The organism is Pantoea sp. GABEPS69 (assembly GCF_045780835.1).
GTDB lineage: Bacteria > Pseudomonadota > Gammaproteobacteria > Enterobacterales > Enterobacteriaceae > Pantoea > Pantoea septica.
Genome location: NZ_CP118618.1, coordinates 2,037,363 through 2,150,966, shown reverse-complemented (window position 1 = coordinate 2,150,966; position 113,604 = coordinate 2,037,363). Strand labels below are relative to the sequence as shown.

Sequence of the window (113,604 nt, the reverse complement as noted above, 5' to 3'; positions counted from 1 at the left end):
ACGCTTGCGCCGGTCACCTGGGTGCTGCTGGCGGAAATCTTCCCGAACCGGGTGCGCGGGCTGGCGATGTCGGTGGGCACCCTGGCGCTCTGGATCGCCTGCTTTATCCTGACCTACACCTTTCCGCTGCTCAACGCCGGACTGGGCGCAGCAGGCAGTTTTCTACTCTATGGTCTGATCTGTGCCGTAGGTTTTCTGTTCGTGGTAAAAAAAGTGCCCGAAACCCGTGGCGTCACGCTGGAGAAACTGGAGGAGCAGCTTACGGGCGCGCCGCTGTCTGCGGCGAAAACCGCGCCTAACGAGGCGTAAGATTATCAGTGCAGGGAAATGCAGAAGGCGGAAAGGCTGGTCACGCAAGGTGACCAGCTTCTTCATCGCGAGGCGGGGTTGCTTACTGCGGCATGCCTTCGCTGGTGGGCAGGCCGAGCATATAGCGGGACATAAACTGCTCCAGCGTCATGGTGTCGCCGTTCATGTTCACCTGGCCGCCGTTGTACTGCAGGCTGGTGACGATATTGTTATCCTGCTGCTGGGTCAGACGGAACATCTGGCCCATCGCCGCCAGGCCTTTCACCTGCTGATCCGCCAGCTTCTGCGCGTCGTCGCCGGTATAACCCTCGGCCAGGCCGACGTTGCGCATCACTTCGGTCGCCATCGGCATATTGATCACCAGCTTGGCCGATAAGCTCTTCAGCACGCGATCCACCATGCCGGAGAGATTTTGCGGCTGTCCGGTCACGGTAGCGGGATCGTTGAAGTTAGCGGTGAGGTTAAAGGTGCTTTCGCCTTTCTCGTTTTTCCAGCTCAGCGGCGCGATGCTGACCATCGGCGCGCCTTTCAGCAGCGTCGGCAGGTTATTCATCAGAATAGTGTTGACGCCAGCCTGGTAGCGAATCGGATCGTTGGCGAGGCCCGGCTGATTCAGCAGGTCCTGCATCTGCGCGTGGTAGTTGTCGGAGAAGGCTTTCACCGCCTGGGCGTCGAACTGCGCCAGCTTCATGCTCAGCTTCGCTTCGCCGAAATCGTTGTTCTGCAGGTGCACGTTATCGACGCGATAGTCGATATTGCCGCTGATTTTGCCCGCTTTGTTATCAAACGACGAGGTGCCGTTGAGCTTCTGCAGCGTCAGCGCATCCTTGCCGTTGACGCTGGCGTTGAATTTCTCCAGCTCGACTTTCTGATCGCCGATGCGCACGCCTTCCGGCGTCAGGTGCGTATTGCCGCTTACCTTCACGCCGTTAGCGGTAAACAGCACCGGCATGCCCATCTCGTTTTTGCTGGTGATGGCGATGCTGTCGATATCGCTGTCTACCGAGACTTTATCGCCTTTGCTGTCTGCGCTGACGTTCAGCGTGCCGCCGTTGGTCGCCACGCGCTGGCCGGTCTGCGCATTCTGGTAATTAACCGGCAAAAAGTGCAGAGCGGTATCGGTCGCGCCGCTATAGCCGATGCGGGTATCCGCATTCGCCGGCGATTTATTGTCGGTCAGGGCGAACAGATTTTTCAGCGCATCGGTATTTTCCAGCTCGGTGTGCACCGACGCCATGCTCGGGATCAGCGTAAAGCGACGCAGCTGGGCGAACGGGAAGGGGCCATGATCGATGGTTTCGTTAAAGACGATGCTCTGGCCGGGCTTCAGGAAAGCGTTATCTTCTGTCTGGGAGTTGGCCTGCAGCACCAGTTTCGCGGTGCTGCTGAATACGCCGCGCTGGTAATCCTGATAGCTGAGCTTGAGGCGGCTGTTGGGCGCCAGAGCGTTAAGCTGCGTATTGGCGTTCTGCACCAGTTCATCCATATGGCTTTCCAGCTGCTTACCGGTAAACCATGCCGCGCCGGTCCAGATTACGCCCAGGGCGATAATCACACCTACGGCAACGTTGGTCTTTTTCATTGCTGAGTCGTCCTTATCCTTGTGTCCGCTTACGCCGCTGTCCGACGTCCGGCGAGGGAAGAGAAACGCCCGCGGGCGTTTTTCGCTAATAGATTGAAATAATAGCAGTTAGGGCCAGTTCCGTCAGCCGAATCAGCGCAATGCATTAAAAACGCGCGCCAGGCGGCCGCTTCCGGTGGCTTTCAGCGCGCCGTCGCTGGCAGGAACAAAGCAGGATTCTCCCGGACGCAGCGTCAGCTGCTGCTGACCCAGGGTCAGCGTCGCCTCGCCTTCAATGCAAAACAGGATTGCCGCGCTCTCCTGCGAGAGGATCTGCGGTTCGCTGTCCAGCGCGTGAATGGCGAAAGCGAAATCCTCCACCGGAATGGGGAAGTTCAGGGCGCGATCCTGCTGTTGCGGCTGGGTCAGCAGCTGCGACGCAGGTTTTGACTGAAACTTGACGTTGGCGAGCAGCTCGGGAATATCGATATATTTCGGCGTCAGGCCGGCGCGCAGCACGTTATCGGAGTTGGCCATCACCTCCAGCGCCACGCCGTTGAGGTAGGCGTGCGGCGTCTCGGCGTAAAGAAACATCGCTTCGCCCGGCTGCAGCGTAATCACGTTCAGCAGCAGCGGCGAAAACAGCCCGCTGTCGTCCGGGTAATCCGCCGCGATCGCCTTAATGGTTTCCCACGGCTGGCCGTCGCGCGCGTTGAGCGCGGCTTTCAGCACGCCCAGCGCCAGCGACTTCGCTTCCCCCTGCAGCGACAGCAGAGTGGTGAACAGCGTCGCCAGATTATCGCTGTCGGGGTGCTGCAAAAAGTGGGCGATCTGCGGATGCGCGCCCGCCACCGGCTGCAGCAGCGAGGCGATCTCCGGCAGCTCGCGAAAGCCGTTCATCGCCTGGAAAGGAGTCAGCGCGTAGACCAGCTCCGGCTTATGGTTGGCGTCTTTATAGTTACGCTCCGGCGCGTTGAGCGGGACGCCCGCCGCGTTCTCGCGTGCGAAACCCTCTTCCGCCACGCTTTTGCTGGGATGAACCTGAATCGACAGCGGCTGAGCGGCGCACAGCACTTTAAACAGGAAAGGCAGTTCGCCAAAGCGTTTCGCCACCGCATAGCCCAGCATCTCCTCGGGCGCGGCGTCGATCACGTCGCGCAGCGAGCGACGCTCGCCCTTGACCTCAACCTGTGAGGAACTTTTAGGATGCGCGCCCATCCACAACTCCGCCATCGGCGCGCCGCTGGGATTGGCGATGCCGTAGAGTTCAGTTAAGGCGGTTCTGCTGCCCCACGCGTAATTTTGCAGCGAATTGACCATTTTTTGCATAATTAACCCTTTAATCACGGGAAGTTATTGCGCCTATTAAAGCAGAAAATGGCACCGTTAATACATATGAAGTGCAAACAGCGCGTCAGACTCGCATAATGTTAAATTCTTGTATGTAAGAATTCTGCGCGTCCAGTGTTCTTCCCGCGCTGGGCGACCAATCACCACAACCTGTGCTAAAGGAGACGTAGACATGGCAGCCACGCGCATTGAAAAAGATTCAATGGGGCCCATTGATGTACCCGCAGACAAGTTATGGGGCGCGCAAACGCAGCGCTCGCTGGAACACTTCCGTATCTCGACAGAAAAAATGCCTACCGAGCTGGTCTATGCGCTGGCGCAGACCAAGCGCGCCGCCGCCACCGTCAACCGCGATCTCGGCCTGCTGCCGGCTGAACGCGCGGACGCCATTGTTAAAGCTGCCGACGAGGTGCTGGCCGATCAGCACAGCGGCGAATTCCCGCTGGCGATCTGGCAAACCGGCTCCGGTACCCAGACCAATATGAACATGAACGAGGTGCTGGCCAACCGCGCCAGCGAGATCCTCGGCGGCGAACGCGGCATGTCGCGGCTGGTGCACCCCAACGACGACGTTAACAAAAGCCAGAGCTCTAACGACGTCTTCCCGACCGCAATGCACGTGGCGGCAGTGATCGCGCTGCGCGAAAAACTGATCCCGCAGATTGAAACGCTGAAGAAAACCCTGAGCGAGAAGTCCAGCGCCTTTCAGGATATCGTCAAGATCGGCCGCACCCATCTGCAGGATGCGACGCCGCTGACCCTGGGCCAGGAGATCTCCGGCTGGGTGGCGATGCTGGAGCATAACCTTCGACACATCGAGCAGAGCATTCCTCACGTCGCCGAACTGGCGCTGGGCGGCACCGCCGTCGGCACCGGGCTGAATACCCATCCGGAATATGCGGTGCGCGTAGCGAAAGCGCTGGCCGAGCTGACCGGACAGCCGTTCGTCACCGCGCCGAATAAATTCGAGGCGCTGGCGACCACCGATGCGCTGGTGCACGCGCACGGCGCGCTGAAAGGGCTGGCGGCCTCGCTGATGAAGATCGCCAACGACGTGCGCTGGCTGGCGTCAGGCCCGCGCTGCGGCATCGGCGAGCTCTCTATTCCGGAAAACGAGCCGGGCAGCTCTATCATGCCGGGCAAGGTCAACCCGACCCAGTGCGAAGCGATGACCATGCTCTGCTGCCAGGTCATGGGCAACGACGTGGCGATCAATATCGGTGGGGCGTCGGGCAACTTCGAGCTGAACGTCTTCCGGCCGATGGTGATCCACAACTTCCTGCAGTCGGTGCGCCTGCTGGCTGACGGCATGGACAGCTTTAACCACCATTGCGCCGTCGGCATCGAGCCGAACCGCGACCGCATCTCGCAGTTGCTCAATGAGTCGCTGATGCTGGTGACCGCGCTGAATACCCATATCGGCTATGACAAAGCGGCCGAAATCGCGAAGAAGGCGCATAAAGAGGGGCTTACGCTGAAAGGCTCGGCGCTGAAGCTGGGCTATCTTACCGAAGAGGAGTTTGACGCCTGGGTGCGTCCGGAAGAGATGGTCGGCAGCATGAAGGCGTAATCCGCCGTCGTAATAAAAGGCCAGCGCTGCTGGCCTTTTTTCGTTATATCGGGCAGTCGACCCACAGGTGCAGCCGCGGGATCAGCAGATTAAGCGGCTGCGCCGCCGGCTTATAGCGGTGCTGCACATTATCCGCGTTGTAGTTCAGCAGTTCGCCCAGCACCGGCACCTGGCTGCGGTCGCGACACAGCACGACGATTGGCGACGGACAGGCGAGCTGCGTCTGTTTTTTCTCATCGGCGCGCCAGACGCGCGCGATCGGCTGCACCTTCACCGGGCGCTTGATCTTCAGCCGCGCGGTGGCGGGCAGGGCGCGCACGCTCTCCAGCTCATCCTGCACCTTTTCCGCCCACTGCTCGCGCGTCCAGGGCGCCTGCGCGCGGTTCGCGCTGAGGCTCTTTTCCAGCTGGGCGATAATTTCCTCGCGCTTTACGTTTTTAATCACGTGCTTGTTAGCCCAGCCGAAACGCAGGCTGTCCGGCGCCTGCAGCAGGGTAATGGTGCGATAGGCGTTAAGGGTAATCAGGCCGCGCAGATGCTGGTGCACGAACTCAAAGCGCGCCTCGCTCGGCAGGCCCGATTCCACCGTGATAATCTGCTCCAGCCGCGCCTTGTATTGATTCACCTGCGCGATCTGGTCGATAAGGGCGGTTTCGCGTTCGCCTTCGGCTTCAATGCAGAGCGCGCCGGGCAGGCGCACGGCCGCTTTGGTGCTCAGCTTTTCTGACTGATGCTGCATAAAGAGCCGACAGAAGTGCGCCAGCGCCATCTCGCGCGCGGCTTCGCCCAGGTGCTGCTCAACGGCGATTTCGGTCACCGCGTCATGCTCATGGCCTTTTTCAATCGGCGGCAGCGAGAACACCCGCGCGATCAGCAGTGGCTGCGCCATAATCATCTCGCGCAACTCGCCCAGCGACTGTTCGAGGCGGTTAGCGCAGTCATGCAGGTCGGAAATCAGGTCGTAACGCATCAGCGGTCTCCATAGTTACAACATATCCTAATGTGACAGAGATTGTCGCTGCGTGCAATCTGCGCTATTAGTTACAACATACTAATAATACTAACCAATCAAACCGTGCGGCCTGACGGCTAAACAGGCAAAGCAGGGCGAGCGGCGCCGTTTCGGTTTTTTCCTTATCTCATAACATGTTATAAAAGCCGCTACTGTACAAAAGGGTGACGGATGTGAATCAACGGAATAAACCCGGCGTGCTGGCGGTAGTGGTGCTGGGGCTGGTGCAGATACTCTCCTGGGGCGGCTCGTTTTATCTGATGGCGGTAATGGCGGCTCCGATCGTCGCGGAAACCGGCTGGTCGCAGCAGTGGGTCTATGGCGCGCTGTCGCTCGGCATTTTGGTATCCGGCCTGCTGGCGCCATTGAGCGGACGCATTATCGCGCGCACCGGCGGCCGGATGCTGCTGGCGCTGAGCGGGGCGGTGATGGCGATCGGGCTTGCGATAATGGGCTTAAGCCATTCGCTGCTGCTGTTTCTTGCCGCCTGGGTCGTTATCGGCGTCGGCATGGCGATGGGACTCTACGACGCGCTGTTCGCCACGTTGGGCACGCGCTACGGCAGCCAGGCGCGCAGCGCATTACCAGCATTACGCTAATCTCCGGCTTTTGCACCTCGCTGGTGTGGCCTGGCACCGCGTTGCTGATTCATCTGCTTGGCTGGCGCGGCGCCTGTTTCGCTATCGCCGCGATGCTGCTGCTGCTGGTGCTGCCTGCCTATTTTTACGCGCTGCCGGATAAAGCGGCGGCCCTGAAGCCGAAAGCGGCGATAGCGCCTGTGCCGCAGAGCGATATCGCGCCGTCGCTGTTCTGGCTGCTGTGCGCCATTTTTACGCTCGCCTCGGTGATCATGACGGCAATCTCGGTACAGCTGATCGCTTTGCTGCAGGCGAGCGGCTACACGCTGGCTGCTGCGCTGGGGCTCAGCGCCATTCTGGGGCCGTGTCAGGTGGGATCGCGCGTCGCCGATATTCTGTTTAAACGCGGCCATCCCATCTGGACCGCCTTTTTCTCGGTCGGCCTGGTGGCGCTCGGCCTGCTGTCGCTGGCGCTATTCCCGCAGCTTGCGCTGCTCAGCATGGTGCTTTACGGTGCAGGAAATGGCCTGCGCGCCATCGTGCGGGGAACTTTACCGCTGGCGATGGTCAAACCGGAGGCGTATGCCGTAGTGGTTGGCCGGATGGCGCGTCCGGCGCTTATCGGTCAGGCGCTAACGCCTCTGGCGGGCGGATATCTGTTTGAAACCTTCGGCGCGTCCGCTACGCTATGGATGCTTTGCGCGCTGGCGCTGCTTAACGTGGCGCTGGTGATGCTGCTGAAAAATCGGCTGCCGTCGGCCCCGCCAGCGGCGCTTTAAGGGCAGGGCGGAGGCTGGCGCGGCGCGGGCTGAACAGCTTGTGCTGTCGGCTGCCGGGTTTTAATGAATACGTGCCCTGGCGCCGTCGCCTTGCTTCTAAAAAGCAACAGTGTTTGTTATATTTATTGCTCACTGAATGTTCACTTACGCGGCAATAAAACAATAAGATGCACCGCAACTCAGGATAATGAAATGCTTGATTACCGCTTCCCGACAGCTTTGCAAATGGTTCTTAGCGTAGCGATGGCGGAGCAAATGGGTAAACGCTCGACCAGCGCCATTCTGGCATACGGCCTTGAGGCGAATCCCAGTTTCATCCGTAAGCTGATGGTTCCGCTCACCCGCGACGGCATTATCGTTTCGACGCTTGGCCGCACCGGTTCGATTCATCTGGGGCGTCCGGCCAGCGAAATCACGCTGCGCGATATTTATACCTCCGTGATTGAGGACAAAAAGCTCTGGGCGTCGCGTCCGGACGTCGCGCCTCGCTGTCTGGTCAGCGCCAATCTTTGCTGGTACTTCAAATCGATCGCCGATGAAGCCGAGCAGGCTTCGCTGGACGTGCTGGAAAAACGCACCGTCGCCGACGCGCTCGAAGAGCTGAAGAAAGGCAACGAAACCGAGTGCGCGCCTGTTCTGGAACCGGATGCTATCGAAGACCTGTGCAAAAAAAGCCGCTAAACGCGGCTTTTTTTATGCTCCGCAGCGCGGCGTACTCCATTCCTGTCCTGAATTTTCCTCTCCACCCATAACAGCCAATTCCCCTCTATAGCAAAAGCACCCGGCTAAATGACGCTGTTTTTATCCGATTGATAATCCAGAAAAAGCGTATTTTCCCGACTGATTTTTTTGTATCTATGGAGAGAGAAATGGCCTTAATCAACTGTCCGGAATGCAAATCGGGCATCAGTGAATCCGCTTTTAAATGTCCTTCATGCGGACATCAGGTAAAAAAACCGAAGCGAACGCTGTTTGGGAAAATCGTTAAGATCGTATTTATCCTGTTTAACCTGCTGATGATCTATTCTATTTTCGCCGGTATGGGCGCGAGCGGAGACGTGATCAATAACGCGGCTTCCGATGCAGAACGCGCGGGCGCGGCGTTAGGCGCGGGTATGGGCGCGATGATGCTGGGGATCCTCTGGGTCGTGGGCGATATCATTATCGGCACGCTGGTTTTTCTGACGCGTCCCAAAGCCTGATATAACTTTTCGTAAAGCGTTGAGATAATAAAAAAAGCCGCTAAAAGCGGCTTTGATAAATAATGGGCGGTCGCTGACCGCCCTTACTCTTTACGCTGTCTGCATCGCCTCTTTCGGCGCCTTGCGCGTCACCAGCTTACGCAGCGTGACGTAGAACACCGGCGTCAGGAACAGACCGAACAGGGTAACGCCCAGCATCCCGGCGAACACGGTGATGCCGGTGACGCCGCGCACTTCTGCACCCGCGCCTTCGCCCAGAATCAGCGGCACGGTACCGGCGATAAAGGCGATAGAGGTCATCACGATTGGACGCAGACGCAGACGACACGCCTCCAGCGCCGCTTCCACGATGCCTTTGCCCTGCATCTCGAGCTCGCGGGCGAATTCCACGATAAGAATGGCGTTCTTACATGCCAGCCCCATTAGCACCACCAGACCGACCTGCACGAAGACGTTGTTATCGCCGCCGGTCAGCCAGACGCCGACCAGCGCCGACAGCATGGTCACCGGCACGATCAGGATCACCGCCAGCGGCAGCGTCCAGCTCTCATAGAGCGCGGCCAGCACCAGGAACGCCAGCAGCACCGCCACCGGGAAGACGATAAAGGCGGTATTGCCCTGGGTCGCCTGCTGATAGCTGAGATCGGTCCACTCGATATTCATCTCGTTCGGCAGCAGCTGACTGGACATCGCCTCCAGCTGGGTCATCGCCTGCGCGGAAGAGAGGATACGCGGATCGGCGTCGCCAATCAGGTCCGCCGCGGGGTAGCCGTTATAGCGGATCACCGGATCGGGCCCGTAGGTGGTGGTGATATGCACCATGCTGCCGATAGGCACCATCTCGCCGCGATCGTTGCGGGTACGCAGGTTAGCGATATCCTCCACGCTGTCGCGGAACTCACCGTCCGCCTGCGCCATTACGCGCCAGGTGCGGCCGAAGCGGTTGAAGTCGTTGACGTACGACGAGCCGAGATAGGTCTGCAATGTGCTGAAAAGATCGGTCAGCGATACCCCCTGCGCCTTGGCCTTATCGCGGTCAACCTGCACGTCGAGCTGCGGCACGTTCGCCTGATAAGAGGAGATGGGATAGTGCATGCCCGGCGTCTGCATTACCGCGCCGGAAAGGGTATTGATCGCCGTCTGCAGCGCGCCGTAGCCCAGCCCCGCGCGATCCTGCACGTAGAGCGAGTAGCCCGAACCCTGGCCGAGGCCCAGAATCGGCGGCGGCATAATCGAGAAGCCGAAGCCCTGCTGCAGCTGGGCGATCTTCGCGTTGATTTCCGCGTTAATCTCCGCCGCGCTGTGGGTGCGTTCGCTGAACGGCTTCAGGCCGAAGAACACCGTGCCGGTATTCGGCGTGTTGGTGAACTGCAGCGCATTCAGGCCGGGGAAGGCGACGGAGTAGGCCACGCCTTCGGTATTCATGCCGATTTCGCTCATCTTGCGGATCATCTCGTCGGTACGCTCCAGCGACGAGCCTTCCGGCATCTTCACGCCGCCGATCAGGTAGAGCTTATCCTGCGTCGGGATAAAGCCGCCCGGCACGGCGTGGAACATAAAGCCCGCGCCCGCCAGCAGCAGCACGTAGACGCCGAACACCGCGCCGCGACGACGCAGCGTTTTGCCGACCAGCCCTTCGTAGCCGTGCGCGCTGCTGTTAAAGAAGCGGTTGAACGGTCGGAACAGCCAGCCGAGCAGGCGATCGATAATGCGCGTCGGGATATCTTTCGGCGCATGGTGATCCTTCAGCAGCTTCGCCGCCAGCGCCGGCGACAGCGTCAGCGAGTTGATGGCGGAGATCACCGTGGAGATGGCGATGGTGACCGCGAATTGCTTATAGAACTGGCCGGTAACGCCGGAGAGAAACGCCATCGGCACGAACACGGCGCAGAGCACCAGCGCGATGGCGACAATCGGCCCGGAAACTTCGCGCATCGCCTGATGCGCCGCCGCCTGCGGCGAGAGGCCCAGCGCGATATTACGCTCGACGTTCTCCACCACCACGATGGCGTCATCCACCACGATGCCGATCGCCAGCACCAGTCCGAACAGGCTCAGGGTATTGAGCGAGAAGCCGAGCAGGTAGAGCACGCTAAAGGTCCCGACCACCGAAACCGGCACCGCCAGCAGCGGAATGATCGAGGCGCGCCAGGTCTGCAGAAACAGGATCACCACCAGCACCACCAGGGCGACCGCTTCCAGCAGCGTATGCACCACAGCGCTAATGGAGTCGCGCACGAATACGGTAGGGTCGTAAGGCGCGGCCCACTGCACGTCGTCCGGGAAGCGCGTCGCCAGCTCGGCCATTTTGGCGCGCACCGCGTTGGAGAGATCGATGGCGTTGGCGCCCGGTGCCTGGAAAATACCGATGCCGACCGCGTCCTTATTGTTGAGCTGCGAGCGCAGCGCATAGCTGCCGGAGCCCATCTCAATGCGCGCCACGTCGCGCAGCCGCACCAGCGAGCCGTCGTCCGAGGTTTTCAGGATGATATTGCCGAACTGCTGCTCGTTTTCGAGGCGGCCCGCAGTGTTGATAGAGAGCAGAAAGTCGGACTGCTTCTTCAGCGGTTCAGCGCCGAGCTGGCCGGCTGACACCTGCACGTTTTGCTCCTGCATCGCCGTGATCACGTCGGCGGCGGTCAGGCCGCGCGCGGCCACCTTGTTGGGATCGAGCCAGACGCGCATCGCATATTCGCCCGCGCCGAAGATCTGAATCTGGCCCACGCCCGGCAGGCGCGCCAGCTCATCCTTCACCTTCAGCGTGGCGTAGTTGCGCAGGTAGAGCGAGTCGTACTTACCGTGCGGCGAGAACATATGCACCACCAGCGTCAGCGTCGGCGACATCTTCTGGGTGGTGATGCCGAGGCGGCGCGCATCCTCCGGCAGGCGCGCTTCCGCCTGGGCGACGCGGTTCTGCACCTGCACCTGCGCCTGATCGGGATCGGTGCCGGGACGGAAGGTGACGGTGGTCACCAGCACGCCGTCGGAACCGGCCACCGATTTCATATACATCATATTTTCAACGCCGTTGATCGCCTCTTCCAGCGGCGTCGCCACCGAGTCGGCAATCACCTTCGGGTTAGCGCCGGGATATTCGGCGCGCACCTGCACGCTGGGCGGCACCACGTCCGGGTATTCGCTGATCGGCAGCAGCGGAATAGCGATCAGGCCGGTAACGAAAATCAAAATCGACAAAACGGCGGCGAATATCGGCCGGTCGATAAAAAAGCGGGAAAAGTCCATAGCGGCAGTAGCCTCAGTTAGTTGGCGTTAGCCGCGCGCATCGCGACCTGCTGGGCCGTTACCGGCATTCCGGGCATAAACACTTTTTGCAGCCCGTCGACGATCACGCGGTCGCCCGACTGCAGCCCGCTTTTCACAATGCGTAAACCCTCGGCCATCGCGCCGGGCTGAATGTCGCGGCGCTGCGCTTTGCCCTCTTTATCCACCACATAGACATATTTGCGATCCTGATCGGTCAGCACCGCCTTGTCGTCAATCAGCAGCGCCTGGAACTCTGCGCTGCCCGGCAGGCGGACGCGGGAGAAGAGGCCGGGCGTAAACTGACGCTGCCGGTTATCAAGCAGGGCGCGCATGCGGATGGTGCCGGTGCTGGCGGTGAGCTGGTTATCGGTGAAGTCGACCATGCCGCGGTGCGGATAGCCGCTTTCGCCCGCCAGACCGATTTCGACCGGCAGTGAGCCGCGCTGCTGGCCCTGACGCGCCATCGCCTGATAGTGCAGGAAGGTGGTTTCATCGACGTCGAAGTAGACGTACATGCGATCCTGCGACACCAGCGAAGTGAGCACGCTGGCGCTGTCGCCGGCGGTCACCAGGTTGCCGGTGGTGATCATGGCGCGGCTGGCGCGTCCGTCGATCGGCGCGGTCACGCGGGTAAAGTCAAGATTGAGCTGCGCCATATCCACGGCCGCCTCGGCAGCGAGCACGTCCGCCTGCGCCTGGCTGGCGGCGGAGCGCCGCTGCTCCCACTGCTCACGCGACACCGCCAGGGTGCCGATCAGCTTCTCGGTGCGCGCCGACTCGCTGCGCGCCAGCGCCGCCTGGCTGCGCGCGCGGGCCAGTTCGGCCTTCGCCTGCTCCAGCGCGGCGCGGTAGGTGCGGTCGTCGATGGTGAATAGCACCTGGCCTTTTTTCACTTCGTCGCCTTCGCGGTAGTTCACCGCATCGATATAGCCGGAGACGCGCGGGCGCAGCTGCACGCTCTGCACCGCTTCGATGCGGCCGTTAAAACTGTCCCACTGGCTGACGGGCTTCATCACCACGTCGGCGACGCTGACCTGAGGGGGCGGCGGCGGGGCGTTTTGCGCCACGCCTTTGTCACATCCGCTGAGTATGCTGCTGAGCAGCACCGCGCCCAGAAGGGTTGAACCCTGACGAACCCACTTCGTTTGTCTGTTCATTATTGTTATTCCGCATAGCGTTAAAAAAGAGCCCACAAAGGCGGGCCAATATTTGCAACTTTTAAGATTGCAATTAATCGCGAGGAGTGTAGGCTTGGGCATCCAGCAACTGCAAGAATATCTGATACACTTTATGTGCGGTTTTGACTGAGATAGAGCGGGGCGGAGAATGTCCTTACGGCGAGTGCGGCATTTAATGTATCAATCCAACTTGCATTAAATGGCAAAGTCAGTCACCCTTAAAGTGTAATTGCAACTGATACTGATACTGATACTGTTCGCAACGGCGACGGGAGAAAATGGGATGATGAGCGACGCATTTATTCACGATCTAATCGACTGGATCGATAACAACATCGAAGCACGTCTGGATCTGGACACCGTATCGGAGCGCGCAGGCTATTCTAAATGGCACCTGCAGCGTATGTTTAAAGAGCACACCGGCTATCCGCTGGGTGAGTACATCCGCATCAAGAAGCTGAAGAAATCCGCGGATCGGCTGACCACCACCAATGAGCCGATCCTTAACGTCGCGATTTCGCTGGGCTTTGACTCGCAGCAGTCTTTCAACCGCAGCTTTAAACGCCAGTACGGCGTTGCGCCAGGCGCCTGGCGTCGCCACGGGGCGCAGATGCAAGCCATGCAGTGATCCCCGCAGGGCCAGCTTCGCTGGCCCGCGCTGTATCTGCCCGCTAAAGCTGGTATCATCAGCGTCCTGTTGTCTGGGATGCCATCATGTCGAAAAAACTCTGGATTGCACTGATCATCGTGCTTGCGGCCGCCTGGGCCGGTTTTAAACCCCATCTGAATGTTTCACCCACGCCTGAATCCGGCGACATCAGCTCGCTGACCGATGCGCGCACCGTAGCGCGTTACCTGCTGCAGCATCAGCAGCTGCCGACTTATTACATCAGCAAAAACGACGCGCGCCGCCGCGGCTGGGATCCCGCCAAAGGCAATCTGTGCGAAGTGCTGCCCGGTAAAGCGATAGGCGGCGACCGCTTCGGCAACCGCGAAAAGCGTCTGCCGCAGCGCAGCGGACGCTTATGGTATGAAGCGGACGTCAACTATCGCTGCGGTCATCGCGAGGCGGATCGGCTGGTCTACTCCTCCGACGGTCTGGTCTATATCACCACCGACCACTATCGCAGCTTTAAGCAGGTGCCCTGAAGATGCTGACCATTACGCTCGACTTTCGTCGCCTGGCGGATCGCGACGCGCTCTACCAGACGCTGGCGCAGCAGAGCCATTGCCCGTTCGCCTTCGGCAATAATCTGGACGCGCTGTGGGACTGGCTGACCGGCGGCATGGCGCTGCCGGCGCGCATTCATCTGCGCCACGCGGCGGAGGCGGAAAAACGCGACGAGTTTGCCGCCGTGCTGGCGCTGCTGGAAGAGGCGGCGCAGGCGCTGGAGGGCGACCTGCGCCTGAAGCGGGATTAGCTGCGCAGCGGCGCGAGGATCGCGGCCAGCGCGGCGCGCGCGGCAGGCGAGACGTCGCGTCCGCCGGCGTAGCCGTTGTTCTCCAGAATCACCGAATTCAGCCCGACCAGCCAGTCATAGATGTAGTAGGCAGTATGGTTGGCTGGTGCGGCGGAGAGACGCGTCAGCCGCTGTCCGGCAGAGAAATTAACGCTCGGCGCGGGCGGACGTGAGAAAATCGGCTGACCGCGATTGACGCGGCTCGGCGGGCGTTCGGCTTCGTCACGCTGTAAAAAGCCCAGCCAGGCGACAAAATCCCCCAGCACCGTCATGGCGCGGGAAACCTGACGATCGGCGCGCGACTCATGGGTAACGGAAGGGTTTTCCGGCTCGTGCAGCGCCTGCTCCAGCGACGTCAGCATATCGAGGCGGAAGCTGGCGACGATCAGCTCTTCAACCAGCCACTCCAGCGTGCCGCGATCTACATTCAGCAGCGTCAGCAGGCTGCGGTTCTCCGGCAGTTCGCGCAGATGATCGAGCCACAGCGCCATCACCTGGCGCGCGAAGCTCTGTCCTGCGGCGCTGACGTGATGCTGCGCGGTCGCAGGCTCGGCCAGCGGCGTATCGCTAAAGAGATCGAATTCAAATCCGACGCCGAAATGCTGCGCGGGGGCCTCGGCGCGGATCGCGGCGGTCGTGGTCGGCGCGTCATGCTGGCTGAGCCAGAGCTGACGCAGCGTTTCGCGCGGCGGCTGCAGCCGCTCCAGCAGTTCGCCGTGCAGGCCGGTGCGGTGCTGCAGACATTTCAGCAGGGTATCGGCGATGGTCTGCCTGCGCGCGGCCTGTTCGGCGCTTGCCTCGGCGTCGATCCAGGGCAGCAGACGACGCTCCAGCACGCTGTGCTGCAGGGCGCGCAGCTCGGCCAGCAGCCGATCGCGGCGCGCGTCGGGCTGCATCTCTTCCTGCAGCCACTCCGCCATGCGATCGACGCCGGCGCGATCGAGCGCCAGCATCGAGCCCCAGCGCTGGCCGGGCTGGCCAATCTGGCGCTGCACCGCCTCATCGACGTTGATCTGCTGATGGCGCGCGTCGTAAGAGGTGATTGCCCAAATCAGACGAGGCTTTTCGCCGTTTTCGCGCGGCGGCTGATGCAGCTGCCATTCGCGCAGCGCGCGGCTGGCGACATCGACATCCTGACGCTGGCTGGCGGCGGTGCAGACCAGCATTAAATCGACCCCCTGGCGCGTGGCGTAAAAGCCGGGCAGCAGGGCGCGTTTCTGCTCCAGCAGTCGGGCGCGCAATGGATCCTGCTGCGCCAGACGCTGACGCTCCTCCAGCGCCGCCGCATCGGCGGGCGCGCCGGGGGCGGGCAGATCGAGCATATCGGCGTCGTCGAACAGGGCGGTGCGCGGCGTCGAGCTTAAGGGGATAACCAGCTCCAGCGTCAGCAGCGCCAGCCAGCCGAGCGGCGCCAGCTGCGGCTTGCCGATGCGGTTGCCGTTCAGCGGACAAACTTCCACCTTCATCTGCTGATCCTGCTCGCTGGCGGGCGCGATCAGCTGTTCGCTCGGCAGCAGCGCGTCGTCTGCCAGCAGGCTGAGCGGCGCGAGCACGCGGCTGGCGCTGCGCAGCTGATGGCGCAGATGCAGCAGCGCGCGCAGCGCCTCGCTCAGCTCCGGCTGCGTCGGCCACAGCAGCGCGAAAAGCTGCACCCGGTCGTCGACGCTGAGCGCGGGCGCAAGCTCCACCGCCTGCGGCCAGAAATGGCGGTCGAGCCGCGGCTCGTGACAGCGGTGACGACGGCTCCAGGCCCAGAGCGTGACCAGCGCGTCGCTGTCGAGCCCGCCGACCGGCGCGTTGAGGCGCTGGCGCTGCAGACGCTGCAGCTGCTGGTCGAGCTGGGCGCTTTCCGGCTGCGGCGCCGCATGGCGGCAGCTCAGCACCAGACGTAAAATTTCCGCCTCGGTCAGCAGCGTCAGCTCTACCGGCCATTCGCCGGAGAGCGGCTCGCGCTGATGGCAGTAGCGGGTCGCCGCGGCGAAGTCGAGATTGCCGGGATTGATCTGCTGAAAGACGTTAAGGCTTTTTTCGCCCAGACGCGTCAGCAGCTGACCCTGGGCATCGGCGACCATTTCGCTCAGCAGCCAGGCTTTGCCCGCCTGCGACTGGCCGAACAGCGCCAGCGTCACCGGACGGGCGACCTGCTGGGCGAGCGCGTCGCTCTGGGCGCGGGCGCGGCGCAGCTGGCGCGTAAAGGTTTCCGCCTCCAGCGCCAGGCGCGGCGACGCGTCGCGGTGATCGGCGATCCAGCCCAGGCTGGCGTTGAGCGCCTCCTGCAGCAGGCCAAGTCGTTTTGCCAGCGTCTGCGGCTGGCGCGGTTTTACAGTTCTCATCGTTTGCAAAGGCTTCCGCTGTCAATCCAGTACTGGGCATTGGCGTTGCCCGTCGGCGAGAGAGTGTTGAGTTTCAGGCTCAGCTGCTCGAGCGGCACGCGGGTGCCGTCGTCAAGGCGCGCGTCGCTCAGCACCAGCCGCTCCGGGCCGGGCAGCGTCGGGCCTGGCGCCACCGCCAGCTTCACGCGCAGCACGCTCTCTCCGGCGACCTTGCGCGCCAGCTGAGCGTCGTTCAGCGTCAGGCTGTAGAGCGGCGACGCGGGCCAGCGATCGTTATCGAGCTGGCGGAAACCGAGGCAGACGTTGCCGCGAATGCGGAAGCTGCTTTTCCGGTCCAGCGCGAAGCCCCGGTCGTCGAGATCGATATCGCTGTAGCAGAGATTATCGTCGGTCAGCGCCTGGTTTTCGTCGAGCACGCCCAGATAGCGGATAGTCGAATAGGGCTCGAAATCGCCCGCGCGGAACCAGAAGCTGTTCAGGCGCAGATCCAGCGCCAGCAGGCAGAGCATCGCGCCGACCGCCGCGGTGGATTTCGGGTTGTCGATACGGCCATGTTTGTTGAACGGATACCAGTCGCTGGTGTGATAGCCCTCCAGCGACAGAATGCGGCTGCCCGGCAGCGGCTGCAGATGGCGCACCAGCGCCTGAATGCCGGGGAAGCGCGACGGGCGTCCGGTGAGCAGCAGCACGTCGCACTGATAGAGCGACACCACCTCGCACATCGAGCGCAGCGCCGGAATGATCGCCATGCGGTGCTGCATAAACTCGGCGTGCAGCTGGGCGAGACTGACGATCAGCGGCACTTCCAGCAGATCGAAACCGCTGTCGGCGCCCAGCGCGCGCTGGATTTCGCCGTTGATAAAGGCGAGCACCGCGTCGGCCGGGCGGCTCTCCACCAGTTCGCCAAACAGGGCGTTGATCTCCGCGTGGCTCTCCAGCGGATCCCAGTTCTCGTAGCGCTCCAGCACCGCCTGCGCCAGCGGAATAAACAGCTGCAGCGTTGCCTGCTGGCGCAGCGTCGCCTGGCCGTCGAGGCGGCCGTCGTGGCCGAATAGTTTGTTCAGCAGCGGCTCGGCCAGCGTCAGGCCCGCTTTCTGCAGGCTCTGCTGCAGCGCAGGCAGGATCCAGAGCTGGATCACGTCCAGCAGAATATCGTCGCCCGCGACTTTGAAGCCTTCGCGGAACAGCAGGCGCGGAGTGATTTTGACGTTATTGCCCTGGCCGTCGTCGAGACGGTAGTGGGTAATCGCCAGATCGGTGGTGCCGCCGCCGATATCGATCGAGGCGATGCGCAGGCTTTTGCCCGGCACTTCATCTGCTTCGCGCGGACGATCCGGGCGCGCGGTGCTGCTAAAGAAATCCTGCGCGCGACCGGCGAAGTTGACCTGCGTTTCGTTGAACAGCCATACCATCTGGCCGCAGGTGGCTTCGTCCCACTCCATCTGCACGTCCGGCACCGGTTTGCGGCAGATCGGCGGCGCGGCGGCGTCGAACGGCTCGTCGGCGGCGTGCCAGCCCTCGGCTTTCCACACCAGCGCGATCGCCTGCTGCATGCGGCGGCGGAAAATTTCGCGCTCCGGCTTCGGCATCGCGGACGGCAGGGTAAGGATGACGTGGCGCAGCTGGCGCGGCGCGTGGCTCTGCGGCATGCGCTGGCGCTGCGCGGCGCTGTTCATCTGCATCAGCGCCTGCGCCAGCAGTTCGCACAGCATAAAGGTCATCAGCGAGCTGCGGCTGTAGTGGGCGGAAAAGACCGGCAGGCGATCGTCGTCGGCGAGCGCGTGCAGCGGCTCGCCTTCGTCGTTCAGCAGAAAGGTAAAGGGCGCGGCGTTGGCCTGCGGCTCGTTCGATCCCTGCGGCTGATTAAAGCGCCAGCCTGGCTGATAGCGCGCCTCGTCCCACAGATAGCGGCGCGGGCTGGAGATGCCGGTGCTGCCCTCAAGGCCGGCGCGCTGCAGCGCCAGGCGGCTCGCTTCGCGGCCGACGCGCGTTAGCGACGGCCACATAAAGGCATTTTCGCGGCCGCTCTGCAGCGAAAAGCTCGCCTTGCCGAAGTCGGTTTCAGCGAACTCCAGGCGGCTGTCGAACAGTTCGTTATAGACCTGATGCGGCTGCGAGAGGTCGCGCAGCTGTAATTCGTAGGTCTGCTTCAGGCCGTTGCTCTCTTCGGGATGATCTTCCACCAGAATGCCGCAGGTGTGCGAGTTGCCGACGTCGAGAATGATGTCGACGTTCACCGCCGGCGTCTGCTGGGTAGCGGCCTGCAGGTGGATATCGCTCAGGTTGAGCTGCTCGCCGAGCAGCTCAAGCAGGTTCAGGTAGTGTGCCTGATATTCGAACTCGCGCAGCGCCTGCGCGATCGCCTGCTCGCGGCGGTCGCCGACGCGGTCGCTGAACGCTTCGCGCAGCCAGCCGTCGACCCAGATATGATCGAGAAACTCGCCCAGCTCGTAGTTGTGCCAGGCGAGCGAGAAGGTCACGCCATTTTGCGCGTCGGCGGCGGTCAGGCCAAGCTGTTCGCCGCCATCCTCCTGCGCCACGCAGCGGGTATCAAACGCCAGGGTTACGCGATGGGTATTGCCCGCCGCGTCCGGCTGCGCCAGCGCGGTGAGGCGCAGGCGCGCCCAGTTCTCCGGGCCGCCGATAAAGCGGCGGCCGCTGGCGCAGCGCAGCATCGGCAGCGGCAGCCAGCAGTCCGCCAGCAGCGCCAGCGAGTCGGCCAGCGCCACGTCCGATTCCGGGCGCACCACTTCCGGCGCGCCGCCGTCCTGCGGATAGAGCAGAAACTTGCCGCTGTTGCCGTCGACGTTGAGGCGCAGCAGCGGGCCGTTCGCCGTCTGGCGCACGAACTGGCGGCGCGCCTGACCTGCGGCGATGCGCAGGCCAAAATCCAGAAACTGTACGCCGCTCTCTTCAATCAGCGTGATTTTTTGTTTGTCATCGATCAGGGGAGCCAACATGGTTACTTACTCTCACGCTTAATCGTCATCGGGAAGGATTTATCGTCGCTGAACAACGCTTCGCACACGGCGGCGCCGTCTCCCGGCTTACACATCAGCTGCGGCATGCGGTAGCGCGAGCCATCGCTGCATTTGGCAGTATAGCGGCTACGCACCGAGAGCTGGCCGCTGCCGAGCATGGCGGCGGTGACCTCGTCGGCGCTGCAGCGCAGGTTATTGCCCTGGGTGACGGTGGCGCTGCCTTTGCCGCCGCTGAGCTCATAGTGCAGCACCGGCGACGCGCCGCCCGGCAGGGAGTTCTGCATCACCACGCGCCAGCGGCCGTCGACGACGTTAATCGCGCCGGTGCGGACATCCTCCACGCTCATTTTCAGCGCGTCGCCCGCGGCGGGAACAGCGGGCGTCACGACGCTGGCCAGCGTTGCGGAAGGCGCAGGCGTCTCGGCGGGCGCGGCGACGCTGGCGGGCGTCTGCGGCAGGGTGGCGGCGAGCTTTTGCGCGGCGATCAGTGCGGCAAGCGGCGCGACAGCGGTGGCCGATGGAGCGGCGGCAGGCGCAGCCTGCTGCGGCGCGGCGACCGGCGTCGGCTGATGCAGCCAGAAAGCGGCGGCACCGGCAACGGCCAGCGCCACCGGCGCAAGATACAGGAGGCGGAAGGCGCGGCGCTGTGTGGCCGGCGCGACCGCGGGCGGGGCTGCTGATGTAACCGCGGGCGGCTCGACGACCTGAGGAGCTTCGACAACGGGTTCCGGCAGCGGCTCCGGCTCAGCGATCATCGGCACCATCGCCGGCTGCGGCTCGACGACAGTCAGTTCCGGCAGCAGCGGCGGCAGCGACGCCTCCAGCGTATCACGCAGGCAGGCGAGCGCGTCGTCGCGCGTGCGCGACTGCGCGTCGACAAAGCCCCAGAAGGTGATCACCGGCTTGCCGTCCACCAGGTAGACATACTGCTGATCGGGAAACTGCAGCGCTTTGCCCAGCAGCGCGCCGAACAGGCGCATCGCCGGATTGTCGGCCTCGCGCGCGCGCGCGCTGAGATCCTGCATCTCCTGCTGCGTCGCCGTCAGCTGTTCCAGCGCCAGACGGCGCTCGTAATCGCTGGCGCCCAGCCAGGATTTTACCTTGCCGCTGAAGGGCGCGTACCAGTCGAGGCGGTCGCCGCGCGCGTTGGGCTGAGGGATTGCCAGGCAGTTTGCCAGCACGGTCTGACGGCGCAGCCGCAGCGTTTCACGAATTTGCAGGGCGGATGCGTAGACCGGCTGGCCGTTTTCACCCAGCGCCAGCACCGCGTCAAGATTGCCGCTGCGCAGAAAAGTTTTTGCCACCTGTTGGGCCCTTATCGGTCGAAGTGTGAGGCAGAAAATCGTGTGATATCGGCGATTGGAGTGATTTTACGCGGAGCAACGGCAAATCAAACGCCGGAAAAAACGGTGATTAAGGGCGTTTTTCGCGCGCTGCGATAAAAAATGCGCAGCGCGCCCAGTTGGTTAAGCGGCGCGACGCGTCAGCACGGCATGCGCCGCGAGGCCGCCGACCAGCCCCCAGAACGCGGCGCCGATGCCGAACAGCGTGAGGCCAGAGGCGGTAATCAGAAAGGTGATGGCGGCGGTGTCGCGCGTGCCCGGCTCCGCCAGCGCGCGCGTCAGGCTGCCGCTGAAGGTGGACAGCAGCGCCAGGCCGGCGAGGGTGGCGATCAGCGGCGACGGCAGCGCCACGAACAGCGCGGCGATAAGCGCGCCCGAGAGCCCGGCCAGCAGATAAAAAACCCCGGCCAGCGCGGCGGCCATCCAGCAGCGGGTCGGGTCGGGATCGACCTCGTCGCCCATGCAGATGGCGGCGGTGATAGCGGCGATGCAGACGGAAAAGCCGCCGAACGGCGACAGCAGTAGGGCGACCAGCCCGGTCCAGCTCATCAGCGCGGAGACCGGCGGCTGATAGCCGTGCGCCTGCAGCGTGGCGACGCCCGGCGCGTTTTGCGACGCCATGGTGACAAGGAAAAAGGGCAGGCCGACGCCGAGCAGCGCGGTCAGGCTAAAGTGCGGCATGATGCCCTGCGGCAGCGCGAAGCTCGTCATCTGCGCCGGAAAATGGATCGCGTGCCGGGCGAATGCCATCGCGACGCCCACCGCCAGGGTGGCCAGAATGGCATAGCGCGCCAGCCAGCGGCGCGCCAGCAGCCAGGCGAGCAGCATCGCGCCGCACAGCGCAACGTCGCTCTGCAAGCCGGTAAAGGCTTCCAGCCCGAAGCGCAGCAGGATCCCGGCGAGCATGGCGGAGGCCAGCGCGGGCGGAATGACCTTCATCAGGCGCGCAAACAGGCCGGTGACGCCGCTCAGCACGATCAGCGCGTTGGCGAAGATAAATATCCCGATCGCCTCATTGATGGAGAGCCCGTGCAGGCTGGTGGCCAGCAGCGCCGCGCCGGGCGTCGACCAGGCGCAGAGGATCGGCATGCGCGTCCAGAGCGACAGGCCCAGCGAACAGAGGCCCATCGCGATGCCCAGCATCGACAGCCAGCCGCCGATCTGCGTCGGCGAAGCGCCAGCGGCCTGCGCCGCCTGAAAAATAATGGCTGCTGAACTGCTGTAGCCGACCAGTACCGCGACGAAACCCGACACCAGCATGGGAAAGGAAAAGGCAGATCGCGCCGTTATGCGCTGCATAAAACCTCCACTGTGCGTTATAACGCACATGGTAACAGTGTGCGCTATAGCGCTCAAGTGCTACACTGCCGCCATGATTTCAGGAGAACCACATGGAAAATCTGCATCAGCATCTTAGCGAGGCGCTGAAACAGCTGCGTCAGGCCAACGGCTGGAGCCTGACGCTGGCGGCGGAACGCACCGGCGTCAGCAAAGCGATGCTCGGCCAGATCGAGCGCGGCGAATCCAGCCCGACGGTGGCGACGCTGTGGAAAATCGCCACCGGTTTTAACGTTCCTTTCTCGTTTTTCATTCAGGGCAACGGGCTGCAGAGCGGCGATAGCGCGCGCTTCAGCCAGCCCAACGCGCAGATGACGGTGCGGCCGCTGCTGCCTTACGACGCGCGGCTGCGCTTCGATCTGCTGGCGGTCGAACTGGCGGCAGGCGCGCAGAGCGACTCCTCGCCGCACGAGCAAGGCTGCGTTGAGCAGGTAGTGGTGATTGAGGGCGAACTGCTGCTCGGCACGGGTGGCGTCTGGCGTCGGCTGCAAACGGGCGAAGCGCTGCAGTTCGCCGCTGACGTGGCTCACAGCTATCGCAATCCGCTCGCCACGCCGCTGCGCTTTCACAGCCTGATCCACTACCTGCAGCGTCCTGGCCTTACAAATTGATACGAAGGTAAACTACACAGTTTACCTTCGTATCTCTATACTGGCGCTAACGTAAGGAGAAAGGCGATGAGCGAACTCACTGAAGCCGCCGCAGCGCTGCGCATGCTGACGGGCAAGCTAAGCCGCCGGCTGCGCGAATCCGCGCCGCCGGGCGATCTTACCTGGTCGCAGGTGTCGGTGCTGGGTTACCTGGTACGCGACGGCGCGATGACCATCACCGAGCTGGCTGCTGCGGAAGGGGTGCGCACCCAGTCGATGGGCGCGACCGTCGCCAGCCTGCTGGCCGCGGGCATGGTGCAGGGCGAAGCGGATCCGCACGACGGCCGCAAAACCCGCTACACGCCCACGCCGGCTGCCTGCGCGCTGATCGCCGCCAACCGCGCGATGCGCGACGACTGGCTGGTGCGCGCCATCGACACCCGTCTCAGCCCCGACGAGCGCCAGCTGCTGATCGCCGCGATCCCCTTACTGCAACGACTCGCCGACAACGCATCCTGAGAGGACTTTCCATGGCTCTGACTACCCTTGATCCCCATACCGCACTGATTATCATCGACCTGCAGCACGGCATCGTTCGCCTGCCGGTGGTGCATGAGCCGCAGCCGGTGATCGACCGCTGCGCGCAGCTCGCCGCGGGTTTTCGCGCCCGACAGCTGCCGGTGGTGCTGGTGAATGTCGCCGGCGGCGCGCCGGGCCGTAACGAGCAGGGCAGCCACAGCGGCGAACTGCCGGCCGACTGGGCGACGCTGGTGCCGGAGATGACGCCGCAGCCGGGCGATATCACCGTCACCAAGAAAACCTGGGGCGCCTTTCACCAGACCAGTCTGCATGCCGAACTGCAGGCGCGCGGCATCACCCAGGTGGTGATCTGCGGCATCGCCACAAGCATCGGCGTCGAATCCACCGCGCGTCAGGCGTATGAGTTAGGTTACAACGTCACCTTAGCCACCGATGCCATGACCGATCTCAATCTCGACACCCATAACAACAGCGTTAAGCTGATCTTCCCGCGCCTTGGCGAAACCGGCACCAGCGCCGAGGTGCTGGCGCTGGTCGACGCGCGCTAACATGGCGACGGCGCAGGCGGGCCTGACGCGCTGGGCCGGGCTGATCCTCAGCTCAGCGGCGCTGGTGGCGGTGCTGGAGTGGCTGCATATTCCGGCCGCGCTGCTGCTTGGTCCGATGTTCGCCGCCATCGGTTTCGCCGCCTCCGGCCGCGCGCTGAAAATCGCGCGGCCGCTGTTTAACGGCGCGCAGGCGACGGTCGGCGCGATGATTGCCGCGGCGATCCCCGCCTCGATATTTCATGAAATTGCGGACGACTGGCCGCTGTTTGTGCTGTGCGTCGGCGCGGTGATCGTCGCCAGCCTGGCGCTGGGCGGCCTGCTGGCGCGCTTCCGGGTGCTGCCGGGCTCGACCGCCATCTGGGGCTCGTCGCCCGGCGCGGCGACCGCCATGACCCTGATGGCGGAGAGTTTTGGCGCCGACGTGCGTCTCGTCGCATTTATGCAGTATCTGCGCGTGATGATGGTGGCGCTGGTCGCCACCCTGGTGACGCGCCTCTGGACCCACGAGGGCAGCGCGCCCGCCGCCTCGCCGGCGCTCGATCTCTTCGCGCCTTTCGCCCCGACCGCCTTTCTCTTGACGCTGCTGACCATCGCCGCTGGCCTGCTGGCGGCGCGTCTGCTGCGCATTCCCGCCGGTCCGATGCTGATGACGCTGATTATCGCCTCGCTGGCGCAGGATATCGGCGGCGTCGCTATCACGCTGCCGAAGTGGCTGCTGGCGCTGGCATACGCCTTCGTCGGCTGGGGCATCGGCCTGCGCTTCAGCGCCGATATTCTGCGCTACGCGGCGCACGCCTTGCCGCGCGTGCTGCTGTCGGTGCTGACGCTGATCGCCATCTGCGGGCTGTTCGCTTTTCTGCTGGTGAAGTTTGCCGGTATCGATCCGCTGACTGCCTATCTGGCGACCAGTCCGGGCGGCGCCGATTCAGTAGCGATTATCGCCGCGTCGAGCAACGTCGATATGCCGTTTGTGATGGCGATGCAGACCGGGCGCTTTATCGTGGTGATGTTCACCGGCCCGATCCTGTCGCGCTGGATCGCCAACTGGATGGCGCGACGTGCGCCATAAAAAAAGCCCTGGTTTCTGACCGGGGCGACAGGGCTTACTGAAAGGCGTAACTCAGCGTCAGCCCGACGCTGTAATTGCGCCCTGGGGCCGGTTCGAAGTAGCGTCCGTTGCCTTCGTTAACGATCACCGAGCCGATGTAGTTGCGGTCGAAAAGGTTATCGACGCGGCCGAAGAGATCGAGCGTCCAGTTCTGCACCAGCCATTTGTAGCCGCTGTTAAGCGCCGCGACGGTATAGGCGGGCGCCTTCACGTCGTTCTCGTCATCGGCGGCGATATCGCTCATATAGCGCATCTCCGCGCCCGCATAAAAGCCCTGTTCCGGCGCGTAGGCCAGACTGGCGTAGAGCATATTGCGTGCAATGCCGGGAATACGGTTGCCGTCGCAGCTCGCGTCGCCGCAGGCGTTGCTGCGATAGCGCGCGTCGAGCAGCGTCCATGCCGCCTTCGCGCGCCAGTCGGCGGCGAACTGCTGATCCACGCCCAGCTCCAGGCCGCGCCGGCGGGTTTGCCCGGCGTTTTTATAGGTGGTGCGGCCGCCGAGGCTGGTATCGGTGACGATTTCGTTTTGTGTGTCGGTCTGGAACAGCGTGGCAGTGATCAGGCCGTTGCCGATGCGTTTTTTCGTCCCCAACTCGACCGTGTCGCTGGTCGCCGGTTTCAGGCCGGTATTCAGGCCGGTTTCGCCGTCGCCGCGATAGGAGAGCTCATTGATGGTCGGGGTTTCAAAGCCGCGGCCCGCCGAAAGATAGGCGTTCCAGCTGCTGTCGATCGCGTACTTCAGCGAGGCGGCGGGCAGCCATTTATGGTAGCGCGCGTCGCCGCTGTCGTCGCCGTTGGCGGCGGTAATATAGTTGTCGTTGGAGTCGAAATTAACCGTGCTGTAGCGCAGCCCGGCGTCCAGTGACCATTTGTCGGTGAGTTGCCAGGCGGTCTGCAGGTAGGGATCCAGGTTCCACATCAGGTTGCGTTCGTTACGGCGAATATTGCCCTTCACGCCGAGGTCGTCGCCGCTGAAGTTTTCGAAACCCTTGCGGCGCTCGGTCATGGTTTCATAGTCGAGGCCGCCGGTCAGCGTCACCGGCACGCTGAACAGGCTGTCGCGGTGGGTCCAGCGCGTGTCGATGCCCTGATAGTGACGCGTCAGGTCGATAACGCCGCCAGGATGCTTCGGGCTGAGCTGCACATTTTTCGGGATCGACTGATACTGGGTGGTTTCGCGGATCCCGGCGTACATCATTACGCTGATATCGTCGTTTTCGCCCATCTGGCGCTGATAGTGCAGGCCGCCCTGGGTCTGATCCACCGTTTTACGCGTGTTGTAGAGCGTGACGTTGCTGACCACCTGGCGCGGGTTGGCGCGCCACTGATCCGGCGTCAGACCGCCGGGATCCTGCGCCTCGATGTGCACGCTGTTGAACAGCAGCGTCAGGGTGCTGACGTCGTCGATGCGCACTCCCAGCTTCGCGTTGCCGAGGTTCTTCTGCGCCTCGCTGTGGTCGCGGTAGCCGTGCGTGGTAAAGCGCGAGGCGGAAACGGTGTAGTTGACGTCGCCCGCCTGGGTGCCGTCGCCGGTCGCGCCGCTCGCCTTGACGCTGTTGCGCCAGCTGCCGTAGCTGCCGTACCAGCTGCCTGCTTCCAGCGTCGTCGGCTGCTGGCCGGTCTGGGTATCGACGTTAATCACGCCGCCCGAGGCGTTGCCGTAGAGCGCGGAAAAGGGGCCGCGCAGCACCTCGATATGGTCGATGGAGCCGATATCGATATTGGAGGTTTGCCCCTGACCGTCGGGCATGGTGGCGGGAATACCGTCGACGTAGAGGCGCAGTCCGCGCACGCCGTAGGTGGAGCGCGAACCAAACCCGCGCACCGAGAGCTGCAGATCCTGCGCGTAGTTTTGACGGTTCTGGATTTGCAGGCCCGGCACGCTGCCGAGGTTTTCTGACAGATTGACGCGCGGCGCCGCCTGGCGCATATCCTCGCCGCTCACCACGCTGACCGCGGCGGGCGTATCGAGTTCGGAGAGACCGGTTTGCGCCGGCGCGGCGCTGACCACCATGGTCGCGCTGCCGGTATCAACAGCCGCCAGCAGCGGCAGCGGCAGCATAGCAGGCAGCAGCACGCTGACCTGTCGCAGTGATGCAATTTTCATGAATGAAAGACCGTCATTAAGAGATGAAATGAACCAAAAGGAACATTGTGCGCGTATGTTACGGCTTTTTACGATTATTTGAAAAGCGTAAATAATAAGGTCGTTTTATGCGAAATTCAGCGTCGAAAAATGTTTTTCCCGACTGGATTTTTCGTGACTTTCCCTTCAGTGTTAAATGCTTAGTTTACGGACAACCCGAGGAGTCAGTATGAGTCAACAACCCGCCGTCGCCGTATTAGGTTTAGGCGCCATGGGGCACGCATTCGCCGCCAACCTGCTGAAAAAGGGGTTTACCGTCTATGGCTGGAACCGCACGCGGACGCGCGGCGAAGATCTGATCGCCTCCGGCCTGACGCTGAGCGACAGCCCGGAAGAGGCGGTACGCGACGCTGACGTGGTTATCGCCATGCTCTCCGACGGCGACACCACGGAAAACACGCTGCATCAGGTGAAAGAGGCGCTGAAGCAGGGCGCGACCCTCGCGCAGATGGGCACCATCGGCGTCGAGAAAACCGACGCCCTGATCGGCTGGTTCGCCAGCGAGCGCCCGGACGTGGCGTTTATCGACGCGCCGGTTTCCGGCACCAAAGCGCCGGCCGAGAATGCGCAGATCCTGGTAATGGCCAGCGGCGATCGGACGCGCGCGCAGGCAGCGGAAACGGTCTTCGCCGCGATTGGCAAAGGCACCCAGTGGCTGGGCGAGGCGGGCAAATCGTCGCGCATGAAGCTGGTGGTCAACAGCTGGCTGATCGGCCTGATGCAGAGCCTGGCGGAGAGCACGCGCCTGGCGGAAGAGTTCGGCTTCAGCACCGACGATCTCTGGAAAGTGCTGGAGGGCGGCCCGCTGGCGGCGCCTTATGCCAAAGCGAAGCTCGCGATGATCGCCAGTGAAGATTTCACGCCGCAGATGAGCCTGGTATGGGCGCTGAAAGACGCGAAGCTGGCGTTAGAAGCGAAGGGCGACGCGAAACTGCCCGCACTGGAGCAGATCGCCGCACTCTGGCAGCAGGCGGTCGACGCCGGCTACGGTGAGCAAGATCTGGCGTCGATCCATCGCTATCTGAAGGAATAATCGTGACGGCGCGGCTGTCGTTCGATTTCACCTCTCGTCCGCTGGTTTCTTACGCCCATGACTACGCGCACGGCGACAGCGAACCCTGGCATCATCACAGCTGCGCGCAGCTCATTCATACGCTGAGCGGCGTGGTGCGCGTCGATACCGCGCAGGGCAGCTGGATCGTTCCGCCGGGCCGCGGCGTCTGGCTGCCCGCCTACACCCGCCATGCGCTGCAGATTACCGGTCCCGTCGCCGCGCGTACCTTATTCGTCGATCCGCTGGCGCGCGCCGACCTGCCTGCCAGCTGTCAGGTGGTGCCGATATCGCCGCTGCTGCGCGAGCTGATCGTCAGCGCGCTGCCCTTGCCGGAGATTTACGCGCCCGGCAGCCGCAGCGAGCATATCTATGAATTGATTCTGGATGAGCTGCGCGGTCTGGACGTGCTGCCGTTCAACCTGCCGGAGCCGCAGAGCGCGCGGCTGCAAAAGCTCTGCCGCGCTATCCAGCAGGCGCCGGGAGATCGCTGGACGCTGGAGGAGGGGGCGCGGCGGTTAAACCTCTCTAGCCGCACCCTTGCGCGCCACTTTCAGCGGGAGACAGGGCTGCATTTCAGCGACTGGGTGCGTCGCGCGCGCCTGGTCATCGCCCTGACCCGGCTGGCGCAGGGCGAGTCGGTGCTGGGCGTGGCGCTCGATCTCGGCTATGACAGCCCCAGCGCCTTTAGCGCGATGTTTCGTCGCCTGCTGGGGGTTGCGCCTGCTGCCTATTTTCCACAGGCAGAGAGGCCGTCGCCGCATTAAGCAGCGCCTGCAGGGAGGCGCGGGCAATATCGCTGTCGATGCTGACGCCCCAGGCGCGATCGCCCTGGCTATTCAAACAGCAGACGTAGGCGACCGAACGGCTGTCGCTGCGTTTGCCCAGCGTATGCTCGTGGTAATCCGCAATCGTCAGCTCCAGCCCCAGCGCGCGACGCAGTGCATCCACCGCCGCCGACAGCAGTCCGTTACCGCTGCCGCGCAGGCGACGAATGCCGCCGTTTATCCCCAGGCTCGCCTCAAGCCGGGTCATATCGCCGTCGCTTCGGCTTTCCGCCTCCAGCAGCGTCAACGTCGCCTGCTCTACGCCATAGTGCAGGCAGAAGCAGCGCCAGATGGCGCGCTGCGTCATCTCCTTGCCGTGGCGGTCCGTCTCTTGCTGCACCCGCTGGCTAAAATCCTGCATCAGCGTGCGCGGTAGCGTCAGGCCATGATTTTGCTCCAGCAGCCAGGCGGCACCGCTCTTGCCCGACTGGCTGTTGACGCGGATCACCGCCTCATAGCTGCAGCCGATATCGGCCGGATCGATCGTCAGGTAAGGCATCTGCCAGATCGTCTCCTGCCGCTGCTGACGCAGGGTGAAGCCTTTGCGGATCGCATCCTGATGCGAGCCGGAAAAGGCGGTGAACACCAGCTCGCCCGCATAAGGATGACGCGGATGCACCGGCAGCTGGTTGCAGCGCGTCACCACCTCCGTCACCTTGTTGATATCGCTGAAGTCAAGATGAGGCGTGATCCCCTGGCTATAGAGATTCAGCGCCAGCGTGACAATATCGACGTTGCCGGTGCGCTCGCCGTTGCCGAACAGGCAGCCTTCAACGCGATCCGCGCCCGCCAGCAGCGCCAGCTCCGCGCAGGCGGTGCCGGTGCCGCGATCGTTATGGGGATGCACGCTAATACAAACGGCATCGCGGCGGCTGAAGTGGCGGCAAAAATATTCAATCTGATCGGCATAAACGTTCGGGGTATTGACCTCTACGGTTGCGGGCAGATTGACGATCATCGGACGGGCGGCGCAGGGCTGCCAGATATCCGCAACCGCCTCGCAGATCGCCAGCGCGAATTCCGGTTCAGTAAAACAGAAGGTTTCCGGGGAGTATTCAAACGTCCAGTGCGTTTCAGGCCGGGCGTCGCAGCCGTCGCGGATCTGACGCGCGCCCGCGCAGGCCAGCGCGACGATCTCCGCCTGGCTCTGGCCAAATACCCGTTCGCGAAACAGCGGCGCAGTGGCGTTATAGAGATGCAGAATAGCGCGCGGCGCACCCTGCAGCGCCTCGAACGTACGGGCGATAAGCGCTTCGCGCGCCTGCGTCAGCACCTGAATAGTGACCGCTTCGGGGATGCGGCGCTGCTCAATCAGATCGCGCACAAATTGAAAATCGGTTTGCGATGCGGCGGGAAAGGCGACCTCTATCTCTTTAAAGCCGCAGGCCAGCAGCAGATCCCAAAACGCCAGCTTGCGTTCTGCGTCCATCGGTTCCGCCAGCGCCTGATTACCGTCGCGTAAGTCGGTGGAAAGCCAGCGCGGCGCCTTTGTCAGCTGGCGATCTGGCCACTGACGATCGGGCAGGGCGATGACGGGAAAAGCACGGTACTTCTCTGTGGGTTGCGTCAACATAAAGCCTCCTTGTGGTGTCAGCGCAGTCTGCCGTGTCGCACCGCGCCGCCGCGCGCGCAAAAATGACAACCGATAACGCAAAAGCGACAGCCTTATGCGGCTGCCGGCTAACCTCATGCGGAATCGGCATCGGCGTTTCTCAACGTCCGGTTTATGCTGGTTTTTTTGCGCCAGGAGAAAACAGGATGAAATACCACGCTCTTTACATCGCGCTTGCGCTGGCCGGCGCCTCCTCTGCGCAGGCCGTCACGCTGCGCATCGCCGATCAGAAAGGCAATATGCGTGCCGAGATGACGGCGGCGCATCAGCTCGACAACCTAAGCTATGCGATCGAGTGGGCAGAGTTTCCCGCCGCCGCGCCGCTGGCGGAAGCGCTTAATGCGGGCGCGGTGGATGCGGGCATTATCGGCGATGCGCCGCTGCTCTTTTCGCTGGCCGCCGGCTCGCAGGTGAAAGCGGTGGCGGTCAGCAAATCGGTGCCTGCCGGGCTGGCGGTGCTGGTGCGTCCCGATTCGCCCATTAAAACCGCTGCCGATCTCAAAGGAAAAAGCATCGCCACCGGACGCGGCTCTATCGGCCATTTTCAGGCGCTAAAAACGCTGGAGCAGGCGGGCCTGAGCGACAAAGATGTCAGCTGGCGCTTTCTACAGCCCGCCGACGCGCGCATCGCGCTTTCTAACGGCGCGGTAGACGCCTGGGCGACATGGGATCCCTATACCGCGCTGGCGGAGGTGACCCAGAGCGGCCGCATACTGGTCAACGGCGTGGGGCTCTCGACCGGCAATAGCTTCCTGGCCGCCACCGACGCCGCCATCAACGACCGCGAAAAGCGCGCCGCGCTTCAGGACTACGTCAACCGGCTGGCAGCGGCGGATCGCTGGGCCAACAGCCACGTCGCCGACTACGCCCAGACGCTGGCGAAAATTATCGGCTTTCCGCCGGCGGCAGCGGAAAAAGCGTTCTCCCGTCGCCAGTCGCACTGGCAGAGCATTGACGACCAGACGGTGCGGCAGCAGCAGGAGACCGCCGACTTTTACCAGAAATATGGCCTGATCCAGCGGCCGCTCGAGGTGAAGCCGACCTTTTATCGCGGCCTGGCGGTGGCGCAGGGCGGTTAAATCAGGATGCGGTTGCGCGCCCGCGCAAAACAGCGTAGAAAACTGAACAAGGAATGTTCGCGGCGGCTGACGTATACTCAACAGGGTACAACCGCTCAGGTTACCGCACCGTTAAGGCGAGGAGGAAAAATGAACAGGCTAAAAAGGTTAATGGGCAAGTGGTTCGCCGAGCCGGATAAGTTCATGCGCGGCTTAACCAATGAAGATCTTCGCTACTCCGATCAAGACAAGCTGATTCTCGACGTTAACGGCAACGCCCGTCTGAATATGAATAACCCTGACGTGGGCAGAGCGATGCGCGCCCGTATGGAAGAGCTGGCGCAAAAACGCTAAGGGCGCGCGATGGGACCGCTGGTCATTATGGTCGTGCTGGTCTGCGGCTACTGGTATACGGAAAACCACTATCCCTCGCGCACGCGTCAGGCGCGCTCAAGCGGCTGGATCGCCTATTTTTACGTGGCGATGCACGGCGCCAAGTTTGCGCTGCAGGGCTTTTTCGGCGTAGCGCTTATCTACGTCGCGCTTTTCCTGCTGAGTCTGCTGCTCTCTGTTCCCCATCTCTTTTTTCCCGATTACGCCGTTCAGGACTACTACTCCTGGCTGACCCGCACCACGCTAATGAACTATCCGCTCTTTTTCGAACTGGGGCTGGCGCTCGCCGCGCTGCGCGCCTGGCGCGCGGGCGAAGCGGCGCGACGTGCGATGCGAGACGGGAAAAGCAGCATGGCGGAATACCGAAAAGTCGCCCGGGAAGATGGCATGGAGTCGCTGCTGTTGCAGGCGATCGAAGAAGAGAAGCTGGTATTCGTAACGCTGAAATCGCGTAAGGTTTATATCGGCTATGTCGCCGCGCCGCGCATCGAACATACGCAAACCCAGCATCTGGCGCTTATCCCCTATATCAGCGGCTACCGCGACAAAGAGACGCTGCGCTTTTGCGAGCAGCATCGCTACTATGAACTCTACCTGGCGCAGAATATCACCGCTGATTCCCAACCCCTGAACCTGCAGCACTTCAGGCATCTTATTCCGATGGCGGAGGTCGAGGCGGTTTCGCTGTTTGACGTCTCCACCTACAAGATATTTGACCAGTTCTCGGTGACGCCGCAGGCAGAGTAACCATTCGTGCCCTCTGATTTGGCGTTTATCCTGCGGCCGCGTAACATAGCGCGATGTTGAGTTTTTTAAACGCTTATTTCTCTGATGTTAACTTTTGATGGCCATAACGATCTGCTGCTCAATCTGTGGCTGAATCATCGCGACGCGCCGGTCGACGCCTTCTTTAACGGCATCGAGCGCGGCCAGCTCGATTTTCCTCGCATGCGTCAGGGCGGCTTTTTCGGCGGCCTGTTCGCTATTTTCGTGCCGCCGCAGGCCTATGTCGCCCAGATGGCGCCGCACCTTGCCGATACGCCCTGGCAGCCGCTGGAGATCATGTGGCAGCAGCTGGCTATTCTCACGCAGATCGCCGAGCAGTCGCAGGGGCGGGCGCGCCTGTGCCGCAGCGCCGCCGAGATTGCCACCTGCCGCGATGCGGGCGTGCTGGCGCTGGTGGCCCATATCGAAGGCGCGGACGCGCTGGATGAAGAGGGCGAACAGCTTCAGGCGTTTTACGCTGCCGGCGTGCGCAGCATCGGGCCTTTCTGGAATCTGCCTAACCGCTTCGGCGTCGGCGTGACCGGCGCGTTTCCCGGCTCGCCGGACAGCGGACCAGGCCTGACCGAGGCCGGCAAAGCGCTGATCCAACAGGCCAACGCGCTGAATATGCTGATCGACGTGTCGCATATGAACGAAAAAGCGTTCTGGGATACCGTCGCGCTCTCCCGCTCGCCGCTGGTGGCGACCCACTCCAACGCCCATGCGCTCTGCGCCCAGCCGCGCAACCTGACCGATGCCCAGCTTGCCGCCATACGCGACAGCGGCGGCATGGTCGGCATCAATTTCGGCAATGCGTTCCTGCGCGCCGACGGCAAGCGTGACGGCGACACGCCGCTGAGCGACATCGTCAGGCACTACGAACGGCTCATAATGATAATGGGCAGCGATCGTGTGGGATTTGGCTCCGATTTTGACGGCATCTCCGTGCCGGACGCGCTAAAAGACGTGGCGGGACTGCCGCGCCTGTTCGCAGCATTGCGCGATGCGGGCTATGATCAGGATCGGCTGGAAAAGCTCGCCTCGGATAACTGGCTGCGCGTGCTGCGCCAGGTCTGGCAGGGCTGATTCATTTCCTTAACATTTGCGGGTTGATCTCGATGCGCCGTTAGCGCACCATCAGCCGGCTCAAAATTGCGTGCATAATCACTGGATTGTTTACGTAATGATACCTGACGGGTATCGCTTTGTTCATTCACCTTAGAGGAAGACTATTATGTGGAAAAAACCTGAATTTGTTGATTTACGTCTCGGTCTGGAAGTGACGCTGTACATCTCCAACCGTTAATATCCATGCCCGCCAGCTGTGCGGGCATTTTGTTTCAACGCCGGGTTTCTCCTATGTTCATCAAAGTCCTTGGATCCGCCGCTGGCGGCGGTTTTCCTCAGTGGAACTGCAACTGCGCCAACTGTCAGGGCGTGCGCGACGGCACCATTCAGGCCAGCCCGCGTACCCAGTCCTCGATTATTCTCAGCGACGACGGCGAAAACTGGGTGTTATGCAACGCCTCGCCGGACATCAGCCAGCAGATCGCCCATACGCCAGAACTGATAAAAAAGGGCGTGCTGCGCGGCACCGCCATCGGCGCCATTATTCTTACCGACAGCCAGATCGATCACACCACCGGCCTGCTCAGCCTGCGCGAAGGCTGCCCGCATCAGGTATGGTGCACGCCGGAAGTGCACGCCGATCTCACCAGCGGTTTTCCGGTATTCACCATGCTGAAGCACTGGAACGGCGGGCTGCAGCATCGTCCCATCGCGCCGCTGGAACCGTTCAGCGTCGACGTCTGTCCGAATCTGCGCTTTACCGCTATCCCGATCCTCAGCAACGCGCCGCCTTACTCGCCATACCGCGACCGTCCGCTGCCGGGACACAACGTGGCGCTGTTTATTGAAAACCTCGCCAGCAAACAGACGCTGCTCTATGCGCCGGGCCTTGGCGAGCCGGATGCGGTGATTATGCCCTGGCTGCAGAAGGCGGATTGCCTGCTGATCGACGGCACCGTCTGGAAAGATGACGAGCTGCAGGCCGCCGGCGTCGGCACCAACACCGGCAAGGCGATGGGCCACCTGGCGCTCTCCGAAGAGCAGGGGCTGATGGCGCTGCTCGCCTCGCTGCCGGCGAAACGCAAGATCCTTATTCACATTAACAACACCAATCCGATCCTCAACGAGCAGTCGCCGCAGCGCCAGTTTCTGACGCAGCAGGGCATTGAAGTGAGCTGGGACGGCATGGCGATTCATCTTCAGGAGTGAGTGATGCAGATCACCGAGACGCTGACGCCGCAGGCGTTCGAACAGGCGCTGCGCGATAAGGGCGCTTACTACCATATTCATCATCCTTACCATATCGCGATGCACAACGGCGATGCGACGCGTGAGCAGATCCAGGGCTGGGTGGCGAACCGCTTCTATTATCAGACCAGCATCCCGCTAAAAGACGCGGCGATCATGGCGAACTGCCCCGATCCCGCCACGCGCCGCAAGTGGGTGCAGCGCATCCTCGACCACGACGGCAGCAACGGCCATGAAGGCGGCATCGAAGCCTGGCTGCAGCTGGGCGAAGCGGTCGGGCTGACGCGCGAGGCGCTGCTGTCTGAGCGCCATGTGCTGCCGGGCGTACGCTTCGCGGTCGACGCCTATCTCAACTTCGCGCGCCGCGCCAGCTGGCAGGAAGCGGCCTGCAGCTCGCTTACCGAGCTTTTCGCGCCGCAGATCCACCAGTCGCGTCTCGACAGCTGGCCGCAGCACTATCCCTGGATTAAGGAAGAGGGCTATTTTTATTTCCGCAGCCGTCTGAGCCAGGCGAACCGCGACGTCGAGCACGGCCTGGCGCTGGCGCTGGAGTTTTGCGATACGGTCGAGAAACAGAACCGCATGCTGGAGATCCTGCAGTTCAAGCTCGATATTCTCTGGACGATGCTGGACGCCATGACCATGGCCTACGAGCTGAAGCGTCCGCCTTACCATACGGTCACCGACAAGGCGGCCTGGCACACGACAAGGCTGGTATAACACCATGAATGACAACTCAATTCCCGCGTTCCGCCGCGGCTACCGCATGCAGTGGGAAGCCGCGCAGGAGAGCCACGTGGTGCTCTATCCGGAAGGCATGGCGAAGCTGAATGAAACCGCTGCCGCCATCCTGGAACAGGTTAACGGCAAAGAGAGCGTGAGCGCGATTATCGCCGGGCTCGACGCGCGCTTCCCGGAAGCGGGCGGCGTCGGCGAAGATGTCAGAGAGTTTCTGCGCGCGGCGTATGAACAAAAGTGGATAATGTTTCGTGACCCAGAATAAACCCGTCGTCAATCCGCCGCTCTGGCTGCTGGCGGAGCTGACCTACCGCTGTCCGCTGCAGTGTCCTTACTGCTCCAATCCGCTCGACTTTGCGCAGCAGGAGAAAGAGCTGACCACCGAGCAGTGGATTGAGGTATTCCGCCAGGCGCGCGCCATGGGCAGCGTCCAGCTCGGCTTTTCAGGCGGCGAGCCCCTGACGCGCAAAGATCTGCCGGAGCTGATCCGCGCCGCGCGCGATCTCGGCTTCTATACCAACCTGATCACCTCCGGCATCGGCCTGACCGAGAAAAAACTCGACGCCTTCGCCGAGGCGGGCCTGGATCATATCCAGATCAGCTTCCAGGCGAGCGACGAGACGCTTAACGCCGCGCTGGCGGGGTCGAAAAAAGCCTTCCAGCAGAAGTTGGAGATGGCGCGCGCCGTTAAGAAGCACGGCTACCCGATGGTGCTGAATTTTGTGTTACACCGTCACAATATTGATCAGATCGACAAGATTATCGACCTCTGCATTGAACTCGAAGCGGACGACGTCGAGCTGGCTACCTGCCAGTTTTACGGCTGGGCGCAGCTTAACCGTCAGGGTTTGCTGCCGACGCGCGAGCAGATTGCGCAGGCGGAAGCGGTCGTCAGCCGCTATCGCGAACGCATGAGCGGCAGCGGTAACCTGACCAATCTGCTGTTCGTGACGCCAGACTACTACGAGGAGCGTCCCAAGCCCTGTATGGGCGGCTGGGGCGCGATTTTTCTCAGCGTCACGCCAGAGGGCACCGCGCTGCCGTGCCACAGCGCGCGCCAGCTGCCGATGCAGTTCCCGTCGGTGCTGGAACAGTCGCTGGAGGATATCTGGTATCGCTCTTTCGGCTTCAACCGCTATCGCGGCTTCGACTGGATGCCGGAACCCTGCCGCTCGTGCGACGAGAAAGAGAAGGACTTCGGCGGCTGTCGCTGCCAGGCCTTTATGCTGACCGGTAACGCCGATAATACAGATCCGGTGTGCAGAAAGTCGCCGCACCACGACGTGATCCTCGAGGCGAGACGCGAAGCGGCATGCAGCGACGTGAAAATCGGCCAGCTGCAGTTCCGCAACCGCGCCAATTCGCAGCTTATCTACAAAACCCGGACCTTTTAATCATGATGGAGACGCGTCAGCTGCGGCTGAGCAACGGCCTGCGCGTCACGCTGATCCATCAGCCCGACGCGCGGCAGGCCGCCGCACTGGCGCAGGTGGCGGCGGGCAGCCACGATGAGCCTGACGCCTGGCCAGGGCTGGCGCATCTGCTGGAGCATTTGCTGTTTAGCGACAGCGCCCGCTATCAGGGCGATGCGCGCCTGATGCCCTGGATTCAGGCCGCAGGCGGGCGACTCAACGCCACCACGCTGGCGCGCAGCAGCGCCTGGTTTTTCGAAACCGAGCCGGAACTGCTCGCCGCAGGCGCGGCGCGGCTGGCGGATATGCTCGCCGCGCCGCAGTTCACGCCCGAAGCGATCGCCCAGGAAACGGCGGTGATCGATGCCGAATATCGGCTGATCCAGCAGCATACGCCCTCCAGACGGGAAGCAGCGCTCAATACGCGCGTCAGCGCGCGCGCCGTTTTTCAGCGTTTTCATATCGGCAGCCGCGACGCCTTCGGCGACGACATCGGCGCGCTTAAGCAGGCGCTGCATCAGTTCCATCAGCGGTTCTTTCAGGCGGGCCAGATGCAGCTGTGGCTGCAGGGGCCGCAGCCGCTGGAGGCGCTGGCGCAGATCGCACACGCCTTTGGCGAATCCTTGCCTTCTGGCGAAGGTGAGCCGCGGGCCACAGCAATGTGTTTCGCTGCGGATGCGGATATCGCGCTGAAGACGCAGGGCGCGGGAGAGCTGTGGATCGCCGCCGCGCTACAGGGCGATATAACCGCTATTCGTGACAACGTCACTTTAATCCGCGAGTTTCTACAGGACGAGGCGCCGGGCGGCGCGATGCACAGCCTGCGCCAGCGCGGCTGGGCGCAGCGGCTGGAGTTTGCCTGGCTGAATCTTGACAGCGCAGGCGGCTGGCTGGCGCTGCAGGTTGAAACGGACCGGCCCGACGCCATCTGCGCTTGGTATCCCCAGGCGCTGCGCGCGCTGGCGCAGGCCTCACCGGAGCAGCAGCGTCACTACCTGCGCCTGGCGCAGCGCCGCTTTAACGCGCTGACGCCGCTCGATCAGCTGCGCGAGCGGGCGTTTGGATTCCCGCCGCCCGCAGAGACAGCCGGTTTTACGCCGCTGCTGCACCAGCTTGCAGAGGCGCCGCAGGCGCGGCTGTGGAGCGCGGTCGACGTGCAGGGCACGGTGACTGAGACGCAGGGGTTTAGCCTGGATCTCCACTCCTGGACGCCCGCGCGCCTTGACGAGCCGCTGCCGACTCTGCGCTTTTACCCGCTGGCGCAGCCGCTTGCCTACCTGACGCCGCCCGCGGCGTCCGCGCCGCTGCTGCACCTGGCGCCCGGCGAGCAGCCAGCCACCCTGATGCTGCGCCCGCCTTTTTTCACCACGCTTACTCTCACGCAGGCGGCGGCTATCGACCGTCGCCTGCGCCCGCTTTTCGCGCTGCTGCGTCATCAGGGCGGCGCGGCAAGCTGGCGGGAGAGTCAGGGCGTCTGGCTGCTGGAGGCGCAGCTGCCGCCGGGCGGCGAGGCCTGGCTGGCGTCGCTGCCGGACGCGTTACGCGTCGACGAAAGCCCGCAAGGCGAGCCGCCGTCGGATGATGTGGCGATCCGCGAACTGCTGCGTCGGCTGCCGCAGGCGGTTGCCGCGTCTATATCGGCGCGCGGCTGGCGCGCGGCGCTCTACGGCGGTTCGCCGCAGCAGCATGCCGTTATCGCGCGATGGCTGGCGCCGCTGGTAGCCGTGGCCCAAAACGATTTCGCAGAGCCAGAGCAGGGCAACCGGCTGACGGTGGCGCATCAGAGCCGCGACGGCGCGCTGCTGCTCTTTTTGCCTTGTCCGCCTGCGATCTCGCTGGCGGCGCTGCGCGCGCTGGCGCTGCTGATGGAGCCGCGCTTTTTCCAGCGCCTGCGCGTCGAGCGGCAGATCGGCTACGTCGTTAGCTGCCGCTATCACCGCTGCGTCGATCGCGACGGCGTGCTGTTCGTCCTGCAGTCGCCGGACGTTGCGCCCGCCGCGCTGCTGGAAGCGTGCCGCCTTTTCCTGCAGCAGTTGCAAATCCCCGATGATGATGCCGCGCTGGACGCGTTGCGCGCGCGCCTGTGCGCCCGGCTTGACGCCGCGCCCGACGCGACGGCGGCGCTGCTGCTTGGGCTGCGTCAGGAGGACGGACTACGCGATCTCGACAGGGCGTCGCTTGCCGCGCTGACGCCGGCGCAGCTGCGTCAGGCGCAGGCGCAGCTTCTCCGCCGCTGGCAGCGCGGCGTCGTCGTGGCATCGCGTCACGCCGATTTGCAATAATCACGCCAGGATATTGCTGAATTTATTTGAAAATTAAGTCCAAAACTCTTCACTATATCTGCGGGGGTGTTTAGGGGACACTCAAATGGATTCGGCTGTTTTAAAAGGAACCTAAAGTGAAAAATATCAAACGTCTCGCGCTGCCGCTGCTGGCCGCCACCGCACTCTATGTCCCGCTTTCTCAGGCGACCGCTCAGCAGTATGAGCTGAACCCGGAGCACACGTCAGTTATCGTTACCTGGACTCACTTCGGCTTTTCCCATCCCACCGCGGATATCCCGGACGCGAAAGGCACGCTGGTGTTTGACAGTGAAAATCCAGCCGCTTCGCGCGTTAACGTGACCCTGCCGATAACCAGCATCGACAGTCATGTTCCTGCGCTGACCAAAGAGTTCAAGGGCGCGGAGTATTTCGATACCGCGAAATATCCGACAGCGACTTTCCACAGCACCAAAGTGACCGCGAAGGGCGATAACAAATTCGACGTGGAAGGCAACCTGACGCTGAAAGGCATCACCAAACCGGTGACGCTGCACGCCACGCTGAACAAACAGGGCGAGCATCCGATGGTGAAGAAACAGGCGATCGGCTTTGACGCCACCGGCACTATTAAGCGTTCTGACTTTAAGCTGGATAAATATGTCCCAGCGGTCGGCGACGACGTGACGCTGAGCATTTCTACCGAAGCCTACGCGAAGTAATTTTAAACCTCTCTCTTGTGAACAGAGAGAGGTTATTTTCCGTCTTCAACCTTCTTATATTTCCCCTCATCTTCTCTCTCTACTAACGCTAAAACGCATTACCCTGCGCTGAAAACGATCGCGATGCGTAACGCTTTAGCGGTGAAATAAGCATGACCAGGGTAAAAATGAGGCAGAAATCACAATTTCGCATTATGGAAATCCTTCGCCAGTCTGTTGCGCATAATGGGTTATGCAGTTGCCGATCTTTTTACGTCAAGCCAATGAATATTCAGCGTAAATTCCTTTTGCCGCCTTCTAAAATAATGTGACTTGCCTCTCAAATAACCGCCTTGAATAAAGGGTGTCAAGCTGCCTGGCGGTTCTGCCTCTGTGAATTTTGTGATGTCTATTGCAAATATAAACAGCCCGCCCAGGAACAATAACCTCAGAGCGAAAACCCTATGAGGTTGTGATAATGAGAATTGGCATAGTGATAAGCGGGGGCGATGTCGCCGGCATAAATAATTTTATCTTCCAGGTGGCGCGACTGGCGCAGGCGGAGATGGTGTTATTTAACGGTGGCATTCCCGGCCTGCTTGGTAATCGCTATCAGGAGATAAGCTGGCGTGATTTGGTCGATTATTCGATAGCGCCCATTCCGCTCATGCAGTCTGGCAGAACCGAAAAAAAATTAATTCGCGGCGAATATGAGCAAATAGCCAGGCAGCTTAAAACGCTGCGCGTGGAGGTATTGATTATGGCGGGCGGCGATGGCTCGCTGCAATTCCTGCATACGCTGAGCGAATTCGGCGTTAATTGCTTCGGCGTCGGCATGACTATCGATAATGATGTGTTCGGCAGCGATTACACCATCGGCTTCTCCACCGCCTGCGAGCAGGTTTTAAAAGAGGTGGCGAAGCTGCGTAATACCGGTCGGGCGCTGGCAGGACGCGTTTTCATGGCGGAGCTGCTCGGCGGTTTTTGCGGCGAACTGACGCTGCAGTCGGCGATTAAAAGCAACGCCGACTTTGCGCTCATCCCTGAATGCCAGATCCCGGTGGCGCAGCTGGCTGAGCGTATCCGGGCGCGTCTGGAAAAGCAGAACAGCGTGGTCATTCTCTGCTCGGAGGGCTACACGCGCGAATATTCTCCTGGCTTTCAGGGGGCGATCGATACGCTAATTAAACAGCTGGAGCCGCTGACAGGGGTGCGCATTCGTAAAACAATTATTGGTTACGGCTTGCGCAACGGCGATCCTACCTGCGAAGAGATTTATCAAGGCGCCATTATGGCGGCTGAAGTGGTGCGTTGTATTCAGTCGGGCATGCGGAATAAAGCCGTCATTATAAACGGCAGCAATAAACCTATTCCGATTGATTTAGTAAGCATGAAAAAACGTCTTGTCGATACAGAAGGGCATTATTACAAACTCGCTAAACAACTCAATATAGTCTGAGGAAATTGCCATGCTTAAAATTTTATGTGTCTGCGGCTGCGGACTGGGGTCCAGTTTCGCCATTGAAATGAGCGCCAGGGCGGTATTAAAAAAGCTGGAAATTGAGGCTGATATCGATCACACCACCATATCAGAAGCCAATGCGTTTAAATCTGACATTATTTTAACGCAGAAAGCTTTTGCCGACGTTTTAAACGCCGACGCCAGCCCGGAAGAGATGAAGCGCGTTATTATTCTTAACCGCCTCACCGATAAGAGCGAAATTGAAGAAAAGATCCTCGCTTTTCTTAAAGAACATAACGTAAAGGTCGCAAGCCATGAATAGCGTGATTGAATTCCTGGTCCGGGATTTATTAGGACAGGCCTCTATTTTGATCGCCTTTATTGCGCTGATTGGCTTGCTGCTGCAGCGTAAATCAGCAGGGAAAGTGGTGGAGGGCACGTTCAAAACCCTGCTGGGGTTTCTGATAATGATGGCCGGAATCAATATTATCGTCGGCGCGTTAACCTTTCTGAATACTATATTCACCCAGGGTTTTGGCATGCGCGGCTATATCACCGATGTGGCGGCCATTGCCGGGCTGGCGAATCGCGAACTGGGTTCGGAAGTGGCGCTAACGCTGCTGGTTATCTTTATCGTTAACATTATTATCGCGCGCATTACGCCTTTTAAATATATCTTCCTGACCGGGCAGGCGCTGCTTTGGATGGCCACTATCGGCACCGTTATCGGCTATAAAGCAGGACTCAGCGGACTGCCGCTGATCCTGACCGGCGGCATTTTCGGCGGTATCATGGCGGTGGTTATGCCTGCGCTGGCGCAGCCGGTGGTACGGCGCATTACCGAGTCGGACGATATTGCGCTCGGCCATTTCTGTACTATCGGCTATCTGGTGCAGGCCGCGGTGGCGAAAGTTGTAGGCAAAGGATCCCGCTCTACGGAAGATCTTAAGCTGCCGGACAATTTTAAGTTCCTGCAGGATACCTATCTGGCGATGGGCATCGTTATGGTGCCGATGTACCTCATCCCCGCGCTGGCCGCCGGTCCGGCCTTCATCGCCCAGTACAGCGGCGGCATGAATTATCTGATGTACGCCTTTATGCAGGCGATGCAGTTTGTCGCCGGGGTGTTTGTGCTCTACAGCGGCGTGCGTCTGCTGCTCAACGAGCTGGTGCCGGCGTTTCGCGGCATCGCGATGCGCCTCGTGCCCAACGCCAGGCCCGCGCTTGACTGCCCGGTGCTGTTTCCCTATGCCCCTAATGCCGTCATTGTCGGCTTCCTCGCCACCACGCTCGGCTCGATCATCGGCATGATCCTCTTTCCCCTGTTTGGTCTGGCGATGATCCTGCCCGGTCTGCTCACTAACTTCTTTGCCGGCGGCGCGGCTGGGGTGTTCGGCAATGCGCTGGGAGGCCGCCGCGGCGCGATGATCGGCGGCGTGGTACACGGGCTGTTCATCACTTTTCTCCCCGCCATTCTGGTGCCGATGCTGGAAAGCTACGGTTTCACCGGCGTGACCTTCAGCGACGCCGACGTCATCAGCACGGGTCTGGTTCTGGGCCATGCCTTCCAGGGCAACTGGCTGTTCGTCGCGCTGTTCGTGCTCTTCATTACCCTTATCGCCTGGTTTGTTAACGGAAAATCCACTAAGCCCCGTGAGGAAAAACTCCATGAGTCTGTATAACTTTACCGATCTGCTGCAGGTGGCTAAACAACGTGAGTTCAAAGCGCTTGGCTCTTTTAATTTGCACTGTCTGGAAATGCTGCCCGCCTTTTTTAAAGCGGCGGAAAAAACCAACAGCCCTTTGATGATCCAGATCTCTACCGGCACCGCGAAATACCTGGGTCATCAACTGCTGGTAGACGCGATTTGTTCGCTTTCCGCCAGTAAAAACGTGCCGGCCTGCCTGCATCTCGATCACTGTTCAGATTTAGAGGCGATTCAGACCGCCATCGATGCTGGATTTAGCTCGGTGATGTATGACGGGTCGCACCTGCCAATTGAAGAAAACATCGCGAATACGCGTCGCGTTATCGATATGGCGCGCCCGCGTAACGTGTCGGTCGAGGCGGAGCTTGGCGCAATAGGCGGCTCGGAAGATGGCAAAGTGGTGGCGCTAGAGGCGATCGCTTTTACGCCGGTTGAGGATGCCAGGCGCTTCGTCAATGAAACCGCCGTCGATATGCTGGCTGTCTCTGTTGGTACCGTCCATGGGCTTTATACCGGCAAAGCCCATATTCAGCATCAGCGGCTGGCGGAGATTACCCAGGCGACCGGCACGCCGCTGGTGCTGCACGGCGGTACCGGCGTCAGCGATGAAGATATGCGGCTGGCGGTGCGCAACGGCATCGAAAAGGTGAACGTCGGCACTGAGATGAACGTGCAGTGGGTGGCGCGCTGCAAGCAAACTTTTGAAAAGGGCAAAGTGAACGACAGCGTGCGTCATTTTCTCGTGCCGGCAAATGACGCCGTAACGGATGTGCTGGTCGAGAAAATCCAGCTGTTCCGTTAATTCTCTTTTCTCCATCATGACAATATCGTTGCCCGTCGCGATTCGGGGCAGGAGAGGCTATGTTCGGATTTATGAAAAAAGCGGCGCCGAATAAGGGTGCCGATGAAGCGGAGATTGATCGTCAGGCTGAGGAGCTGATCGCGGAAATAAGCGGGTTTGAACAGCGGCTGGAAAAAGATTCACGTGACGGAGAGGCGCAAAAGCAATTAATGCTCGCCTATAACCGGGCGCTAAATTTATTCGCCAAAAGCCGGCATCACCGCAATGAAATAGATGCGCTGTTCGTCAAAATGGATGCGCTGCGCAATATTATGCGCAAGTCGATTTAAGGAGGCCTGATGAGTATTAAACAGGTACTGCAGGAAGCCAACGCCATTCAACTTGGCGTCAGGGAGAGCGACTGGCGACAGGTAATTGCGCTGGCGGCGCAGCCGCTGATCCGCGGCGGCTATCTTAACGCCTCCTATCCCGACGCGGTGATCGCCAATACCCTGACGCACGGCGCCTACTACGTGTTCGAAGAGGGTATTGCGATTCCCCATGCGCGACCGGAGAGCGGCGTGGTCAAGGATTGCTTTAGCCTGCTGCTGCTGCACGAGCCGGTCTCATTTGACGGCAGCGATAAGGCGGATATCATCATTCTGTTCGGCGCGCGCGACAGCAACGCGCATATTGAAGAGGGCATCCGCGCTATCGTTTCGATGCTTGACAATGAGGAGACGCTGGCGCGATTACGTCAGGCAAGCAGCGTCGCGGAGGTCATTGATATCCTATGACCCCTATGACGCCATCAAAACAGGTCGTGCTTATAAACGGCATTCCCGCCTCCGGCAAAAGCACGCTCACCCATGCGCTTGCCGCGCGGCTCGCTTTACCGGTGTTGACGCTCGACAGTATCAAAGAACCTTTTATGGCGAGCCTGACTTCAGTAGATCGGCAGCGCAATCGCCAGCTGGGCTGTGCGGCCTATCAGGCGATATGGCAAATCGTCGCACAGGCACCGCCGAGCTGCGTCTACCTGATCGACGCCTGGTTCGGCTTTCAGCCGAAAAGCGTGCTGGAGCAGGGGCTGGCAAGTGCTGGCGTGAGTCGGGCGCTGGAGTTATGGATGGCCATTTCTCCGGACGACGCGGCGACGCGCTATCAGGCACGTCTGGCGAACCGGCTTCCTGGTCATCCCGGCGCGGAATATCTGCCGGAGCTGCGGCTGCTGGCGCAGCGGGCAAAACCCATGGCGGCGGGGCCGGTTTATCAGGTAGATGCGAGCATGCCGGACGTAGAGGGCGCTGAAATCTGGCTCAGGCAGCAGTTGCAGCCGCCGCGTGTCACATCTTTTATATCCGATAACTCCCTGTATCAGCAGAGTTAAAACCAAACCGGCCGCCTGGCCGGTTTTTTATATCCGCTTTTTGCTTGACGCCTGCGCAATTAATGACCGTACTTAACTATCGTATCCGTCATTAATTTAAGGAGATAATTATGCCACAGCCTCCCTTTCTCAAGCCCGGCGAAAAGGTCGTGCTCTATGACGGCGTCTGCAAAATTTGTAATAGCTGGGTCAATCTCTTGCTGCGCCTGAAGCTTTCCCGACGCGTCCGGTTTGCGGCAGTACAGAGCGAAGAGGGCAAGGCGCTGCTGCGCTTTGCCGGCCTGCCCGATGAAAATATCCGCACCATTGTGCTGATCGACGGCGACCGCCACTGGATCCGCGCTCAGGCCATTTTACGCGTAATGCGGCTGCTGCCTTTTCCATGGGGAATGCTGTCGCTGCCAGGCCTGCTGATCCCCCATTTTATCAGCGACTTTTTCTACAACCGCATTGCGCTAAATCGCTACCGGCTGTTTGGCCGCTACGAAAAGCAGCATCCCGTCCCCTCTGATTTCCCGGGACGTTTCCTGCATGCCTAGCGCTTAGCCCGGCGACAAAAAATCCTCACGCTGCGGGGTAAAGGTATCCAGCAGCGTGCCCGCCTCGAGGCAGACGCAGCCGTGCACTATGTTTGGCCCTTTATAGAGCGTGTCGCCTGCACTGACTTCCTGGGTGACGCCGTCGATGGTAAAGGCGAAACGTCCGCTGAGCACACAGGTCAGCTGCTCGTGAGGATGATGATGCAGGGGGCCGACCGCCCCCTTTTCAAAGGTCACTTCCACCGCCATCATGGTGCCGCCGTGCGCCAGCACGCGCCGCGTTACGCCATTGCCTAACGCTTCCAGCTGCGTCTGCGATCGATATACAAACATTTTGCCTCCTCATTCGGATCAGCCTTAGACTGCCGTTTTTGTGATATGCCTCACGCCATAGCGCGCGATTAATCTATGCACTTTAGCCGCTTTTGATTAAAATGAAACGGTGTTTCATAAATACTTAAGGGCAGATCATGAAAATCGCATTAATGATGGAAAACAGCCAGGCCGCTAAAAACGCCGTCGTGCGCAAAGAGCTGGAAAACGTCGCGCAGCCGTTGGGCCATCAGGTCTTTAACGTCGGCATGAGCGACGAACAGGATCACCATCTGACCTACATTCACCTCGGCATCATGGCCAGCGTGCTGCTCAACAGCAAAGCGGTCGATTTCGTTATCGCCGGCTGCGGCACCGGACAGGGCGCCCTAATGTCCCTAAACCTGCATCCGGGCGTGGTGTGCGGCTACTGTATCGATCCGGCGGACGCCTATCTGTTCGCCCAGATCAACAACGGCAACGCGCTTTCGCTGCCGTTCGCCAAAGGCTTCGGCTGGGGCGCCGAGCTGAATTTGCGCTTTATCTTTGAAAAAGCCTTCACCGGCGAAAAAGGACTGGGCTATCCGCCTGAGCGTAAAGAGCCGCAGGTGCGCAACGCCGGCATTCTGAATCAGGTAAAAGCGGCGATGCTGAAAGAGAACTATCTCGATACGCTGCGCGCGCTGGACCCAGAGCTGGTGCGCACCGCCCTCAGCGGCCCGCGTCTGCAGCACTGCCTGTTCGAGCACGGCCAGGTGCCGGAAATCGCCGACTTCGTGCGTCAGATTACGCAGTAACGCCTTCCTGGCGCGCCGCCTTCGCCGCGCGCCTCTCTTTTCTCTACATCTCTTTCGCCAGCGCCGGATTGTAGTGACGGCTCGCCTCTACCAGCATGCGCGTATAGGGCATCGCCGCGCGATCGGCTACCAGCGTCGGCACGTCGAGCGTCTCCAGCACGCGACCCTGCTGCATTACCGCCACGCGATGGCAGAGATGCGCCACCACGCCTAAATCATGCGTGACCATCAGGTAGGTGAGATTCGCCTGCTGCTGCAGATCGCTCAGCAGGTTAAGAATTTCCGCCTGCACCGAGACGTCGAGCGCTGAGGTCGGCTCATCCAGCAGGAGCACGCGCGGCTCCAGAATCAGCGCGCGCGCGATGGCGACGCGCTGGCGCTGACCGCCGGAAAGCTGATGCGGATAGCGCGTCAGCCAGGCGCGATTCAGCCCGACTTTCTCCAGCATCGCCACCACGCGCGCCTGCCGCTGGCCGATGCCGTGGATCAGCAGCGGCTCCTCCAGAATATCGCCGATGGTGTGGCGCGGATGCAGCGAACCGTAAGGATCCTGAAACACCATCTGCACCTGTCTGCAGCGCGCGCGATCGATGCGGTGCCCGAGAGGCTCTCCGCCTATCGCCAGCGCGCCATGCCAGTGGGTAATCAGCCCCGCCAGGCACTTCAGCACCGTGGTTTTGCCCGATCCTGACTCGCCCACCAGGCCGAAGATTTCGCCTTCATTGACCTTCAGAGAGACGTCGAACAGCACCTGGTTTCGGGCCGCCTCTTCGCCGAAGCTCAGGTTGAGATTCTCGACAGCAATCATGCGCGCTCCTTAATCATTCAGCCAGCTGGCCTGGCGTTGCAGCACCGGCAGACGGCTGCGGCGCTGGTCGATATCCGGCAGCGCCGCCAGCAGGCCCTGCGTATAGGGATGGCGCGCGCAGTCGAGTTCGTTCGCCGCCAGCGATTCCACCACGCGCCCGGCGTACATCACCAGCACGCGGTCGCAGAAGCTGCGCACCAGGCTGATGTCGTGGCTGATAAAGATCAGTCCCAGCCCGCGCGCCTTCACCAGCTCATCCAGCAGCGCCAGAATTTGCAGGCGAACCGAGACGTCGAGCGCGGAGGTCGGCTCATCGGCGATCACCAGCTCCGGCTCGGTGATCAGCATCATGGCGATCATCACGCGCTGGCCCTGGCCGCCGGAAATCTCATGGGGATAGAGCTGATAAAGGCGTTCAGGCTCGCGAATGCGCACCACCTCCAGCATCTCCAGCGCGCGCTTTTTCGCGGCGGCGTGCTGGCCGCGGTGGTGGCTGCGCCAGGCTTCGGCGATCTGCTCGCCGACGCGCACAACCGGATTAAGCGAATATTTCGGGTCCTGCATAATCATCGAGATGCGCCTGCCGCGAATGGCGCGCATCTGCGCCGGACTGGCACGCAGCAGATCGATTTCGCCGAACTGCATGCGCGCCGCCTCGATGCGCGCCTTCGCCGGATGCAGCTGCAGCAGGGCGCGGCCCACGGTGGATTTGCCTGAACCGGACTCGCCGACGATGGCCAGTTTTTCCCGGCCGAGCTGAAAGGAGACGCCGCGCACCGCCGGGGTGCTGTGACGTCCGTTAACAAAATCGACGCGCAGATCGTGCACGTCCAGCAACGGCGCGCCGTTACTCACTGCGGGGATCGAGCAGGTCACGTAGGCCATCTCCTAAGAAGTTGAACGCCAGGCTGTTGATCAGGATCGCCAGGCCCGGCACGGTCACCACCCACCAGCACTCCAGCATGTAGGTACGGCCGCTGGCGATCATCGCGCCCCATTCCGGCGCGGGCGGCTGCGAGCCGAGGCCGAGAAAGCCGAGACCGGCGGCGGTGAGGATAATGCCCGCCATATTCATGGTGATGCGGATAATCACCGACGGCAGACAGAGCGGCACGATATGGTGCCACAGCACGCGCAGCGGCGACGCGCCCTGCAGCCGCACGGCGGAGATAAAGTCCGCCTGGCGCAGCGACAGCGTTTCGGCGCGCGCCAGCCGCGCGATGGGCGGCCAGGCGGTAAGGGTAATGGCGATCACCACATGCTCCAGGCCGGGGCCGAGCGCGGCGACGAACGCCAGCGCCAGCACCAGGCTGGGAAAAGAGATAAAGATATCGGTAATGCGCATCAGCGCCGCGTCTACCTTGCCGCCGAAATAGCCAGCGGCGACGCCCAGCAGCAGCCCGATCGGCCCGACGGTGACCGACACCAGCAGCACGATATAGAGCGTAATGCGCGCGCCCCACACCAGGCGGCTAAAGATATCGCGGCCAAACTCGTCGGTGCCGAACCAGTGCTGCGCGCCCGGCGGGCTGAGGGCGTTGTCGAGATCCTGCACCAGCGGATGATAAGGAGCGATCCAGGGGGCGAACAGCGCCGTCAGGCAGAGCAGCAGCACGATGCCGCCGCCGATGGCGGTCAGCGGGTTGCAGGCCATGCGCAGCAGAAAATGGCCGGCGCGCAGGGCGGAGCGACGGCAGCGCGCCAGCCGTTCGCGCGCTGCGCCGACCGGCGGCGTATCGATCGATAGCGTCATACTTTGGTCCTCGGATCAAATACCTGATAGAGCAGGTCGGAGAGCAGATTGAGCAGCACGAAGATCAGCCCGACCACCAGCACGCAGCCCATCACCGCGTTCATATCGCCCAGCATCAGGCTGCCGGTCAGATAGGAGCCGAAGCCCGGCCAGGAGAAGACCGTCTCGATCAGCACCGCGCCCTCCAGCAGCGAACCGTAGGCGAGCGCCACCACCGTCAGCAGCTGCACCAGAATATTGCGAAAGGCGTGCTGCCAGATCACCTGCCACTCCGTCAGCCCTTTGACGCTCGCCGTGAGAATAAACTCCTGCGACAGCTGCGCCAGCATAAAGCTGCGCGTCATGCGGCTGATATAGGCGAGCGAGTGAAAGCCGAGCAGCGAGGCGGGCAGCACCAGGTGGTTCAGCGCGTTCCAGAAGACCGTGGCATTGCCCGCCAGCAGCGCGTCTACCAGCATCAGGCCGGTGCGGCGCGGCACCACGCCGTCGAGGCTGAAATCGACGCGGCCCGCGCCGCCGACCCAGCCCAGATGGGCATAGAAGAGCAGCAGGCCGATCATGCCGACCCAGAAGATCGGCGTGGAGTAGCCCGCGAGGCTCACCACGCGCACCGCATAATCAATGACGCTGTTGCGCCGCGCCGCGGCGATCACCCCAAGCGGCACGCCGAGCCCGGCGCCGATAACGATCGCGAGAGTCGCCAGCTCCAGCGTAGCGGGAAAGACGCGCAGAATATCCTGGCTGACGGGCTGGCCGGTCAGCAGCGCATGACCGAGATCGCCGTGCAGCAGCCCGTTCAGATAGATGCCGAACTGCGCCCACAGCGGCTTGTCAAAGCCGAGCTGGTGGTAGACCTGCTGCCAGGTGGCGTGATCGGCGTCCGGGCCGACGATCGCCAGTACCGGATCGAGCGGCATCACGCGGCCGATAAAGAACGTCAGCAGCAGCAGGCCGAACAGGGTGATAAAAACCTGCGTCGCGCGTTTGCTGACGCGGCGCAGCTGCGGAAGGGCGGCAATCATGGCGTGCCTCCTGCCAGGCTCTCTGGCGTTTTCCAGACGTCGCGCAAAAAGGTGGTGGCGGACGGATGCGGCTGATAGGCCTGTACGCGGTTATTCACCACCACCGAATCGACCATCTGGGAAAGGGGCATCAGCGCCGGGATCAGCTGGTCATAGCGCTGCTGGATAGCGAAATAGGCCTGCTGCTGTTTCGCGGGGTCGCGCTCCGTCAGCGCCTGGTCGATCATGCTGTTGAGCCGGGCGTCGTAGAAGCTGGTGCGCCAGCCCTGAAAGTTGGTCAGCCGCGCGCTGTCGGCGTTGTCCGGGTTGTAGACCAGCGAGCGCAGGCTGGAATGGGGATGCGGCTCGACGCCGCTGCCGCCGCGTCCCACCAGCAGGCCGAACTGCCGGTCGCGCATCGCGCCATAGATCTGGTTGCCGGTGCCGGTGATAATGCGCGCGCGGATCCCCGCCTGCATCAGCGTCGACTGGATGGCGATAGCGACGTTAAGAAAGGGCTGATCCGCCAGCACGCGCAGCGTGGTGTCGAAGCCGTCGGGATAACCCGCCTCCGCCAGCAGTGTCCGGGCGCGCGCAATGTCCAGCCGGTAGCCGGGATCGGGCAACGTCGCGGGCATGCCGGCCTGGATAGGCCGCTGATGCAGTACGCCGTAGCCTGCCATCAGCGTTTTATTGATCCCCTGGTAGTCCACCAGATAGCGCATCGCCTCGCGCACCTTCGGGTTGGCGAAATGGGCCTCTTTCATGCTCATCGCCAGGTAGTAGATCGTGCCGCGCTGCACGCTGTCGATGCTGAGATCGGGATCGTTACGCAGGGCGCGCACGTCGGGGATCGCCATATTGCTGGCGATATCGAGATCGCCTTTTTCCATCATCAGGCGCAGGGTCTGCGACTCCTGCAGGTGTCGAAACACCACGCGCTGCATCTTCGCCGCGCCGCGCCAGTAGTCCGGTGCGCGGCTCATGGTCAGCACATCTTTCGCCTGCCAGCCGTCCAGCCGGAACGGGCCAGAGCCCGCCTCATGGGTGGTAAGCCAGCGATTGCCCCAGTCGTTGTTGACGGCGTGCGCCTGCACGGTTTTGCTGTCGAGCACCACCATGCTGCCGAGCGCGGCGAGGGAATAGAGCACCAGATGGGGATCGTTGGGCTTCGGCAGACGGATAACCAGGGTGCGCGCGTCAGGGGCGGCGATCATCTCGTCAACGTTGGCCTTGCTGAAGCCGTAGGATTTCCATACCGACGCCTGCGCCAGGTTGAGGTGCAACACGCGGCGCATCGACCAGACGGCGTCAGCGCTGGTCAGGGCATTGCCGGAGTGGAAGCGCACGTCGTCGCGCAGCCGAAAGGTCAGCGTGCTGTTGTCCGGACTGATGCGCCAGCTCTCCGCCAGCGCCGGACGCACGCGCGTCAGCTGCTGCGGATCGAGCTCCACCAGCCCGTCATAGAGATTAACCACGATGCCGACCACTTCGTTGCCGGTCATGGCGGCGGGATCGAGCGTAAGCAGATTGTTCATATTCATGCCGACGATCAGCTGGTCGTCAGGCGTATTCGCCTGAAGCGACGCGCTGCCCGCCAGCAGCAGCAGCGTGGCGAGCCACGCGCCGCAGCGGGTGCGGATAGTCATAAAGTAAGTCCAGCAGGTCAGAGGTTTATAGTTGTTTGCTGTACTTCTCTCTCAGCGTTACCAGCGGTTCAGCGTATGGGTCTCAATCCAGCTGAAGTTGATATCTTCGCCCAGGCCAGGCCGGGTCGGCAGCTGCACATAGCCGTCGTGGTCCATCGGGTCGATCAGGCTGTTGAGGTACGCGGGCGGCTGTTCATAGTCGAGGAAAGGGTGCAGCAGGCCGCGCTCGTACCAGCGGCAGTTGCGGATCGCCCCGACCACCGCCAGGCTGGCCGCGCCGTTGCCGTGCACTTCGCAGTCCATGCCGAAGGCTTCCGCCAGGCTGGCGACCTTCATGGTGGCGGCGATACCGCCGACGCCGTTGGCGCCGGCGCGTAGAATGTCGCAGGCGCCGGCGCGCACCCAGTCGGCGCGGCTGTGATGCTTGCCGCCGAGGCTCTCCGGCCCCAGCACGTCGATGCTGAGGTTTTCCGCCAGCCAGGCGTAGGAGGCCATGCTCTCTTCCTCCATCGGCTCTTCGAACCAGCTGAAGTTGAGCTTCTCCAGCGCCTTGCCGATAGTGAGCGCCTCGCTGCGGCTGTACCAGTGGTAGCCGTCCAGCATCAGGGCGATATCCGGGCCGACCGCTTCGCGCACCGCGGCGCAGGCCTTGATATCCATCTGCGGGCTGGGGGCGAACGCCACAGGCGGCATCCAGGTGTGCAGCTTGATCGCTTTATAGCCGCGCGCCACCAGCGTTTCGGCGAAGCGCGCATAGTCGTCCGGCGTCGCCAGCCCGCCGGGCAGCTCGTCGCCGCACATGGTGCTGCCGTAGGCGGGCACCCGTTCGCGATAGCCGCCGAGCAGCTTGTGCACCGGCTGCTGCAGCCGGCGGCCGATAAGATCCCACAGCGCCTGCTCGACGGCGGAAAGGGCGCGCTCGGTGAGCTGATGCGCGCTGCCGCGCTGCCAGTGCGCCAGATCCTGCCACAGCCGTTCGCGATCCATGGCGTTCTGCCCGATCAGCACCTTGCGGAAAAAGGCGTTAACCACGTGCGGGCGGATCACCTCCGGCGGCGCGAAGGCATAGCCGCTGTGGCCGTCCTCGGTGGTCAGGGTCAGCAGCGCCATCTGCGCCTCGGTTTCGTCGCCGGGATGAGAGTGTCCGGCGCTGTCGGCATGACGTCTGCTGGGATAAGTAAACTGGGTGACTTCAATGGCGCTGATCTTCACGGCACAGGCTCCTTATGCGACGGCTCTCGCTGGATGTGAAATAAAAGTAAAACAACGTTTCATTTCGTAATCTAGCGTTCATAGATTGTTTACGCATTAGCCAAAGCAAGGTAAATGCAGCCGTAAATTAGGGCAGCCGCACAGGGTGATGTGAACAGATTCACGAAGCCTGGCCACTTTGTGAGCAAGGCCGCACCGAAAAAATGCGCGGCTGATTGTGCCGCTCACGCTTGCAGATGCCGCAGGGCTGACCATTATTGTTTAATTAACCCGTTCATCATTAACCGGCTTTTTGGCCGCTACGGCGAAAGGCAAGGAGGAAACCATGCGCGTTCATCACCTCAACTGCGGCTGTATGTGTCCCTTCGGCGGCGCGCTCTACGACGGATTCAGCCGCTCGCCGCTGGCGCACCTCAGCTGTCACTGTTTGCTGCTGGAAACCGATACGCAGGGGCTGGTGCTGGTGGATACCGGCATCGGCCTGCAGGATATGGCGCATCGCGGTCGTCTGTCGGGCTTTTTCCGGCTGTTCAACAATATTCAGTTCGATCGCAGGCTCAGCGCCTGGCAGCAGATCGTCGATCTCGGTTTTAAGCCGGAGGATGTGCGCCATATCATTCTGACGCACCTCGACTTCGATCACGCAGGTGGCATCAGCGACTTTCCGCAGGCGCGCGTGCATCTGCTGCAGCGGGAGCTGGATACCGCGCCGCAGCGCCAGAGCTGGCTACAACGGCAGCGCTTCCGGCCGCAGCAGTGGGGCAACCACAGCGGCTGGCGCGGCTACGCCGCCGGCGGGGAACGCTGGTTCGGCTTCGATGCGGTGAGGGCGCTCGACGATCTCAACGACGAGGTGCTGCTGGTGCCGCTGCCTGGCCACACGTTGGGTCACGCGGGCATCGCGGTGCGGCAGGGCGACGGCTGGCTGCTGCACGGCGGCGACGCCTGGTTCTACCGCGAGGAGATGCGGCAGGCGGAGCGGCACTGCACACCAGGCCTGCGCTTCTACCAGTGGATGATGTGCAGCGATCGTGACGCCTGGCGCACCAACCAGCAGCGACTGCGCGCGCTCTCGCTGCAAACCGACGCGCAGGTGACGCTGTTCTGCAGCCATGACCGGCGCGAGCTGGGCCTGCTCGACGGCCGGTAAAAGATTTCTCTCTGCCTCTTTTCCTGCAACCCATTTTGCGTAATAGTAACGGCGCTTTACATAAATAATTATCATTATCGTTTGAATGGGTTAATTCAATGAAAAAATGGATGTTAGCGCTGGGGTTGTTGTGCATCGCGGGAACGGCTGCGGCCAAAACCATCACCGACGTGGCGGGCCGTCAGGTTGAGGTCGCCGCCGAGTCGAAACGTATTATTCTGGGCGAGGGGCGGCAGATCTATCTGCTGGCGGCCTTCGACACCGACGCGCCCTTTCAGCGGGTAGTGGGCTGGCGCGACGACTTTCACAAAGCGGACTGGGACGGCTATCAGGCGTATGAAAAGCGCTATCCGCAAATTAAGACGCTGCCGACCTTCGGCGGCGCTAAAGATGGCACCTTCAACGTCGAGCAGGCGCTGACGCTGAAGCCCGATCTGGTGCTGATGAACCTGGAGTCAAAAGCCGCCACCGACGAAGGCAAGCTGATCGAGAAGCTGCAGGCGGTCGGCATCCCGGTGGTGTTTATCGATTTCCGCGAAGCGCCGATGGTCAATGCGGAAAAAAGCATTCGCATCATGGGCGAACTGCTGAATAAGCCGGAACGCGCGGAGGCGATTATCGATTTTCGCCGTCAGCAGATTGAGCGCGTTACCGCGCGGCTGAAAGATTTTCACGGCACGCGTCCCAAAGTGATGATCGACCGCGCTGGCGGCTACACCGACGAGTGCTGCATGTCGTTCGGCAATGAAAACTTCGGGCAGATGGTGGAGATCGCGGGCGGCAGCAATATCGCGAAAGATCTTATTCCCGGCACCTTCGGCACCCTCAACCCCGAGCAGATTATCGCCAGCCGTCCCGACGTGGTGGTGGTGACCGGCGCGAACTGGAAAAACTACAACACCGTCGGCAAGTGGGTCGGGGTCGGGCCGGGCGCCGACGTGAAGGAGGCGGAAAAGCGCCTGCAGATGCTGATGATGCGCGACGCCTTTAAAACCCTGCCGGTGGCGCACAACGGCCATGCGCACGCCATCTGGCATCAGTTCTACGACAGTCCTTATCAGTTCGTCGCCATTCAGGCGCTGGCGAAGTGGCTGCATCCCGATCTCTTCGCCGATCTCGATCCGGACGCGACGTTCCGCGCCTTTCATGAGAAATTTTTACCGCTGCCTTACCAGCCCGGTTACTGGGTAACCCTGCCTGCCGACAAGCGTTAATCGCCGCAGCGCGGCAGGGACGCCGCGCTATCGCCTGAATCTTTCCGTCATCTTTCTTCATATTTACTAATATTTTACAGGCGCAGCGCGTTTTATGCGCTGTAACGCTCAATGATAGGGAGAGGATAATGACCAGAACTTCGGGACGATCGGCTTTCGCCGTGGCGCTTTACACGCTGTTCGAACCTGTGCCGCTCGGCTTTTTCGTGGCGGCATGGATCTTCGACATTATTTACCTTAACAGTTACGTCGTGGAGTGGACGCATGCTGCCAGCTGGCTTATCGCCATCGGGCTGGTCATCGCCATTCTTCCGCGTCTTATCGCCCTGATTGATCTGTTCCGCGGCAGCAGCCGCGCGGAAAAGGTGCATTTCTGGCTTACGCTGGTGGCGATCCTGCTGGCGATCGTTAACGCCTTCGTTCACAGCCGCGACGCTTACGCCGTGGTGCCGTCCGGCGTTATCCTGTCGACTCTCGTGGTGGCGCTGATGCTGATCGCCAATGTTCAACTCGCGCTGCGTCAGCGCACGGCTTAAGGAGAAGCACCGATGAAAAAGCAAACGCTTATCGCCATGGCGCTGACCACGCTGCTGGCAGGCTGCGACAGCGGCGCGCAGCTCGATCCGCAGAAGCAGACCGGGCCGAATCCGGAGCTGCCTGAGGCGAAAAACTTCTTTATGCCGCCGATGCAGGTGCCGGAAGGGGTGCCGTGGAAGCAGGGCGAGATGCCGAAAGTGGCGCAGGGGCTGAAAATCGAGAAGATTGCGGAGAACCTCAAGCATCCGCGTCAGGTGCTGACGCTGCCGAACGGCGACGTACTGGTGGCGGAATCCAACGGTCCGGCCAAACCCACCACGCGTCCCAAGCAGCTGATTATGGGCATCGTGCAGAAAGCCTCAGGCAAAGGCGGCGAGGGCGGCAACCGCATTACGCTGCTGCGCAACGTGAACGGCAAGTGGGAGCAGCACGTCTTTATTGAAAATCTCTTTTCGCCCTTCGGCATGCAGCTGATCGGCAATACGCTCTATGTTGCCAACGCCGACAGCCTGGTGAAATTTCCCTATCAGGAAGGGCAAACCGAGATCCGCACGCCGCCCCAGCTGGTAACAGATCTGCCCGGCGGGCCGATTAACCACCACTGGACCAAAGCGCTGGTCGCCAGCCCGGACGGCAGCAAACTCTATGTCGGCATCGGTTCTAACAGCAACATCACCGAGAACGGCATCGGCGCGGAATACCATCGCGCCGCGGTGCTGGAAGTCGACGCCGCCAGCGGCGCGACGCGCGTTTACGCCACCGGGCTGCGCAACCCGACCGGCCTGCAGTGGGAGCCGCAGAGCAACCGGCTGTGGGCCATCGTCAACGAGCGCGACGAGATCGGCTCCGATCTGGTGCCTGACTATATGACGTCGGTGCAGGAGAACGGCTTCTACGGCTGGCCTTACAGCTATTTCGGTCAGCATGTGGATACGCGCGCGCAGCCGCAGCGTCCCGATCTGGTGGAGAAGGCGATTAAGCCGGACTATGCGCTCAGCTCGCACGTCGCGCCGCTGGGACTGCTCTTTTACCAGGCGGACAATATGCCGCAGTATCGCGGCGGCGCCTTCGTCAGCGAGCACGGCAGCTGGAACCGCACGCCGCTTAACGGCTATCAGGTGGTGTGGGTGAAATTTGAAAACGGCAAGCCGGTCGGATTGCCGCAGCCGGTGGTGACGGGATTCCTGACCGACGATCAGAAGCAGGTAAGAGGTTTGCCGGTCGGACTGGCCGCCGATCGCCAGGGCGGGCTGCTGATTGCGGATGACGCCGGCAACACGGTGTGGCGCGTCAGCGCGAAGTAGTTTTTGACAGGCATAAAAAAAGGATTTGGCGTCACGGCCAAATCCTTTCTTTTTTTGTTCGCTTAACGGCTGGTGACCGCGCCGCGAACGAGGTGCTCAGCACTCTCCACACCTGCGATTCTAAATAGCGCGGAGAAATATTTCAAGTTTCGCCAAAATACTGTATGGTTATACAGGTGTTGAGCGCGAAGCAGAGCCGACTTGCTGACTGGCCGCTCCCAGGGGCACGGTTTTGAAAATCCCGGCAGGCATCAGGTGGTGCTGGCCTGTGGCTTTAGCAATGAGTGCCGCTCAGCGCTCTCCACAAGATGTGCTTAGGCGCCCGGCGGGTAGAGTCAAAGCCTCGGTAGCCGAATAGCGCGCTCCTGTTGAAGGAGAAGGAAAGTGATGGAACTGATTAGATTGATTCTGGATCTTATCCGGATCATCTTGCAGATCATCGTTGCCCTTTTGCAACTGACCGGCCAGGATCACTAGCCGGAACTTGAATAAAGGCGGAGCTGACCACTCCGCCTTTTTCGTCGCGTTATCCCGTTTCCCCGTTATTCTGCCGCAATCGCACTGTCTTCCGCCTGTCATCTTCGCCCGTTACCGTCAGCGCTGTTTCCGCCGCGCCGCGCGCGCCGCTTATCCAGACATCCGACCAGACGAGGCCATTATGACTTTGCACGCTCTCTCTTCCGCCCGACTGCAGCAGACTTTTATCGACAGCAGCGTACGCCTGCGCGACACCACCGTCGGGCAGCAGTGCGAAATCCTGGCGCACAGCTACCTCGAATACAGCACCCTGGGCGACTTCTCCTATATCGGCGAACACTGCCACGTGGCGGACGCGCAGATAGGCCGCTTTACCGCTATCGCCAACCATGTGCGCCTTGGCGCGCCCAATCACCCGATGGATCGCGCTTCGCAGCATCGCTTTACCTACTGCCCGGAGTATTACGACGCCAGCGCGGCGCGCGACAGCGGCTTTTTCGCCGACCGCCGCGCCGCGCGCGTTATCGTCGGCCACGACGTCTGGATTGGCCACGGCGTGATTGTGCTGCCGGGCGTTACGGTCGGCGACGGCGCGGTGCTGGCGGCGGGCGCGGTGGTGACGAAAGATGTCGCGCCCTACAGCATCGTGGGCGGCGTGCCGGCGAAACCGATCCGCATGCGCTTTACGCCCGCCATCGCCGCGCGCCTGCGGCAGATCGCCTGGTGGGAGTGGCCGCTGGAGAAGCTGATGGCGAACCTGGCTGATTTTCAGTCCGGCGACATCGCGCGCTTCTGCGATCGCCACGGCTGACTACACTTACCGCATCGCAACCATGAAAGGAGAGCGCTATGTTCACGCTCTATGGCGCACCGGGCTGGGGCTCGGCCATCAGCGAGCTGATGTTTAGCCTCTGCGGCGAACCCTACCGCTGGGTGGATGTCTTCGGCTTCGACCAGCCGGGCGAGGCGCGTGATCGGCTGCTGGCGCTTAATCCGCTGGGGCAGGTGCCGACCCTGCAAAGCGAAGATGGCGCGGTGCTGACGGAGAGCGCCGCCATTGCGCTGATGCTGGCGGATCGCCATCCTGCGCTGATCCCGCCTCACGGCGACCCGCAGCGCGCGCGTTTTTATCACTGGCTGGTGTGGCTGGTTGCCGCCGTCTATCCCACCCTTACCTATGGCGACTATCCGCAACGCTGGACCGCCGCGGGGGCGCAGGAGCTGAAAAAGAGTACCGACGCTCATCGCGAAGAGGCCTATCGCTGGCTTGAGTCGCAACTCGGCGACAGCGCCTTTCTGCTGGGGGACAACATCACGCTGCTTGACGCCTATCTGCCGGTGCTGGTGCGCTGGCAGCCGCGCGAGGGCTGGTTTCAGGCCAGCGCGCCGAAGCTGTGGGGAATTGCGCAGCGCGTTAAGGCGCAGAAAGCGCTGCAGAGCGTGGTGGCGCGCAACCAGCTGTAGCGCGCCGCCAGAGGTTACAGCGCCTGCTGCGCCACGCCACCGGCGCGGTGCGGCTGTAGCGGTTTCTCCGGCTGCAGCAGGGTCATCGCCAGCATGCTGCCCAGCGCAATCACAGCGGTGACGGTAAACATCGCATTGTAGCCGTAGTACTCCGCCAGCCAGCCGCACAGCATCGGCGAAACGATGGCGGCGAGGTTGGCGATTGCCAGCGTCATGCCGCTAAAGGCGCCGACGGAGGCCTTCGGCGTCACGTCGATCACCACAGACCAGTAGACGTTGTTCACCATGGCGTTGAGCGCATTGCCCAGCGTCATCAGCGCAATAATCGCCGTTGCCGATCCGGCGTACGGAATAGCCATAAAACAGCAGGCGGTGCCCAGCAGCGTCACGGCGGCAAACAGATTGCGCGCCACGCGCAGGTTATTAAAGCGCGCCAGCAGCCGATCGGCGAGTCGGCCGCCGAGCAGCACGGTCAGACAAGCGCCGCTCCAGGGGATCATCGCCACGTACCAGAGCGAATGGAGATCGTAATGGAAGCTGTCCTGCAGATATTTCGGCAGCCAGGTCACCAGCGTAAAAGTGATATAGAGAAAGGAGAAGTAGCCGAGGGCATTGCACACCAGGGTGCGGCTGGTGAAGAAGCGCCACCAGGGCAGCGGCGTATCGGCGTGCGCCTCCTGACGCTGACCGTCGCGGATCAGCGCACGCTCCGCCGCGTTCGCCGCGGGGTGCAGTTCCGGGGCGTCGCTGAAGGTGCGCGCAAACAGCAGCATCGCCAGCAGCGAGAAGAGGCCCAGCAGAATAAACATCATACGCCAGTCATGGGTCAGCAACAGCAGGCCGACCGCAATCGGCGCGGTCAGCAGCGATCCCACCTGCGTGGAGAGCAGGCCGATGCTCAGCGCGAAGCCGCGCTCGTTATCCGGCGCCCAGTGGGCGATGGCTTTGTTCATCAGCGCGTAGGCAGGGCCTTCGGAGAAGCCGAACAAGATGCGCAGGGCGGCGAAGCCCATAATCGCCGAGCCGCCGAACAGCGCCATGCCCAGATCGCCAGCCCAGGCGGTGGCGATCTCCAGCAGCGACCAGAGCACGCCCGCCATCAGCCAGACCTTGCGCGTGCCGAGCCGATCTGCAAGGAATCCGCCGCACAGCGATCCGAACAGATAGCCGAACCCGAAATAGCCCAGCACCGCGCCTAGCTGCACTTTACTGAACTGATACTCCTGAGAGATGGCGTTAGCGGCAAACGACAGCGCGCCGCGATCGATGTAGTTGATCAACGCGACAAAGAACAGCATGGAAAAGATAACGTAACGATAGCGACTCGGCTGCATGGGGCCTCTCCTGCATGAATAGGGTCTGCAAGGGAGAAGCAAGATCGGTGCCGAACTTCCAGCGGGTACGCTGGCCGGGCGTTGCGCGCGAGGCAGGCAACAAATTACCAGCCTAATGGTTCGCCTGCGCATCATTAAGGTGCAGTAAAGCGACGTCAACTGCGACAACAGAGGGAAAGTCGGCCTGATAAACCGCCGCCACGTTAAATTTATGTGTGTTATTTGTCAGCGGTTTGAACAAAAGATGCGGTAAAGCCAGGTAACTTATTAGCCGTATCGTACCATCGCGGCCTGTTGCACCCGACAGGGCCTCTGCACAGCGAGCCTGCTTCGCTTTTGGCTGCCGTAAATTAGTTAGCCAGGCTAAAGACTCGTAAGATATTGTGTTTTTACCAAAAATTTACCTAAGTTAAAATAACGTTGAAGTTATGTGTATTTATTTTATTTCGTCCCTTGAATGAGGAAAAGAAGGATCATGGTTAACAAGCTAACCAGTATCGTGATGGCGATTGTCGCCGTGGCGATGCTGTATATGGGCGGGAAGCTATTGCTGCTGGGGGGCAGCGCGTTCTATGCGCTGATGGCCGCAGGCTTACTGCTCACCGCGATACTGCTGTTTCTGAATAAACGCAGCGCGCTGTCGCTTTACGCGCTGCTGATGTGGATCACCCTGTTCTGGACTATCTGGGAAGTGGGCTTTGACAAGTGGCAGTGGATCCCGCGCGGCGACCTGTTCGGTCTGTTTGGCGTCTGGCTGGCGCTGCCCTGGGTGGTGCGTCCGCTGACCCAGCGCAAGTTCCATCCTTTCCTCGGCACCACGGTAGTAGTGATGATCGCTCTGGTGATCGGCCTCTGCTTTTACGATCCGCTGCCGCAGCAGGGAACCATTACCAATGCGCGCACGCCGTCCGCCTCGACCGGCGCGGGCAACGACTGGACGGCCTACGGCGGCTCCACCAATGCGCTGCGCTTCTCTTCGCTGAATCAGATCACCAAAGATAACGTAAAAGATCTTGAGGTCGCCTGGACCTACCACACCGGCGATCTGCGTCAGAGCGACGACGCAACCGAATACACCTTTGAGGCGACGCCGCTCAAGGCGAACGGCATGCTCTACTTCTGTACGCCGCATAACGAGGTGCATGCGCTCGATCCTGAAACCGGCGCGGTGAAATGGAAATATGCGCCGCCGCAGGATCGCTCCTATATGCAGCAACATCAGACCTGTCGCGGCGTCAGCTTCTACGACGCCGGCAATCCGGCGGCTGACAGCAGCGCAGCGCAGCCAGCGCTCTGCCGCAAGCGTATCTACAACGCGACCACCGATGCGAAGCTGGTGGCGCTGGATGCCGACAGCGGCAAGCCGTGCGCCGATTTCGGTCAGAACGGCGTGGTCGATCTGCATGCCAATATGGGCGAAGTGCGTCCGCATGCGCTGATGCAAACCTCTGCGCCGCTGGTGGCGGGCAATCTGGTGATTGTCGGCGGTTCGGTGATGGACAACGGCTTTAACCGCGGCAACCCGTCAGGCGTCATCCGTGCCTACGACGCCGTTTCCGGCCGTCTGGTGTGGAACTTCGATCCGGCTCAGCCGGAGGCGACCCAGCCGATTGCGGCGGACGCGACCTATCCGCAGGACACCCCGGTGGCCTGGGCGACGCTGAGCGCCGACCTTAAAAACGGCCTGGTCTATGTGCCGTTCGGCAACGCCTCGCCGGATGAAGTAGGCATCGAGCGCGATCCCAACAGCAACACGGAGAAATTCCGCGATGCGCTGGTGGCGCTGGATCTGAAAACCGGCGCCTTTAAATGGCGTTATCAGAGCGCCAATCACGATCTCTGGGACCGCGACAACCCGTCTCAGCCGTCGCTGGTGGATATCGACTATCAGGGCAGCCAACAGCCGGCGGTGATCCTGCCGACCAAAACCGGCAACCTGTTCGTGCTCAACCGCCTGACCGGCCAGCCGATCTATCCGGTTAATCAGGTGAAGGTCTCTACCGAAGGCGGCGTCGAGGGCGAGAAATTCGCCGCTACGCAGCCGGTCTCCAGCCTGAACTTTATTCCGCAGCCGCTGACGGAAAAAGCGATGTGGGGCATTTCGCCGTTCGACCAGATGAGCTGCCGCATGGGGTTCCGCGAGCTGCGCTATGACGGCAATCCGTGGACGCCGGCGACCGAGAAGGGCTCGCTGATTTTCCCGGGCAATATCGGCGTATTTAACTGGGGGTCGGTGGCGGTTGATCCGGAACGTCAGCTGCTGATCGCCGCGCCGGTGCGTCTGGCCTATAAGTACAACCTAATCAAGCGTACGCCAGCAACCGCGACCGAGCGCATGTTCACCAAAGATGGCTCGCCTTACTGGAATGAAAACTTCCACGGCGATTACGCTATCCATATTCAGCAGTTCGCGTCAGAGCTGGGCATACCCTGTATCGCGCCGCCGTGGGGCCGTATGGTGGGCGTCGATCTGAAAACCGGTAAGACAGAATGGCTGCGCCGCATCGGCACCACCAAAAACCTCAATACCTCATTCCTGCCGGGTCGTTTCCCGATTGGTTTCCCGATGGGGATGGTGGCGCACGGCGGTCCGCTGGTGACGGCGGGCGACGTGGTGTTCCACGGCGCGACGGCAGATAACTTCTTCCGCGCCTATGACAGCACTACCGGCGCGCTGCTGTGGCAGACTGAGCTGAGCGCGGGCGCGCAGGCCACGCCGTCAACCTTTATGGGTAAAGATGGCAAGCAATATGTGGTCATTGCCGCGGGCGGCCACGGTTCGCTCGGCACCAAGAGCGGTGACAGCGTGGTGGCATTCCGTCTGAAGTAACGACGTTCCTGCGCCTCGCGCAGAAAAAGATAAAGCGCCCGGTTGGGCGCTTTTTTTATGCTGAATTACGGCTGCGCCTGCCGTTTCGAGCGCTCTTCCAGCACTCGCAATGCGATGCGGTCGCCAATCGCCTGATCGATATTGCGCCAGTACTCAAACGTACGCGACAGCACCGGCTCCTCTACGCCGTTAAGCAAATGGCCGCTCACGTTGCCGACCAGCCGCTCGCGCGCCGCGTCGTCCATCACTTTATTGATCAGCGTATTTGCCTGACCAAAATCGTCATCATCCTCGCGCAGCGTGTAGGGCGCGCGCACCATGTCGCCGCTGGCCTGCCAGGTGGAGTCGGTTGGGTAGCGTTCGCCGTCTGCCGCCGGGCCGCCTTTGCTGTTCGGCGCATAGACAGGATCGGATACCGGATGAATACGCATCGCGCCATCTTTGCTGTAGCTGTTGACCGGCGACTGCGGGGCGTTGACCGGGATCTGCTTATAGTTGACGCCGAGGCGGTGACGGTGCGCGTCAGCATAAGAGAAGACGCGCCCCAGCAGCATCTTGTCCGGGCTAAGGCCGATGCCCGGTACCAGGTTATTCGGCTCGAAAGCTGCCTGTTCGATCTGCGCATGGTTGTCGGTCGGGTTGCGGTCCAGCACCAGCTTGCCCACTTTAATCAGCGGATAGTCGCCGTGTGGCCACACTTTGGTCAGGTCGAACGGGTTATAGCGGTAGGTTTCCGCCTCGGCGAACGGCATGATCTGCATATAGAGCGTCCAGCTCGGAAAATTGCCTTCCTTGATAGAGAAGTAGAGATCGCGCGTATGGTGGTCGATATCTTTTCCGGCAAGGGTATCGGCCTCTTCCTGCGTCAGGAACTCGATGCCCTGGTCGGTGTGAAAATGATATTTCACCCAGAATTTCTCGCCCTCGGCGTTCACCCACATATAGGTGTGGCTGGAGTAGCCGTTCATATGGCGCCAGGTTTTTGGGATGCCGCGATCGCCCATCAGCCAGGTAACCTGATGCGACGATTCCGGCGACAGCGTCCAGAAGTCCCACTGCATATCGTTATCGCGCAGGTTGTTGTCGGCGCGGCGCTTTTGCGAGCGGATAAAATGCTGGAACTTCATCGGATCGCGAATAAAGAAGACCGGCGTGTTGTTGCCCACCATGTCGTAGTTGCCTTCGGTGGTGTAGAACTTCAGGGCGAAACCGCGCGGATCGCGCCAGGTGTCGGGGCTGCCGCGTTCGCCTGCCACGGTTGAGAAGCGCAGCAGCACGTCGGTGCGCGTGCCGGGCTGGAACACCGCGGCTTTGGTATATTTGCTGACGTCATCGGTCACGATAAAGTAGCCGAACGCGCCGCTGCCTTTGGCGTGCGGCTGCCGTTCCGGGATGCGTTCGCGGTTGAAGTTGGCCATCTGTTCAATGAGATAGTGATCGTGCAATACCAGCGGGCCGTCAGGGCCGACCGACAGCGAATGCTCGTCGCTGGCGACGGGAATACCCGCATCCGTAGTCGTCGGTTTACGCTCATCATTGCTCATAGTGCTCTCCGTTTTTATAGGGATATAGCAACCATTAAGCGTAGTTAAGAATCGCGCGTCTGCCGTAGCAGAGTGCTGATGATTGCGAAAGGCGGAGAGCGAAAAAAGAGTGAAAGAAGAGAAGGGCGACGCTCAGGCAAGCTGCCTGAGCGCGGCGGGTGTTACTTATCGTTGCCGAAGCCCTGTTTTTTCAGCGCGCCCAGCACGTGCGGGAAGTAGATGTTCTGGTAATAGCCGCTGACGCTTTCGCTCCAGCTTTCGCCGTCGGAACGGCCGATGTTCTGCCAGTGCTGCACCATCTCCTGATTGTAGGCGGCGATCTTCTCCTCCAGCCCGGCGGTGCGGTAGGCCTCTTCATGGCGGAAGGTTTCCAGCGGCAGGCGCGGTTTCTGGTGCGACGGCTCATCGACATAGCCAATCACTACGCCCGCAACCGGGAAGGTATATTCCGGCAGTTCCAGCAGGCTAATCAGCGTCTCAGGATCGCGGCGGATACCGCCGATCGGCACGATGCCCAGACCTTCCGCACGCGCGGCGGCCATCACGGAGCCCAGCGCGATGCCCACATCGGTGGCGCCGGAAACGATGCTCTCGATACTCTGCTGCGCGATCTGCTCGCGGCCAATCGCCTCCATCGCCACGCGCGATTTATGCATATCCAGCACGAAGGTCAGAAACACCGGCGCTTTCGCGATCCACGGCTGTCCGCCGGCGATCTGGGAGATTTCTTTGCGCTTCGCCGCATCGCGGGTCACCACCACAGAAACCTGCTGCGAGTTGACCGAGGTCGGCGCGCGGTAGGCGGTGCTGATAATGCGATCCAGAATCGCGTCGTCAATCGGCTGCTCGGTAAAACTGCGTTCGCTTTTGTGGCTGGTAAAAATATCAATTAGTGAATTCATGGATCCTCCAGATGTGGAGGCTAAGAGTAGCAGGTTCGGGCAGGGCCAGATTTAACCGCATTGGTCATTCCCGGCAACCTAAGGTTCTTCAGAGGATTAGCGGGCGAACAGGCAGTGAGCCAGCACACATTTCTGAATAAATGGTAAAACATAACAACTATGTAACAATATGAATGCGCTGGCGTTTTGGGCAACATCACAAGAGGCCTCAGGCAGCTACACATAACCACGCCGCGTCCGGCTGCGTATACCTGAAGCGGCAACTCTCAATCAACTGAGGTGACAAATGAATAATACTCTGGCGCTGCGCCGGTCGATTCTCCTGCTGGGCATGGCCTTTAGCGGTCCGCTGCTGGCGCAGACCTTTGTCTACGTTTCGGCGGCGGAGGATGGCGATATCGCGCGTTACGCCTTAAACGATCGGACCGGTGCGCTAAAGCTGCTGGGCGAAACGCCAGCGGGGGGCAAGGTGATGCCGATGGCGATAAGCCCAGATAAACAGACGCTTTACGCCGCCGTGCGCAGCAAGCCGATGCGGCTGGTCAGCTGGTCCATCAACGGCAAAACCGGCGCGTTGACGCCAGCGTCAGAGAGCGCGGCCGCCGCAAGCTATCCCTATATCAGCCTGGACAGGCAAGGGCGCTTTTTGCTGGCGGCCTCCTACGATAGCGGCCTGGTGCATGTTTATCGCCTCGGCGCAGGCGGGAAGGTGGCGACGCCTTTCGTGTCAGAGGTAGAGGCCGGTCACGCTGCGCATTCGGTGATTGTTGATGCGACGAATCGCTCCGCCTACGTCGGCGTGCTGGGCACCGATCGCGTTCTGCAGCTGGCGCTGCACCAGGATGGCCAGCTGACGCCGCTGGGTGACGGTTTCGTCGCCACGGCGGAGAAAAATGGGCCGCGGCACTCGGCGCTTTCGCCGGATAACCGCTTCCTTTATAACGTCGGCGAAATGAGCGGCGCTATCGTGCAGTTCTCACGGCAGCCGGATGGCGCGCTGACAAAGGTCGCTGACTATCCCAGCGCGGTCGCGCAGAAATATCAGCTGCAGCACGGCGTGGAGCGCACCGCCAGCTACAGCGACACCACGCCGCGCATCTGGGCGGCCGATATCAAAATTACGCCTGACGGGCGCTTTCTCTACGTCACAGAGCGTACCAGCAGCACGGTAACGGGCTATCGCATCAGCCAACAGGATGGAAAGCTGCAGTTGATTAACAGCTGGCCGGTTGAAAAGCAGCCGCGCGGCATAGCGATTACGCCTGACGGGCGCTGGCTGATCGCCAGCGGCGAGAAGAGCGCGGTGATTGGCAGCTATGCCATTGCTAAAGAGAGCGGGGAGCTGCAAAGGGTCGCTGAAGCGCCCGTAGGTAAGGATGCAAACTGGGTAAGTATCGTCAGCTTTAAGCAGTAGCTGGATCATAATAAGAACCGCCTAAAGCGGCGGTTCTTAATAACGGTTAGCCGCGCTGGATTTGCTGTAAATCCTCTTTGGTCAGGCCGGTAATTTTCATCACTAAAGCGCGATCCAGTCCGTTTTTAAGCATGTTTCTGGCCATTTCCAGGCAGGCTTCATGTTTACCCAGTTGGCGTCCTTTCTCCATGCCTCGCTGTTCAAGCTGTTCTGCAATGGTCACGAATATCTCCTTATGCTGCGGCGCATGATGCGCCAGTTCGCTAAGCGTGAGTTCCATATCCGGCGTTTCGCCGACCTGAAGCATATAGTTTACCAGCGACGTTACTTGCTGTCCGGTCATAAATTCGGTCTGCATCAGGGTTGCCAGACGCGCGATCAGGCTTGTTAAATCGCGCTGGCGAATATGCTTTTGCAGCAGGGTAAGCGCCGCCATGCTGCGGTGCTGCATAATCTCCTCATCGGGGATAATAGTTACATCAACCAATGGAAAATGACCATTATAGAGCGCAGCAGCGTGTTCAGCTTCCCGGAAAAGATCGAACCAGCGCAAAGAGTAGGGATATGGGCTGCGTTTGCCTTGATAGAAAAGAACAGGGATCACCAGCGGCAATTTGCTATGTCCGGCATCAAGATGGCGCTGCATCGCGGCAATAGCGTAGCGCATCAGGCGAAAGGCCATATGCTTATCCGGAGAGCTTTGATGCTCGATTACTACCTGCAAATAGCCATCGCCGGCGCGCGTTTTCAGCGAGTAAAGTACATCGCTGTAGTAAGGACGCAAATCATCTTCGACAAAGCTGCCGGACTCTAGCTTCAGCGTCGACAGGTCACAGATCGCCAGCAGCTCAGGCGGCAGATGCAGCGTTAAAAAGTCGCGAGCGGTTCTCGGGTGCGCCAGAAAGGTTTTAAAGACCGCATCATGCGGCGTGCAAGTTCGCTTCATCCTGAAGTCTCGGCCAGCTTTTGGTTTGCCGGACCTTAGCAGTCGCCTTTAGCGTGCGAAAGTGGGAAAAGCGCAGCAGCCGAGGCGGCTCGCAAAATCTATGCGCCGACAGGGTTTGGCGCTTTATCAAAGACGAAAGACGACATGCCGAACGGCGCTGTGGCAGATTGCGGTGTTTAAGCTATAAGAAGAGAAAAGGGAGGGAGAGCAACCGTATGAGCACCGCGTCCTGAACATCAGTGATATCGCATTTAACATAATATACATTATGTGCACCTGAATAATCCTGTCTGCTTTGGGCATTTCTCACCACATTGCCCTGGTTAACTTTTTAATGGATAGCATGTTGTCCAGTTATAGTTGCACCTTGCCAATATCAGCTCGCCAGCAACATCACCAAAATTAATCGCCTGACGTTCCAAAAAAAACTGACGCAGGCTTTCTGGTAAAAAAGACGCGCCGTAGCGTAAAACCGTGCTGTGCCAGAATGGCGCCAGCAATGAGATGTTGTCATGACGCATCAGTAACTCATTTTTCCATTGAGAATCCAGAACCCTTTCGCAGAACGACTGACGCATAGCAACTGCAGGACTTTCAGGAATTCCCGCAAGCAACAGCTGACCAGGCAACGCAACTAACCGAAGATGCCCGATAGTAATTTTTTTCGCATCGAATTCACCCCAGATAGTTGTCAATTGCTCTACTTTCGTCGGTAATTGCTCGTTTAGATGATAAAGCGGCAGCGTCAGAGGCAAGAAAGTAAAATGAAAGCCGTGCGCTGGCAGCGTATCGGCCAGCGGATCGTCTTTTGTGATTTCGTTTAACTCATCAATAAGGCGTGAGACACAGCGTGAAACAGTCGGCTTTATTCCTGCTGCAAGAGAAAGCTTTACTGGATCGTAGTAATTTTGTTCTCGGATCTCACCGATTCCTGCATTTTTCGCCCAGGTTGCGAGAGTGTTCTCATTTGTCGAGCGATATCTGTTTTGCAGACTTATTGATTGCATGACAAACCTTATCGTTCTTTGCCCCGCTCCACTCGCTGGCTGAGCGATTACAGCGCAGCACTACGCTGAAGATCTGAACGGGTATCAATATCCAGCAGGCATCCCTTATCCACTAACGTCACCGCCTGACACGGCGCGCTGTTAAGCACCGCGCGCGCGCCGCTGTCACCGCTCAGACTGGCGAGCGCAGAAAAGAACGCGCGCTGAAATCCCACCGGATGCCCAGGCACGCCTTCGACTTCCGCGCGAACCAGCGGCGCGCGATGCAGCGCATCCGCCACGGCCAGCAGGCTTTCCACGTTTAAAAACGGCATATCGCCCAGCGTAATCAGCCAGCCGTCGTACGCCGCTGTGGCTTTCACGCCCGCGGCGATAGAGTCGCCGATGCCCGCGCTGCGGCAGACAATCGCACGGCCAGTGGGAATCAGCGCATGAATTGCCGTATCCTCCGGCCGCGTCACTGCGAAAACGTCGAGCCCCGTGGCAACAGCATGCTCCAGCGTGTGCTGCAAAACCGGCTTGCCGTTCAGCGAGGCGAGCAGCTTATGCTCTCCGCCGCTCGCTTTAAAGCGTCGGCTGAAGCCGGCTGCCATCACCAGAATGGCGATTCTCATAGCAAACTTCCCTGCTCCCACGGCTCTGCCAGGGCCGGCTCAAGCGCCTCTACGCAGCCGTTTTTGTAGCGCACGATGTCCGCCATCACCGACAGCGCAATCTCCGACGGCGTTTTACTGCCGATATCGATCCCGACCGGCGCGTGAATACGGTTGACCTGATCTGGGGTGAGATCGCCATACACTCCCAGCCGCTCTTTTCTTCTCAGGCTGTTCTTTTTCGATCCCATCGCGCCGATATAGAACGCCGGCAGATTGACCGCTTCCATCATAGTGAGATCGTCAATGCGCGGATCGTGGGTAAGCGACAGGATCGCCGTTCCGGCATGGCAACCTTCCCGCTCCAGATACACAGCGGGAAACTGCTTAATCAGCCTGACGTTCGCGTCCAGCAAGGCGGCCATATTCGCCAGCGCCTCGTCCCGGTGTTCGCACACGATGGTTTCAAAGCCCAGCGCGACGGCAAAATTGGCGCAGAACACCGCGACGCTGGAAAGCCCGCCGATAACCAGCCTGGGCGCGGTCGAGAGCGTCAGGGTAATGGCGGCGCCGTCGCGGTAAGTCAGCGTGCTGTTGGTATAGGCAGCCGGCTCCAGCGCGTGACAGGGATGCGGCAGAATAATTTTCTTTTTCACCGCCGTGGCGGCGACCAGCGCATCGTGCATTTTCTGCAAATAGGCGTGGCTCTCAGCGCCGGGCAACAGTTTTTCCACCAGAATATCGAGTACGCCGCCGCACGGCAGCGCCCTGTCCGGCTCAAATCCGCCCTCGCCGTAGCGCACCACCTGGCTGGCGGCCGGGAAAGCGTTGCGATCGATGCGTTCGATAAAACTCTCTTCGACGCAGCCGCCCGAAAGCGAACCGCAGTGATGCCCCTCTTTGCGGATAATCATCATCGCGCCGGGCGGACGCGGCGACGATCCGTAAGTAGAGAGCACCGTACAGAGCCATACCTCATGCGCGTCAACCCACTGCAATCCTGCTTTTAATACCTGCATATCAAGGTTGTGCATGACCTGATGCCTCCGGCAACGGTTAAGCCAGGGCGCTTGCCCTGGCGGTAATTAAGTCGACAATATCGCCTTAGCGCACATCATGTCGGTGACGATCGCGGCGGCTCGCCAGCACGGCAAAGATCGCCGAGATAATTAGCAGCGTCAGGCCGAAGGCAAAGGGACTCCACCAACCCACTGCGTCAAACAGTTCGCCGCCCAGCGCCGCGCCCAGGGTAATCGCCAGCTGGATCACGGCAACCATCAGGCCGCCGCCCGCCTCCGCGTTTTCCGGCAGCGCGCGGCTCAGCCATAGCCCCCATGCGACCGGCGCGGGCGTAGAAACCAGGCCCCACACGGCTAACAGCGCGCCTGTAATCAGCAGCGAATGCCCCTGCCAGATTAGCAGCGCAGCCAGCGCCGCCATTGCCAGCGGGATCAGGATCAGCCAGCGAAACAGGTGTCGCTGCAGTAGCAGGCCGACCGACCAGGTTCCCAGCAATCCCGCCGCGCCCAACAGCAGCAAAATAAGCGAAAGCTCGCTGACGCTGGCTCCCGTAACCGACTCCATAAACGGGCGCAGATAGGTGAAGATCGCAAACTGCCCCATAAACAGCGTCAGCAGCGCGGCCATACCCGCCGCGACGTGCGGCAAGCCAAGCAGGCGCAGCGGGTTCGCGGTGTGGTTATCGCCCTGCGCAGGCAGCGATGGAATCGCGCGCCACTGCCAGATAAAGGCGCCGACGGCCAGCGGCACGACGATAAAAAAGGCCCCGCGCCAGCCGATATACTGGCCGAGAAAACTTCCCAGCGGCGCGGCGACGGTGGCCGCCAGCGCGTTGCCACCGTTAATCAGCGCCAGCCCTTTCGCCACGGCATGCGGCGGCGCGAGGCGCATAATGGTCGCCGTCGACATCGACCAGAATCCGCCGATCGCCACGCCGAGCAGCGCGCGTCCGACAATAAAAACTAGTCCGTCTGGCGCGAATGTGACAGTCAGGCCGGAAATTGTCAGTAAAAGCGTAAAGGCGATCAGCACTTTTTTACGGTCGAAACGACCGGTTAACGGCGTATTAAGCAGGCTGGTCAGCACGGCGAAAAAACCGCTGACGGATATCGCCTGTCCCGCCTGTCCCTGGCTAATGCCCAGATCCTGCGCCACCGGCGTCAACAGACTGACGGGCATAAATTCCGAGGCAATCAGCACCACGACGCCAAGCGCCATAGAGAAGATAGCGCCCCAGGCGGCGTGGTGACGCGATGCGGAGTGCGTTGTCATAGTTGTCATACGTTAATCCATAAGTTTCAATGCCGTAAGATGCTACCCAAACTGCCGGCATGAATTAACCTGGATAAACGGGATGTAATTGTGAATAAAATTCAGTAATAGTCGAGGAGCACTGTGCTGGAACCAGGTAGCGCCCCTCGTATGACCTAACGCATCTGCAAAATAATGGGGTTACTGCTGGCGGGATCGGTATGCTGACGCATCTCCGCTACCGCTTTCGCCTCTGTCTGCGCCCCGCCGTTACCCCAGGATGAGCGAATATAGTTGAGCACCTCCGCCGTCTCGCGATCGGAAAGCTGTTTACGGTATGGCGGCATCCGATAGGCGTCCGGCACGCCGTTGGCGACCACGCGGGCGGAGCCGTTCAGCACGATATTGATCGCCGAAGCGGCATCGACCTGCATCGAGGTGGCGCCTGCCAGCGGCGGGATCCACGGCGCCTGCCCGCGTCCGTCGGCACCATGGCAGCTGCTGCAGCGCGCGATAAAGGTCTGCTCGCCGGGGTGGCGCGCGCCCTGTTCGCTTCTCGCCGCGTAATGCCAGGCATTGCCGCTGTCGTTGCTGCCCGGCGGCAGCGACTTCAGGTAGTGAGCGATGGCGCGCAGGTCGTCGTCGCGCATAAACTGGGTGGAGTTGTTGAACGCATCCGTCATCGAACCGAACACCACGCCGTGGGCGTTGCGTCCGGTTTTCAGAAAGGTCACCACCTCCTCTTCGCTCCAGCGGCTTATTCCGGTGCTGGCATCGCCGCGCAGGCTGGGCGCATACCAGCCGTCAAGCAGCGCGCCTGCCAGATAGTCCGGGCTACGCGCATCCAGCGCTTTTTCGTTGAAGGCCACGCCGCGCGGCGTATGGCAACTGCCGCAGTGGCCTGGGCCTTCCACCAGGTAGGCCCCGCGGTTCCAGAGCGCGTCGCGGTTCGCCACCGTCTGCCAGGGTTCGCCGCTGGCAAAAGCGGCTCGCCACAGCGCCAGCGGCCAGCGCATGTCGAGCGGCCAGGGGATCTCTGACGGCTGATTTTGCCGCGAAGCGGGCTGAACGCCGTGCATCATAAACGCATAGAGCGCGCGAATATCCTCATCGCTCAGCTTCTGATAGGAGGGAAACGGCATTGCCGGATAGAGCCGATGTCTGTCCTGCGCCACGCCCTGACGCACCGCGCGATCGAAGTCAGCCAGCGAATAGCGGCCAATACCGCTCTCGCGGTCGGGCGTAATATTGGTGGTATAGATTTTCCCGACCGGCGTCGCCATCGCCAGGCCGCCGGAAAATGGCGCACTCTCCGGCGTACTGTGGCAGGCGACGCAGTCGCTCAGACGCGCGACATATTCGCCGCGCTGGATAAGATCCGGCGGCGCGGCGGTCCCGGCGTCCGCTTCATTGTCGAAAGGCGACGCGGGCGTACGCAGCATCCACAGCAGCGCGCCCGCCACGATAGTGAGCGCGGCAATCAGCAGCAGGCAGAGCCTTTTCCTGGTCATGATGTTTTCCTTAATAACCTGCGGCTCAGGTAAAGTTGTAGCGTGAAAGCGGCATAGAGCGAATACGCTGACCGGTCAGCCTGGAGACCGCATTGGCCACCGCGGGCGGTACGGCGGGCAGCGGCGGTTCGCCGATGCCTCCCATTTTGGCGCCGCTCTCGATAATGCGTACCTCGACCTGCGCCATGCGCGACGGCGGCAGGATCGGATAGAGATCGAAATTACGCGCTACCGGCTGCCCCTTCTCAAACAGCGCCTCTTCCAGCAGTACCTGCGACAGCCCCAGCGCAACCGCGCCGTTGACCTGCGCCTCAACGATGGCTGGATTAACGATGCTGCCGGGATCTATCGCTTCCCAGATCCGATGCACCCTGACCTGTCCGTTCTCAATCGAGACTTCCGCTATCGCCGCCGCTTCGGTGCCGAACGGAGACGCCATCGCCACGCCGCGGGCGCGCCGACTGCCATCTTCGGCGGTATAGGGGCCCGGTTTCCAGCCGCCAGAGAGATCGGCCACCGCGTGCAGCAGCGTCGTCAGGCGCGCATTACCCTTCAGCAGCCGCAGACGCAGCTCAAAGGGATCGAGCCTGCCGTGGTCCGCGATCTCGTCGAGAAAGCTCTCGTAGAGGAAGTCGTTCATCGAGTTGCCGACCGAGCGCCAGTAGCCCAGCTTCACCGGCCCTTTTTTATAGATCTGCGCGATGCGCAGGTGGGGAATAGCATAGGATTTGCCGGTCAACCCCTCGGTGGCGGTGGGATCAAGCTTATCGCCCTGCTTGCCGGAGATGCCTTCGGTCGGGCCTTCGCAGATGCTGACCGCTTCCAGCGCCAGCGGATAGCCCTCGTCATCCAGTCCGGCGCGGAAGCGCACCGCCGCCATTGGGCGATGGGTGTCGCACAGAAACTCCTCTTCACGGCTCCAGATTAGCTTAACCGGACGGCCGACCGCCTTCGCCAGCTCAACCGCCTGCGGCCAGGCCATCGCCCCGTCATAAACAAAGTGACGCCCGAAAAAGCCGCCAAGCAACGGGGAGTGAATCAGGATTTTGCTGGCGTCGAGCCCGGTGCGCTTCGCCACCTCGCCCTGAAACATCTCCGGCGCCTGGTTAGGGATCCACAACTCCAGCGTGCCGTCGTCGTTAAAGCGCGCCAGCGCCGAAGGCGGTTCCAGCTGAGCATGATTAAGATACTGGCTGTGGTAGGTGGCGCTGAGCGTGGTTTTGGCTGCGGACATGCCCGCTGCCAGGTCGCCTTTGACCTCCGCCTCCTGGCCGTCGCCGGGTTCGTTCGCCAGCGTGCGGGCGAAATCGTCGGAGGAAAAATCCGGCGGCATTAACTCGGCGTCGGCAGGCGCCAGCCATTCTACCTGGAGCGCCTCAACGGCGCGTTTTGCCTGCCACCAACGCTCGGCGACCACCGCCACCGCATCTGGCAGCCGGTGCACCGAGTGCACGCCCTTCATCGCCCTTACCTGTGCTTCGTTGCGCCATGCGCCTGGCGTCATGCCAAAACGCGGCGCGTGCTGTACCGCCGCGTGCAGCATATCATCGACGCGGCAGTCGATGGTGTAAACCGCCTGCCCGGTTGATTTCTCCCAGGCGTCGAGACGCTTGACGGGCTTGCCGATCCAGCGGAACTGCGCGGGATCTTTCAGGCTGACCGCATCCGCAGGCGGAACCGGCAGATCGCGCGCGCGGCTGGCCAGCTCGCCGTAGGTCAGCGTCTGCCCTGAAGCGTCGTGTACCACCTTCCCCGGCTCGGTGCGCAGCGAGGCGAGCGGCACCGCCAGCGCGCTTGCCGCCGCCTGCAGCAGCATATGGCGCGCCAGCGCGCCGAGACGGCGCATGGTGGTGTAGCTGGTACGCACCGACTGACTGCCGCCGGTGATGCGCATGCCGCTGTCCATGACCTTGTACTCGTCGCCGGCCGGCGCGTTCTCAACGACAAAGGTGGCGGGATCGGCATCCAGCTCTTCGCCGACGATCTGCGCCATGGCAGTAAAGATCCCCTGTCCGCCTTCGATAAACGGTGATAGAAAACGCACGCTGCTGTCTGGACGGATCTCAAGAAAGGCGGGCACGCGCGTGCCGGGCGACAGGGGCTGTTGCGCAGCCTGAGCACGCGCCTGGCCTGATGGCAGACCAATGCCCAGCACTAGCGCTCCTGCTACGCTGCCCGATGCCAGCAAGAAGCGGCGGCGCGACAGGTTGGTGGGTTCTTCGCCGAGAGCAAATTTGGATGATATGGGCTGTTTTCTCACCGCTCACCTCCCTGACCCGCCACCTCGTGGATGGCCGCGCTAATGGCGTTATAAGTGCCGCAGCGGCAAAGATTCACCATCGCCGCCGCGATCTCCTGGTCTGAGGGATGCGCGTTCTGCCTGAGTAGCGCGGTCGCCGCCATCACCTGTCCCGACTGGCAGTAGCCGCACTGCGGCACCTGATGCTTCACCCAGGCCGCCACCACGCGCTTGCCCACATCGTCGCTCTCGATCGCTTCAATGGTGGTGATCTGCTTTCCTGCAATCTTATCGATCGGGGTCACGCAGGATCGGACTACCTGCCCGTCGTTCATCACCGAACAGGCGCCGCACTGCGCCAGACCGCAGCCATATTTCGTTCCCGTCATGCCCAGATCGTCGCGTAATACCCAGAGTAATGGCGTGTCCCCTTCGGCATCGACCTGAACGGTTTTATTATTTATCTGAATATCCATAGTGCTCCGGTCTTAATGGCTTTTGCTTTCGCCCTATCCTTACAGTGATGAGTGGAATGATTAACCGACTCTCGCCCCATACGCTGCTGAATAAAATTCATTAATTAACGAAACGCCCGCACAGCGCCATTTAACAGCGCGTTGCAGGTTTTAATGATCCGTGCGATTAGCGAAATGGCGTTGGATTCCCTCTCCTGACCAGGCTAATTTTCCAGTCTCTGTGAATTAAAATCATAAATAAGGACGGGATAAGATGAATGATATTCAGGCATTTATTGCTGTGGCGCGCGAGCAGAGTTTTACCAAAGCAGCGGCAGGTCTGGGTTTGAGTCCGTCTGCGCTCAGCCATACCATTCGCAATCTGGAAGAGCGTATCGGCGTGCGCCTGCTGGCGCGCACCACGCGCAACGTCGCGCCGACGGAAGCGGGCGAACGTTTATTGCAGTCCGTGGCGCCGTTATTCGAACAGATCAACAGCGAAATTGCGCGCATTGGCGAATTACGCAATACCCCGGCCGGCAATATACGCATCACCTGTTCCGACGATGCCGCCGAGATCCTGTTGCGCCCTGCGCTGCCCGCCTTTTTTGCCAGCTATCCCGATATCAGCGTGGAAATCTGCATTGACTACGGCTTTACCAATATCGTCACCGAACGTTTCGATGCTGGTATTCGGCTGGGAGAGTCGATCAGCCGCGATATGATTGCGGTGCGCCTCGGGCCCGACTGGCGGCTGGCGGTGGTCGGCACGCCCGCCTATTTTCAGGCGCATCCGGTTCCGGTTGTTCCGCAGGATCTTACGACGCACCGCTGCATCAATATCCGCCACTCGCCGGGCGGCAGCGTCTACGCGTGGGAGTTTGAAAAAGCGGGCCGCAAGTTAACGATTCGGGTAAACGGCCCGCTGCTATCCAACAGCATTATCCATGTGCTGAACGGCGCGCTGGATGGCATTGGCCTGGCCTGTGTGCCGGAGCATATGGCGCGGCCCCATATCGAGGCAGGCCGCCTGATTGAAGTGCTCGCCGACTGGAGCCCGCTGTTCGAAGGCTATCACCTTTACTATCCCAACCGACGCAACACCTCTTCCGCCTTCGCTGCTTTTGTCGAGGCTATCAGATATCGCGGCTGCGACGCCTGAAAAAGAGAAAGTATTCCAGTCGACTAATGAGCGCCAAAGGATCCCGGAAGATCCCATCGGGTTCAGCAAGTGGATCACCAACGCCCGTAAGGATATTTTTTACCTTTGATAAAGTTCTTCGTATCTTCGCCATACTCATAGCCGTGAGAAAATCGCGTTATTCCTTTGCAAATGGCCAGCTTATCTCCTGATAAGGTTTTCAGGACTGAGGGGGTGATGCGATAATTAGGCTCTCCCCGAGCAACGCCACTCACCCAAACGGCCGCTTTTCCCTCCGGGGCCAGGCCGATTTGCACAGCACGATAATACTCATCCCTCTTCTGGTAACCCCTGTCGCTCGGTATGAGCATTTTGTCCAGAATGGTTTTTGGAAGAGTCAGCACCGTCTCATACACTTTTTTATCGATAATCGAATCCCAGCAAAAAATAATATGCCTGGGTGGACGTTTAACGTGATTCCAGTGGCCGTTAAGTGTCCGTGCGCTATCGTTCCACTCACCGACGATTCCATTGAGCGTTCTTGTACTGTCGAGCGTATTGAACTCATAAACCTGACCATCCACGTCCTGAACCACAGCGAACGTCACCACTGCAGGCAGCGCTTTGGGGGTAAAAAAATTAAACCACCATTCTTTGGGCGTGTCGGTTTGAGCAACGTTACCAGGTAAAGATTTTCCCTGACAGGCCGTCAGAGCCAGTAACGGCAGAAGCCAGGCCGCACGGATTATTTCCATATTTTATTTCCATCCATATCGTAAACCGTACGCTGCCAGCGATCGTCTGGTCGGTTGGTGAACATCACCAGTTTTGCCGGCCTGACCGCGCCGCTGATCCTCTTCTGTTCATCTCTCAGCACACTGTTCCAGTTAGCTGAGCAGTGGATATATTTTTCAGCCAGCATCAGGATTTCCGGGGTGGTAAAGCCGATGGCAGGCCGACCGCTTCGGGCGGCTCGGCCCATTACAATCGCTTTTTCACACAGGCTGTTCAGTTCAGGCGGAAGCGACAGATTGTTGTCTTTAGGCAAAATGGGATCGAAGATGACGCCTGCATCCTGCGCTGCATCCAGCATGACCCGTAATGCCACCTTCGACCAGTCGTTACGGGTGGGCCGATCTATAACCAGCGCGGCAGCGCTGCGTTTCTGCAAAGTCCCGTAATGGTCAGCGGGCATCCTTTCGTCATGCCATGTATCAATATTCACCTCCACCGCATTCAGCAGCGGCGCTATCGCCGGATAGTCCTCCATCACCTCAAGTTGCTCACACGTCTGTTGGTAAACCCGCGTTTTCGTATCGGGGGTAGAAAGCGACACCGTTTCGAACACAGGGCGGGTAAGGAAACAGGCTTCGTGCTCGTCGGGGTTATAACCGCCGCCGATATCGGAATGCGCGCCGGGCAGAGCCAGCTCCGGCCACGCCGGTTTTACGCTGTTCAAGGCAAAGTTGAACCGACATTCGTGCTGCGCGGTGATATGAAACACCTTCTCCGCGATGCCCGGACGCAGCGCCAGATTGACATCGCCGCTATCGGCGCTGTGGGGATTCAGGCCGTTGACCGGCGTGCCGATGGCCGCTACCGTATCGAATATACCCAGAAAGCGAGTTTTACCGCCGGGCGTACCTGAAAATGCAATCCCATCCAGCCCAGCATTAATCGCAGCGACTATAGCGCTATCCTGACTGAATATTCGGTTGGCAAAATGACGTGCCGCCGCTGCGCCGCGGCTGAAGCCAAAAATATCAAACTGTAATTCCCTGACGGCCATAACGTTAGTTTCAGATGGCTTGGCTAAATAGTCTTTGATCGCCGAAGTCAATGCCGCAACTGCTTTGTCCGTTTTTCTCAACACGCCAGTATCACCCTGGCCTGTGCCCATCCCGTAAGTGCTGTCGCCTGCATTGGTTTCCGTACCAATACCTTCTATATAAATCGTTTGCTGTCCCTGTTCAGCGTGTGAAGGAAAATCAGTAGAGTAAAGCGTATTGAGCCAGTGAACGTTACTGTAATACCCCAGATAGCTTCCCGCTGCGATACCGCTTACCCCGTGATTTTGCTGGATACACTGTTCTAACGCAGACGTAGACTCTGCATCATTCATCCCGAAATGCTCACCAGTACAGGCACCCTGACGAGCGGCGGTATTCGCTGTATTGTTTCCTGTACCGTCAAAAAACACGCCGATGGTCAACGTTATTTCCCGTTTCTTCTTCGCCGCCTGAGCACGCTGTTCCGGTCCTGACTGCCGCGCTTTTCGCTTCGCAGTCTCTGCCCGTTCAGCTACACGCCCGGCGTTACAATCGCTTTCATAGGTGTGTGTCTGGACTGACGGGATGAACCGTGCGCGACATGGGCAAGAACTATAGCTATCTAATGAGCCTGCCCACTCCTTTGTTGCACCATTGACCGAATAAGTGTCCCCCATCCCACCGCATACGCGAAACCGCCCCTCATGTTTCCCACAGGTTACCGGGTCGCCCTCCCTGACTTGCTGCCTGACCAAACCGCCCGTTTCATAGGTGTTGTCAGCCGCGCCGGAAAGTATGCGTCCCCCGCAGGTAGTTTTATCCAGGTGATACAGAAAAAATCCCGTGGTCATAATCCCTCATGAACTCAATGGTTATAAAACCATCGCATCATACTTTAATGCTGACTTAACTAAAATCTCCAGCAGCAAACTTCTCAGCCGTCCAGCTGCGCCTGAATCCACTGCAAAAAGTAGCTGACGCGCGGGAACTGCGCATAGCCGCGCGGATAAACCAGGTGATGGGCGCTCACCGGCAGGCTCATAGCCTCGTCAAATACCCTGACCAGTTTGCCGCTGCGAAGATAGTCGGCGGCCAGCAGTTCGCTTTCGAAGATGAGCCCGTGGCCGAGCATCGCCGCCTCCAGGCTCATATAGGATCGGTCGAAGCGAAACAGCCACTCCTGGGTTGGCTGCGGCAATTGCTGCGTGGCGAACCACTGTGGCCACTGAATTAACGGCGATTCAGAAAGGATCAGCGCGTGGTTATTTAATTCGTCCGGCATCCGCAGCGGATATTTATCCAGATAGTCTGGCGACGCCAGCACCGACATTTTTTCATGGCGAATCGTCTTTATTTCAAACGCCTTCCATTCCGGAAAGCCGTGGCGTACCGCAATATCGATATTATCGCGGCTGAAAGATAAGTTTTCATAAGAGCAGGAAAGCGAAACCTGTATGTCCGGGTGCGCTTCGCGAAACTGATGAATACGCGGCAGCAGCCATAGCAGCCCAAAACTGGGCGCGCAGTGAATGCGCAGCGCGCTGCGATCTTTCTCATTGCGCAGCCGCGCCGTCGCCTGCGTCAGGCTGAGGATCAGCGGCCGAATCTCCGCTAAATAGCGCTCGCCCGCCAGGGTTAACGCTACCCCTTTCGCCGATCGGTGGAACAGAATCGAGCCCAGCTCTTTTTCCAGTTTCGCCAGCTGGTGGCTCGCCGCCGAGGGCGTGATATTTAATTTTTCCGCCGCGCGCGCCACGTTTCCTGATTGCGCGACCTCTTCAAAGACGCGCAGCGATTTTAATGAAGGGAGCTGGCTGACTGGCTTTTCCATAACTATTCCCGCTCACGATTTTGTGATTTATGTCCGTTTTAAACATTTAAAATTGTTAACTGTATCAAACCAACAATTTCATTCAGCATCAAATGAATTTTTTTGCATTGCCACTTTGAGCGCTATTTCTGATGCTGAGGATGAACCCTGCCGGTAGCGATACCGAACCCTATAAAAAAAGAATCTGGAGTCAGTTATGTTGCTGAAAGAGAAAGTTGCGATTATTACGGGCGCCGCGTCTCAGCGCGGTATCGGACGCGCTACGGCCGCCTGCTTCGCTCACCATGGCGCGCGCGTGGTGGTGCTCGATCTTGATGAAGCGGCAGCGCAGCGCACCGCGCTAGAGCTGGGATCCGGCCATCTGGGCCTTGCGGCCAACGTCACCGACGCTGAGGCGATTCAGCGCGCCGTCGCTGAGGTTCTGAAGGAGTATGGCCGCATCGACGTGCTGGTGAATAACGCCGGCATTACGCAACCGGTGAAAACGCTGGAGATCGGCCTTGAAGACTACAACCGCATTCTGGATGTCAACCTGCGCGGCACGTTACTGATGTCGCAGGCGGTGATCCCTGCGATGCAGCGTCAGGGCGGCGGCAGCATCGTCTGTCTCTCGTCGGTATCGGCGCAGCGCGGCGGCGGCATCTTCGGCGGTCCGCACTACAGCGCCGCGAAGGCGGGCGTCCTGGGCCTGACCAAAGCGATGGCGCGCGAGTTCGGGCCGGTTCAGATCCGCATCAATGCCCTGACGCCCGGCCTAATCCAGACCGATATCACCGGCGGACTGCTGCACGACGAGCGCCGTCACGCCATTATCGATTCGATTCCCCTCGGACGTCTCGGCGCGGCTGACGACGTGGCGCACGCCGCACTGTTTCTCGCCAGCGATCTCTCCAGCTACCTCACCGGCGTCACTTTAGACGTGAACGGCGGCATGCTGATCCACTGATCGTCCCTTTTTCTCCAGCAGCCAGGCTGCTGGTTCACTCCCGGAGTGATAATCATGACAACGCTGAATATCGGTGCGGCGGTCGCTGCGCGCGACGGCGCCTACCGCAAAATCGCCTGGCGCCTGATGCCGTTCTTAATGTTGTGTTACCTCTGCGCCTATCTGGATCGCGTCAACGTCGGCTTCGCCAAGCTGCAGATGATGGACGATCTCTCGCTGAGCGAAACGGTCTACGGCCTCGGCGCCGGGATCTTTTTTCTCGGTTACTTTTTCTTTGAGGTGCCCAGCAACCTGATCCTGCATCGCGTCGGCGCGCGCCGCTGGATCGCCCGCATTATGATCACCTGGGGCCTGATCTCCGGCGCCTTCGCCTTTGTCGAGACCGCCTGGCAGTTCTATCTGCTGCGCTTCCTGCTGGGCGTGGCCGAAGCCGGACTGGCGCCCGGGTTGCTGCTCTATCTCACCTACTGGTTTCCCGCTCACCGTCGGGCGCGCATGACGGTGCTCTGGTTCGTCGCCATTCCGCTTTCCGGCATGATCGGCGGCCCGCTCTCCGGCTGGATTATGGAAACCTTCGCCGGATCGCACGGCTGGGCCGGCTGGCAGTGGATGTTCATGCTGGAGGCGATCCCGACCATTCTGATGGGGTTTGTGGTGCTGGTGGTGCTGAAAGATCGCGTCGAACAGGCGAGCTGGCTCGATGAAGGCGAAAAACGCATGGTGCGCGCCGATCTGGATGAGGATAACCAGCAAAAGTCGCATCACGGCACTATTAAAGAGTTTGTCGCGGACAAACGCCTCTGGACGCTGGCGGCGATCTACTTTTGCGTGGTAATGGGTCAGTACGCCCTGACCTTCTGGCTGCCGACGCTGGTGAGAAACGCCGGCATCCGCGAGCCGCTGCATATCGGCCTGCTCACCAGTCTGCCCTATCTGTGCGCCATCGTGTTTATGCTGATGGCGGGCCGCAGCGGCGATCGACATCGCGAGCGGCGCTGGCACCTTATCGTGCCGATGGTGCTTGGCATGGCAGGCCTGACGATGGCGACTCTGCTCGGCCACAGCGTCACGCTGTCGCTGTTCTTTCTCTGCCTGGCGGCGGCGGGCATTCTCTCCGCCTCGTCGCTGTTCTGGATGCTGCCGACCAATCTGCTGGGCGGCGTCTCTGCCGCCGCGGGCATCGCGGCGGTGAACTGCATCGCCAATCTCGCCGGCTTCTTTTCGCCCTGGCTTATCGGCTCCATTACCACGTTGACCGGCTCGCCCGCATCGGGCATGTACTTCATCGCTGCGGTTCTGCTGCTCGGCGCGCTCTGCGTGCTGCGTATTCGGGCAGCGGACGTTAATCGTTAATCAGGAGGTTTTATGCATACCCTTACTTCGTCGGCGCCGCTGACCCTGCGGCAGCGCGCCACGCGCATTCGTCGCCATGCGCTGCTGATGGGCCAGGTTCAGGGCCAGGGCTATATCGGTCAGGCGCTGGGCGCCGCCGATCTGCTCGCCGTGAGCTATTTCCATGCGCTGAACTATCGCGCCGAGGATCCCGAATGGGAAGGTCGCGATCGTTTCTATCTCTCTATCGGCCACTACGCTATCGCCCTCTATGCGGCGCTGCTAGAGGCGGGCGTAATTCCCGAAGCGGAACGCGAGACCTACGGCAGCGACGAGAGCCGTCTGCCGATGTCGGGCATGGCGGCCTATACGCCCGGTATGGAGATCACCGGCGGCTCGCTCGGCCACGGCCTGGGCATTGCGGTTGGCGCCTGCCTGGGGCTGAAGCGTAAGGGCTCGACCTCGCGGGTCTATAACCTGCTTTCCGACGGGGAACTGAATGAAGGCTCGACCTGGGAGGCCGCCATGTCGGCGTCGCACTGGCGGCTCGATAATCTGATCGCGATTATCGACGTCAATAACCAGCAGGCGGACGGCCACAGCAGCGAGATTCTGGCGTTCGAACCCATCGTCGAGCGCTGGCAGGCTTTCGGCTGGTATGTGCAGCGGGTGGACGGCAACGATATCGATGCGCTGGTCGCCGCCTTTGACGCCGCGCGCGACTGGCCGCAGCCGCAGCCGAGCGTGATTATTTGCGATACCCGAATGGGCAAAGGCGTGCCTTTCCTGGAAACCCGGGAGAAAACCCACTTCATTCGCGTCGATGCCGATGAGTGGGATAAAGCCCTTACTGCGCTGGAACAGGGAGAATAAAATGAGCACTTCAACGGTTAAAAAACGCCTGACTACCTCGGCGATGATCGCCTCGATTGCCGCCGAAGGCCAGTCGACGGAAGCTGCGCCTTTTGGTCATGCGCTGGTGGAACTGGCGCGTCAGCGTCAGGATATCGTCGGTTTAACCGCCGACCTGAGCAAATATACCGATCTGCACCTCTTCGCCGACGCCTTCCCCGACCGTTTCTTTCAGATGGGCATGGCGGAGCAGCTGCTGATGAGCGCTGCCGCCGGCATGGCGCGCGAAGGCTTTACGCCCTTCGTCACTACCTACGCGGTGTTCGCCTCGCGTCGCGCCTATGACTTTATCTGCATGGCGATCGCCGAAGAGAACCTGAACGTGAAAATCGCCTGCGCCCTGCCCGGGCTCACCACCGGCTACGGTCCGAGCCATCAGGCGACCGAGGATCTGGCGATATTTCGCGGCATGCCCAACCTGACGATTATCGATCCCTGCGATTCACGGGAAATCAGCCAGGTAGTGCCGGCCATCGCCGACCATCAGGGGCCGGTCTATATGCGCCTGCTGCGCGGCAAGGTGCCGCTGGTGCTGGATAAGTATGACTATCGTTATCAGCACGGCAAAGCGCAGCGGCTGCGCTCAGGCAAACATGCGGTGATTATCAGCAGCGGCTTAATGACGATGCGCGCGTTAGAGGCGGCTGAACAGCTGGAAAGCCGCGGCATTGAGGTCGGCGTGGTGCACTCTCCGGTGATCAAGCCGCTGGACGAGACGACGATACTGCGCGAGGCCGGCGAAGCGGTTAACGCGGGACGGCTGGTGATTACGGCGGAAAACCACTCGATTACCGGCGGCCTGGGCGAAGCCATCGCGGCGACGCTGCTGCGCCACGGCGTGACGCCTCGTTTCCGGCAGATCGCCCTGCCCGACGCCTTTCTCGATGCAGGCGCGCTGCCAACGCTGCACGATCGCTATGGCATTTCGACGCAGGCGATGGTGACGCAGATTACGGCGTGGCTGGAGCATGGCGTCTGACAGACGCAACTATCCGGAAGCCCCTGTGCTTCCGGATGGATAAGCCAGCCTTCTTATCTGTAAAGCCGCATCTATTTGCACTGTTGCTGATGGTAGGTTTTATAGACAAATTCATGTATGCTGTAACTAAATGAAGCGTTATTTTCTTCTCTCTGTTCGCTATAGCGTCGGTTATCTATCTTATCGACGGTGCATAGGCTGCTACGCCAGTCGAATTTTTGCTGCCTGACGCGCAGAGTTGAGCGCCGGAGTTGCGTTTCTCTGGCGGCGACGCGATGCTGCCCGCAGTCGATTCCACCAGCAGGAGAGCGAAGATGGATAATCCACTCTGCCGCGCGTTACAGATAACTTTTCCTTTAATTCAGGCCCCGATGGCGGGCGTATCTACTCCCGAACTGGCCGCCGCGGTGAGCAACGCGGGCGCGCTGGGCTCGATCAGCCTCGGCGCCGCTAACCCGGCGCAGGCCAGTGCCATGCTGAGCCGGCTGCGGCAGCTTACCGCCGCGCCGGTAAACGTGAATCTCTTTTGTCATGCCCCGCCGCAGCGCGATGCCGAACGCGAACGCGCCTGGCTGGAGCGTTTTGCGCCGCTGTTTGCGCAGTATGGCGCCCTGCCGCCGCCCGCGCTGAGCGAGATCTATCCGACGTTCAACGCCGCCTCCCCGCTGCTCGAACCGCTCCTTGAGGCTGCGCCCGCCGCGGTAAGCTTTCATTTCGGCCTGCCGGAACAAAGGGTGATAGACCGGCTGAAAAAACAAAGCATCCTGACCCTGGCCAGCGTCACTTCCGTTGAGGAGGCGCGCCAGGTTGCCGCTGCAGGCATCGATTTTGTAGTGGCACAAGGTTTTGAGGCAGGCGGCCATCGCGGCATTTTCGATCCTGATCAGGCGGATACGCAGATGAACACCCGGACGCTGGTAGAGGCGCTCCGCAATGAGTGCGAGCTTCCCGTTATCGCCGCAGGCGGCATGATGGACGGCAGCGACATCGCCGCGATGATGAAGCTCGGCGCAGCAGGCGCACAGCTGGGAACAGCCTTTCTACTCTGCCCCGAGTCGGCCGCCAACGCCGCCTGGCGCGCGGCCCTGAAAAGCGACGCGGCCAGGGAGACCGAAATGACCGCCGCGATTTCCGGCCGGCCGGCGCGCTGCCTGAGCAACGCCTTCTGTCACGCAACGCGCGGTGTCTCTCGCGAGGCGATACCGGCCTATCCGCTGGCCTACTCGCTGGGCAAAGCGCTCGCCGCCGCGGCTGCGGCGCAGGGCGAGCACGGCTTTGGCGCGCAGTGGGCAGGCCAGGGCGCACCCCGCGCGCGGGAAATGGCGGCGGCGGAACTGGTTAACGTCCTGATCGCGGAGTATCGCGCGGCGCAGTAACCCGCGCCGGTCGCCCTTTTAGCGCGCGGGCTCCGCCAGCATCAGCAGCAGCGGCACCAGCGACAGCCTGTCGGGTATCTCGCCATCAGCAATCAGCTGCCGGATTTCGGTGCGGGTAAACCAGCCGGTGGTCATTACCTCATCCTGATCTTCGTCCATGCCGACGAATTCCAGATCGGTGGCGACAAAGGTAATAAACCGCTGATCGCTGCTGCCACAGGAGGGGCTGTAGCGGATAAGCTCGCGGATACTGCCGAAAAGGTAAAACAGACTACCTTAGTGCCCCACCGTTTTGGAAAAAAGATTCACTACCAGCACGCCGGCGATGATCAGGCCGAGGCCGATGATAGCGGGCAGATCGAGCTTCTGCTTGAAGAACACCCAGCCGACCGCGGAAATCAGCACGATGCCGACGCCCGACCAGATAGCGTAGGCGATGCCGGTCGGCATGGTGCGCAGCACCAGCGTCAGGAAATAGAAAGCGATGGCATAGCCAACCAGCGTTATCACTGCGGGCCAGAGCCGGGTAAAGGACTCTGAAGCCTTAAGGCTGCTGGTCGCAATCACTTCCGCCACGATGGCGATAAACAGATAAACGTAAGTCATAATATCCCTAAAAGACGCGAAGATTGTCCGGCAGCAACGCCGGTTCAGGCAGCACAAAAGCGTTATTTTAGGCGATGGTCAACAGGAAAGGGAAACGGCAGCTGGCCGGTTTGACCTGAATCAATAAACGGCAAACCCGTTGATTTGCCGTTTAGGAGGTTATCTGCACTGGCTGGCGCAGTTCTGCACGCAGATCTGCGTCTGGCTGCTGCAGGAGCCGTTGCCGCGCGTATTGCAGTGCGAGCGCTCAACGTAGCAGTTCTGCTGACAGCTGGCGAGATCGCACTTCGCCGCTACCGGCGTCAGCTGAGCGATAGGCGCCCGTCCGCTAAACAGCGCTGCTGATGAGGCCGTCGGCTGAGCGCTAGCGCTCTGTCCCAGCAGTAAGGCAGTGAGCAGCAGTATGATGTAACGACTTTTCATTTTATGACTCTCCCCGGATTCGATACTGGCTAAGTATGGCTGGCGAACGGGCAAACGTCTGCGCCGCGCTCGTAAAAGCGCCAGGCGGTCACACTTCAGCTATCAGCCTGAAACGAAAGATTCACCTGCCCACTTAAGCACCAAAATGAAGCATTTCTGTTGCCTCAGTGCCTGCTGCTGGCGCGCCCTCGCCGCGCTGAACGTGTCAAAGGCCCGCCTGACGGGTGCTGCGGGGTTGGTACAAAAGTTGCAGCCTCTGCTCCATCGACAAGGAGAAAGATATGAAAGCGATTGTAATTGGCGGCGGCATTGGCGGGATGAGCGCGGCGCTCGCGCTGGAAAAAGCGGGCATCGAAACGGAAGTATTTGAAGCGGTAAAAGAGATGAAGCCGGTGGGGGCCGCAATCTCTGTCTGGCCGAACGGCGTGAAGTGCCTGAACGCGCTGGGGCTGAAAGCGCAGCTGCGCGCCCTGAGCGGCAATATGGCCTTTATGGCCTATCAGGATTACGCCAGCGGCGCGACCCTGACGCGTTTCAGTATGGAACCGCTGGTGCGCCAGGTCGGAGAATACCCCTCGCCGGTGGCGCGCGCCGAACTGCAGGCGATGCTGATCGACAGTTACGGACGCGAACGCGTCAGCTTCGGCAAACGCGTAGCGCAGGTCGAACAGCATGAGCACGGCGTCACCGCTCTCTTCGAAGACGGCACCACCGCGCAGGGCGATCTGCTGATCGCCGCCGACGGCGCGCATTCGGTTATCCGTCAGAGCGTGCTGGGCGAAAAAGTCGAACGCCGCTATGCCGGCTACGTCAACTGGAACGGCCTGGTGGAAATCGATGCAGCGCTGGCCCCCGACGATCAGTGGACCACCTTCGTCGGCGAAGGCAAACGCGTCTCGCTGATGCCGGTGAGCGGCAACCGCTTCTACTTCTTTTTTGACGTGCCTTTGCCGAAAGGCCTCGCGGAAGACCGCAGCACGGTAAAAGCAGACCTGCGCCGCTACTTCCAGGGCTGGGCGCAGCCGGTGCAGCGCCTTATCGACGCCATCGATCCAGCCACCACCAACCGCGTCGAAATCCACGATATCGATCCTTTTAGCCGCTTCGTCAGCGGCCGCGTCGCGCTGCTGGGCGATGCGGCGCACAGCACCACGCCGGACATTGGCCAGGGCGGCTGCGCGGCGATGGAGGATGCGCTGGTGCTGGCCGCTTCCCTCGCTGCCCACTCGCTGGGCATAGAGGATGCGCTGCAGCGCTATGAGGCGCGGCGCGTGAGCCGCACCCGCGATCTGGTGCTGAAAGCGCGCAAGCGCTGCGACGTCACCCACGGCAAAGATCCCGCGGCAACCGCGGCCTGGTATCAGGAACTGCGTCAGGAAACCGGCGAACGCGTGCTGGCAGGCATGTGCGAAACCATTGAGGGCGGTCCGCTGGGATAAAAAAGCGGGCATTGCGCCCGCTGAAGATTAGTCGGCCAGGCCGCGATTTTTCAGCATCGGCTCAAGCTGCGGTTCGCCGCCGCGCCAGTTTTCATAGAGCTGTTTCAAATCGCTGCTGTTGCCGCGCGACAGGATCATCTGGCGGAAGCGGTCGCCGTTCTCGCGCGACAGACCGCCATTCTCCACAAACCACTGATAGCCGTCGTCCGCCAGCATCTGCGTCCAGATATAGGCGTAATAACCGGCTGCGTAGCCGCCGCCCCAGATATGCTGGAAATAGCTGGAGCGATAGCGCGGCGGCACGGCCGTCAGCGCCAGATTGTCGCTCTGCAGCGCCTGCTGCTCAAAGCCCTCTACCGACTGCGGCGTCTCGCCGGCGTTGATGCTGTGCCAGTGCAAATCCAGCAGCGCGGCGGCCAGCAGTTCGCTCATGTCGTAGCCTTTGTTGAAGCGACTGGCGCGCACGATCTTCTGGTGTAGCGCCTCCGGCATCGCCTCGCCGCTCTGGTAGTGACGCGCATAGTTAAGGAACACCAGCGGCTCGCTCGCCCAGTGCTCGTTGAACTGCGAGGGAAACTCGACGAAGTCGCGCGGCGTAGCGGTGCCCGAAAGGCTCGGATAACGCTGGGTGGCGAACAGCCCATGCAGCGTATGGCCGAACTCATGGAACAGGGTAATCACCTCGTCCCAGCTGAGCAGCGCCGGCTCGCCTTCCGGCGGTCGGGTGTAGTTGCAGACGTTGTAGATCACCGGACGCGTCGCCAGCAGTCTCGACTGATTGACGAGGTTGCTCATCCACGCGCCGCCGCCTTTATTGTCGCGCTTAAAGTAGTCGGTATAGAACAGCGCCAGCGGCGCGTCGTCGACATCGAAGATCTCATAGACGCGCACGTCGGGATGGTAGACCGGCAGATCGTGACGCTCGCTGACGCGGATGCCGTAAAGCTGGTTCGCCGCCCAGAACACCCCTTTCTCCAGCACGTTGTTAAGTTCGAAATAGGGGCGGATCTCGCTTTCATCGAGATCGTATTGCGCTTTGCGCACCTGCTCGGCATAGAAGCTCCAGTCCCAGGCGGCCAGGGTAAAATCGCCCTGCTGCTGGTCGATGGTCTGCTGGATGGCGGCCGCTTCGCGTTCGGCGCGCGCCCGCGCGGCCGGAACGATATGGCGCATAAAGGCGAACGCCGCGTCGGGGGTTTTCGCCATCTGATCCTGCAGCTGCCATTCGGCGAAGCTGGCGAAGCCGAGCAGCTGCGCCTGCTGCGCCCGTACCTGAGCCAGCTCCAGCACCAGCGCGCGGGTGTCGTTTTCGTCGCCCTTCTCGCTGCGGCCGACCGAGGCGGCGAACAGCGCCTGGCGCGTCGCGCGCGAACGCAGTGCCTGCAGCGCAGGCTGCTGGGTGGTATTTTGCAGCACCAGCAGCCAGGCGTTCTCCAGCCCGCGCGCCTGCGCCGCCGCCTGCGCCACCGCTAAATCGGCCGGACTCAGGCCCGCCAGCTCCTCGGCCTGCTGCACCACCAGCCCGCCCGCTTTGGTCGCGGCCAGCAGCTTATTGGTAAAGCGCGTGCTAAGGCGCGCCGCCTGCTGATTGAGCGCCATGAGCCGCTGTTTGGCCTCCTCCTCCAGACTGGCGCCCGACAACTGGTAGTGCTGCCAGGTCACCTCCACCAGCCGCAGCGATTCAGGATCGAGCGCCAGCGTCTCGCGCTGCTGATAGACAGCGTCAAGCCGGGCGAACAGCGCGCTGTTCAGAACGATTTCGTCGTTGAGCGCGGTCAGCTGCGGCGCGATCTCTTCATCGACCTGCTGCAGATAATCGCTGGTATTCGCCGAGGTCATGGCGCCGAAGACCAGATTGACGCGCTCAAGCAGTTGCCCGCTGCGCTCCAGCGCCTCGTAAGTGTTGGCGAAGGTGGGCGCCTCGGGATTGTGCGCAATCGCCTGCACCTCTTTGCGCTTCTCCTCGATACCCGCCAGCAGCGCGGGCAGAAAGTCCGCTTCCTGAATCTGATCAAACGGTGGCGCCTGCCAGGGCAGCGTGCTTACCTGAAAAAACGGATTTTGTCTGACGTTCATGCCTCACTCCTGATTACCGTGCAAAGATTTATCCTGGCAGGTTGCCGCGCCCGCAACAACTCAGCTCTACGCTTTCGCCTCGTCGCGCCGCCATACCGCGCGTCCGTTAACCCAGGTCTCGGCGATGTTGCGATCGTCGCCGAGCGTCATCAACACGAACAGCCGCTCCCAGATATCCTTACTGTTGCTGATGCGCAGCCGCTGCAGGGGCGAGACGGCCAGATCCAGCACCACGAAATCCGCCTCTTTGCCCGGCGCGAAGTTGCCGATGTGCGGGTGCAGATCGAGCGCGTGCGCGCCGCCAAGCGTGGCGTGATAGAACGCCTCTGCCGCGCTGAGGCGATACTGCTGCAGCTGCCCGACCTTGTAGGCCTCACCGAGCGTCTGCAGCATATTAAAGGTGGTGCCCGCGCCGACGTCGGTGCCGATGCCGATCCTGACCTCCTGCTGCCAGCTGCGCTTGAGGTTGAACAGCCCGCTGCCGAGAAACAGGTTCGAGGTCGGGCAAAAGGCAATAGCGGAATCGGTATCATGCAGACACTGCCACTCATAATCCTCCAGATGTAGACAGTGCGCGAACAGGCTGCGTCGTCCGGTGAGCTGATGGCGATGATAAACGTCAAGATAGCCGTCATGCTGCGGAAACAGCGACTTCACCCAGGCGACCTCCTGCGGATTTTCGCTCAGGTGAGTATGCAGCCAGACGTCGGGATACTCCTGACGCAGCTGACGCACCTTTTCGAGCAGCGCCGGCGTCGAGGTGGGCGCAAAGCGCGGCGTCAGCGCGTAGCTGAGCCGACCACGCCCGTGCCAGCGTTCGATCAGCGCCCGCGTGTCGGCATAGCTCTGCTCCGGCGTCTCCAGCAGCGCGTCCGGCGCGTGGCGATCCATCATCACCTTGCCAGCGATCAGCCGCATAGCGAGCGCGTCGGCGGCGCTGAACAGCGCCTCCACCGACTGCGGATGCACTGTGCCGAACACCAGCGCGCTGGTGGTGCCGTTCGCCAGCAGTTGCTGCAGGAAAAAGGCGGACATGGCGGCGGCGTGATCGGCGCAGTGATACTGGCTTTCCACCGGAAAGGTATAGTGGCTGAGCCACTGAAGCAGCTGCTCGCCGTAGGCGCCGATCATCTCGGTCTGCGGATAGTGAATATGGGTGTCGACAAAGCCCGGCACAATCAGGCGGCCGCGCAGATCGAAAACATCGTCTGGCGCATGCGGCAGCGTCTCCCAGGCGTGCAGCCCGACGATACGCCCCGCCTCCAGCAGCAGCACGCCATCGTCGATATAGCGCGCCTGCGCCATAATCTCCTCGGGCTGCCGCGCCACATCGGTAAAATCAAAAAAGCTGGCGCGAATGGCCGTAAGGGTTAATGGCATACTTTTTCCTTTATTCCGCGTACGGACAGGGTTAACAGTCAGAAGAGCTGACTTAAAAGTGCAACCTGCATGCCAGAACAACCCGGCTATTCAATATGTTATGTGAAAAAGGCATTTTTTCCTCGGCGGTAAAAACGGTATCGTATGCGCAACCGGTTGCCTCTCTGGCAGGCAAACTGCGCTTAAAAAATGCCGCGGATGACGCGCGCGCTCCTGCCCGTCTTTGGTGCAGCGCGCGCCACAATAGCGCAGCGGAACGGCTGAAAAATTCCTTTACAGCCCGCGCGCGCTTTTGTCGCGCAGCGGTGCCGCTGAAGTGGTATGGTGAAAACAGGTCAACTGAAAAACGTGTTAAGGAACAGTGAGATGATTATTTTTGTTACCGGCGCGACGGCCGGCTTTGGGCAAAGTATCACCCGCCGATTCATTGAAACAGGTCACAAAGTGATTGCTAGCGGCCGCCGCGCCGAGCGCCTGCAGGCGCTGAAAGAGGAGCTGGGCGAGAACCTCTATACCCTGCAGCTTGACGTGCGCAACCGCGCCGCAATCGAGGAAGCGGTCGCCTCGCTGCCCGCCGAGTGGCGCAATATCGACGTGCTGGTCAATAACGCCGGGCTGGCGCTCGGCATCGAGCCGGCGCATCGCGCCAGCGTCGAAGACTGGGAAAACATGATCGACACCAATACCAAAGGGCTGGTCTTTATGACTCGCGCCCTGCTGCCGGATATGGTGGAGCGCGACGTCGGCCACATTATCAATATCGGCTCCGTCGCCGGCAACTGGCCTTACGCGGGCGGCAACGTCTACGGCGCCACCAAAGCCTTCGTGCGCCAGTTCAGCCTCAACCTGCGTACCGACCTGCACGGCACCGCGCTGCGCGTAACCGATATCGAACCTGGTCTGGTCGGCGGCACAGAGTTTTCTAACGTGCGCTTCAAAGGCGACGATGAAAAAGCGGATAAGGTTTACGAAGGCGCGACGGCGCTGACGGCGGAAGATGTCACCGAGGCGGTGTACTGGGTAGCAACGCTGCCGAAGCACGTCAATATCAACACCCTTGAGATGATGCCGGTGAGCCAGACGCAGGCCGGCCTGAAAGTGCACAAACCCTGACGAAGCCGGAGGCCAGCCTGTCGGGCTGGCCTTCCTCTCAGGCGCGCCCCCAGCCTGCCACGATAATCAGCATGCCGCAAAACGCCACCAGCGCCCCGCTCCAGTCCCATACGCTGAGCCTCACGCCGTCCACCACGCGCAGCCACAGCAGCGCGGTCAGCACGTAAACGCCGCCATAGGCCGCATAGACGCGCCCGCTCGCCGCCGGATGCAGAGTCAGCAGCCAGACGAAGGCCGTCAGGCTCAGCGCGGCAGGCAATAACAGCCAGACGGAGCCGTTCTTTTTCAGCCAGAGCCAGGGTAAAAAGCAGCCGACAATCTCTGCGATGGCGGTGAGAAAAAAGAGCAGCGCGGTTTTGATCAGCATGGGATCCTCTCGCAAAGATAAACAGATCGCCCACCACTGGTGAGCAAATAAAGCGCGATGATATACTAAGCCCTGTCTGCCGCAACCCTGAACCATCCCTGCGCGCCAGGCATTAACCGAAGGAAAAGACGATGAAAAAATTGTTTCCGACCCTGTTCGCCGCGCTGCTGGCCGGCAGCGCGATGCTGACCGCCGTGCAGGCCAGCGCCAATACCAGCCGCCTGATTATTGAAGACGGCAACAACGCCGCCAGTAATGAAGCGGCGCGCCAGAGCAAAGAGCAATGGAATGAGACGCAACAGCTGCGCCATAAGGTGAACACTCGCGTAGAGAAAGAGTTCGATAAAGCGGATCGCGCCTTCGATATCCGCGACGCCTGCGAAAAGAGCTATAACGTCAACGCTTACTGGGAAGCCAATACCCTGCGCTGTCTCGATCGCCGCACCGGCCGACCGGTCGCGCCCTGATTTTTTCTACGGACTGCTATAGTCAGTAAGGTTCACTACGCAAAAGGAGAAGGTGATGAAGAAACAGACCGGAATGTTAATCGCAACTTTACTGGCGCTGCCGATGCTGGCGCACGCCTCCTGCGAGTCCGTTAAGGCGGACATCAGCCAGAAAATCATTCAGAACGGCGTCCCGGAATCGGGTTTTTCGCTGGATATCGTGCCTAACGATCAGGTCGACCAGGCGGGCGGCCAGGTAGTGGGCCATTGCGAAAACGACACACAGAAAATTGTTTATAAGCGCGTGGGTCGCGGCGACGAAGGCAGCGTGCCAGACAGCGCAGGCAGCTCGCAGGATGCGCCTGCGCAGTAAGCTTACTCTGCTGACGAAGCCGGCCATCTTATCCGCGTCGGCACTCAATAAGGGCGACGCTGTCGCCCTTTTCTATTCCGCCTGTTCCGGCCGCTGTCGCGGCATCATCCACGCCACCCCCAGCGCAAACAGCGCGATAACCAGCGCCACCACAAATACCCAGTGCAGCGAGGCGGCAATCGCCTGCACCATATGGTGCAGCGTCTCGCTGGAGAGCGCCTCGCGCGACGGCGCCGACATAATCTGCTGCACCGGATCGGCGGCGTGCGGCAGCCGCTGCGCCAGGTTCAGGTTCAGCACGGCGCCCATCAGCGCGGTGCCGATAGCCGATCCCATCATGCGGCTGAACATAATCGACGCGGTGCAGATGCCGCGAATATCGTAGTGCGCATGGTTTTGCACCGACACCAGAAAGGTGGTGCTGGTCATTCCCATGCCGGTGCCGATAACAAAGGCGGTCGCGCCCGCCTGCCAGATTGGGCTCTCCGCGCGCAGCAGCAGCAACAAGGCGCTGCCCGCCACCAGCAGCAGCGCGCCGAGCTGGGCGGTAAAGCGGTAAGAGGTGCGCAGCATCAGCCGCCCGCTCAGCGTGCTGGCGAGCGGCCAGCCGATCGACATCATCGCCAGCGCGCTGCCCGCCTGCAGCGGCGTGCCGCCGGTGATGCCCTGGATCCAGGTGGGCAGAAAGGCGCTGATCCCCATCATCGCCGCGCCGATAATCAGATTGCCGGCGTTGCCGGCGATAATCAGGCGGCTACGCCAGATCTCCAGCGGAAACAGCGGCGCATCGGCGCGCAGCTCATGCTTTTTTAACTGCCAGCCGGCGAACAGCGCCAGAATCAGAAAGGCGCCCAGCCAGTAGCCGAGCCACTCCGCCTGCAACAGCGCCATCAGCAGCGCGCTGACGCAGATGGTCAGCCAGAGGCTGCCCGTGACGTTTAGCGGCTGCGGCTTTTCGTCGACGCAGTGGGCCGGCAGAAAGCGCGCCAGCATCGCCATGCTGATTAGCCCTATCGGCAGATTGACCCAGAAGATCAGCGACCAGCTAAAGTGCTGCACCAGCCAGGCGCCGGTCAGCGGACCGACGATCGCCGCCACGCCCCAGACGCTGGAGAGCCAGCCCTGCACGCTGGCGCGCTCGCGCGGCGAATAGATATCGGCCACGATGGTAGAGCTGAGCGGCATAATCGCGCCGGCGCCCAGCCCCTGAAAAGCGCGGAACAGGATGAGCCACAGCATGCTGTGAGCGAAGCCGCAGAGCACCGAGCCGATCAGAAACAGCGAGGTGCCGATGAAAAACATTTTGCGTCGTCCCCACATATCCGCCAGCCGGCCATAGAGCGGCACGCTCACCGCCTGCGTCAGCAGATAAACAGAGAAAACCCAGCCAAACTGTGAAAAACCGCCCAGGTCGGCAATGATGGTCGGCATCGCCGTGGCGACGATGGTCACTTCAATAGCGGCCATAAACATCGCCAGCATACAGGCGAAGAGGATCCAGCCGCGGTGGCTGACCTGCAGGTGTGCGCTCTCAGTCATACATCTCCCTTTTGTTATTCAGCAAGGCTAGCCTAAATTCGCGTCGCCGCTGTGCCCGGCGTGCGCCAGTTGTGTGACGGCGTCACGTTAACCCGCGAAAAATAGTTAATTTCCTGCTGAAACCAGATGCCACGCGGCTCTACCCGCTGTTTCAGCGATTTCTATCTGTCTGATTTTGCCGATAAAAAGTAGCGTCGCCCCTTTTAGGCTGCTATAGGCTTAATAGCTTTTTATCCATACCTGAAAAAAATGAGCGGCGTGCAATCCGCCTGCACAACAAACAACAGGGAGATCGAGAATGCAAAATGGTTCACTGGTCAGGCGCGCCGGGCTCGCGCTGCTGGCCATCGCGTGTGTGCTGACGCTGCTGGTCTGGGGCCTGGGGATCGATACGCTGCGCGCGCGCCGCGTCGACCTCATTTACCTCGGTCAGCAGCATCTCTATCTGGTTTTCTGGTCGATGCTGTTCGCGCTGCTGATCGGCATTCCCAGCGGCATCCTGCTGAGTCGTCCTTTTGCCCGCCGCTGGGCTGAGTATGCGATGCAGATCTTCAACGTCGGCAATACGCTGCCGCCGCTGGCGGTGCTGGCGCTGGCGATGGTCGTACTGGGGATTGGCGAAAAACCGGCGCTGTTCGCGCTGTTCCTCGCCTCGCTGCTGCCGATTGTGCGCAACACCTATTCCGGACTGAGCGCAGTGCCGCCTTCCCTGATTGAGGCGGCGAACGGCATCGGCATGACTAAATTCCAGCGCCTGCGTCAGGTTGAGCTGCCTAACGCCTGTCCGGTCATGCTGGCCGGTATTCGTATCGCCACCGCCATTAACGTTGGTACCGCGCCGCTGGCGTTTCTGATCGGCGCCAGCAGCTATGGCGAACTGATTTTCCCCGGCATCTACCTTAACGATTTTCCCACGCTGATCCTCGGCGCGGTCGCCACGGCGCTGTTCGCGCTGCTGCTCGACATGCTGCTGGCGGCGCTGGGCCGCTTTCTCAGCCCGCACGCGGCTTAACAGGGAGAATGATAATGACGACGCTGACACGCTGGTTCAGGCGCACCGCTGCGACTCTCGCCGCGACGCTGGCATTTAGCCAGGCGGCGCAGGCCGCCGCGCCGCTGGTGATGGCCACCAAAAGCTTTACCGAACAGCATATCCTTTCCGCCATGACGGTAATGTGGCTGCAGAAGAAAGGCTTTCAGGTGATCCCTAAACGCAATATCGCCACCACCATCGGCCGCAACGCCATGCTCAATAAACAGGTGGATATGACCTGGGAGTATACCGGCACCTCGCTGATCATCTTCAACCACATTAACAAGCCGATGTCCTCTGACGAGGCGTACCAGACGGTGAAAACGCTCGACGGCAAGCTGGGACTGGTCTGGCTCGACCCGGCTCCGATGAACAATACCTATGCGTTCGCCATGCAGCGCGCGCGCGCCGAGAAAGAAGGCATCAGCAGCATGTCTCAGCTGGTGGCGAAAATCGAACAGGTGCGCCAGCGCGACCCCGATCATAACTGGCGGCTGGGGCTGGATCTGGAATTTTCCGGCCGCTCCGACGGCATGAAGCCGCTGCAGACCACCTATAACCTGACGCTGGATCGGCCGCAGATTCGGCAGATGGATCCCGGCCTGGTTTACAACGCGGTGCGCGACGGCTTCGTCGACGCGGGTCTGGTCTATACCACCGACGGACGCGTCAAGGGTTTCGATCTCAAGGTGCTGGAGGATGACAAGCACTTTTTCCCCAGTTACAACGTCACGCCAGTGGTGCGCAAGGATGTGCTCGACAGCCATCCTGGCCTTGCGGAAGCGCTGAATCAGCTGTCGCCGCTGCTGACCAGCGAGGCGATCACTGAACTGAACAAGCGCGTCGACATCGATCACCAGTCGCCCGAGCAGGTTGCGCGCGACTTTCTCAACGCTAAAAAGATGCTGTAAGGCGGCCATATGGATACCTTTCACTACATTATCAACAACTGGAGCAGCCTGCTGGCGCTGACCTGGCAGCATACCTGGCTGGTGCTGGTGGCGGTCGGCTGCGCTATCGTCGCCGGCGTGCCGCTGGGCGTGCTGATCGTGCGCGTCAGATGGCTGGCCGCGCCGGTGCTGGGCATTGCCACCGTGGTGCTGACCATTCCGACCATCGCCCTGTTCGGCCTGATGATCCCGCTCTTTTCGCTGATCGGTCAGGGCATCGGCGCGCTGCCCGCCATTACCGCAGTATTCCTCTATTCGCTGCTGCCGATTGTGCGCAACACCCATACCGCGCTGGAAAATCTGCCGGACGGTCTGCGCGAGGCGGGACGCGGTATCGGCATGACCTTCTGGCAACGGCTGCGCTGGGTGGAGATCCCCATGGCGCTGCCGGTGATTTTCGGCGGCATTCGCACCGCCGTGGTGATGAACGTCGGCGTGATGGCGATTGCCGCGGTGATTGGCGCAGGCGGCCTTGGCCTGCTGCTGCTCGACGGTATCAGCGGCAGCGATATTCGTATGCTAATCGCCGGCGCGCTGATGATCTGCCTGCTGGCCATTATTCTCGACTGGCTGCTGCACCGTCTGCAGTCGGCGCTGACTCCTAAGGGGATTCGATAATGATAAAACTGGAAAACCTGACGAAAACCTTTACCCAGAAAAACGGCGCCAGCGTGACCGCCGTCGATAACGTCAGCCTGCATGTGCCGCAGGGCGAAATGTGCGTGCTGCTCGGCCCGTCGGGCTGCGGCAAGACCACCACGCTGAAGATGATTAATCGTCTTATCCCCAGCACCAGCGGCAAGATATACATTAACGGCGAGGATACCAGCACTCAGGATACCGTTACCCTGCGTCGTAATATCGGCTATGTGATCCAGCAGATCGGCCTGTTCCCCAATATGACGATTGAAGAGAATATCACCGTGGTGCCGCGCATGCTGGGCTGGGACAAGAAACGCTGCCGCGAACGCGCCACCGAGCTGATGAGCATGGTGGCGCTCGATCCCGCCAAATTTCTCCACCGCTACCCGCGCGAAATGTCGGGCGGCCAGCAGCAGCGTATTGGCGTGATCCGCGCGCTGGCGGCGGATCCGCCGGTGCTGCTGATGGATGAGCCGTTCGGCGCCGTCGACCCGATCAACCGCGAGACGATCCAGAACGAGTTTCTCGATATGCAGCGTCAGCTGAAGAAAACCGTGATGCTGGTAAGCCACGATATCGACGAAGCGCTCAAGCTCGGCGACCGCATCGCGGTGTTTGGCCAGGGGAAAATCGTGCAGTGCGCCAGCCCGGATGAGCTGCTGGCCAGCCCGAAAAATGATTTCGTCGGCTCGTTTGTTGGCCAGGACCGCACGCTGAAGCGCCTGCTGCTGGTGCAGGCGGGCGACGTCACCGATCAGCAGCCCACCATCACCGTAAAGCGCGCCACGCCGCTGGCGGAGGCGTTCGCCCTAATGGATGAAAACGATATGCGTTCGGTGACCGTGGTCGATAACGACGGCAAACCGCTCGGCTTCGTGAAGCGCCGCGAAGCGCGCCACGCCAGCGGCAACTGCGACTCCTTGCTGCACACCTTCCGGGTAACCGGCAAGGCGGAGGAGAATCTGCGCGTGGTGCTCTCTAAGCTCTATGAGCACAACACCGTCTGGATGCCGATCGTTGATGAAGATGGCCGCTACAGCGGAGAGATTTCGCAGGATTATATCGCCGACTACCTCAGCTCCGGCCGCACGCGCCGCCGCCTGAATCCGTAACGTTCCTGCAACCGCCTGCGGAGGCAAGCGGCCCCGGCGCATACCTCATGGCGCCGGGGCCGTGCTGTTTTCTACAGCCCTTTTTCCACCGCTTCGCCCTGCGGCAAAGCAACAGCGCGCGGTTCGCTGGGCAGCACCAGATTCAGCAGGATCGCCAGCACGCCGCCGGTGGTGACCGCATGGCCAAAAATCTGACTCACCAGCGGCGGGAACTGCTTCAGCACGTCCGGCACCGCTTCGACGCCCAGCCCCAGACCAAAAGAGACCGCTACAATCAGCATCTCGCGACGCCCCAGCGGGGTTTGGGTCATCACACGGATCCCGGCGGCCACCACGATGCCGAACATCACCAGCGTCGCCCCGCCCAGCACCGGCGGCGGGATCTGCTGCATCAGCGCGCCCACGGCGGGAAACAGCCCGAGCAGCGCCAGCATCGCTCCCATCACCATGCCGACATAGCGGCTCGCCACCCCGGTCATCTGAATCACGCCGTTATTCTGCGCAAAGGTGGTGTTGGGAAACGCAGAGAAAACCGCCGCCAGCACGCAGCTCACGCCGTCGGCGCAGATGCCGCCCTGCAGACGACGCTGAAACTGCGGGCCGCTTATCGGCTGCTGCGACAGCATACAGTTGGCGGTCAGGTCGCCCACCGCCTCAATCACCGAAATCACCGACACCAGCGCGATCGGCAAAAAAATAGTCCAGTCGAAGGCGAAGCCGAAACGGAAAAAGCCCGGCAGCGCCAGCCAGCCCGTCTCCGGTAGCGGCTTCAGCACCAGCATGCCGCTCAGCGCCGCGGCGAGACAGCCGACGGCAATACCGGCGATCACCGCGATCAGCCGCGCCCAGCGGTTGCGCATCCGGTTTAGCGCGATAATCACCAGCAGCGTCAGGGCGCCGAGCGCGAGGTTGCCGGGGGCGCCGAAATTCACAGCGTTGTGCCCACCTGCCCAGTCGGTGATGCTTACCTTGATCAGGCTAATGCCGATCAGCGTTATCACCGTGCCGGTTACTACCGGCGTCAGCACGCGGCGCAGCTGCGCAACGCAGCGGCTAATCAGCAGCGGGATCAGCGCGGCAACCAGCGTGCAGCCGAAGATCATCGCCATAATATCTTCTGGCGACCCACCGCGGCTTTTGACAATCATCCCACCGGAAAGAATCACGCCGAGAAAGGCGAAGCTGGTGCCCTGCAGGCAGATCATGCCCGCGCCGATCCCCGCCACGCGCCGCGCCTGAAGAAAGGTGCCCATACCGGAAACCAGCAGCGACATGCTAATCAGATAGGGAATATAGGCCTGCAGTCCCAGCACAGAGCCGATGATAAGCGGCGGCGTGATAATGCCGACCACGCTGGCCAGCAGATGCTGCAGCGCGGCGAAAAACGCGGGCGCTGGCCTGATACGCTCGTCCAGCCCGTACAGCAAAGCTTTCTCTTCTGAATGCGACATAATCGTGCTCCGGCAGTCTTGTGATTAACGCTGTTAATGCATTTATCACGCCACGCGCGCGGACGATGAAAGGCTTTAGAGGTAACTGATTGATCAGGAAGCAGTTAAAAACAGGAAGCGCTGCGCAGGATCCTGAAACCATCGATTCAGACGCAGCGGCTTTGCAGCATAATGTTTCACTGTCAGGCGATCTTTGCACCTGAATCGGGCAGTGCGGCGATGCCCATCGAAGAGAGATCGAGATAGCCAGCTAAATCGCGCTGTTCGGCGCGCGGCAGATAAGGCAGTTCCCCAAGCAGCGGCGCGTCGATGCTGTCGCGCAGCACGTCGATCAGTTCGGCATAGTGCGCCAGACCGGGGTTAATGCGGTTTGCGACCCAGCCGGCCAGCGGCAGGCCGTCATGCGCGATCGCCTCGGCGGTCAACAGCGCATGGCTGAGACAGCCCTGCTTGATGCCTACCACCAGCACCACGGGAATCTGGTGCTGCGCCACCCAGCCAGAGAGCGGCTTCGCATCGTTCATCAGGCTGCGCCAGCCGCCGGTGCCTTCCACCACGACGCAGTCGGCCTGCTGCTCCAGCCGCTGCAGGCTTTGACTCAACAGCGGATAGTCCATGGGCCTGCGTGGCCGAATGCTGACTTCGTCTTCTTCGTAAATCAACGGGTTGATTGCGTCATATGGCAGGGTAACTGTCGAACTGCTCTGCAACACCAGCGCATCTTTGCTGCGCAGGCCCTCCGCGCTGCGCACGGCATTTCGAGCAACCGGTTTGAAACCGACTGCGCTCAGGCCAGCGCGGGCGAGATACTGCAGAAGCGCGCGCGAAACAACGGTCTTCCCTACAGCGGTGTCAGTGCCGGTAATGAACAGATTTTTCACCCCACTCCTCCTCAACGTAACGGTTTTGTTTTACAAAAAAGCAAAACCTATTGTAAGGAGTGCGGACAGCAGGCGGCTTGCGTTAGCGCAAAGTTCAGTCGCGCTTAACCTTGTAACAGCTTCACCAGCAGATAGCCGCTGTAGAGTGCGTCTTTGATCAGGGCCGCCGCGCCGAGCGTGCCCGGCTCGCGGAACTCCGTAGGCGCAAGCTGAATCGCTTCGCTATAGGCGGGCAGCGCCTGCTGGCGAATAGTGCTGCTGACGGCGGGAAAGAGAACTTCAGCGGCCTCGTTAAGCGGCGAGCCGATGAGAATATGCTGCGGGTTGAAGATATTGACCATCATCGCCAGCATCCGTCCGACATGATGCCCGACGCCCGCGATGGCGTCGCGCGCCAGCCGATCGCCCTGCTGGGCCGCCACACAGAGCGTCTCCAGCGTCAACGGCTGCTGGTGGAGCACGCTGTCGGGCTGCGCGGCCAGACGCTGCGCCGCCAGCGCCAACAGGCTGCCGGTGCTGGCGACCGTCTCCAGACAGCCGTGATTGCCGCAGTAGCACTGCTGACCGTAGGGATCTATCTGGGTATGTCCAATCTCCACCAGCGCGCGCCCGCTTTTATGCAGCAGCTGGCCGCCGCTGATCACGCCCGCGCCGACGGTGTCGTCAATCACAATCTGGATCACGTCCTGCGCGCCGCGCGACGCGCCGAACAGCGACTCCGCCAGCGTCCAGGCGGAGATGTCGTGCTGAACGAAAACCGGCACGCCGGTGCGCTGCGCCAGCGTATCGCCCAGCGGTATCTCGCGCGCCTCGTAGCCCGGCAGCCGGTGCACCACGCCCGAGGCGGCGTTAATCAGCCCGGGCAGCGTAATGGCAATCGCCGTCAGCCGTTCCAGCTTGCGCTGGTGGCGCATAAAAAAGGCGTCGACACGATCGATCAGCGAGGTCAGCAGCGGCTGCTGCGCTTCGTCAGGCAGCGGCGAAGACTCCTCCACCAGCGCGCGGCTGCTGAGATCGCGCAGCGTCAGAGTCAGCGCGCCGTGATGCAGGCGCACCGCGAGATAGTGCCAGGCGAGCGTGTCGAGGATCAGGCCGATGGCCGGTCGGCCGCGCGAGCCCGGTTCCTGAAATTCCGTCTCCTGCACCAGATGAGCGTCGAGCATTTCACGCACGATCTTGGTGATGCTGGCGGGCGCCAGCTGCGCCAGTCGGGAAAGTTCGATACGCGAAATCGGACCGTAGAGATCGATCAGGCGGTAAACAACGCCTGCATTAGTCTGTTTGATCTGGTCAATATGGCCAGGCTGACTATCCAGCTTCACGCCCTGTGCTCCCGGTTATTTTCGCGCTTCTAAATAAACAGCGACTATGGTGAGGCAGATTGCGCCTGAGCGTCAAATATTTGATTTGAAATGTGATTTACAGCACATAAAAACCAGACTTTGCTTAAGGTCTGGCCCTTATTTTTGCACTTCTGGCGACAGAAGCCGCATCATATTGCGCATCTGCATCGACGGCTCGCGCTCGCCCGACCAGACCAGCCATACCTCCGACAGCGCATCCTCCTCCTTCAGCGGCAGCCAGACCACATCGGCCAGGCGCGCGCGCGCGAAGGACGCCGGCAAAATCGATACGCCGAGGCCGGTAGCCACCAGCCCGAGGATGGTCATCGCCTCGCCCACCTCCTGCATGATGTAGGGCGTGATCTGATAGCGGCGCAGCAGGCTGAGAATTTCGCCGTGCAGCGCCGTGCCGCCCTGCGGATCGAAGAAAATGAAAGGCTCGTTCGCCATGGCGCTGACAGAAATGGTTTCCGCGTCCGCCAGCGGGTGCGCCCAGTGCACCACCGCGCGCAGCGGTTCGCGCAGCAGCAGCTGATGACGCAAATCGGGCGGCAGCGCGGTGTTGCGCATCACCCCCAGATCGAGTCGTCCCTCATGCAGCGGCGCAAGCTGCTGGCGGGTGTTGATCTCCTGCATCTGGATATGCACCTGTGGCCAGCGCTGGCGAAACTGATAGAGCGCGTCTGAAACCAGACCGGTAAAGGGCGCGGAAGAGGTAAAGCCGATGCGCAGCTCGCCCTCTTCGCCGCGCTCCAGCCGCGCCGCGCGACTGGCCGCCTGCTCGACCTGCTGCAAAATCGCCCGCGCGTCACTGAGGAACTGTTGCCCGGCCGGCGTGAGCTGGACGCTGCGATTGGTGCGGGTAAACAGCTTCGCGTCAATCTCCTGCTCCAGCTGCATGATCTGCTGGCTGAGCGGCGGCTGAGAGATGTTGAGCCGCTGTGCGGCGCGGCCAAAATGGAGTTCTTCGGCGACCGCGAGAAAGTAGCGCAGGTGACGCAGTTCAATATTCATATTTTAAACATATCAATTGAGATTATTAATATATTAGACAACCTATTAGCGCTTTCCTAGAGTAGACCTACTCTTTCCAGCTGAGGATTCAACGTGCGTCGCTCTTCTCAGGCGGTTACGCTCAACGACGGCGAGTTAGCCGATTCGACGGCGGTCTCTCCCGCGGCATCATCCGTATGGATCAAACGCGGCACGCCGCAGTTTATGCGCGTCACCCTGGCGCTCTTTTCCGCCGGTCTGGCAACCTTCGCGCTGCTCTACTGCGTACAGCCAATTCTGCCGGTGCTGTCGGCGCAGTTCGGCGTATCGCCCGCCGAGAGCAGTATTTCACTCTCGATCGCCACCGGGCTGATGGCGCTGGGGCTGCTGGTGACCGGCCCGCTTTCCGACGCCGTGGGCCGCAAGAACGTGATGGTGACGGCGCTGATGCTGGCGGCAATTTGCACCCTGATTTCCGCCACCATGAACAGCTGGCAGGGCATTTTGCTGATGCGCGCTCTTACCGGCCTTTCGCTCAGCGGCGTGGCCGCCGTGGGCATGACCTACCTCAGCGAAGAGATCCATCCCAGCGTTATCGCTTTTTCTATGGGACTCTATATCAGCGGCAACTCCATCGGCGGCATGAGCGGCCGCTTGCTGAGCGGCGTGCTGACCGACTTCTTTTCCTGGCGCGTCGCCATCGCGGCGATTGGCTGCTGCGCCCTCGCTTCTGCGCTGATGTTCTGGCGCATTCTGCCTGCGTCACGCCATTTTCGTCCGGCGTCGCTGAAGCCGCGCAGCCTGATGATTAACTTTCGCCTGCACTGGCGCGACGCTGGACTGCCGCTGCTGTTCGCCGAAGGCTTTCTGCTGATGGGCGCCTTCGTCACGCTGTTCAACTATATCGGCTACCGTCTGCTCGGCGCGCCTTACCATCTCAGCCAGGCGGTCGTCGGCCTGCTCTCTGTGGTCTATCTGACCGGCTCCTGGAGTTCGCCGAAGGCGGGCGCGCTGACGATGAAGCTGGGACGCGGTCCGGTGCTGCTCGGCGCTACGGCGCTGATGCTGGCGGGCCTGCTGCTGACCGCGCTGAGCGCGGTGTGGTGGATTTTCGTCGGAATGATGCTGTTTACCGCCGGCTTCTTCGCTGCCCACGCGGTCGCCAGCGGCTGGATAGGCCCGCGCGCGCGGCGCGCCAAGGGCCAGGCATCATCGCTCTACCTTTTCAGCTACTATGTTGGCTCCAGCGTAGCCGGTACGCTTGGCGGCCTGTTCTGGCACAGCTACGGCTGGCCTGGCATTACCCTCTTCATCTCCGCGCTGCTGCTGCTCGCCCTGCTGACAGGCTGGCGTTTGCAGCAAAAACAGCTCTGACGCAGCACGGCGCTCAATAAAAAGGACGCAGCTGCGTCCTTTTTCGCCTGTTGCCCCTGAGCCTGCTGACTAATTAGGGCCATAAAAAACAAAGTCGCCAATCCTCGCTATAATCCCTCTCACTCCAACAATAAATGTACTTTTTTTTACAGCAATGAGGATGTCCCAATGGGCCATTACTACTACGTTTCTAAAATTTCTGGCTATAACGATAACCATGTGGTGCACGCCGCAGGCTGCCAGTATCTTCCCCCGCTAGAATCCCGCCTGTTTCTTGGCACTTTTTACACCGCTAACGCCGCGATTCAGCAGGCGCGCAAGTATTACCCCGGATCGCTGGGTTGCGAGGCGTGCTGTCCGCTACCGGTAAAAAAAAACCTGAGGACTCAGAATAGCGTGGCACTAAAGCATATCGCCTGACTCTGATTATGCTGGCCTCGCCGCGGAGGTCAGCAAAGCGTTGCGCCGTTGCGCCAGTTTGTTAAGATTTCTCCTCTGTTTCCAGTAAGGTAGAGCTCTTCTTCCTGATGCCTGAGCAAACTATGCGCGAAAAATATGCCGCTTCACAAATTGCCCTTCACTGGCTGACCTTTCTGCTGGTGGCGCTGGCTTACGCCACTATCGAGCTGCGCGGCTTTGCCGAGCGCGGCTCGTGGCAGGGCTACGCAATGATTATTACCCACTTCAGCGCAGGCTTTACCGTCCTGCTGCTGATGCTGGCGCGTCTTTTTTTGCGTACGCGCCATCGCACGCCGCCCATCACGCCCCCCATCGCGCGCTGGCAAACCGGCCTGGCGCATCTGGTGCATACGCTGATCTATGCGCTGTTTATCACCCTGCCGATTCTGGGCCTCACCTCGCGCTATCTGCGCGGGCGCGACTGGTGGCTTTTCGGCATACCGATGCCGGTGGCGAGCGAACCCAGTTTCGAGCTCTCCGACAGCCTGATCGACTGGCATGAAACGCTGGCGCCGCTGGGATACTGGCTGATAGGTCTGCATGCCGCAGGCGCGCTTTTTCATCACTATTTTCTCAGGGACAATACGTTGAAACGTATGATGCCGGGCAAAACGCCGCGCTGATAACCCTTGTTTATCGCCCGCGGGCCGGGCGATAAAAAACTTTCAGGAATAAAACTGCGTTTCACCGTTCCCCTTACCGTGCAATTCCCTCACAATGGTCAATAATTGTGACGCAAGTCACTTTCGTGGATGTGAAAACCGCATCTTTTTGCCGCTGCTCTGACTGATTTTATTTTCATGCAATCAACTACTGTATCCCGTAAAACGGCCTGGCTACGCGTGGTGCTGCTGGCTATCGCCGCCTTTGTTTTCAATACCACCGAATTCGTGCCCGTCGGCCTGCTTTCCGATATCGGCGCCAGCTTCAGCATGAAAAGCGCCGACGTGGGCATTATGCTCACCATCTACGCCTGGGTCGTGGCGCTGCTTTCGCTGCCGCTGATGCTGCTGACGCGCAATATCGAGCGGCGCATCCTGCTGTCGGCGCTGTTCCTGATCTTTATCGTGAGCCATGTGCTGTCGACCTTCGCCTGGAGCTTCGCCTCGCTGGTGCTGTCGCGCATCGGCATCGCCCTGGCGCATGCGGTGTTCTGGTCGATCACCGCCTCGCTGGCGATTCGCGTCGCGCCTGCCGGTAAAAAAACCCAGGCGTTAAGCATGCTGGCGACCGGCACCGCGCTGGCGATGGTGCTGGGCGTGCCGATTGGCCGCGTGGTGGGACAATATCTGGGCTGGCGCACCACCTTCGGCATGATTGGCGCCTCGGCGCTGGTGCTGATGGTGCTGCTGGCGCGTATTCTGCCGCGTCTGCCGAGCGAACACACCGGCTCGCTGAGCAGCGTGCCGATGCTGTTTCGTCGACCGGCGCTGGTGAGCATGTATCTGCTGGTGACGCTGGTGGTGACCGCGCACTACACCGCCTACAGCTATATCGAGCCGTTTATGCAGTTCGTGGCGAACGCGGATGAGAACTTTACCACGCTGCTGCTGCTGCTCTTCGGTTCCGCCGGGATCCTGGGCAGCGTGCTCTTTAGCTCGCTGGGCAATAGGTTTCCCTCTGCGCTGCTGATCGCCGCGATAGCGATTATCACCCTCTGCATGGGGCTGCTGATTTTCGCCGCCGTTCGTCCGGCCGCGATTGCGACGCTCTGTATTCTATGGGGTATGGCGATGATGATGATCGGCCTGGCGATGCAGGTGCGCGTACTGTCGCTGGCGCCGGATGCCACCGATGTGGCGATGTCGCTGATGTCAGGCATCTATAATATCGGCATCGGCGCGGGCGCGCTGCTGGGCAATCAGGTCAGCGAGCATCTGAGCATGGGAGACGTGGGTAATATTGGCGGGCTGCTGGGGCTGGTCGCGCTGTTCTGGTGTATCGCTATCTTCCGCAAATATCCGCAGTTGCGCAGCAACGGATAAAAAAAGGGCGTCGGAACTCTGTTCCGACGCCCTTTTTCTTAATTAAGGCTGGCGGCTGTGCCAGACAGCCTGCTCGCGCCAGAGGTCGAAGCGATGGGAAAAGGCTTTACGCGCACGTTGTCCTGCTTTCCCGACAGCTGCTGCTCCAGCGAAATCAGGCTGCCGCTGCCGCTGACGTTAACCGCGGCGGCCTCTGTCTGGTAATAAGGCGCAGCCTCAAGCTGCTGCGCCGCCGCGCTGGCCAGGGAAACCGTGCTGAGCAGCGCTGCCATAACGACATACTTCACGCTTTTCATCCTCTCTCTCCTTCTCTCCGACGCCGCTGACTTACTGATAAATCACTGCGGTGCCGTGCAGGTTGTTCTGACCGGAAGTCGAGGTGATGCGGAAAGATTTCGCGCCTGCGGCATCCGCTTTCGCGTTCAACTGCGCTTCCAGTGAATCCAGGTTAGTGCCGCCCTGCGCGGAGATGGTGCCTACCGCGGTCTGGTGCAGCGGATCGCTGGCAACCTGGTCTGCTGCGAATGCGCCAAAAGTCAGGGTGGTAAGGGCCAGAGCGGCCAGGGTCAGTTTGGTGGTTTTCATGATATCGGCTCTCATATTCGGGTGTGATAAAAGGTGTCGTTAAATTAATTAACGATCGTTAAATAAATGGTAGAGCATGTAGCGACTCTGCGTCAACATTTTTTTTATCGATCGTTATTTTAATGCGGAAGAGGCGTGAGTATGGGCTGCGGCGCCCTTTTTCACTTAACTATATGGGGGAAAAGCGGGCGGCAACGCACAAAATGCCAACCCACTTTTACGGGCGTGCAGGCTGGCTTGCATATTTTCTTAATGATCGGTAATTTAATAGGGTGTTTTTCAGACGTGAGGATCTATGAGCCAGCAATATGATGAAGTCCTGAAAAAATGTCGTGGTCGGCCAAAAACCTTCGACCGGGACGCGGCGCTGGACAAAGCCCTGACGCTGTTCTGGACCCATGGTTATGAAGGCACTTCTCTCTCCGATCTGGTTGCCGCCACCGGCGCTAAGGCGCCGACGCTTTACGCCGAGTTCGAGAATAAAGAAGGCCTGTTCCGCGCGGCGATGGAACGCTATGTCGAACGCTTTAGCGCTGAACGCAACGCCGCGCTGCAGGATGAGAGTAAATCGGTTGCTGAAGCGATTGAAAACTGGTTTCGCGCTACGGCGGCCTGCTTTACCAACTGCGATACACCGGCGGGCTGCTTCTTTATCTGTACCTCTACCGCGCTCTCTTCGTCATCGAGCGAGATCGCCCATATGCTGCGCCAGCAACACGACGCGCAGCAGCAGACGCTACTGGATTTTCTCACCGCCCGTCAGCAGCGCGGCGATATTCCGGCGCAGGTCGATATTCTCTCTCTGGCACGCTATCTCGCCTGTATGCTGCAGGGCATGTCGGTGCGCGCGCGCGAGGGCGCGCCGAAAGCGGATCTCGATAACATTATCGATACGCTGATGGCGATGTGGCCGGCGCTCACCGGTCAGTGCATGAAGCAGCGCTGAATATTTTTGCGCTATGAAGTAATCAGGGCGGGAATTTTCCCGCCCTGCTCGTTTAAGACCTTTACTCGAGGAAGAAGACCGGCTTTAACACCTGGCTAACTGGACTGTTGTCGGGATTGCTCGGCATGAGATCCTTCATCGACGCCCACCAGCGCTGGCACACTTCCGTCTGCGCCACCGCGTTCCAGCGCTCTTCCGACTCGATCTCCACGCTGGCAAACAGCAGATGCCGTTCGGCGTCCAGCCAGATAGCGTAGTTATGCGCGCCGTGCGCCTTAAGCGTTTCCGCCAGCTCCGGCCAAATGGGCGAGTGGCGACGCTCATACTCCTGATGGCAGTCGGCATTCACCTGCATGACAAAGGCTTTACGAAGCATTGGCTGGCCCCGCGTCGAGCGCCGCCTGCCACGGCTTAACGTTGAAGCGTTTGCCCAGCGCCACCAGCTGTTCGGTCGTGATGCTCTGGCGGATGCCGCCCATCGACAGCACCTTCACGATCACCTCGGACGATTTCTCTGCGGTGTCGATGAGGCCGAAGGTTTCATCCAGCGTCGGGCCGGCGCCGAAAATGCCGTGGAACGGCCACATCACGATGCTGTGAGACGCCATCTGATCGGCTGTCGCCTGACCGATTTCATCGGTTCCCGGCACCATCCACGGCAGAATGCCGACGCCGTCCGGGAACACCACCAGACACTCGGTGCTGCCTTCCCACAGCAGACGGGTAAAGCGTGCCGAATCGAGATCTACCACGTAGCTCAGCGACATAAAGTTGGTTGCGTGACAGTGCATGATCACGCGATCCGCGCCGCCGGAGACCGCTTTGCGCACGCTGTGAGACTGGAAGTGCGCCGCCAGCTCGGAGGTCGGCAGTCCGCCGTTGCTCAGCCCCCAGTGAATTTTATAGGAGAGCCCTTGCTCGTCGACCTTCAGCAGCGCCAGGCAGTCGGCGGGATCAAGCTGTACGTTGCGAAAAAACTTGCCCGATCCGGTGACGAGGAACCAGCAGTTGGCCAGTTCAGGCGCCGGTTTCGTCAGCTCAACGCAGCGCGGCTCGGCGTAAAAGTCGCCGGCGAAAGGCTTTACTTCCTCTTCCAGCAAGCGCAGCGACACGTTGCCGCCGTTACGTTCGTCCCAGCCCTTCAGCCACATATCGCTGGTGGCTTTAACCATTCCCTGTACAAACCAGGATGAAAGAATGCTTTGCATAGTGAACCCTTAACGTTGATTCAGAATTTGTTTTTCATAGTGACGCACATCGCTTAACCAGCTGGCGTCGGCGGGCACGTCGTGGCGCAGGCACCAGGCTTCCCATACCGCCTGCCACGGCAGCGATTTTTGCTCTTCCAGCAGCGCCAGACGCGCGGTGTAATCCCCGGCGGCTTCGCTCTGACGCAGGCGCTCGGTCGGCTCCAGCAGCGCGCGCAGCAGCGCTTTCTTGGTATTGCGCGTGCCGATAACCCAGGCGGCGATGCGGTTAATCGAGGCGTCGAAGAAGTCGAGGCCGATATGCACCTTGTCGAACAGCTGGTGGCGCACGATTTCGCTGGCGATCGCCTGGGTTTCATCGTCGAGCAGCACCACATGGTCGCTGTCCCAGCGCACCGGACGGCTGACGTGCAGCAGCAGGCGCGGCACATAGAGCATGGCGGTGGAGATCTTGTCGGAGATCACCTCGGTCGGATGGAAGTGGCCAGCGTCCAGCGTCAGCGCGGTCTGACGGCTGGTGGCGTAGCCCATAAAGAACTCATTGGAGCCGACGGTGTAGCTTTCCGCGCCGATGCCGAACAGCTTGCTCTCGACCGCGTCGATATGGTGCTGCGGGCTGAGCTTCTCGGCGATCACCTCATCCAGCGCGCTCAGCAGCCGCTGACGCGGCGCCAGCCGATCCACGGTGAGATCTTTCATGCCGTCCGGCACCCAGATATTCATCACCGACGGCGTGCCGAGCTGCTCGCCAAAGTGAGCCGATACGCGACGGCTCGCCTTGCAGTGATCGATCCAGAACTGGCGGATCGCCTTGTCGGCGTGCGACAGGGTAAATCCGTCGGCGCTCAGCGGATGCGAAAAGCAGCTCGGGTTGAAATCGAGCCCCAGCTTCTGCTGCTTCGCCCACTCCACCCAGTTAGCGAAGTGCTTCGGCTCGATGGCGTCGCGGTCCACCGGCGACTCGCTCTCCAGATAAATGGCGTGCAGGTTCAGACGTTTGGGGCCTGGGATCAGCGACATCGCTTTTTCCAGGTCGGCGCGCAGCTCAGCGGCGTTGCGCGCTTTGCCGGGATAATTGCCCGTCGCCTGAATGCCGCCGGTCAGCGCGCCCTGCGGATTCTCAAAGCCGCGCACGTCGTCACCCTGCCAGCAGTGCATGGAGACGGGGACGCTATCCAGGCGCGCCATCGCCTGTTCGACATCCACGCCGATATCGGCATAACGTTGTTTAGCCAGCTCAAAGGCTTGCTCAATCAGCTTTGTCATATGCGAGTTCCTTAGCAGGCTGACTCAGCGCCGAAAAGCGTGCCTGACAGGCACGAAAGGCGCTGTTGGTCAGCGGTTCAAATGTCTTCAGAGGGAAGTTGTTTTCTACGCAGCGGCGGAAATCCGCCACGTCGGTCAGTTCGCCTAAGGCGATAAGCTGGCAGCCGACGTTGCCCAGCGTCGAGGCTTCGACCGGCCCGGCCAGCACCGGAATTTCGCAGGCGTCGGCGCAGAGCTGGTTGAGAAACTGGTTCTGGCTGCCGCCGCCCACCACGTGCAGCTGGCGAAACGCGCCGCCGCGCAGCGTGGCCAGCTCGTCAATCACCTGGCGGTAGAGCAGCGCGAGGCTGTCGAAAATACAGCGCGCCAGCGCGGCGGCGGACTGCGGCACCGCCATAT

Annotated in this window: 109 protein-coding genes and 2 pseudogenes (2 of these 111 running past the window's edge); 62 read left to right on the top strand and 49 right to left on the bottom strand. The window is 60.9% G+C overall.

The genetic code is table 11. The features are described 5' to 3' along the window. Positions 1-309, top strand: partial view of a sugar porter family MFS transporter gene (locus tag PVE98_RS10580; protein WP_096073096.1) — the final stretch only. The gene continues 1,104 nt to the left of window position 1, outside the view; the window shows 309 of its 1,413 coding nt (coding positions 1,105-1,413); the start codon falls outside the window, past its left edge; it ends in the stop codon at positions 307-309. Positions 310-391: 82 nt separating this feature from the next. On the opposite strand, the gene PVE98_RS10575 is transcribed toward PVE98_RS10580, so the two are convergent. Continuing rightward, on the bottom strand, positions 392-1,891 hold the full coding sequence (locus tag PVE98_RS10575; RefSeq protein ID WP_033747340.1) for a YdgA family protein: 1,500 nt from the start codon (positions 1,889-1,891) through the stop codon (positions 392-394). A 132-nt stretch (positions 1,892-2,023) separates the two neighbouring features. Then, positions 2,024-3,199: a mannose-6-phosphate isomerase gene (gene manA, locus PVE98_RS10570; RefSeq protein WP_313620517.1), complete on the bottom strand. Its 1,176-nt coding sequence runs from the start codon at positions 3,197-3,199 to the stop codon at positions 2,024-2,026. Between the two features lie 193 nt (positions 3,200-3,392). Between manA and fumC the strand changes: the two genes are divergently transcribed. After that, entirely contained in the window at positions 3,393-4,790 is a 1,398-nt protein-coding gene (gene fumC, locus PVE98_RS10565) for a class II fumarate hydratase (RefSeq protein ID WP_033747337.1), read from the top strand. Between the two features lie 43 nt (positions 4,791-4,833). Here fumC and tus read toward each other — a convergent pair whose 3' ends face one another. After that, a complete protein-coding gene (tus, locus tag PVE98_RS10560) occupies positions 4,834-5,763 on the bottom strand; it encodes a DNA replication terminus site-binding protein (protein ID WP_048780869.1) in 930 nt (309 codons plus the stop codon). Between the two features lie 212 nt (positions 5,764-5,975). Here tus and PVE98_RS10555 point away from each other — a divergent pair. From PVE98_RS10555 to PVE98_RS10545, 3 genes and pseudogenes are all read left to right on the top strand, one after another. Next, positions 5,976-7,159 (top strand): annotated as a pseudogene (locus tag PVE98_RS10555) (MFS transporter). 192 nt (positions 7,160-7,351) lie between these two features. Beyond that, the gene (locus PVE98_RS10550) at positions 7,352-7,840 is read left to right on the top strand and encodes an Rrf2 family transcriptional regulator (protein ID WP_033747332.1); all 489 of its coding nucleotides are present in this window, start codon (positions 7,352-7,354) and stop codon (positions 7,838-7,840) included. Between the two features lie 188 nt (positions 7,841-8,028). Beyond that, positions 8,029-8,361 (top strand): hypothetical protein, encoded by a 333-nt coding sequence (locus PVE98_RS10545; protein ID WP_096073098.1) that lies wholly within the window; start codon positions 8,029-8,031, stop codon positions 8,359-8,361. Positions 8,362-8,451: 90 nt separating this feature from the next. On the opposite strand, the gene oqxB is transcribed toward PVE98_RS10545, so the two are convergent. Both oqxB and PVE98_RS10535 read right to left on the bottom strand, forming a co-directional pair. Next, complete coding sequence (gene oqxB, locus PVE98_RS10540) at positions 8,452-11,604, bottom strand: multidrug efflux RND transporter permease subunit OqxB (RefSeq protein ID WP_333620670.1); 3,153 nt, start codon at positions 11,602-11,604, stop codon at positions 8,452-8,454. Positions 11,605-11,621: 17 nt separating this feature from the next. Next, positions 11,622-12,782 (bottom strand): efflux RND transporter periplasmic adaptor subunit, encoded by a 1,161-nt coding sequence (locus PVE98_RS10535; protein ID WP_096073100.1) that lies wholly within the window; start codon positions 12,780-12,782, stop codon positions 11,622-11,624. 304 nt (positions 12,783-13,086) lie between these two features. On the opposite strand from PVE98_RS10535, the gene PVE98_RS10530 reads away from it, so the two are divergent. The 3 genes from PVE98_RS10530 (at position 13,087) to PVE98_RS10520 (ending at position 14,224) form a co-directional block, all read left to right on the top strand. Continuing rightward, on the top strand, positions 13,087-13,431 hold the full coding sequence (locus PVE98_RS10530; protein WP_033747323.1) for a helix-turn-helix domain-containing protein: 345 nt from the start codon (positions 13,087-13,089) through the stop codon (positions 13,429-13,431). Between the two features lie 86 nt (positions 13,432-13,517). Next, on the top strand, positions 13,518-13,952 hold the full coding sequence (locus tag PVE98_RS10525; protein ID WP_033747320.1) for a ribonuclease domain-containing protein: 435 nt from the start codon (positions 13,518-13,520) through the stop codon (positions 13,950-13,952). Between the two features lie 2 nt (positions 13,953-13,954). Beyond that, positions 13,955-14,224, top strand: coding sequence for a barstar family protein (locus PVE98_RS10520; protein ID WP_033747317.1), 270 nt, complete (start codon positions 13,955-13,957; stop codon positions 14,222-14,224). Here PVE98_RS10520 and PVE98_RS10515 read toward each other — a convergent pair. The 4 genes from PVE98_RS10515 to PVE98_RS10500 all read right to left on the bottom strand — a co-directional run bounded on the left by PVE98_RS10515 (position 14,221) and on the right by PVE98_RS10500 (position 22,219). Further along, a complete protein-coding gene (locus PVE98_RS10515) occupies positions 14,221-16,596 on the bottom strand; it encodes a virulence factor SrfC family protein (RefSeq protein ID WP_033747314.1) in 2,376 nt (791 codons plus the stop codon). The genes PVE98_RS10520 and PVE98_RS10515 overlap by 4 nt on opposite strands. Further along, positions 16,593-19,556 (bottom strand): virulence factor SrfB, encoded by a 2,964-nt coding sequence (locus PVE98_RS10510; RefSeq protein WP_033747311.1) that lies wholly within the window; start codon positions 19,554-19,556, stop codon positions 16,593-16,595. The genes PVE98_RS10515 and PVE98_RS10510 overlap by 4 nt, the downstream gene beginning before the upstream one ends. Before the next feature lie 2 nt (positions 19,557-19,558). After that, positions 19,559-20,881: an SrfA family protein gene (locus PVE98_RS10505; protein WP_096073101.1), complete on the bottom strand. Its 1,323-nt coding sequence runs from the start codon at positions 20,879-20,881 to the stop codon at positions 19,559-19,561. A gap of 162 nt (positions 20,882-21,043) precedes the next feature. After that, on the bottom strand, positions 21,044-22,219 hold the full coding sequence (locus PVE98_RS10500) for a benzoate/H(+) symporter BenE family transporter (protein ID WP_096073102.1): 1,176 nt from the start codon (positions 22,217-22,219) through the stop codon (positions 21,044-21,046). 92 nt (positions 22,220-22,311) lie between these two features. Here PVE98_RS10500 and PVE98_RS10495 point away from each other — a divergent pair, with 92 nt between their 5' ends. The 4 genes from PVE98_RS10495 to PVE98_RS10480 all read left to right on the top strand — a co-directional run bounded on the left by PVE98_RS10495 (position 22,312) and on the right by PVE98_RS10480 (position 25,005). Then, on the top strand, positions 22,312-22,869 hold the full coding sequence (locus PVE98_RS10495; RefSeq protein ID WP_096073103.1) for a helix-turn-helix domain-containing protein: 558 nt from the start codon (positions 22,312-22,314) through the stop codon (positions 22,867-22,869). 66 nt (positions 22,870-22,935) lie between these two features. Then, positions 22,936-23,367: a MarR family winged helix-turn-helix transcriptional regulator gene (locus tag PVE98_RS10490; RefSeq protein WP_096073104.1), complete on the top strand. Its 432-nt coding sequence runs from the start codon at positions 22,936-22,938 to the stop codon at positions 23,365-23,367. Between the two features lie 11 nt (positions 23,368-23,378). After that, positions 23,379-23,936: an isochorismatase family protein gene (locus PVE98_RS10485; protein ID WP_096073105.1), complete on the top strand. Its 558-nt coding sequence runs from the start codon at positions 23,379-23,381 to the stop codon at positions 23,934-23,936. A 1-nt stretch (position 23,937) separates the two neighbouring features. Continuing rightward, positions 23,938-25,005: an AbrB family transcriptional regulator gene (locus PVE98_RS10480; RefSeq protein ID WP_033747298.1), complete on the top strand. Its 1,068-nt coding sequence runs from the start codon at positions 23,938-23,940 to the stop codon at positions 25,003-25,005. Between the two features lie 34 nt (positions 25,006-25,039). On the opposite strand, the gene pqqU is transcribed toward PVE98_RS10480, so the two are convergent. Further along, positions 25,040-27,151 carry a TonB-dependent receptor PqqU gene (gene pqqU / locus PVE98_RS10475; RefSeq protein ID WP_187143632.1) on the bottom strand — a complete coding sequence of 704 codons (2,112 nt, stop codon included), beginning with the start codon at positions 27,149-27,151 and terminating at the stop codon, positions 25,040-25,042. Positions 27,152-27,359: 208 nt separating this feature from the next. Between pqqU and PVE98_RS10470 the strand changes: the two genes are divergently transcribed. Together PVE98_RS10470 and PVE98_RS10465 are read left to right on the top strand one after the other, a co-directional pair. After that, positions 27,360-28,223: an NAD(P)-dependent oxidoreductase gene (locus PVE98_RS10470; protein WP_096073106.1), complete on the top strand. Its 864-nt coding sequence runs from the start codon at positions 27,360-27,362 to the stop codon at positions 28,221-28,223. A 2-nt stretch (positions 28,224-28,225) separates the two neighbouring features. After that, complete coding sequence (locus PVE98_RS10465; protein ID WP_313620873.1) at positions 28,226-29,008, top strand: helix-turn-helix transcriptional regulator; 783 nt, start codon at positions 28,226-28,228, stop codon at positions 29,006-29,008. Here the strand turns inward: PVE98_RS10465 and leuA are convergent. Then, positions 28,929-30,641 (bottom strand): 2-isopropylmalate synthase, encoded by a 1,713-nt coding sequence (leuA, locus tag PVE98_RS10460; RefSeq protein WP_313620871.1) that lies wholly within the window; start codon positions 30,639-30,641, stop codon positions 28,929-28,931. The genes PVE98_RS10465 and leuA overlap by 80 nt on opposite strands. Positions 30,642-30,826: 185 nt before the next feature. On the opposite strand from leuA, the gene PVE98_RS10455 reads away from it, so the two are divergent. From PVE98_RS10455 to PVE98_RS10365, 19 genes are all read left to right on the top strand, one after another. Beyond that, a complete protein-coding gene (locus PVE98_RS10455; RefSeq protein ID WP_096073109.1) occupies positions 30,827-31,759 on the top strand; it encodes an ABC transporter substrate-binding protein in 933 nt (310 codons plus the stop codon). A 129-nt stretch (positions 31,760-31,888) separates the two neighbouring features. Beyond that, positions 31,889-32,092: a hypothetical protein gene (locus tag PVE98_RS10450; protein ID WP_051905544.1), complete on the top strand. Its 204-nt coding sequence runs from the start codon at positions 31,889-31,891 to the stop codon at positions 32,090-32,092. Between the two features lie 9 nt (positions 32,093-32,101). Next, positions 32,102-32,878, top strand: a complete 777-nt coding sequence (locus tag PVE98_RS10445) for a hypothetical protein (protein WP_096073110.1) — start codon at positions 32,102-32,104, stop codon at positions 32,876-32,878. An 84-nt stretch (positions 32,879-32,962) separates the two neighbouring features. Beyond that, entirely contained in the window at positions 32,963-33,982 is a 1,020-nt protein-coding gene (locus PVE98_RS10440; RefSeq protein WP_096073111.1) for a dipeptidase, read from the top strand. 148 nt (positions 33,983-34,130) lie between these two features. Then, entirely contained in the window at positions 34,131-34,202 is a 72-nt protein-coding gene (gene pqqA / locus PVE98_RS10435) for a pyrroloquinoline quinone precursor peptide PqqA (RefSeq protein ID WP_010617686.1), read from the top strand. A gap of 53 nt (positions 34,203-34,255) precedes the next feature. Next, positions 34,256-35,173 (top strand): pyrroloquinoline quinone biosynthesis protein PqqB, encoded by a 918-nt coding sequence (pqqB, locus tag PVE98_RS10430; protein WP_033747281.1) that lies wholly within the window; start codon positions 34,256-34,258, stop codon positions 35,171-35,173. Positions 35,174-35,176: 3 nt separating this feature from the next. Further along, positions 35,177-35,932: a pyrroloquinoline-quinone synthase PqqC gene (pqqC, locus tag PVE98_RS10425; RefSeq protein ID WP_033747279.1), complete on the top strand. Its 756-nt coding sequence runs from the start codon at positions 35,177-35,179 to the stop codon at positions 35,930-35,932. Positions 35,933-35,936: 4 nt separating this feature from the next. After that, positions 35,937-36,215, top strand: a complete 279-nt coding sequence (pqqD, locus tag PVE98_RS10420) for a pyrroloquinoline quinone biosynthesis peptide chaperone PqqD (RefSeq protein WP_033747277.1) — start codon at positions 35,937-35,939, stop codon at positions 36,213-36,215. Beyond that, positions 36,202-37,344, top strand: coding sequence for a pyrroloquinoline quinone biosynthesis protein PqqE (gene pqqE / locus PVE98_RS10415; RefSeq protein ID WP_096073112.1), 1,143 nt, complete (start codon positions 36,202-36,204; stop codon positions 37,342-37,344). Before pqqD ends, pqqE begins: the two co-directional genes overlap by 14 nt. 2 nt (positions 37,345-37,346) lie before the next feature. Continuing rightward, positions 37,347-39,644, top strand: a complete 2,298-nt coding sequence (gene pqqF, locus PVE98_RS10410) for a pyrroloquinoline quinone biosynthesis protein PqqF (RefSeq protein WP_313619205.1) — start codon at positions 37,347-37,349, stop codon at positions 39,642-39,644. A gap of 116 nt (positions 39,645-39,760) precedes the next feature. Continuing rightward, entirely contained in the window at positions 39,761-40,345 is a 585-nt protein-coding gene (locus tag PVE98_RS10405) for a YceI family protein (protein WP_096073114.1), read from the top strand. Positions 40,346-40,802: 457 nt separating this feature from the next. Further along, a complete protein-coding gene (locus tag PVE98_RS10400) occupies positions 40,803-41,783 on the top strand; it encodes a 6-phosphofructokinase (protein ID WP_096073115.1) in 981 nt (326 codons plus the stop codon). Between the two features lie 10 nt (positions 41,784-41,793). Beyond that, complete coding sequence (locus tag PVE98_RS10395) at positions 41,794-42,108, top strand: PTS sugar transporter subunit IIB (protein WP_096073116.1); 315 nt, start codon at positions 41,794-41,796, stop codon at positions 42,106-42,108. After that, on the top strand, positions 42,101-43,468 hold the full coding sequence (locus PVE98_RS10390) for a PTS sugar transporter subunit IIC (RefSeq protein ID WP_096073117.1): 1,368 nt from the start codon (positions 42,101-42,103) through the stop codon (positions 43,466-43,468). The genes PVE98_RS10395 and PVE98_RS10390 overlap by 8 nt, the downstream gene beginning before the upstream one ends. Continuing rightward, the gene (locus PVE98_RS10385) at positions 43,455-44,297 is read left to right on the top strand and encodes a class II fructose-bisphosphate aldolase (RefSeq protein WP_096073118.1); all 843 of its coding nucleotides are present in this window, start codon (positions 43,455-43,457) and stop codon (positions 44,295-44,297) included. Before PVE98_RS10390 ends, PVE98_RS10385 begins: the two co-directional genes overlap by 14 nt. Positions 44,298-44,356: 59 nt before the next feature. Further along, positions 44,357-44,626 (top strand): hypothetical protein, encoded by a 270-nt coding sequence (locus PVE98_RS10380; RefSeq protein WP_096073119.1) that lies wholly within the window; start codon positions 44,357-44,359, stop codon positions 44,624-44,626. A 9-nt stretch (positions 44,627-44,635) separates the two neighbouring features. Then, the gene (locus tag PVE98_RS10375; RefSeq protein ID WP_096073120.1) at positions 44,636-45,073 is read left to right on the top strand and encodes a PTS sugar transporter subunit IIA; all 438 of its coding nucleotides are present in this window, start codon (positions 44,636-44,638) and stop codon (positions 45,071-45,073) included. After that, a complete protein-coding gene (locus PVE98_RS10370; RefSeq protein ID WP_096073121.1) occupies positions 45,070-45,666 on the top strand; it encodes a glucokinase in 597 nt (198 codons plus the stop codon). The genes PVE98_RS10375 and PVE98_RS10370 overlap by 4 nt, the downstream gene beginning before the upstream one ends. A gap of 110 nt (positions 45,667-45,776) precedes the next feature. Beyond that, a complete protein-coding gene (locus PVE98_RS10365) occupies positions 45,777-46,205 on the top strand; it encodes a thiol-disulfide oxidoreductase DCC family protein (RefSeq protein WP_033747270.1) in 429 nt (142 codons plus the stop codon). A gap of 3 nt (positions 46,206-46,208) precedes the next feature. Here the strand turns inward: PVE98_RS10365 and PVE98_RS10360 are convergent, their stop codons facing one another. Further along, positions 46,209-46,538 carry a cupin domain-containing protein gene (locus PVE98_RS10360; protein ID WP_096073122.1) on the bottom strand — a complete coding sequence of 110 codons (330 nt, stop codon included), beginning with the start codon at positions 46,536-46,538 and terminating at the stop codon, positions 46,209-46,211. A gap of 137 nt (positions 46,539-46,675) precedes the next feature. Here PVE98_RS10360 and PVE98_RS10355 point away from each other — a divergent pair, with 137 nt between their 5' ends. Continuing rightward, positions 46,676-47,314: an RpiB/LacA/LacB family sugar-phosphate isomerase gene (locus PVE98_RS10355; protein WP_033747267.1), complete on the top strand. Its 639-nt coding sequence runs from the start codon at positions 46,676-46,678 to the stop codon at positions 47,312-47,314. Positions 47,315-47,357: 43 nt separating this feature from the next. On the opposite strand, the gene PVE98_RS10350 is transcribed toward PVE98_RS10355, so the two are convergent. From PVE98_RS10350 to PVE98_RS10325, 6 genes are read right to left on the bottom strand one after another with little or no spacing between them, the layout of a single operon-like run. Beyond that, positions 47,358-48,122: an ABC transporter ATP-binding protein gene (locus tag PVE98_RS10350; RefSeq protein ID WP_096073123.1), complete on the bottom strand. Its 765-nt coding sequence runs from the start codon at positions 48,120-48,122 to the stop codon at positions 47,358-47,360. Between the two features lie 9 nt (positions 48,123-48,131). Next, complete coding sequence (locus tag PVE98_RS10345; RefSeq protein WP_333620593.1) at positions 48,132-48,998, bottom strand: ABC transporter ATP-binding protein; 867 nt, start codon at positions 48,996-48,998, stop codon at positions 48,132-48,134. Then, positions 48,970-49,875 carry an ABC transporter permease gene (locus PVE98_RS10340; RefSeq protein WP_096073124.1) on the bottom strand — a complete coding sequence of 302 codons (906 nt, stop codon included), beginning with the start codon at positions 49,873-49,875 and terminating at the stop codon, positions 48,970-48,972. The genes PVE98_RS10345 and PVE98_RS10340 overlap by 29 nt, the downstream gene beginning before the upstream one ends. Then, positions 49,872-50,897, bottom strand: coding sequence for an ABC transporter permease (locus tag PVE98_RS10335; RefSeq protein WP_096073125.1), 1,026 nt, complete (start codon positions 50,895-50,897; stop codon positions 49,872-49,874). The genes PVE98_RS10340 and PVE98_RS10335 overlap by 4 nt, the downstream gene beginning before the upstream one ends. Beyond that, entirely contained in the window at positions 50,894-52,525 is a 1,632-nt protein-coding gene (locus PVE98_RS10330; protein WP_096073126.1) for an ABC transporter substrate-binding protein, read from the bottom strand. The genes PVE98_RS10335 and PVE98_RS10330 overlap by 4 nt, the downstream gene beginning before the upstream one ends. Before the next feature lie 57 nt (positions 52,526-52,582). Next, complete coding sequence (locus tag PVE98_RS10325; RefSeq protein WP_096073127.1) at positions 52,583-53,737, bottom strand: mandelate racemase family protein; 1,155 nt, start codon at positions 53,735-53,737, stop codon at positions 52,583-52,585. 325 nt (positions 53,738-54,062) lie between these two features. On the opposite strand from PVE98_RS10325, the gene PVE98_RS10320 reads away from it, so the two are divergent. The 6 genes from PVE98_RS10320 to PVE98_RS10295 all read left to right on the top strand — a co-directional run bounded on the left by PVE98_RS10320 (position 54,063) and on the right by PVE98_RS10295 (position 59,883). Next, positions 54,063-54,887: an MBL fold metallo-hydrolase gene (locus PVE98_RS10320; RefSeq protein ID WP_051905542.1), complete on the top strand. Its 825-nt coding sequence runs from the start codon at positions 54,063-54,065 to the stop codon at positions 54,885-54,887. 98 nt (positions 54,888-54,985) lie between these two features. Beyond that, entirely contained in the window at positions 54,986-56,101 is a 1,116-nt protein-coding gene (locus tag PVE98_RS10315) for an ABC transporter substrate-binding protein (RefSeq protein ID WP_033747253.1), read from the top strand. A 128-nt stretch (positions 56,102-56,229) separates the two neighbouring features. Next, entirely contained in the window at positions 56,230-56,637 is a 408-nt protein-coding gene (locus PVE98_RS10310; RefSeq protein ID WP_033747251.1) for a DUF2231 domain-containing protein, read from the top strand. Positions 56,638-56,649: 12 nt separating this feature from the next. Continuing rightward, positions 56,650-57,942, top strand: coding sequence for a sorbosone dehydrogenase family protein (locus PVE98_RS10305; RefSeq protein ID WP_033747248.1), 1,293 nt, complete (start codon positions 56,650-56,652; stop codon positions 57,940-57,942). Positions 57,943-58,600: 658 nt separating this feature from the next. Then, positions 58,601-59,230 (top strand): DapH/DapD/GlmU-related protein, encoded by a 630-nt coding sequence (locus tag PVE98_RS10300; protein ID WP_096073895.1) that lies wholly within the window; start codon positions 58,601-58,603, stop codon positions 59,228-59,230. A 38-nt stretch (positions 59,231-59,268) separates the two neighbouring features. Then, positions 59,269-59,883 carry a glutathione S-transferase family protein gene (locus tag PVE98_RS10295; RefSeq protein ID WP_096073128.1) on the top strand — a complete coding sequence of 205 codons (615 nt, stop codon included), beginning with the start codon at positions 59,269-59,271 and terminating at the stop codon, positions 59,881-59,883. A gap of 14 nt (positions 59,884-59,897) precedes the next feature. On the opposite strand, the gene PVE98_RS10290 is transcribed toward PVE98_RS10295, so the two are convergent. Further along, positions 59,898-61,217, bottom strand: coding sequence for an MFS transporter (locus PVE98_RS10290; protein WP_096073129.1), 1,320 nt, complete (start codon positions 61,215-61,217; stop codon positions 59,898-59,900). Positions 61,218-61,692: 475 nt separating this feature from the next. Here PVE98_RS10290 and PVE98_RS10285 point away from each other — a divergent pair, with 475 nt between their 5' ends. Further along, positions 61,693-64,047, top strand: a complete 2,355-nt coding sequence (locus tag PVE98_RS10285) for a membrane-bound PQQ-dependent dehydrogenase, glucose/quinate/shikimate family (protein ID WP_033747243.1) — start codon at positions 61,693-61,695, stop codon at positions 64,045-64,047. A 65-nt stretch (positions 64,048-64,112) separates the two neighbouring features. On the opposite strand, the gene PVE98_RS10280 is transcribed toward PVE98_RS10285, so the two are convergent. Next, positions 64,113-65,591, bottom strand: coding sequence for a catalase (locus PVE98_RS10280; protein ID WP_096073130.1), 1,479 nt, complete (start codon positions 65,589-65,591; stop codon positions 64,113-64,115). Positions 65,592-65,752: 161 nt separating this feature from the next. Further along, a complete protein-coding gene (locus PVE98_RS10275) occupies positions 65,753-66,493 on the bottom strand; it encodes a nitroreductase family protein (protein WP_096073131.1) in 741 nt (246 codons plus the stop codon). 286 nt (positions 66,494-66,779) lie between these two features. Here PVE98_RS10275 and PVE98_RS10270 point away from each other — a divergent pair, with 286 nt between their 5' ends. Next, positions 66,780-67,907 carry a beta-propeller fold lactonase family protein gene (locus PVE98_RS10270; protein ID WP_096073132.1) on the top strand — a complete coding sequence of 376 codons (1,128 nt, stop codon included), beginning with the start codon at positions 66,780-66,782 and terminating at the stop codon, positions 67,905-67,907. A 46-nt stretch (positions 67,908-67,953) separates the two neighbouring features. On the opposite strand, the gene PVE98_RS10265 is transcribed toward PVE98_RS10270, so the two are convergent. The 8 genes from PVE98_RS10265 to PVE98_RS10230 all read right to left on the bottom strand — a co-directional run bounded on the left by PVE98_RS10265 (position 67,954) and on the right by PVE98_RS10230 (position 76,950). Then, positions 67,954-68,853, bottom strand: coding sequence for an Rpn family recombination-promoting nuclease/putative transposase (locus tag PVE98_RS10265; protein WP_096073133.1), 900 nt, complete (start codon positions 68,851-68,853; stop codon positions 67,954-67,956). A gap of 323 nt (positions 68,854-69,176) precedes the next feature. After that, positions 69,177-69,860, bottom strand: a complete 684-nt coding sequence (locus tag PVE98_RS10260) for a hypothetical protein (protein ID WP_096073134.1) — start codon at positions 69,858-69,860, stop codon at positions 69,177-69,179. 47 nt (positions 69,861-69,907) lie between these two features. Beyond that, on the bottom strand, positions 69,908-70,474 hold the full coding sequence (locus tag PVE98_RS10255) for an NTP transferase domain-containing protein (RefSeq protein ID WP_033747231.1): 567 nt from the start codon (positions 70,472-70,474) through the stop codon (positions 69,908-69,910). Then, positions 70,471-71,487 (bottom strand): XdhC family protein, encoded by a 1,017-nt coding sequence (locus PVE98_RS10250; RefSeq protein ID WP_096073135.1) that lies wholly within the window; start codon positions 71,485-71,487, stop codon positions 70,471-70,473. Before PVE98_RS10250 ends, PVE98_RS10255 begins: the two co-directional genes overlap by 4 nt. Positions 71,488-71,557: 70 nt before the next feature. After that, on the bottom strand, positions 71,558-72,754 hold the full coding sequence (locus PVE98_RS10245; protein WP_222707486.1) for an MFS transporter: 1,197 nt from the start codon (positions 72,752-72,754) through the stop codon (positions 71,558-71,560). A gap of 146 nt (positions 72,755-72,900) precedes the next feature. Beyond that, a complete protein-coding gene (locus PVE98_RS10240; protein WP_096073136.1) occupies positions 72,901-74,235 on the bottom strand; it encodes a cytochrome c in 1,335 nt (444 codons plus the stop codon). A gap of 25 nt (positions 74,236-74,260) precedes the next feature. Further along, positions 74,261-76,495, bottom strand: a complete 2,235-nt coding sequence (locus PVE98_RS10235) for a molybdopterin cofactor-binding domain-containing protein (RefSeq protein ID WP_333620589.1) — start codon at positions 76,493-76,495, stop codon at positions 74,261-74,263. Continuing rightward, a complete protein-coding gene (locus tag PVE98_RS10230) occupies positions 76,492-76,950 on the bottom strand; it encodes a (2Fe-2S)-binding protein (RefSeq protein ID WP_096073138.1) in 459 nt (152 codons plus the stop codon). Before PVE98_RS10230 ends, PVE98_RS10235 begins: the two co-directional genes overlap by 4 nt. A gap of 253 nt (positions 76,951-77,203) precedes the next feature. On the opposite strand from PVE98_RS10230, the gene PVE98_RS10225 reads away from it, so the two are divergent. Further along, positions 77,204-78,091 carry a LysR family transcriptional regulator gene (locus PVE98_RS10225; RefSeq protein WP_096073139.1) on the top strand — a complete coding sequence of 296 codons (888 nt, stop codon included), beginning with the start codon at positions 77,204-77,206 and terminating at the stop codon, positions 78,089-78,091. Between the two features lie 74 nt (positions 78,092-78,165). Here PVE98_RS10225 and PVE98_RS10220 read toward each other — a convergent pair whose 3' ends face one another. The 3 genes from PVE98_RS10220 to PVE98_RS10210 all read right to left on the bottom strand — a co-directional run bounded on the left by PVE98_RS10220 (position 78,166) and on the right by PVE98_RS10210 (position 81,670). Next, on the bottom strand, positions 78,166-78,825 hold the full coding sequence (locus PVE98_RS10220) for a DUF2931 family protein (protein WP_096073140.1): 660 nt from the start codon (positions 78,823-78,825) through the stop codon (positions 78,166-78,168). Then, a complete protein-coding gene (locus PVE98_RS10215) occupies positions 78,816-80,690 on the bottom strand; it encodes a phospholipase effector Tle1 domain-containing protein (protein ID WP_407568481.1) in 1,875 nt (624 codons plus the stop codon). Before PVE98_RS10215 ends, PVE98_RS10220 begins: the two co-directional genes overlap by 10 nt. Before the next feature lie 83 nt (positions 80,691-80,773). Then, positions 80,774-81,670, bottom strand: coding sequence for a LysR substrate-binding domain-containing protein (locus tag PVE98_RS10210; RefSeq protein ID WP_033790029.1), 897 nt, complete (start codon positions 81,668-81,670; stop codon positions 80,774-80,776). A gap of 196 nt (positions 81,671-81,866) precedes the next feature. Here PVE98_RS10210 and PVE98_RS10205 point away from each other — a divergent pair, with 196 nt between their 5' ends. From PVE98_RS10205 to PVE98_RS10185, 5 genes are all read left to right on the top strand, one after another. Further along, positions 81,867-82,616 (top strand): glucose 1-dehydrogenase, encoded by a 750-nt coding sequence (locus PVE98_RS10205; protein WP_313619390.1) that lies wholly within the window; start codon positions 81,867-81,869, stop codon positions 82,614-82,616. Positions 82,617-82,670: 54 nt separating this feature from the next. Further along, positions 82,671-83,969 carry an MFS transporter gene (locus PVE98_RS10200; RefSeq protein ID WP_033790033.1) on the top strand — a complete coding sequence of 433 codons (1,299 nt, stop codon included), beginning with the start codon at positions 82,671-82,673 and terminating at the stop codon, positions 83,967-83,969. A 12-nt stretch (positions 83,970-83,981) separates the two neighbouring features. After that, positions 83,982-84,821: a transketolase gene (locus PVE98_RS10195; RefSeq protein ID WP_096073143.1), complete on the top strand. Its 840-nt coding sequence runs from the start codon at positions 83,982-83,984 to the stop codon at positions 84,819-84,821. Position 84,822: 1 nt separating this feature from the next. Next, positions 84,823-85,839, top strand: a complete 1,017-nt coding sequence (locus PVE98_RS10190; RefSeq protein ID WP_096073144.1) for a transketolase family protein — start codon at positions 84,823-84,825, stop codon at positions 85,837-85,839. 314 nt (positions 85,840-86,153) lie between these two features. Beyond that, positions 86,154-87,215, top strand: coding sequence for a nitronate monooxygenase family protein (locus PVE98_RS10185; RefSeq protein ID WP_096073145.1), 1,062 nt, complete (start codon positions 86,154-86,156; stop codon positions 87,213-87,215). Positions 87,216-87,233: 18 nt separating this feature from the next. On the opposite strand, the pseudogene PVE98_RS10180 reads toward PVE98_RS10185, so the two are convergent. The 3 genes and pseudogenes from PVE98_RS10180 to PVE98_RS10170 all read right to left on the bottom strand — a co-directional run. After that, positions 87,234-87,464 (bottom strand): annotated as a pseudogene (locus PVE98_RS10180) (NUDIX hydrolase); the annotation flags it as partial. Between the two features lie 27 nt (positions 87,465-87,491). Next, on the bottom strand, positions 87,492-87,824 hold the full coding sequence (locus tag PVE98_RS10175; protein ID WP_187143677.1) for an SMR family transporter: 333 nt from the start codon (positions 87,822-87,824) through the stop codon (positions 87,492-87,494). A gap of 156 nt (positions 87,825-87,980) precedes the next feature. Beyond that, the gene (locus PVE98_RS10170) at positions 87,981-88,244 is read right to left on the bottom strand and encodes a hypothetical protein (protein WP_096073147.1); all 264 of its coding nucleotides are present in this window, start codon (positions 88,242-88,244) and stop codon (positions 87,981-87,983) included. A gap of 281 nt (positions 88,245-88,525) precedes the next feature. Here PVE98_RS10170 and hpxO point away from each other — a divergent pair, with 281 nt between their 5' ends. Further along, entirely contained in the window at positions 88,526-89,683 is a 1,158-nt protein-coding gene (hpxO, locus tag PVE98_RS10165) for an FAD-dependent urate hydroxylase HpxO (RefSeq protein WP_096073148.1), read from the top strand. A gap of 27 nt (positions 89,684-89,710) precedes the next feature. Here the strand turns inward: hpxO and dcp are convergent, their stop codons facing one another. Further along, positions 89,711-91,759 carry a peptidyl-dipeptidase Dcp gene (gene dcp / locus PVE98_RS10160; protein ID WP_096073149.1) on the bottom strand — a complete coding sequence of 683 codons (2,049 nt, stop codon included), beginning with the start codon at positions 91,757-91,759 and terminating at the stop codon, positions 89,711-89,713. Between the two features lie 66 nt (positions 91,760-91,825). Beyond that, on the bottom strand, positions 91,826-93,139 hold the full coding sequence (gene guaD / locus PVE98_RS10155) for a guanine deaminase (RefSeq protein WP_096073150.1): 1,314 nt from the start codon (positions 93,137-93,139) through the stop codon (positions 91,826-91,828). Between the two features lie 95 nt (positions 93,140-93,234). On the opposite strand from guaD, the gene PVE98_RS10150 reads away from it, so the two are divergent. Both PVE98_RS10150 and ydfG read left to right on the top strand, forming a co-directional pair. After that, complete coding sequence (locus PVE98_RS10150; protein ID WP_096073151.1) at positions 93,235-93,504, top strand: hypothetical protein; 270 nt, start codon at positions 93,235-93,237, stop codon at positions 93,502-93,504. 1 nt (position 93,505) lies between these two features. Beyond that, entirely contained in the window at positions 93,506-94,252 is a 747-nt protein-coding gene (gene ydfG, locus PVE98_RS10145) for a bifunctional NADP-dependent 3-hydroxy acid dehydrogenase/3-hydroxypropionate dehydrogenase YdfG (RefSeq protein ID WP_033747192.1), read from the top strand. Positions 94,253-94,289: 37 nt separating this feature from the next. Here ydfG and PVE98_RS10140 read toward each other — a convergent pair whose 3' ends face one another. After that, the gene (locus PVE98_RS10140) at positions 94,290-94,616 is read right to left on the bottom strand and encodes a YnfA family protein (RefSeq protein WP_033747993.1); all 327 of its coding nucleotides are present in this window, start codon (positions 94,614-94,616) and stop codon (positions 94,290-94,292) included. A gap of 134 nt (positions 94,617-94,750) precedes the next feature. Here PVE98_RS10140 and PVE98_RS10135 point away from each other — a divergent pair, with 134 nt between their 5' ends. After that, on the top strand, positions 94,751-95,086 hold the full coding sequence (locus tag PVE98_RS10135; protein ID WP_096073152.1) for a DUF1283 family protein: 336 nt from the start codon (positions 94,751-94,753) through the stop codon (positions 95,084-95,086). A 55-nt stretch (positions 95,087-95,141) separates the two neighbouring features. Beyond that, a complete protein-coding gene (locus PVE98_RS10130) occupies positions 95,142-95,438 on the top strand; it encodes a DUF1161 domain-containing protein (RefSeq protein WP_033747186.1) in 297 nt (98 codons plus the stop codon). 72 nt (positions 95,439-95,510) lie between these two features. Here PVE98_RS10130 and PVE98_RS10125 read toward each other — a convergent pair whose 3' ends face one another. After that, a complete protein-coding gene (locus PVE98_RS10125) occupies positions 95,511-96,977 on the bottom strand; it encodes an MDR family MFS transporter (protein WP_096073153.1) in 1,467 nt (488 codons plus the stop codon). 298 nt (positions 96,978-97,275) lie between these two features. Between PVE98_RS10125 and osmY the strand changes: the two genes are divergently transcribed. Genes osmY through osmV form a run of 4 tightly spaced genes read left to right on the top strand, consistent with a single transcriptional unit; the run spans position 97,276 to position 100,714 of the window. Beyond that, positions 97,276-97,989 carry an osmoprotectant ABC transporter permease OsmY gene (gene osmY, locus PVE98_RS10120; RefSeq protein ID WP_096073154.1) on the top strand — a complete coding sequence of 238 codons (714 nt, stop codon included), beginning with the start codon at positions 97,276-97,278 and terminating at the stop codon, positions 97,987-97,989. Between the two features lie 14 nt (positions 97,990-98,003). Beyond that, on the top strand, positions 98,004-98,921 hold the full coding sequence (locus PVE98_RS10115; protein WP_407568590.1) for a glycine betaine ABC transporter substrate-binding protein: 918 nt from the start codon (positions 98,004-98,006) through the stop codon (positions 98,919-98,921). Positions 98,922-98,930: 9 nt separating this feature from the next. Beyond that, positions 98,931-99,578, top strand: a complete 648-nt coding sequence (osmW, locus tag PVE98_RS10110; RefSeq protein ID WP_033747177.1) for an osmoprotectant ABC transporter permease OsmW — start codon at positions 98,931-98,933, stop codon at positions 99,576-99,578. After that, positions 99,578-100,714 (top strand): osmoprotectant ABC transporter ATP-binding protein OsmV, encoded by a 1,137-nt coding sequence (gene osmV / locus PVE98_RS10105; protein ID WP_033747174.1) that lies wholly within the window; start codon positions 99,578-99,580, stop codon positions 100,712-100,714. The genes osmW and osmV overlap by 1 nt, the downstream gene beginning before the upstream one ends. A gap of 71 nt (positions 100,715-100,785) precedes the next feature. Here osmV and PVE98_RS10100 read toward each other — a convergent pair whose 3' ends face one another. The 4 genes from PVE98_RS10100 to PVE98_RS10085 form a co-directional block, all read right to left on the bottom strand. Beyond that, entirely contained in the window at positions 100,786-102,165 is a 1,380-nt protein-coding gene (locus PVE98_RS10100) for a nucleobase:cation symporter-2 family protein (RefSeq protein ID WP_407568589.1), read from the bottom strand. A 182-nt stretch (positions 102,166-102,347) separates the two neighbouring features. Further along, on the bottom strand, positions 102,348-103,046 hold the full coding sequence (bioD, locus tag PVE98_RS10095; protein WP_096073157.1) for a dethiobiotin synthase: 699 nt from the start codon (positions 103,044-103,046) through the stop codon (positions 102,348-102,350). A gap of 104 nt (positions 103,047-103,150) precedes the next feature. Further along, entirely contained in the window at positions 103,151-104,368 is a 1,218-nt protein-coding gene (locus PVE98_RS10090; protein ID WP_096073158.1) for an ROK family protein, read from the bottom strand. 138 nt (positions 104,369-104,506) lie between these two features. Then, complete coding sequence (locus tag PVE98_RS10085; protein ID WP_096073159.1) at positions 104,507-105,403, bottom strand: LysR family transcriptional regulator; 897 nt, start codon at positions 105,401-105,403, stop codon at positions 104,507-104,509. A gap of 93 nt (positions 105,404-105,496) precedes the next feature. Between PVE98_RS10085 and PVE98_RS10080 the strand changes: the two genes are divergently transcribed. The 4 genes from PVE98_RS10080 to PVE98_RS10065 all read left to right on the top strand — a co-directional run bounded on the left by PVE98_RS10080 (position 105,497) and on the right by PVE98_RS10065 (position 109,200). Next, a complete protein-coding gene (locus tag PVE98_RS10080) occupies positions 105,497-106,756 on the top strand; it encodes an MFS transporter (protein ID WP_096073160.1) in 1,260 nt (419 codons plus the stop codon). 168 nt (positions 106,757-106,924) lie between these two features. Next, positions 106,925-107,176, top strand: a complete 252-nt coding sequence (locus tag PVE98_RS10075) for a hypothetical protein (protein WP_033747162.1) — start codon at positions 106,925-106,927, stop codon at positions 107,174-107,176. 122 nt (positions 107,177-107,298) lie between these two features. Then, a complete protein-coding gene (cybB, locus tag PVE98_RS10070) occupies positions 107,299-107,838 on the top strand; it encodes a cytochrome b561 (protein ID WP_096073161.1) in 540 nt (179 codons plus the stop codon). A 177-nt stretch (positions 107,839-108,015) separates the two neighbouring features. Beyond that, complete coding sequence (locus tag PVE98_RS10065) at positions 108,016-109,200, top strand: sugar transporter (protein ID WP_033747158.1); 1,185 nt, start codon at positions 108,016-108,018, stop codon at positions 109,198-109,200. Positions 109,201-109,238: 38 nt separating this feature from the next. Here PVE98_RS10065 and PVE98_RS10060 read toward each other — a convergent pair whose 3' ends face one another. Then, the gene (locus PVE98_RS10060) at positions 109,239-109,496 is read right to left on the bottom strand and encodes a hypothetical protein (RefSeq protein WP_033747155.1); all 258 of its coding nucleotides are present in this window, start codon (positions 109,494-109,496) and stop codon (positions 109,239-109,241) included. A gap of 31 nt (positions 109,497-109,527) precedes the next feature. After that, a complete protein-coding gene (locus PVE98_RS10055; protein ID WP_033747153.1) occupies positions 109,528-109,785 on the bottom strand; it encodes a DUF1471 domain-containing protein in 258 nt (85 codons plus the stop codon). A 295-nt stretch (positions 109,786-110,080) separates the two neighbouring features. On the opposite strand from PVE98_RS10055, the gene PVE98_RS10050 reads away from it, so the two are divergent. Next, positions 110,081-110,731, top strand: coding sequence for a TetR/AcrR family transcriptional regulator (locus PVE98_RS10050; RefSeq protein ID WP_033747151.1), 651 nt, complete (start codon positions 110,081-110,083; stop codon positions 110,729-110,731). Positions 110,732-110,792: 61 nt separating this feature from the next. Here PVE98_RS10050 and rhaM read toward each other — a convergent pair whose 3' ends face one another. The 4 genes in view from rhaM to rhaB are tightly spaced (at most 9 nt apart) and all read right to left on the bottom strand, a layout consistent with a single transcriptional unit that may run on beyond the window. Further along, positions 110,793-111,107 (bottom strand): L-rhamnose mutarotase, encoded by a 315-nt coding sequence (rhaM, locus tag PVE98_RS10045; RefSeq protein WP_033747146.1) that lies wholly within the window; start codon positions 111,105-111,107, stop codon positions 110,793-110,795. Next, entirely contained in the window at positions 111,097-111,939 is an 843-nt protein-coding gene (rhaD, locus tag PVE98_RS10040; protein WP_033747144.1) for a rhamnulose-1-phosphate aldolase, read from the bottom strand. The genes rhaM and rhaD overlap by 11 nt, the downstream gene beginning before the upstream one ends. A gap of 9 nt (positions 111,940-111,948) precedes the next feature. After that, positions 111,949-113,205, bottom strand: a complete 1,257-nt coding sequence (locus PVE98_RS10035) for an L-rhamnose isomerase (protein ID WP_096073162.1) — start codon at positions 113,203-113,205, stop codon at positions 111,949-111,951. Further along, positions 113,189-113,604: the final stretch of a rhamnulokinase gene (gene rhaB, locus PVE98_RS10030; RefSeq protein ID WP_048781361.1), read on the bottom strand. Its footprint extends 1,066 nt past the window's final position; 416 of the gene's 1,482 nt are visible here — the last part of the coding sequence; its start codon lies off the right edge, out of view — the gene reads right to left on this strand; the stop codon is at positions 113,189-113,191. Before rhaB ends, PVE98_RS10035 begins: the two co-directional genes overlap by 17 nt.

Coding starts and splice junctions, on each gene's coding strand:
- PVE98_RS10230 (WP_096073138.1), bottom strand. CDS start 76,950: ATGGATATTCAGATAAATAATAAAACCGTTCAGGTCGATGCCGAAGGG.
- PVE98_RS10370 (WP_096073121.1), top strand. CDS start 45,070: ATGACCCCTATGACGCCATCAAAACAGGTCGTGCTTATAAACGGCATT.
- PVE98_RS10075 (WP_033747162.1), top strand. CDS start 106,925: ATGGGCCATTACTACTACGTTTCTAAAATTTCTGGCTATAACGATAAC.
- PVE98_RS10300 (WP_096073895.1), top strand. CDS start 58,601: ATGACTTTGCACGCTCTCTCTTCCGCCCGACTGCAGCAGACTTTTATC.
- PVE98_RS10355 (WP_033747267.1), top strand. CDS start 46,676: ATGAAAATCGCATTAATGATGGAAAACAGCCAGGCCGCTAAAAACGCC.
- PVE98_RS10350 (WP_096073123.1), bottom strand. CDS start 48,122: ATGATTGCTGTCGAGAATCTCAACCTGAGCTTCGGCGAAGAGGCGGCC.
- pqqF (WP_313619205.1), top strand. CDS start 37,347: ATGATGGAGACGCGTCAGCTGCGGCTGAGCAACGGCCTGCGCGTCACG.
- PVE98_RS10150 (WP_096073151.1), top strand. CDS start 93,235: ATGTTATGTGAAAAAGGCATTTTTTCCTCGGCGGTAAAAACGGTATCG.
- PVE98_RS10380 (WP_096073119.1), top strand. CDS start 44,357: ATGTTCGGATTTATGAAAAAAGCGGCGCCGAATAAGGGTGCCGATGAA.
- PVE98_RS10100 (WP_407568589.1), bottom strand. CDS start 102,165: ATGTCGCATTCAGAAGAGAAAGCTTTGCTGTACGGGCTGGACGAGCGT.
- osmY (WP_096073154.1), top strand. CDS start 97,276: ATGCAAAATGGTTCACTGGTCAGGCGCGCCGGGCTCGCGCTGCTGGCC.
- PVE98_RS10485 (WP_096073105.1), top strand. CDS start 23,379: ATGGCTCTGACTACCCTTGATCCCCATACCGCACTGATTATCATCGAC.
- PVE98_RS10335 (WP_096073125.1), bottom strand. CDS start 50,897: ATGATTGCCGCCCTTCCGCAGCTGCGCCGCGTCAGCAAACGCGCGACG.
- manA (WP_313620517.1), bottom strand. CDS start 3,199: ATGCAAAAAATGGTCAATTCGCTGCAAAATTACGCGTGGGGCAGCAGA.
- PVE98_RS10215 (WP_407568481.1), bottom strand. CDS start 80,690: ATGACCACGGGATTTTTTCTGTATCACCTGGATAAAACTACCTGCGGG.
- PVE98_RS10315 (WP_033747253.1), top strand. CDS start 54,986: ATGAAAAAATGGATGTTAGCGCTGGGGTTGTTGTGCATCGCGGGAACG.
- PVE98_RS10290 (WP_096073129.1), bottom strand. CDS start 61,217: ATGCAGCCGAGTCGCTATCGTTACGTTATCTTTTCCATGCTGTTCTTT.
- PVE98_RS10360 (WP_096073122.1), bottom strand. CDS start 46,538: ATGTTTGTATATCGATCGCAGACGCAGCTGGAAGCGTTAGGCAATGGC.
- cybB (WP_096073161.1), top strand. CDS start 107,299: ATGCGCGAAAAATATGCCGCTTCACAAATTGCCCTTCACTGGCTGACC.
- PVE98_RS10245 (WP_222707486.1), bottom strand. CDS start 72,754: ATGACAACTATGACAACGCACTCCGCATCGCGTCACCACGCCGCCTGG.
- PVE98_RS10305 (WP_033747248.1), top strand. CDS start 56,650: ATGAAAAAGCAAACGCTTATCGCCATGGCGCTGACCACGCTGCTGGCA.
- PVE98_RS10055 (WP_033747153.1), bottom strand. CDS start 109,785: ATGAAAACCACCAAACTGACCCTGGCCGCTCTGGCCCTTACCACCCTG.
- pqqC (WP_033747279.1), top strand. CDS start 35,177: ATGCAGATCACCGAGACGCTGACGCCGCAGGCGTTCGAACAGGCGCTG.
- PVE98_RS10295 (WP_096073128.1), top strand. CDS start 59,269: ATGTTCACGCTCTATGGCGCACCGGGCTGGGGCTCGGCCATCAGCGAG.
- PVE98_RS10340 (WP_096073124.1), bottom strand. CDS start 49,875: ATGACGCTATCGATCGATACGCCGCCGGTCGGCGCAGCGCGCGAACGG.
- PVE98_RS10065 (WP_033747158.1), top strand. CDS start 108,016: ATGCAATCAACTACTGTATCCCGTAAAACGGCCTGGCTACGCGTGGTG.
- PVE98_RS10440 (WP_096073111.1), top strand. CDS start 32,963: ATGTTAACTTTTGATGGCCATAACGATCTGCTGCTCAATCTGTGGCTG.
- fumC (WP_033747337.1), top strand. CDS start 3,393: ATGGCAGCCACGCGCATTGAAAAAGATTCAATGGGGCCCATTGATGTA.
- PVE98_RS10225 (WP_096073139.1), top strand. CDS start 77,204: ATGAATGATATTCAGGCATTTATTGCTGTGGCGCGCGAGCAGAGTTTT.
- PVE98_RS10385 (WP_096073118.1), top strand. CDS start 43,455: ATGAGTCTGTATAACTTTACCGATCTGCTGCAGGTGGCTAAACAACGT.
- PVE98_RS10170 (WP_096073147.1), bottom strand. CDS start 88,244: ATGAAAAGTCGTTACATCATACTGCTGCTCACTGCCTTACTGCTGGGA.
- PVE98_RS10255 (WP_033747231.1), bottom strand. CDS start 70,474: ATGAGAATCGCCATTCTGGTGATGGCAGCCGGCTTCAGCCGACGCTTT.
- PVE98_RS10520 (WP_033747317.1), top strand. CDS start 13,955: ATGCTGACCATTACGCTCGACTTTCGTCGCCTGGCGGATCGCGACGCG.
- PVE98_RS10445 (WP_096073110.1), top strand. CDS start 32,102: ATGGGACCGCTGGTCATTATGGTCGTGCTGGTCTGCGGCTACTGGTAT.
- PVE98_RS10545 (WP_096073098.1), top strand. CDS start 8,029: ATGGCCTTAATCAACTGTCCGGAATGCAAATCGGGCATCAGTGAATCC.
- PVE98_RS10250 (WP_096073135.1), bottom strand. CDS start 71,487: ATGCACAACCTTGATATGCAGGTATTAAAAGCAGGATTGCAGTGGGTT.
- PVE98_RS10550 (WP_033747332.1), top strand. CDS start 7,352: ATGCTTGATTACCGCTTCCCGACAGCTTTGCAAATGGTTCTTAGCGTA.
- dcp (WP_096073149.1), bottom strand. CDS start 91,759: ATGAACGTCAGACAAAATCCGTTTTTTCAGGTAAGCACGCTGCCCTGG.
- PVE98_RS10260 (WP_096073134.1), bottom strand. CDS start 69,860: ATGCAATCAATAAGTCTGCAAAACAGATATCGCTCGACAAATGAGAAC.
- PVE98_RS10205 (WP_313619390.1), top strand. CDS start 81,867: ATGTTGCTGAAAGAGAAAGTTGCGATTATTACGGGCGCCGCGTCTCAG.
- PVE98_RS10510 (WP_033747311.1), bottom strand. CDS start 19,556: ATGTTGGCTCCCCTGATCGATGACAAACAAAAAATCACGCTGATTGAA.
- PVE98_RS10280 (WP_096073130.1), bottom strand. CDS start 65,591: ATGAGCAATGATGAGCGTAAACCGACGACTACGGATGCGGGTATTCCC.
- PVE98_RS10490 (WP_096073104.1), top strand. CDS start 22,936: ATGAGCGAACTCACTGAAGCCGCCGCAGCGCTGCGCATGCTGACGGGC.
- PVE98_RS10320 (WP_051905542.1), top strand. CDS start 54,063: ATGCGCGTTCATCACCTCAACTGCGGCTGTATGTGTCCCTTCGGCGGC.
- PVE98_RS10270 (WP_096073132.1), top strand. CDS start 66,780: ATGAATAATACTCTGGCGCTGCGCCGGTCGATTCTCCTGCTGGGCATG.
- PVE98_RS10390 (WP_096073117.1), top strand. CDS start 42,101: ATGAATAGCGTGATTGAATTCCTGGTCCGGGATTTATTAGGACAGGCC.
- PVE98_RS10470 (WP_096073106.1), top strand. CDS start 27,360: ATGAGTCAACAACCCGCCGTCGCCGTATTAGGTTTAGGCGCCATGGGG.
- pqqB (WP_033747281.1), top strand. CDS start 34,256: ATGTTCATCAAAGTCCTTGGATCCGCCGCTGGCGGCGGTTTTCCTCAG.
- osmW (WP_033747177.1), top strand. CDS start 98,931: ATGGATACCTTTCACTACATTATCAACAACTGGAGCAGCCTGCTGGCG.
- PVE98_RS10130 (WP_033747186.1), top strand. CDS start 95,142: ATGAAGAAACAGACCGGAATGTTAATCGCAACTTTACTGGCGCTGCCG.
- pqqU (WP_187143632.1), bottom strand. CDS start 27,151: ATGAAAATTGCATCACTGCGACAGGTCAGCGTGCTGCTGCCTGCTATG.
- PVE98_RS10535 (WP_096073100.1), bottom strand. CDS start 12,782: ATGAACAGACAAACGAAGTGGGTTCGTCAGGGTTCAACCCTTCTGGGC.
- PVE98_RS10275 (WP_096073131.1), bottom strand. CDS start 66,493: ATGAATTCACTAATTGATATTTTTACCAGCCACAAAAGCGAACGCAGT.
- PVE98_RS10310 (WP_033747251.1), top strand. CDS start 56,230: ATGACCAGAACTTCGGGACGATCGGCTTTCGCCGTGGCGCTTTACACG.
- osmV (WP_033747174.1), top strand. CDS start 99,578: ATGATAAAACTGGAAAACCTGACGAAAACCTTTACCCAGAAAAACGGC.
- PVE98_RS10195 (WP_096073143.1), top strand. CDS start 83,982: ATGCATACCCTTACTTCGTCGGCGCCGCTGACCCTGCGGCAGCGCGCC.
- PVE98_RS10455 (WP_096073109.1), top strand. CDS start 30,827: ATGAAATACCACGCTCTTTACATCGCGCTTGCGCTGGCCGGCGCCTCC.
- PVE98_RS10125 (WP_096073153.1), bottom strand. CDS start 96,977: ATGACTGAGAGCGCACACCTGCAGGTCAGCCACCGCGGCTGGATCCTC.
- pqqD (WP_033747277.1), top strand. CDS start 35,937: ATGAATGACAACTCAATTCCCGCGTTCCGCCGCGGCTACCGCATGCAG.
- PVE98_RS10135 (WP_096073152.1), top strand. CDS start 94,751: ATGAAAAAATTGTTTCCGACCCTGTTCGCCGCGCTGCTGGCCGGCAGC.
- PVE98_RS10060 (WP_033747155.1), bottom strand. CDS start 109,496: ATGAAAAGCGTGAAGTATGTCGTTATGGCAGCGCTGCTCAGCACGGTT.
- rhaD (WP_033747144.1), bottom strand. CDS start 111,939: ATGCAAAGCATTCTTTCATCCTGGTTTGTACAGGGAATGGTTAAAGCC.
- PVE98_RS10525 (WP_033747320.1), top strand. CDS start 13,518: ATGTCGAAAAAACTCTGGATTGCACTGATCATCGTGCTTGCGGCCGCC.
- PVE98_RS10365 (WP_033747270.1), top strand. CDS start 45,777: ATGCCACAGCCTCCCTTTCTCAAGCCCGGCGAAAAGGTCGTGCTCTAT.
- ydfG (WP_033747192.1), top strand. CDS start 93,506: ATGATTATTTTTGTTACCGGCGCGACGGCCGGCTTTGGGCAAAGTATC.
- PVE98_RS10495 (WP_096073103.1), top strand. CDS start 22,312: ATGGAAAATCTGCATCAGCATCTTAGCGAGGCGCTGAAACAGCTGCGT.
- PVE98_RS10450 (WP_051905544.1), top strand. CDS start 31,889: ATGAACAGGCTAAAAAGGTTAATGGGCAAGTGGTTCGCCGAGCCGGAT.
- PVE98_RS10330 (WP_096073126.1), bottom strand. CDS start 52,525: ATGACTATCCGCACCCGCTGCGGCGCGTGGCTCGCCACGCTGCTGCTG.
- PVE98_RS10375 (WP_096073120.1), top strand. CDS start 44,636: ATGAGTATTAAACAGGTACTGCAGGAAGCCAACGCCATTCAACTTGGC.
- leuA (WP_313620871.1), bottom strand. CDS start 30,641: ATGTTGACGCAACCCACAGAGAAGTACCGTGCTTTTCCCGTCATCGCC.
- PVE98_RS10190 (WP_096073144.1), top strand. CDS start 84,823: ATGAGCACTTCAACGGTTAAAAAACGCCTGACTACCTCGGCGATGATC.
- PVE98_RS10285 (WP_033747243.1), top strand. CDS start 61,693: ATGGTTAACAAGCTAACCAGTATCGTGATGGCGATTGTCGCCGTGGCG.
- PVE98_RS10115 (WP_407568590.1), top strand. CDS start 98,004: ATGACGACGCTGACACGCTGGTTCAGGCGCACCGCTGCGACTCTCGCC.
- PVE98_RS10480 (WP_033747298.1), top strand. CDS start 23,938: ATGGCGACGGCGCAGGCGGGCCTGACGCGCTGGGCCGGGCTGATCCTC.
- PVE98_RS10500 (WP_096073102.1), bottom strand. CDS start 22,219: ATGCAGCGCATAACGGCGCGATCTGCCTTTTCCTTTCCCATGCTGGTG.
- PVE98_RS10400 (WP_096073115.1), top strand. CDS start 40,803: ATGAGAATTGGCATAGTGATAAGCGGGGGCGATGTCGCCGGCATAAAT.
- rhaM (WP_033747146.1), bottom strand. CDS start 111,107: ATGCTTCGTAAAGCCTTTGTCATGCAGGTGAATGCCGACTGCCATCAG.
- PVE98_RS10200 (WP_033790033.1), top strand. CDS start 82,671: ATGACAACGCTGAATATCGGTGCGGCGGTCGCTGCGCGCGACGGCGCC.
- PVE98_RS10085 (WP_096073159.1), bottom strand. CDS start 105,403: ATGAATATTGAACTGCGTCACCTGCGCTACTTTCTCGCGGTCGCCGAA.
- PVE98_RS10265 (WP_096073133.1), bottom strand. CDS start 68,853: ATGAAGCGAACTTGCACGCCGCATGATGCGGTCTTTAAAACCTTTCTG.
- PVE98_RS10240 (WP_096073136.1), bottom strand. CDS start 74,235: ATGACCAGGAAAAGGCTCTGCCTGCTGCTGATTGCCGCGCTCACTATC.
- PVE98_RS10220 (WP_096073140.1), bottom strand. CDS start 78,825: ATGGAAATAATCCGTGCGGCCTGGCTTCTGCCGTTACTGGCTCTGACG.
- PVE98_RS10575 (WP_033747340.1), bottom strand. CDS start 1,891: ATGAAAAAGACCAACGTTGCCGTAGGTGTGATTATCGCCCTGGGCGTA.
- PVE98_RS10185 (WP_096073145.1), top strand. CDS start 86,154: ATGGATAATCCACTCTGCCGCGCGTTACAGATAACTTTTCCTTTAATT.
- PVE98_RS10395 (WP_096073116.1), top strand. CDS start 41,794: ATGCTTAAAATTTTATGTGTCTGCGGCTGCGGACTGGGGTCCAGTTTC.
- hpxO (WP_096073148.1), top strand. CDS start 88,526: ATGAAAGCGATTGTAATTGGCGGCGGCATTGGCGGGATGAGCGCGGCG.
- PVE98_RS10515 (WP_033747314.1), bottom strand. CDS start 16,596: ATGAGAACTGTAAAACCGCGCCAGCCGCAGACGCTGGCAAAACGACTT.
- guaD (WP_096073150.1), bottom strand. CDS start 93,139: ATGCCATTAACCCTTACGGCCATTCGCGCCAGCTTTTTTGATTTTACC.
- PVE98_RS10050 (WP_033747151.1), top strand. CDS start 110,081: ATGAGCCAGCAATATGATGAAGTCCTGAAAAAATGTCGTGGTCGGCCA.
- PVE98_RS10035 (WP_096073162.1), bottom strand. CDS start 113,205: ATGACAAAGCTGATTGAGCAAGCCTTTGAGCTGGCTAAACAACGTTAT.
- PVE98_RS10210 (WP_033790029.1), bottom strand. CDS start 81,670: ATGGAAAAGCCAGTCAGCCAGCTCCCTTCATTAAAATCGCTGCGCGTC.
- oqxB (WP_333620670.1), bottom strand. CDS start 11,604: ATGGACTTTTCCCGCTTTTTTATCGACCGGCCGATATTCGCCGCCGTT.
- PVE98_RS10530 (WP_033747323.1), top strand. CDS start 13,087: ATGATGAGCGACGCATTTATTCACGATCTAATCGACTGGATCGATAAC.